The 112,537-nt window shown below is 75.3% G+C and carries 113 protein-coding genes, 1 pseudogene and 3 riboswitches (1 of these 117 cut by a window edge); of the genes and pseudogenes, 62 read left to right on the top strand and 52 right to left on the bottom strand.

Annotated features, from left to right (window positions below; translation table 11 throughout):
• Together ACYVQV_RS10270 and ACYVQV_RS10275 are read left to right on the top strand one after the other, a co-directional pair.
• Positions 1-1,319, top strand: a 1,319-nt coding sequence (locus ACYVQV_RS10270; protein WP_461023191.1) for an aldehyde dehydrogenase family protein, incomplete at its 5' end; no start/stop codon positions are given.
• A gap of 10 nt (positions 1,320-1,329) precedes the next feature.
• Positions 1,330-2,163 carry an SDR family NAD(P)-dependent oxidoreductase gene (locus ACYVQV_RS10275; RefSeq protein ID WP_461023192.1) on the top strand — a complete coding sequence of 278 codons (834 nt, stop codon included), beginning with the start codon at positions 1,330-1,332 and terminating at the stop codon, positions 2,161-2,163.
• A 47-nt stretch (positions 2,164-2,210) separates the two neighbouring features.
• On the opposite strand, the gene ACYVQV_RS10280 is transcribed toward ACYVQV_RS10275, so the two are convergent.
• Entirely contained in the window at positions 2,211-2,618 is a 408-nt protein-coding gene (locus ACYVQV_RS10280; RefSeq protein ID WP_461023193.1) for an ATP-binding protein, read from the bottom strand.
• 240 nt (positions 2,619-2,858) lie between these two features.
• On the opposite strand from ACYVQV_RS10280, the gene ACYVQV_RS10285 reads away from it, so the two are divergent.
• From ACYVQV_RS10285 to ACYVQV_RS10295, 3 genes are all read left to right on the top strand, one after another.
• Complete coding sequence (locus tag ACYVQV_RS10285) at positions 2,859-3,686, top strand: GAF and ANTAR domain-containing protein (RefSeq protein ID WP_461023194.1); 828 nt, start codon at positions 2,859-2,861, stop codon at positions 3,684-3,686.
• Positions 3,687-3,859: 173 nt separating this feature from the next.
• A complete protein-coding gene (locus ACYVQV_RS10290) occupies positions 3,860-4,720 on the top strand; it encodes a manganese catalase (RefSeq protein WP_461023195.1) in 861 nt (286 codons plus the stop codon).
• 39 nt (positions 4,721-4,759) lie between these two features.
• On the top strand, positions 4,760-5,890 hold the full coding sequence (locus tag ACYVQV_RS10295; protein WP_461023196.1) for a putative manganese transporter: 1,131 nt from the start codon (positions 4,760-4,762) through the stop codon (positions 5,888-5,890).
• A 42-nt stretch (positions 5,891-5,932) separates the two neighbouring features.
• Here ACYVQV_RS10295 and ACYVQV_RS10300 read toward each other — a convergent pair whose 3' ends face one another.
• Positions 5,933-6,787 (bottom strand): ATP-binding protein, encoded by an 855-nt coding sequence (locus tag ACYVQV_RS10300; protein ID WP_461023197.1) that lies wholly within the window; start codon positions 6,785-6,787, stop codon positions 5,933-5,935.
• Between the two features lie 135 nt (positions 6,788-6,922).
• Between ACYVQV_RS10300 and ACYVQV_RS10305 the strand changes: the two genes are divergently transcribed.
• Entirely contained in the window at positions 6,923-7,654 is a 732-nt protein-coding gene (locus ACYVQV_RS10305) for a response regulator (protein WP_461023198.1), read from the top strand.
• 52 nt (positions 7,655-7,706) lie between these two features.
• On the opposite strand, the gene ACYVQV_RS10310 is transcribed toward ACYVQV_RS10305, so the two are convergent.
• Positions 7,707-9,377 carry a RecQ family ATP-dependent DNA helicase gene (locus tag ACYVQV_RS10310; protein ID WP_461023199.1) on the bottom strand — a complete coding sequence of 557 codons (1,671 nt, stop codon included), beginning with the start codon at positions 9,375-9,377 and terminating at the stop codon, positions 7,707-7,709.
• 85 nt (positions 9,378-9,462) lie between these two features.
• Here ACYVQV_RS10310 and ACYVQV_RS10315 point away from each other — a divergent pair, with 85 nt between their 5' ends.
• The 4 genes from ACYVQV_RS10315 (at position 9,463) to ACYVQV_RS10330 (ending at position 11,824) form a co-directional block, all read left to right on the top strand.
• Positions 9,463-9,873, top strand: a complete 411-nt coding sequence (locus tag ACYVQV_RS10315) for a PaaI family thioesterase (RefSeq protein WP_461023200.1) — start codon at positions 9,463-9,465, stop codon at positions 9,871-9,873.
• 119 nt (positions 9,874-9,992) lie between these two features.
• The gene (locus ACYVQV_RS10320) at positions 9,993-10,238 is read left to right on the top strand and encodes a hypothetical protein (protein WP_461023201.1); all 246 of its coding nucleotides are present in this window, start codon (positions 9,993-9,995) and stop codon (positions 10,236-10,238) included.
• A gap of 72 nt (positions 10,239-10,310) precedes the next feature.
• Positions 10,311-11,537, top strand: a complete 1,227-nt coding sequence (locus tag ACYVQV_RS10325; RefSeq protein WP_461023310.1) for an APC family permease — start codon at positions 10,311-10,313, stop codon at positions 11,535-11,537.
• Positions 11,538-11,605: 68 nt separating this feature from the next.
• On the top strand, positions 11,606-11,824 hold the full coding sequence (locus tag ACYVQV_RS10330; protein ID WP_461023202.1) for a hypothetical protein: 219 nt from the start codon (positions 11,606-11,608) through the stop codon (positions 11,822-11,824).
• A gap of 75 nt (positions 11,825-11,899) precedes the next feature.
• On the opposite strand, the gene ACYVQV_RS10335 is transcribed toward ACYVQV_RS10330, so the two are convergent.
• Positions 11,900-12,241 carry an ArsR/SmtB family transcription factor gene (locus ACYVQV_RS10335; protein WP_461023203.1) on the bottom strand — a complete coding sequence of 114 codons (342 nt, stop codon included), beginning with the start codon at positions 12,239-12,241 and terminating at the stop codon, positions 11,900-11,902.
• Positions 12,242-12,355: 114 nt separating this feature from the next.
• On the opposite strand from ACYVQV_RS10335, the gene ACYVQV_RS10340 reads away from it, so the two are divergent.
• The 6 genes from ACYVQV_RS10340 to ACYVQV_RS10365 all read left to right on the top strand — a co-directional run bounded on the left by ACYVQV_RS10340 (position 12,356) and on the right by ACYVQV_RS10365 (position 17,325).
• Positions 12,356-12,574: a hypothetical protein gene (locus tag ACYVQV_RS10340; protein ID WP_461023204.1), complete on the top strand. Its 219-nt coding sequence runs from the start codon at positions 12,356-12,358 to the stop codon at positions 12,572-12,574.
• Between the two features lie 10 nt (positions 12,575-12,584).
• Positions 12,585-14,012, top strand: coding sequence for an FAD-dependent oxidoreductase (locus ACYVQV_RS10345; RefSeq protein WP_461023205.1), 1,428 nt, complete (start codon positions 12,585-12,587; stop codon positions 14,010-14,012).
• Complete coding sequence (locus ACYVQV_RS10350) at positions 14,009-15,334, top strand: MFS transporter (protein ID WP_461023206.1); 1,326 nt, start codon at positions 14,009-14,011, stop codon at positions 15,332-15,334. Before ACYVQV_RS10345 ends, ACYVQV_RS10350 begins: the two co-directional genes overlap by 4 nt.
• A gap of 32 nt (positions 15,335-15,366) precedes the next feature.
• Positions 15,367-15,720: an ArsR/SmtB family transcription factor gene (locus tag ACYVQV_RS10355; RefSeq protein ID WP_461023207.1), complete on the top strand. Its 354-nt coding sequence runs from the start codon at positions 15,367-15,369 to the stop codon at positions 15,718-15,720.
• A 68-nt stretch (positions 15,721-15,788) separates the two neighbouring features.
• A complete protein-coding gene (gene arsB, locus ACYVQV_RS10360) occupies positions 15,789-16,886 on the top strand; it encodes an ACR3 family arsenite efflux transporter (protein WP_461023208.1) in 1,098 nt (365 codons plus the stop codon).
• A 31-nt stretch (positions 16,887-16,917) separates the two neighbouring features.
• On the top strand, positions 16,918-17,325 hold the full coding sequence (locus ACYVQV_RS10365; RefSeq protein ID WP_461023209.1) for an arsenate reductase ArsC: 408 nt from the start codon (positions 16,918-16,920) through the stop codon (positions 17,323-17,325).
• 65 nt (positions 17,326-17,390) lie between these two features.
• On the opposite strand, the gene ACYVQV_RS10370 is transcribed toward ACYVQV_RS10365, so the two are convergent.
• Genes ACYVQV_RS10370 through cobN form a run of 3 tightly spaced genes read right to left on the bottom strand, consistent with a single transcriptional unit; the run spans position 17,391 to position 22,511 of the window.
• Entirely contained in the window at positions 17,391-18,146 is a 756-nt protein-coding gene (locus ACYVQV_RS10370) for a cobalt-precorrin-6A reductase (RefSeq protein WP_461023210.1), read from the bottom strand.
• The gene (gene cobF / locus ACYVQV_RS10375; protein WP_461023211.1) at positions 18,143-18,925 is read right to left on the bottom strand and encodes a precorrin-6A synthase (deacetylating); all 783 of its coding nucleotides are present in this window, start codon (positions 18,923-18,925) and stop codon (positions 18,143-18,145) included. The genes ACYVQV_RS10370 and cobF overlap by 4 nt, the downstream gene beginning before the upstream one ends.
• Positions 18,918-22,511 (bottom strand): cobaltochelatase subunit CobN, encoded by a 3,594-nt coding sequence (gene cobN, locus ACYVQV_RS10380; RefSeq protein ID WP_461023212.1) that lies wholly within the window; start codon positions 22,509-22,511, stop codon positions 18,918-18,920. The genes cobF and cobN overlap by 8 nt, the downstream gene beginning before the upstream one ends.
• A 27-nt stretch (positions 22,512-22,538) precedes the next feature.
• Positions 22,539-22,687, bottom strand: a riboswitch (cobalamin riboswitch).
• 26 nt (positions 22,688-22,713) lie between these two features.
• A riboswitch (cobalamin riboswitch) is annotated at positions 22,714-22,784 on the top strand.
• A 45-nt stretch (positions 22,785-22,829) separates the two neighbouring features.
• Between cobN and ACYVQV_RS10385 the strand changes: the two genes are divergently transcribed.
• The 6 genes from ACYVQV_RS10385 to ACYVQV_RS10410 all read left to right on the top strand — a co-directional run bounded on the left by ACYVQV_RS10385 (position 22,830) and on the right by ACYVQV_RS10410 (position 27,660).
• The gene (locus ACYVQV_RS10385; protein WP_461023213.1) at positions 22,830-23,738 is read left to right on the top strand and encodes a nitrite reductase; all 909 of its coding nucleotides are present in this window, start codon (positions 22,830-22,832) and stop codon (positions 23,736-23,738) included.
• The gene (locus ACYVQV_RS10390; protein WP_461023214.1) at positions 23,735-24,418 is read left to right on the top strand and encodes a precorrin-8X methylmutase; all 684 of its coding nucleotides are present in this window, start codon (positions 23,735-23,737) and stop codon (positions 24,416-24,418) included. The genes ACYVQV_RS10385 and ACYVQV_RS10390 overlap by 4 nt, the downstream gene beginning before the upstream one ends.
• Complete coding sequence (locus tag ACYVQV_RS10395) at positions 24,415-25,968, top strand: precorrin-2 C(20)-methyltransferase (protein ID WP_461023215.1); 1,554 nt, start codon at positions 24,415-24,417, stop codon at positions 25,966-25,968. The genes ACYVQV_RS10390 and ACYVQV_RS10395 overlap by 4 nt, the downstream gene beginning before the upstream one ends.
• A gap of 40 nt (positions 25,969-26,008) precedes the next feature.
• Positions 26,009-26,524: a helix-turn-helix domain-containing protein gene (locus ACYVQV_RS10400; RefSeq protein ID WP_461023216.1), complete on the top strand. Its 516-nt coding sequence runs from the start codon at positions 26,009-26,011 to the stop codon at positions 26,522-26,524.
• A 44-nt stretch (positions 26,525-26,568) separates the two neighbouring features.
• The gene (locus ACYVQV_RS10405; protein ID WP_461023311.1) at positions 26,569-27,177 is read left to right on the top strand and encodes a nucleotidyl transferase AbiEii/AbiGii toxin family protein; all 609 of its coding nucleotides are present in this window, start codon (positions 26,569-26,571) and stop codon (positions 27,175-27,177) included.
• A gap of 198 nt (positions 27,178-27,375) precedes the next feature.
• Entirely contained in the window at positions 27,376-27,660 is a 285-nt protein-coding gene (locus tag ACYVQV_RS10410) for a hypothetical protein (RefSeq protein ID WP_461023217.1), read from the top strand.
• Between the two features lie 9 nt (positions 27,661-27,669).
• Here ACYVQV_RS10410 and cobM read toward each other — a convergent pair whose 3' ends face one another.
• Entirely contained in the window at positions 27,670-28,422 is a 753-nt protein-coding gene (gene cobM, locus ACYVQV_RS10415) for a precorrin-4 C(11)-methyltransferase (RefSeq protein WP_461023218.1), read from the bottom strand.
• A 4-nt stretch (positions 28,423-28,426) separates the two neighbouring features.
• The gene (gene cbiE, locus ACYVQV_RS10420) at positions 28,427-29,632 is read right to left on the bottom strand and encodes a precorrin-6y C5,15-methyltransferase (decarboxylating) subunit CbiE (RefSeq protein WP_461023312.1); all 1,206 of its coding nucleotides are present in this window, start codon (positions 29,630-29,632) and stop codon (positions 28,427-28,429) included.
• A 364-nt stretch (positions 29,633-29,996) separates the two neighbouring features.
• Positions 29,997-30,165, top strand: a riboswitch (cobalamin riboswitch).
• A 171-nt stretch (positions 30,166-30,336) separates the two neighbouring features.
• Here cbiE and ACYVQV_RS10425 point away from each other — a divergent pair.
• The 8 genes and pseudogenes from ACYVQV_RS10425 to cobA all read left to right on the top strand — a co-directional run.
• Positions 30,337-31,020 (top strand): energy-coupling factor ABC transporter permease, encoded by a 684-nt coding sequence (locus tag ACYVQV_RS10425; protein WP_461023219.1) that lies wholly within the window; start codon positions 30,337-30,339, stop codon positions 31,018-31,020.
• Positions 31,017-31,400, top strand: coding sequence for an energy-coupling factor ABC transporter substrate-binding protein (locus ACYVQV_RS10430; RefSeq protein WP_461023220.1), 384 nt, complete (start codon positions 31,017-31,019; stop codon positions 31,398-31,400). The genes ACYVQV_RS10425 and ACYVQV_RS10430 overlap by 4 nt, the downstream gene beginning before the upstream one ends.
• Entirely contained in the window at positions 31,397-32,173 is a 777-nt protein-coding gene (gene cbiQ, locus ACYVQV_RS10435) for a cobalt ECF transporter T component CbiQ (RefSeq protein ID WP_461023221.1), read from the top strand. The genes ACYVQV_RS10430 and cbiQ overlap by 4 nt, the downstream gene beginning before the upstream one ends.
• Positions 32,170-33,057 (top strand): energy-coupling factor ABC transporter ATP-binding protein, encoded by an 888-nt coding sequence (locus ACYVQV_RS10440; RefSeq protein WP_461023222.1) that lies wholly within the window; start codon positions 32,170-32,172, stop codon positions 33,055-33,057. Before cbiQ ends, ACYVQV_RS10440 begins: the two co-directional genes overlap by 4 nt.
• Positions 33,058-33,101: 44 nt before the next feature.
• Positions 33,102-35,222, top strand: a complete 2,121-nt coding sequence (locus ACYVQV_RS10445; protein ID WP_461023313.1) for a VWA domain-containing protein — start codon at positions 33,102-33,104, stop codon at positions 35,220-35,222.
• Complete coding sequence (gene cobO / locus ACYVQV_RS10450) at positions 35,222-35,836, top strand: cob(I)yrinic acid a,c-diamide adenosyltransferase (protein WP_461023223.1); 615 nt, start codon at positions 35,222-35,224, stop codon at positions 35,834-35,836. The genes ACYVQV_RS10445 and cobO overlap by 1 nt, the downstream gene beginning before the upstream one ends.
• A complete protein-coding gene (locus tag ACYVQV_RS10455; protein WP_461023224.1) occupies positions 35,833-37,308 on the top strand; it encodes a cobyrinate a,c-diamide synthase in 1,476 nt (491 codons plus the stop codon). The genes cobO and ACYVQV_RS10455 overlap by 4 nt, the downstream gene beginning before the upstream one ends.
• Positions 37,299-38,078, top strand: a pseudogene (cobA, locus tag ACYVQV_RS10460) (uroporphyrinogen-III C-methyltransferase); the annotation flags it as partial. The gene ACYVQV_RS10455 and the pseudogene cobA, both read left to right, overlap by 10 nt.
• A gap of 109 nt (positions 38,079-38,187) precedes the next feature.
• Here the strand turns inward: cobA and ACYVQV_RS10465 are convergent.
• Positions 38,188-38,577, bottom strand: coding sequence for a four-helix bundle copper-binding protein (locus ACYVQV_RS10465; RefSeq protein ID WP_461023314.1), 390 nt, complete (start codon positions 38,575-38,577; stop codon positions 38,188-38,190).
• Between the two features lie 145 nt (positions 38,578-38,722).
• Complete coding sequence (locus ACYVQV_RS10470) at positions 38,723-39,436, bottom strand: TetR/AcrR family transcriptional regulator (RefSeq protein ID WP_461023225.1); 714 nt, start codon at positions 39,434-39,436, stop codon at positions 38,723-38,725.
• A gap of 130 nt (positions 39,437-39,566) precedes the next feature.
• Between ACYVQV_RS10470 and ACYVQV_RS10475 the strand changes: the two genes are divergently transcribed.
• The 3 genes from ACYVQV_RS10475 to ACYVQV_RS10485 all read left to right on the top strand — a co-directional run bounded on the left by ACYVQV_RS10475 (position 39,567) and on the right by ACYVQV_RS10485 (position 41,292).
• On the top strand, positions 39,567-40,019 hold the full coding sequence (locus tag ACYVQV_RS10475) for a nitroreductase/quinone reductase family protein (protein ID WP_461023226.1): 453 nt from the start codon (positions 39,567-39,569) through the stop codon (positions 40,017-40,019).
• Between the two features lie 120 nt (positions 40,020-40,139).
• Positions 40,140-40,622, top strand: a complete 483-nt coding sequence (locus ACYVQV_RS10480; RefSeq protein ID WP_461023227.1) for a 2TM domain-containing protein — start codon at positions 40,140-40,142, stop codon at positions 40,620-40,622.
• Positions 40,623-40,734: 112 nt separating this feature from the next.
• A complete protein-coding gene (locus tag ACYVQV_RS10485) occupies positions 40,735-41,292 on the top strand; it encodes a sugar O-acetyltransferase (protein ID WP_461023315.1) in 558 nt (185 codons plus the stop codon).
• 4 nt (positions 41,293-41,296) lie between these two features.
• Here the strand turns inward: ACYVQV_RS10485 and ACYVQV_RS10490 are convergent, their stop codons facing one another.
• The 5 genes from ACYVQV_RS10490 to ACYVQV_RS10510 all read right to left on the bottom strand — a co-directional run bounded on the left by ACYVQV_RS10490 (position 41,297) and on the right by ACYVQV_RS10510 (position 46,633).
• Positions 41,297-42,343: a hemolysin family protein gene (locus ACYVQV_RS10490; RefSeq protein WP_461023228.1), complete on the bottom strand. Its 1,047-nt coding sequence runs from the start codon at positions 42,341-42,343 to the stop codon at positions 41,297-41,299.
• Complete coding sequence (locus ACYVQV_RS10495; protein WP_461023229.1) at positions 42,340-43,794, bottom strand: hemolysin family protein; 1,455 nt, start codon at positions 43,792-43,794, stop codon at positions 42,340-42,342. Before ACYVQV_RS10495 ends, ACYVQV_RS10490 begins: the two co-directional genes overlap by 4 nt.
• A 159-nt stretch (positions 43,795-43,953) precedes the next feature.
• Positions 43,954-44,832, bottom strand: coding sequence for a potassium channel family protein (locus ACYVQV_RS10500; RefSeq protein WP_461023230.1), 879 nt, complete (start codon positions 44,830-44,832; stop codon positions 43,954-43,956).
• Complete coding sequence (locus ACYVQV_RS10505) at positions 44,829-46,082, bottom strand: cation:proton antiporter domain-containing protein (protein ID WP_461023231.1); 1,254 nt, start codon at positions 46,080-46,082, stop codon at positions 44,829-44,831. Before ACYVQV_RS10505 ends, ACYVQV_RS10500 begins: the two co-directional genes overlap by 4 nt.
• 8 nt (positions 46,083-46,090) lie before the next feature.
• Entirely contained in the window at positions 46,091-46,633 is a 543-nt protein-coding gene (locus ACYVQV_RS10510) for a DUF421 domain-containing protein (protein ID WP_461023232.1), read from the bottom strand.
• A gap of 80 nt (positions 46,634-46,713) precedes the next feature.
• On the opposite strand from ACYVQV_RS10510, the gene ACYVQV_RS10515 reads away from it, so the two are divergent.
• Positions 46,714-48,039, top strand: coding sequence for a DUF2254 domain-containing protein (locus tag ACYVQV_RS10515; protein ID WP_461023233.1), 1,326 nt, complete (start codon positions 46,714-46,716; stop codon positions 48,037-48,039).
• A 7-nt stretch (positions 48,040-48,046) separates the two neighbouring features.
• Here ACYVQV_RS10515 and ACYVQV_RS10520 read toward each other — a convergent pair whose 3' ends face one another.
• Positions 48,047-48,781 (bottom strand): siderophore-interacting protein, encoded by a 735-nt coding sequence (locus ACYVQV_RS10520; protein ID WP_461023234.1) that lies wholly within the window; start codon positions 48,779-48,781, stop codon positions 48,047-48,049.
• 95 nt (positions 48,782-48,876) lie between these two features.
• Here ACYVQV_RS10520 and ACYVQV_RS10525 point away from each other — a divergent pair, with 95 nt between their 5' ends.
• From ACYVQV_RS10525 to ACYVQV_RS10535, 3 genes are all read left to right on the top strand, one after another.
• Positions 48,877-51,534, top strand: a complete 2,658-nt coding sequence (locus tag ACYVQV_RS10525) for a GNAT family N-acetyltransferase (RefSeq protein ID WP_461023235.1) — start codon at positions 48,877-48,879, stop codon at positions 51,532-51,534.
• A gap of 81 nt (positions 51,535-51,615) precedes the next feature.
• A complete protein-coding gene (locus tag ACYVQV_RS10530; protein WP_461023236.1) occupies positions 51,616-53,463 on the top strand; it encodes a SpoIIE family protein phosphatase in 1,848 nt (615 codons plus the stop codon).
• Positions 53,464-53,572: 109 nt separating this feature from the next.
• On the top strand, positions 53,573-54,016 hold the full coding sequence (locus tag ACYVQV_RS10535; protein WP_461023237.1) for a VOC family protein: 444 nt from the start codon (positions 53,573-53,575) through the stop codon (positions 54,014-54,016).
• Between the two features lie 88 nt (positions 54,017-54,104).
• On the opposite strand, the gene ACYVQV_RS10540 is transcribed toward ACYVQV_RS10535, so the two are convergent.
• The 6 genes from ACYVQV_RS10540 to ACYVQV_RS10565 all read right to left on the bottom strand — a co-directional run bounded on the left by ACYVQV_RS10540 (position 54,105) and on the right by ACYVQV_RS10565 (position 60,399).
• Entirely contained in the window at positions 54,105-54,989 is an 885-nt protein-coding gene (locus ACYVQV_RS10540; RefSeq protein ID WP_461023238.1) for a sulfite exporter TauE/SafE family protein, read from the bottom strand.
• Entirely contained in the window at positions 54,986-55,576 is a 591-nt protein-coding gene (locus ACYVQV_RS10545) for a rhodanese-like domain-containing protein (RefSeq protein WP_461023239.1), read from the bottom strand. The genes ACYVQV_RS10540 and ACYVQV_RS10545 overlap by 4 nt, the downstream gene beginning before the upstream one ends.
• Positions 55,577-55,629: 53 nt before the next feature.
• The gene (locus ACYVQV_RS10550) at positions 55,630-56,985 is read right to left on the bottom strand and encodes an MBL fold metallo-hydrolase (RefSeq protein WP_461023240.1); all 1,356 of its coding nucleotides are present in this window, start codon (positions 56,983-56,985) and stop codon (positions 55,630-55,632) included.
• Between the two features lie 40 nt (positions 56,986-57,025).
• Positions 57,026-57,346, bottom strand: a complete 321-nt coding sequence (locus ACYVQV_RS10555) for a rhodanese-like domain-containing protein (protein WP_461023241.1) — start codon at positions 57,344-57,346, stop codon at positions 57,026-57,028.
• 183 nt (positions 57,347-57,529) lie between these two features.
• Complete coding sequence (locus ACYVQV_RS10560; protein WP_461023242.1) at positions 57,530-59,755, bottom strand: MMPL family transporter; 2,226 nt, start codon at positions 59,753-59,755, stop codon at positions 57,530-57,532.
• Positions 59,756-59,829: 74 nt separating this feature from the next.
• The gene (locus tag ACYVQV_RS10565) at positions 59,830-60,399 is read right to left on the bottom strand and encodes a TetR/AcrR family transcriptional regulator (protein ID WP_461023243.1); all 570 of its coding nucleotides are present in this window, start codon (positions 60,397-60,399) and stop codon (positions 59,830-59,832) included.
• Between the two features lie 171 nt (positions 60,400-60,570).
• Here ACYVQV_RS10565 and ACYVQV_RS10570 point away from each other — a divergent pair, with 171 nt between their 5' ends.
• Both ACYVQV_RS10570 and ACYVQV_RS10575 read left to right on the top strand, forming a co-directional pair.
• Complete coding sequence (locus tag ACYVQV_RS10570; RefSeq protein ID WP_461023244.1) at positions 60,571-61,629, top strand: GGDEF domain-containing protein; 1,059 nt, start codon at positions 60,571-60,573, stop codon at positions 61,627-61,629.
• Between the two features lie 36 nt (positions 61,630-61,665).
• Positions 61,666-62,487, top strand: coding sequence for a formate/nitrite transporter family protein (locus ACYVQV_RS10575; protein ID WP_461023245.1), 822 nt, complete (start codon positions 61,666-61,668; stop codon positions 62,485-62,487).
• 146 nt (positions 62,488-62,633) lie between these two features.
• On the opposite strand, the gene ACYVQV_RS10580 is transcribed toward ACYVQV_RS10575, so the two are convergent.
• Positions 62,634-63,743, bottom strand: coding sequence for a glycerophosphodiester phosphodiesterase family protein (locus tag ACYVQV_RS10580; RefSeq protein ID WP_461023246.1), 1,110 nt, complete (start codon positions 63,741-63,743; stop codon positions 62,634-62,636).
• A 173-nt stretch (positions 63,744-63,916) separates the two neighbouring features.
• Between ACYVQV_RS10580 and ACYVQV_RS10585 the strand changes: the two genes are divergently transcribed.
• Entirely contained in the window at positions 63,917-64,477 is a 561-nt protein-coding gene (locus ACYVQV_RS10585) for a DUF488 domain-containing protein (protein ID WP_461023247.1), read from the top strand.
• 3 nt (positions 64,478-64,480) lie between these two features.
• Here the strand turns inward: ACYVQV_RS10585 and ACYVQV_RS10590 are convergent, their stop codons facing one another.
• Entirely contained in the window at positions 64,481-64,699 is a 219-nt protein-coding gene (locus tag ACYVQV_RS10590; protein ID WP_461023248.1) for an OsmC family protein, read from the bottom strand.
• Positions 64,700-64,744: 45 nt separating this feature from the next.
• Between ACYVQV_RS10590 and ACYVQV_RS10595 the strand changes: the two genes are divergently transcribed.
• Together ACYVQV_RS10595 and ACYVQV_RS10600 are read left to right on the top strand one after the other, a co-directional pair.
• On the top strand, positions 64,745-65,365 hold the full coding sequence (locus ACYVQV_RS10595) for a TetR/AcrR family transcriptional regulator (protein ID WP_461023249.1): 621 nt from the start codon (positions 64,745-64,747) through the stop codon (positions 65,363-65,365).
• Positions 65,362-67,041, top strand: coding sequence for an MDR family MFS transporter (locus ACYVQV_RS10600; protein WP_461023250.1), 1,680 nt, complete (start codon positions 65,362-65,364; stop codon positions 67,039-67,041). Before ACYVQV_RS10595 ends, ACYVQV_RS10600 begins: the two co-directional genes overlap by 4 nt.
• Here the strand turns inward: ACYVQV_RS10600 and ACYVQV_RS10605 are convergent.
• A complete protein-coding gene (locus ACYVQV_RS10605) occupies positions 66,998-67,282 on the bottom strand; it encodes a helix-turn-helix transcriptional regulator (RefSeq protein WP_461023251.1) in 285 nt (94 codons plus the stop codon). The two genes, ACYVQV_RS10600 and ACYVQV_RS10605, sit on opposite strands and share 44 nt — an antisense overlap.
• 192 nt (positions 67,283-67,474) lie before the next feature.
• On the opposite strand from ACYVQV_RS10605, the gene ACYVQV_RS10610 reads away from it, so the two are divergent.
• Both ACYVQV_RS10610 and ACYVQV_RS10615 read left to right on the top strand, forming a co-directional pair.
• Entirely contained in the window at positions 67,475-68,533 is a 1,059-nt protein-coding gene (locus ACYVQV_RS10610; RefSeq protein WP_461023252.1) for a TerC family protein, read from the top strand.
• 126 nt (positions 68,534-68,659) lie between these two features.
• On the top strand, positions 68,660-69,178 hold the full coding sequence (locus tag ACYVQV_RS10615) for a DUF305 domain-containing protein (protein ID WP_461023316.1): 519 nt from the start codon (positions 68,660-68,662) through the stop codon (positions 69,176-69,178).
• A gap of 50 nt (positions 69,179-69,228) precedes the next feature.
• Here the strand turns inward: ACYVQV_RS10615 and ACYVQV_RS10620 are convergent, their stop codons facing one another.
• On the bottom strand, positions 69,229-69,945 hold the full coding sequence (locus ACYVQV_RS10620; protein WP_461023253.1) for a hypothetical protein: 717 nt from the start codon (positions 69,943-69,945) through the stop codon (positions 69,229-69,231).
• Positions 69,946-70,096: 151 nt separating this feature from the next.
• On the opposite strand from ACYVQV_RS10620, the gene ACYVQV_RS10625 reads away from it, so the two are divergent.
• Together ACYVQV_RS10625 and nagA are read left to right on the top strand one after the other, a co-directional pair.
• Complete coding sequence (locus ACYVQV_RS10625) at positions 70,097-71,683, top strand: M28 family metallopeptidase (protein ID WP_461023254.1); 1,587 nt, start codon at positions 70,097-70,099, stop codon at positions 71,681-71,683.
• A gap of 359 nt (positions 71,684-72,042) precedes the next feature.
• Entirely contained in the window at positions 72,043-73,266 is a 1,224-nt protein-coding gene (nagA, locus tag ACYVQV_RS10630; protein WP_461023255.1) for an N-acetylglucosamine-6-phosphate deacetylase, read from the top strand.
• A 24-nt stretch (positions 73,267-73,290) separates the two neighbouring features.
• On the opposite strand, the gene ACYVQV_RS10635 is transcribed toward nagA, so the two are convergent.
• The 5 genes from ACYVQV_RS10635 to ACYVQV_RS10655 are packed head-to-tail and all read right to left on the bottom strand — an operon-like array spanning position 73,291 to position 75,618.
• Positions 73,291-73,731, bottom strand: a complete 441-nt coding sequence (locus ACYVQV_RS10635) for a PGPGW domain-containing protein (protein WP_461023256.1) — start codon at positions 73,729-73,731, stop codon at positions 73,291-73,293.
• A gap of 57 nt (positions 73,732-73,788) precedes the next feature.
• Complete coding sequence (locus ACYVQV_RS10640; RefSeq protein ID WP_461023257.1) at positions 73,789-74,379, bottom strand: cysteine hydrolase family protein; 591 nt, start codon at positions 74,377-74,379, stop codon at positions 73,789-73,791.
• A gap of 45 nt (positions 74,380-74,424) precedes the next feature.
• Positions 74,425-74,844: a ChaB family protein gene (locus ACYVQV_RS10645; protein WP_461023258.1), complete on the bottom strand. Its 420-nt coding sequence runs from the start codon at positions 74,842-74,844 to the stop codon at positions 74,425-74,427.
• A gap of 32 nt (positions 74,845-74,876) precedes the next feature.
• Positions 74,877-75,164 (bottom strand): hypothetical protein, encoded by a 288-nt coding sequence (locus ACYVQV_RS10650; protein WP_461023259.1) that lies wholly within the window; start codon positions 75,162-75,164, stop codon positions 74,877-74,879.
• A gap of 10 nt (positions 75,165-75,174) precedes the next feature.
• Positions 75,175-75,618 carry a DUF1622 domain-containing protein gene (locus ACYVQV_RS10655; RefSeq protein WP_461023317.1) on the bottom strand — a complete coding sequence of 148 codons (444 nt, stop codon included), beginning with the start codon at positions 75,616-75,618 and terminating at the stop codon, positions 75,175-75,177.
• A 182-nt stretch (positions 75,619-75,800) separates the two neighbouring features.
• On the opposite strand from ACYVQV_RS10655, the gene ACYVQV_RS10660 reads away from it, so the two are divergent.
• Positions 75,801-77,093, top strand: coding sequence for a hemolysin family protein (locus ACYVQV_RS10660; protein WP_461023260.1), 1,293 nt, complete (start codon positions 75,801-75,803; stop codon positions 77,091-77,093).
• A gap of 28 nt (positions 77,094-77,121) precedes the next feature.
• A complete protein-coding gene (locus ACYVQV_RS10665; RefSeq protein WP_461023261.1) occupies positions 77,122-77,994 on the top strand; it encodes an SDR family oxidoreductase in 873 nt (290 codons plus the stop codon).
• Here the strand turns inward: ACYVQV_RS10665 and ACYVQV_RS10670 are convergent.
• Positions 77,895-79,223, bottom strand: a complete 1,329-nt coding sequence (locus ACYVQV_RS10670) for a YibE/F family protein (protein ID WP_461023262.1) — start codon at positions 79,221-79,223, stop codon at positions 77,895-77,897. The genes ACYVQV_RS10665 and ACYVQV_RS10670 overlap by 100 nt on opposite strands.
• A gap of 85 nt (positions 79,224-79,308) precedes the next feature.
• Between ACYVQV_RS10670 and ACYVQV_RS10675 the strand changes: the two genes are divergently transcribed.
• Positions 79,309-79,695 (top strand): hypothetical protein, encoded by a 387-nt coding sequence (locus ACYVQV_RS10675; protein WP_461023263.1) that lies wholly within the window; start codon positions 79,309-79,311, stop codon positions 79,693-79,695.
• A 69-nt stretch (positions 79,696-79,764) separates the two neighbouring features.
• On the opposite strand, the gene ACYVQV_RS10680 is transcribed toward ACYVQV_RS10675, so the two are convergent.
• The gene (locus ACYVQV_RS10680; RefSeq protein ID WP_461023264.1) at positions 79,765-82,527 is read right to left on the bottom strand and encodes a cation-translocating P-type ATPase; all 2,763 of its coding nucleotides are present in this window, start codon (positions 82,525-82,527) and stop codon (positions 79,765-79,767) included.
• Positions 82,528-82,687: 160 nt separating this feature from the next.
• On the opposite strand from ACYVQV_RS10680, the gene fucP reads away from it, so the two are divergent.
• Together fucP and ACYVQV_RS10690 are read left to right on the top strand one after the other, a co-directional pair.
• Positions 82,688-84,022 carry an L-fucose:H+ symporter permease gene (fucP, locus tag ACYVQV_RS10685; protein ID WP_461023265.1) on the top strand — a complete coding sequence of 445 codons (1,335 nt, stop codon included), beginning with the start codon at positions 82,688-82,690 and terminating at the stop codon, positions 84,020-84,022.
• Entirely contained in the window at positions 84,019-85,029 is a 1,011-nt protein-coding gene (locus ACYVQV_RS10690; RefSeq protein WP_461023266.1) for a substrate-binding domain-containing protein, read from the top strand. Before fucP ends, ACYVQV_RS10690 begins: the two co-directional genes overlap by 4 nt.
• A gap of 48 nt (positions 85,030-85,077) precedes the next feature.
• On the opposite strand, the gene ACYVQV_RS10695 is transcribed toward ACYVQV_RS10690, so the two are convergent.
• Entirely contained in the window at positions 85,078-86,040 is a 963-nt protein-coding gene (locus ACYVQV_RS10695) for a helix-turn-helix transcriptional regulator (RefSeq protein WP_461023267.1), read from the bottom strand.
• A 119-nt stretch (positions 86,041-86,159) separates the two neighbouring features.
• Between ACYVQV_RS10695 and ACYVQV_RS10700 the strand changes: the two genes are divergently transcribed.
• On the top strand, positions 86,160-86,867 hold the full coding sequence (locus ACYVQV_RS10700; protein ID WP_461023268.1) for an alpha/beta fold hydrolase: 708 nt from the start codon (positions 86,160-86,162) through the stop codon (positions 86,865-86,867).
• A 54-nt stretch (positions 86,868-86,921) separates the two neighbouring features.
• The gene (locus ACYVQV_RS10705) at positions 86,922-87,608 is read left to right on the top strand and encodes an LmeA family phospholipid-binding protein (RefSeq protein ID WP_461023269.1); all 687 of its coding nucleotides are present in this window, start codon (positions 86,922-86,924) and stop codon (positions 87,606-87,608) included.
• A 12-nt stretch (positions 87,609-87,620) separates the two neighbouring features.
• Here ACYVQV_RS10705 and rpsN read toward each other — a convergent pair whose 3' ends face one another.
• The 3 genes from rpsN to rpmB are packed head-to-tail and all read right to left on the bottom strand — an operon-like array spanning position 87,621 to position 88,329.
• The gene (gene rpsN / locus ACYVQV_RS10710) at positions 87,621-87,926 is read right to left on the bottom strand and encodes a 30S ribosomal protein S14 (protein ID WP_461023270.1); all 306 of its coding nucleotides are present in this window, start codon (positions 87,924-87,926) and stop codon (positions 87,621-87,623) included.
• On the bottom strand, positions 87,926-88,093 hold the full coding sequence (rpmG, locus tag ACYVQV_RS10715; RefSeq protein WP_461023271.1) for a 50S ribosomal protein L33: 168 nt from the start codon (positions 88,091-88,093) through the stop codon (positions 87,926-87,928). The genes rpsN and rpmG overlap by 1 nt, the downstream gene beginning before the upstream one ends.
• Positions 88,093-88,329, bottom strand: coding sequence for a 50S ribosomal protein L28 (rpmB, locus tag ACYVQV_RS10720; protein ID WP_461023272.1), 237 nt, complete (start codon positions 88,327-88,329; stop codon positions 88,093-88,095). The genes rpmG and rpmB overlap by 1 nt, the downstream gene beginning before the upstream one ends.
• A gap of 94 nt (positions 88,330-88,423) precedes the next feature.
• Here rpmB and ACYVQV_RS10725 point away from each other — a divergent pair, with 94 nt between their 5' ends.
• The 6 genes from ACYVQV_RS10725 (at position 88,424) to ACYVQV_RS10750 (ending at position 93,788) form a co-directional block, all read left to right on the top strand.
• Positions 88,424-88,666, top strand: coding sequence for a type B 50S ribosomal protein L31 (locus tag ACYVQV_RS10725; protein WP_461023273.1), 243 nt, complete (start codon positions 88,424-88,426; stop codon positions 88,664-88,666).
• 66 nt (positions 88,667-88,732) lie between these two features.
• Positions 88,733-89,845 carry a CobW family GTP-binding protein gene (locus ACYVQV_RS10730; RefSeq protein WP_461023274.1) on the top strand — a complete coding sequence of 371 codons (1,113 nt, stop codon included), beginning with the start codon at positions 88,733-88,735 and terminating at the stop codon, positions 89,843-89,845.
• A 72-nt stretch (positions 89,846-89,917) separates the two neighbouring features.
• The gene (locus ACYVQV_RS10735; RefSeq protein ID WP_461023275.1) at positions 89,918-91,060 is read left to right on the top strand and encodes a sensor histidine kinase; all 1,143 of its coding nucleotides are present in this window, start codon (positions 89,918-89,920) and stop codon (positions 91,058-91,060) included.
• Positions 91,057-91,734 carry a response regulator gene (locus ACYVQV_RS10740; RefSeq protein ID WP_461023276.1) on the top strand — a complete coding sequence of 226 codons (678 nt, stop codon included), beginning with the start codon at positions 91,057-91,059 and terminating at the stop codon, positions 91,732-91,734. Before ACYVQV_RS10735 ends, ACYVQV_RS10740 begins: the two co-directional genes overlap by 4 nt.
• A gap of 280 nt (positions 91,735-92,014) precedes the next feature.
• Positions 92,015-93,331 (top strand): TrkH family potassium uptake protein, encoded by a 1,317-nt coding sequence (locus ACYVQV_RS10745; RefSeq protein ID WP_461023318.1) that lies wholly within the window; start codon positions 92,015-92,017, stop codon positions 93,329-93,331.
• Positions 93,332-93,425: 94 nt separating this feature from the next.
• Positions 93,426-93,788, top strand: coding sequence for an STAS domain-containing protein (locus ACYVQV_RS10750; RefSeq protein WP_461023277.1), 363 nt, complete (start codon positions 93,426-93,428; stop codon positions 93,786-93,788).
• A gap of 13 nt (positions 93,789-93,801) precedes the next feature.
• Here the strand turns inward: ACYVQV_RS10750 and ACYVQV_RS10755 are convergent, their stop codons facing one another.
• The 3 genes from ACYVQV_RS10755 to ACYVQV_RS10765 all read right to left on the bottom strand — a co-directional run bounded on the left by ACYVQV_RS10755 (position 93,802) and on the right by ACYVQV_RS10765 (position 97,894).
• Complete coding sequence (locus ACYVQV_RS10755; protein ID WP_461023278.1) at positions 93,802-94,485, bottom strand: TetR/AcrR family transcriptional regulator; 684 nt, start codon at positions 94,483-94,485, stop codon at positions 93,802-93,804.
• A gap of 111 nt (positions 94,486-94,596) precedes the next feature.
• Complete coding sequence (locus tag ACYVQV_RS10760) at positions 94,597-95,310, bottom strand: SAM-dependent methyltransferase (protein ID WP_461023279.1); 714 nt, start codon at positions 95,308-95,310, stop codon at positions 94,597-94,599.
• A 184-nt stretch (positions 95,311-95,494) separates the two neighbouring features.
• Positions 95,495-97,894, bottom strand: a complete 2,400-nt coding sequence (locus ACYVQV_RS10765) for an ATP-binding cassette domain-containing protein (RefSeq protein ID WP_461023280.1) — start codon at positions 97,892-97,894, stop codon at positions 95,495-95,497.
• A 237-nt stretch (positions 97,895-98,131) separates the two neighbouring features.
• Here ACYVQV_RS10765 and ACYVQV_RS10770 point away from each other — a divergent pair, with 237 nt between their 5' ends.
• Positions 98,132-98,749 carry a class I SAM-dependent methyltransferase gene (locus tag ACYVQV_RS10770; protein ID WP_461023319.1) on the top strand — a complete coding sequence of 206 codons (618 nt, stop codon included), beginning with the start codon at positions 98,132-98,134 and terminating at the stop codon, positions 98,747-98,749.
• A gap of 10 nt (positions 98,750-98,759) precedes the next feature.
• Here ACYVQV_RS10770 and ACYVQV_RS10775 read toward each other — a convergent pair whose 3' ends face one another.
• From ACYVQV_RS10775 to ACYVQV_RS10800, 6 genes are all read right to left on the bottom strand, one after another.
• Positions 98,760-99,527 (bottom strand): class I SAM-dependent DNA methyltransferase, encoded by a 768-nt coding sequence (locus ACYVQV_RS10775; RefSeq protein ID WP_461023281.1) that lies wholly within the window; start codon positions 99,525-99,527, stop codon positions 98,760-98,762.
• Positions 99,528-99,561: 34 nt separating this feature from the next.
• Positions 99,562-100,344, bottom strand: a complete 783-nt coding sequence (locus tag ACYVQV_RS10780) for a methyltransferase domain-containing protein (RefSeq protein WP_461023282.1) — start codon at positions 100,342-100,344, stop codon at positions 99,562-99,564.
• Between the two features lie 81 nt (positions 100,345-100,425).
• Positions 100,426-101,091 (bottom strand): ArsR/SmtB family transcription factor, encoded by a 666-nt coding sequence (locus tag ACYVQV_RS10785; RefSeq protein WP_461023283.1) that lies wholly within the window; start codon positions 101,089-101,091, stop codon positions 100,426-100,428.
• Positions 101,084-102,313 (bottom strand): MFS transporter, encoded by a 1,230-nt coding sequence (locus ACYVQV_RS10790; protein ID WP_461023284.1) that lies wholly within the window; start codon positions 102,311-102,313, stop codon positions 101,084-101,086. Before ACYVQV_RS10790 ends, ACYVQV_RS10785 begins: the two co-directional genes overlap by 8 nt.
• A 121-nt stretch (positions 102,314-102,434) precedes the next feature.
• A complete protein-coding gene (locus ACYVQV_RS10795; protein WP_461023285.1) occupies positions 102,435-103,817 on the bottom strand; it encodes a rhodanese-like domain-containing protein in 1,383 nt (460 codons plus the stop codon).
• A 109-nt stretch (positions 103,818-103,926) separates the two neighbouring features.
• A complete protein-coding gene (locus tag ACYVQV_RS10800) occupies positions 103,927-105,777 on the bottom strand; it encodes a PA domain-containing protein (RefSeq protein WP_461023286.1) in 1,851 nt (616 codons plus the stop codon).
• Positions 105,778-105,954: 177 nt separating this feature from the next.
• Here ACYVQV_RS10800 and ACYVQV_RS10805 point away from each other — a divergent pair, with 177 nt between their 5' ends.
• Together ACYVQV_RS10805 and ACYVQV_RS10810 are read left to right on the top strand one after the other, a co-directional pair.
• Positions 105,955-106,209, top strand: coding sequence for an SHOCT domain-containing protein (locus tag ACYVQV_RS10805; protein WP_461023320.1), 255 nt, complete (start codon positions 105,955-105,957; stop codon positions 106,207-106,209).
• A gap of 115 nt (positions 106,210-106,324) precedes the next feature.
• Positions 106,325-106,984: a DUF305 domain-containing protein gene (locus tag ACYVQV_RS10810; RefSeq protein WP_461023287.1), complete on the top strand. Its 660-nt coding sequence runs from the start codon at positions 106,325-106,327 to the stop codon at positions 106,982-106,984.
• Positions 106,985-107,006: 22 nt separating this feature from the next.
• Here ACYVQV_RS10810 and ACYVQV_RS10815 read toward each other — a convergent pair whose 3' ends face one another.
• The 5 genes from ACYVQV_RS10815 to ACYVQV_RS10835 form a co-directional block, all read right to left on the bottom strand.
• Positions 107,007-108,125: a sensor histidine kinase gene (locus tag ACYVQV_RS10815; protein WP_461023288.1), complete on the bottom strand. Its 1,119-nt coding sequence runs from the start codon at positions 108,123-108,125 to the stop codon at positions 107,007-107,009.
• On the bottom strand, positions 108,122-108,889 hold the full coding sequence (locus tag ACYVQV_RS10820; RefSeq protein ID WP_461023289.1) for a response regulator: 768 nt from the start codon (positions 108,887-108,889) through the stop codon (positions 108,122-108,124). The genes ACYVQV_RS10815 and ACYVQV_RS10820 overlap by 4 nt, the downstream gene beginning before the upstream one ends.
• A gap of 94 nt (positions 108,890-108,983) precedes the next feature.
• On the bottom strand, positions 108,984-110,408 hold the full coding sequence (locus ACYVQV_RS10825; RefSeq protein WP_461023290.1) for an NADH-quinone oxidoreductase subunit N: 1,425 nt from the start codon (positions 110,406-110,408) through the stop codon (positions 108,984-108,986).
• Complete coding sequence (locus ACYVQV_RS10830) at positions 110,405-111,901, bottom strand: complex I subunit 4 family protein (RefSeq protein ID WP_461023321.1); 1,497 nt, start codon at positions 111,899-111,901, stop codon at positions 110,405-110,407. Before ACYVQV_RS10830 ends, ACYVQV_RS10825 begins: the two co-directional genes overlap by 4 nt.
• A gap of 10 nt (positions 111,902-111,911) precedes the next feature.
• Positions 111,912-112,537 carry the 3' portion of a proton-conducting transporter transmembrane domain-containing protein gene (locus tag ACYVQV_RS10835; protein WP_461023291.1) on the bottom strand. Its footprint extends 1,300 nt past the window's final position, so only the last 626 of its 1,926 coding nucleotides appear in the window; the start codon falls outside the window, past its right edge; it ends in the stop codon at positions 111,912-111,914.

A 112,537-nucleotide genomic window follows, 5' to 3' on the forward strand; every position in this document is an offset into this window, starting at 1 on the left:
CCGTCGACGCCGCCACCCGTGCCTGGCCGGCCTGGCGCGCCACCCCGCCCGCCGAGCGGGCCGCGGCGCTGCGCTCGGCCGCGGCCGCCGTGCGCGAGGCGGCCGACGACCTCGGCAGCCTGCTGTGCTCGACCACGGGCCGCCTGCTCGGTCAGGCCACGGAGTCGGCCCAGGTGGCGGCGGACCTGCTCGAGGAGGCGGCCGTGACGGGCCTCGCCGACGCCGGTCGCACGTTGGCCGGCGCCGGCACGGCGGTGGACGTCGTGCGACGCGAGCCGCGCGGCGTCGTCGCCGTGATCACCCCGTGGAACGACCCCTACCCCGCCGCGGCCGGCCTGCTGGCCGCGGCGCTGGTGACCGGGAACACCGTCGTCCACAAGCCCTCGGAGCGCAGCGCCCGGCCGGGCTGGGAGCTGACGCGCCGCGTCGCCGAGCACCTGCCCCCCGGGGTGCTGGACGTCGTGAACGGCGACGGCGAGACGGGCGCCGCGCTCGTCGCGGACCCGCGGGTGGCGCTCGTCGCCCACGTCGGCAGCACCGCCTCCGGGCGCGCCGTCGTCCGGGTGGCGGGTGCCCGGGGTGCGCGGGTGCTGCTGGAGAACGGCGGCAAGGACCCCCTGCTCGTCGACGCCGGCGTCGACCCCGTGTGGGCCGCCGAGCAGGTGGCCGTCGGGGCGTTCACGAACACCGGCCAGCTGTGCACGTCCGTGGAGCGGGTGTACGTGCACGAGGACGTCGCCGACGCCCTGCTCGACGCCCTCGTCGAGCGGGCGGGGGCGATGGTCGTCGGCGACCCGTCCGACCCGGCGACGGACCTCGGCCCGCTCGTCGACGACGAGCAGCTCGCCGTCGTCGCCGGCCACGTCGAGCAGGCGGTCGCCGCAGGGGCACGGTGCCTGGCCGGTGGCCGCCGCCTGGAGCGCCCGGGGGCGTTCTGGCCACCGACCGTCCTCGACGGCTGCACCGACGACATGCCCGTGATGCAGGAGGAGACGTTCGGGCCGGTGGCCGCGGTGCGGCGGGTCCGGGACCTGTCCGAGGCCGTCGACCTGGCCGGCGGCGGCCGGTACGGCCTGGCCGCGACCGTGCTGACACCCGACGTGGGCCGGGCGCTGGCGGCGGCCGACCGGCTGGACGTCGGCACCGTGAAGGTGAACGCCGTCTTCGGTGGGGCCCCGGGCGGCTCGGCCGACCCGCGCGGCGACAGCGGCGGCGGGGCCGGGTACGGCCCGGACCTGCTGCGCGAGATGACGGTGCTCAAGGCGGTGCACCTCGAGGGCGCCGTCACCCCGGCGACGAGCACGCACGGCACGACGTGAGGAGCGGATGATGAGCGAGCCGACCGACGCACCGCAGACCACCTCGACCCGCCCCCTGGCCCTCGTCACGGGCGCCTCGTCGGGGATCGGCCTGGAGCTGGCGCGCCAGCTCCTGGCCCGCGGTCACGACGTCCTCGCCGCCGCGGAGGACGAGTCCGTCCACCGGCTGCCCGACGACCTGGGCGGCGCCGGCGGCGTGGTGCACGCCGTGCGGTGCGACCTGGCCACCGCGGACGGCGTCGAGGAGCTCGTGCGCTCCCTCGACGCCCTGGAGCGGCGGCTCGACGTCGCCTGCCTCAACGCGGGGGTGGGGGCCCACGGCCGGTTCGACGAGGTGCCGCTGGCCGACGACCTGCGAGTGGTCGAGCTGAACGTCACCGGCACCGTCCGGCTCGCCAAGGCCGTGGTCCTGCGGATGGTCGCCGAAGGCGGCGGGCGGCTGCTCCTGACCGCCTCGGTGGCCGCGACGATGCCCGGTCCGCTGTACGCGACGTACGCGGCGTCGAAGTCGTTCGTGCAGTCGTTCGGACGGGCGCTGCGCGAGGAGCTCGACGACCGGGGCGTCGTCGTCACCACCCTCCTGCCCGGCCCGACGGACACGGCGTTCTTCGACCGGGCGGGGATGCAGGGCACGCGCGCCGCCGAGGGCCCCAAGGACGACCCCGAGGACGTCGCCCTGGCCGGGTTGGACGCGCTGCTCGCCGGCCGCGGCCAGGTCACCCCCGGGTCGGGCGCCGCCCGGACCGCGTTGAACAAGGCGCAGGTCGCCGCGGCCGGGCTGCTGCCGGACGCCGTGCGGGCCCGGATCCACGGCGTGCTGACCCGGCGTCCCGACGACGCCTGAGCAGCCCGCCGGGACGAGGCGGCGGGCTCCGGTCGAGCGGGCTCAGGTCAGGCCGGGTCGGCGCCGTCGGGCGGCGGGGCGGGCGCGTCGCCGTCCAGCGGCAAGGTGGTCGTGTCGTCCCGGACCACGGCCCACACGTGCTTGGCCGCGCCGTCGACGTACCAGCCGACCTCGACGGACAGCCGCCGCACGACCTCCAGCCCGTGCCCTCCGTGGCCCGGCGGACGCGGGTCGGGCAGGTGCGGGGGCACGTGCGGGCGACCGTCGCTCGCACGGACGAGCCAGCCGCCGTCCGTGCGGGCGACCTCCACCGCGACGGGCCCCTGCGCGTGCCGCAGCGCGTTGGCGCCGAGCTCGGTGGTCACGAGCTCCAACCGCCCGACGACGTCCTGCGGCCAGCCGTCGCGCCGGGGCACCCCCCCGGCGGTGACGACCTCCGTCAGTCCGTGGCGCACCCGTGCCAGGCTGGTGAGACCGGGCAGGTCCCACGTGCGGCGTGGCTCCGTCAGCCGGTGCGGCGGCGGGCCCTGCTGGAGTGCGATGACGTCTGCTCCCTGGTGGCCGGTGTCCGCGAGGTGCTGGCCCGCACACGCTAGAGCAGCGCCGAGCCCGCTGCCCGCCGGAAGCGTAGGGTTCACCGGGTACCTGCCCCGGGGCGCCCCCCGCGTCCCGTCCCCGATCGAGGTGCCGCACGCATGACGGAACCGCTCTCGCCCGAGACGTTCGCCCGGCTCGCCCAGGAGATGTCCTCGGCGCGCGAGGTCGAGCACACCCTCGAGCAGGTGGTGCGGCTGGCGGCGCGCACCGTCGACGGCTGCGACGCGGCGGGGGTCTCCCTGCGCGTCGGGCAGGGAGCCGTGGAGACCCCCGCGTGCACCGACCCGGTCGTCGCGCGGGCGGACAGCGCGCAGTACGAGCTCGACGAGGGGCCCTGCCTGGACGCGATCCGCGAGCACACGGCATACGTCGCCCAGGACCTCACCGTCGACCGGCGCTGGCCACGCTGGGCGCCCCGCGCGGTCGAGCTCGGCCTCGGGAGCATGCTGACCGTCCGCCTGGCGGCTCCCGAGGGCACCATCGGCGCGCTCAACCTGTACGCGCGGTCGGCCGACGCCTTCGACGCCGCCGACGTGGAGGTCGCCCAGGTGTTCGCCGTCCACGCGGCCCTGGCGCTGGCCGCCAGCCGCGAGGCGGACGGGCTGCGCACGGCGATGACCTCGCGACACGGCATCGGCCTCGCGCAGGGCATCCTCATGGAGCGGCACGGCCTGACCCCGGACATGGCGTTCGCGGTGCTGCGCCGCTACTCCCAGGACGCGAACGTCAAGCTGCGCGACGTCGCCCGCCAGGTCGTGGAGGGGCACCCGGCGCTGCGGTCCGGGGACCTCGGGGTCGGGGCGCGACGGCGCGGCGCGGCGGCCGTGCCGCTGGCGGTCAAGCCCGGGCCGCCGCCCGCGGCCCGGCACGCCGGTGGTGACGCCGTGGACCGCCCCGCGCGACCTGAGGGCTCCACACAGGGCTGAGGACCGGTCCGCGGCTCAGGTCCGGTCGACGGCTCGGACCCGGTCGACGGCTCGACGGCTGGGCTGGCCCCCGGGGGCCACGGCCCGGCCCCGCGGGGACGTCGTGGGTGGGAACGGTGGGGGGTGACGCCGCAGGACGGCGGCGGCACCGACCGAACCACCGGAGGACACCGATGTTCACCCACGTCCACGACCTGCAGTTCGAGGCCAAGCCCGACGGTCCCGACCCCGCGTTCGCCCGCCGGCTCCAGGAGGTGCTCGGCGGCAAGTGGGGCGAGATGACCGTCGCCCTGCAGTACCTCTACCAGGGCTGGAACTGCCGGCTGCCCGGCAAGTACAAGGACATGCTGCTGTCCATCGGGACGGAGGAGCTCGCCCACGTCGAGATGATCGCCACGATGGTCGACCGGCTCCTCAACGCCTCCCCGCTCAGCGTCGACGAGGCCGACAACACGAAGGGTCTGGCCGCGACGTACGGGGCGTCCAACCCGCAGCACACCATCGTCAACGGTGGCGGCGCGTACCCGCACGACAGCAACGGCGTGCCGTGGTCGGGGGCGTACGTCACGGCCAGCGGCAACCTGCTGGCCGACTTCCACTACAACGCCACGGCGGAGATGCAGGGCAGGCTCCAGGTCTCCCGGCTCTTCCACATGACCGACGACCCGGGCGTCAAGGACATGCTCCGGTTCCTCATCACGCGTGACCACTACCACCAGATGCAGTGGCTCGCGGCGATCGAGGAGATCCAGGCGGACGGCCTCGACGGCGTCCCGGTCCCCGAGGCCTTCGACCTCGAGGAGGAGCACGAGGAGTTCGCGCGCACGTTCCTCGTCGCCTCGGACGGACCGCAGGCCACCGACGGCCGCTGGGCCAGCGGTCCGGGCGCCGACGGTCGCGGTGACCTGACCTTCGGGCCGATCACCGCGCACGGCGAGCGCCCGACGCTGCCCCCGGGCGACCCGCGGCTGTACGGGACGCCGCCGGCCGACCCGCAGACGCTGCTGCAGAAGGCCAAGGACGCCCTGACCTGAGCCGGCCCGTCCGGTCCGACGGTTCGTGAGGAGCTTCCCGTGGTCGACGAGGTCGTCCTGCAGCCGCTGTCCGCCGCCTTCCTGGACGTCGGCGTGTACGTCGCGCTGTTCGCCGCCGCCGCCGCGTGGCTGCGGTGGCGGCACGGGCAGCGGCTGCAGGACGCCCTGCACCGGTACCGCCGCCGCGGCCCGGTCGTGGGCGCGCTGCTCGGGGTCTCCCCGGGGTGCGGCGGCGCCGTGCTCGTCGTGCCGCTGTACGTCAGCGGCAACGTCTCGTTCGGCACCGTCGTCGCGGCGCTCACCGCCACCATGGGTGACTCGTCCTGGGTGCTCCTGGCCGGCTCGCCCGGCACCGCGGTGGCCGTGCACGTCGTCCTGCTGGTGACCGGGCTGGTCACCGGGTTCGCGGTCGACGCCCTCGGCATCGACCCCCGTCGCGGACGGTCCGGTGACCGGTCGGCGGCGACCCCGCCGGTGCCCGGCCAGGTGCGCCCGCCGACGTCCCCGCTCCCGACTCCGCGGTCAGGGCTCGACCGCACGCGCACCCGCGTCCTGCACGGCGTCGGTCCGGTGGCCCTCGCGTTCTGGCTCGTGGCCGGGGCCGGCGCGGGTGTCGGCGTCCCCGTCTCCTTCCGGCTCCTGGACCCCGCCCTCCTGGGCGCCGGGGGCTCGGTGGACGTGCCGCTCGTGGTCGGTGCCCTCGGCACCTGCCTGTGCGTCGCGATCTTCGTCCGCGGGCGCGGCCGGTTCGCCGACGACGCCGGCGAGGACGCCGGGTGCTGGACCGCGGACCTGCCGACCGGGCTGCGGCACGCCGCCTCCGAGACCGCGTTCGTCGTCGTCTGGGTGGCGGTCGCCTACGTCGCGCTGTCCCTGCTCGATAACACCGTCGGGCTCCCGCTGGAGGCGCTGCCGCTGGCCGGCGCAGCCGGGGTGCTGGTCGGCGCCCTCGTCGGCCTGGTGCCCGGCTGCGGCATGCAGATCGCGTTCACCAGCGCCTACCTCGCCGGTGCCGCCGGGGCCCCGGCGCTCCTGGCGAACGCCGTCGCGCAGGACGGCGACGCGCTGCTGCCGCTCCTCGCCCTCGACCGCCGTACCGCGGCCACCGCCTCGGTGATCACCACGGTTCCCGCACTGGCCGTGGGTTCGCTGGCGCTGCTCGTGCTCTGACCACTCCGTCCCCGCCGTCCCTGGAGGTCCCTCGTGCTCACCTCACGCGCACGGGCGCTGCACGGCGTCCTGCTCGCCACGTACGTGCTGGCCGTGTCGGCCGTCGCCGTGCAACCGGCTCGGGGCCCGGTGGCCGCCGCGTTCGTCCTGACCGCCCTGCTCGTCGCCCGGGAGCTGGCACGCCGGCACCTGGACGCGCACGGACCACGTCGTCCGGTCGGGGTCCTGTCGGGCGACGACGGACCCGAACATGTCGTCCACCAGGCGGTGCACCAGCCACAGCCCCAGGCCGCGGGGTCCGGCCGGCGGCTCGCGTCGAGCCAGGGCGTGGGGCACCACGTCGGGTAGGCGTCCCGGCTGGTGCACGCGCACCTGCACCCGACCGCGGAGCAACGTCGCCCGCACGCGCACGGGACCCGGTTCGAGGGCGTGCTGGCTGGCGTTGGCGACGAGGTTGCGGACGACGGCGAGCAGCCGGCGGCCGTCCACGGTGGTCCGTGCCGCCGGTCGGGTGACGTGCGGGACGAGCGCCCACGGCCGGCAGGCGCGAACCAGGACCTCGTCGACCGGGCAGGGCTCCGGGTCGCGGCGACCCGACGCGAGCGCCACGACGAGGTCGAGCACCCCCAGGACGTCGTCGGCGCAGGCGATCGCCAGGTCGAGGTCACCGTCGAGGTCCGGCCCGACGTCGTCCGCGGGGTCGGCCTGGGGGTGACCGCCGGCCACCGGCCAGACCGGTGGTCCGGGGACGCGCCGGTGCCTCTCGCGCAGGGTGTGCAGGAGCCTGCGCTGCACGCGCAACGGCCCGAGGAGCTCGTGCTCGGCGACCCGGGCGAGGACGGACGGGGCGGGTGCCGTCGCGGGTTGGGCGGCTGCCGGGGTCGCTGGGTGGTTCACGTTGCCTCCGAGGTCGTCACCCCGGTGTTCCCCGTCGAGGTGACGGCATGCCCGTCGCCGGGTGGGGTACCGGCCGGGCGGTGTCCGGCCGGGCCGCGGTGGCCCACCGGGACGAAGCGGCACGGGGGTGCCTGCGTGGACCTGCTCGGGGTGGACGGTGACGTCCGGGTGGTCGTGGTCGACGACCACCCGCTGTTCGTGCGCGGGCTGGTGACACTGCTGCCGGAGGTCTCCGGCGGGCGGGTCCAGGTCGTCGCCACCACCGCGGACGCCAGCGCCGCCGGGGCGTTGGCCCATCGTCACCTGCCGCACCTGGTCGCCGTCGACCTGCTCATGCCGGAGCCGGGTGGTCTGCGAGCGATCGCCGCGGTGCGACGGACCGAGCCGCGGTGCCGGGTGGTGGCGCTGTCGGGGACGGACGACCTCGACCTGGCCACCGCCGCCCTGGAGGCCGGTGCGCACGGCTTCCTGCCGAAGTCGGTCGAGCCGGAGGACCTGGTGGCGCCGCTGCTGGCCGCCGCGGGCGGGTGGGCGGTCCTGCCCCCGGCACTGCTGCGCCGCGTCTCGCGGGTGGGTGCACGACCGCAGCCACCCGGGGTGGGCGGCGCGGAGCGGCACCTGTGGCGACGGATCGCCGAGGGCCGCACCACGGCCCAGGTCGCCGCCGAGCTGCACGTCTCCGAGCGGACGGCGAAGCGGATGACCGCGACCCTGCTGCGCACCCTCGGGGTGGCCAACCGCGCCGAGGCGGCCGAGCTCGCCGGGCGGGTCGGCCTGCTCCAGCGTCCCCGTGACCCGGAGGACCCCGCCGACACCCGCGGCTGGCCGGCCGGCGCCGTGACGGGTGCCGACGGGCACGACGGCTGAGCGACCGCTGGGCGACGGCAGGGCGACGGCTGCGGTGGCGCCGGGACGCCGGTCAGCCGGGCTCGGCGACCAGGACGTCGGAGTCCGCGACGAGCCCGGCGGCGAGGGTCCGGTACCCCTCGGCGTCGAAGAGCACGGTGAACCGGTCCCCCTCGTGGCTCATCACGACGCCCGGCCCCCACTCGCGGTGCCGCACCCGGGTGCGCGGCGGGAAGGACCCGGCGGCACCGGCGACGAGGTCGGCCTCGACCTGCTCCCGGTGCTCGCCCGCGCGGCCCGAGCGGCAGGTGTCGCAGGCCCCGCACAGGTCGGGCAGCTCCTCCCCGAAGTAGCCGAGCAGCAGCTGGCGCCGGCACCCGGTGGTCTCGGCGAACGACCGCACCATCTCCACCCTGGTCCGGTCCACCCGGACCCGGGCCTGCGCGAGCTCGCGCGCGCTCGCTGCTGCCTCGTCGGCGTCGACCCCCCGGCGGGCCCGGACGCCGCGTGCGGTGACGTCGACGGCCGCGGCCTGCTCGAGCAGGTTGACCAGGCCCGTCAGGCGCCGCGCGGGCAGGTCGAGGCGGCGGGCGAGCGCGGTGGCGCGGACGCGCCGTCCGGCGTCGCCGTCGCGCTGCAGGGCCCGGACGACGCCCGCCAGCTCGTCGGCGTCGGGGTCGCGCAGCGCCTGGAACCTGCGGACCGCGAGGTCCTCGGGCCGGTAGTGCAGCACGGCGCGGGCCGGCTCGCCGTCCCGCGCGGCACGGCCGACCTCCTGGTAGTAGGCGTCCAGGGAGCCCGGCGCGGCGGCGTGCACGACGGCGCGCACGTCGGGGACGTCGACGCCCATCCCGAACGCGCTGGTCGCCACCACGACGTCCAGGTCGCCGCTCCCGAACCGCTCCTGGACGTCGGTGCGGTCGGCCGCGCGCAGGCCGGCGTGGTAGGCGGCGGCGCGCCGTCCCCGGCCGGCGACGTCGGCGGCCAGCCGCTCGGTGTCCTTGCGCGTACCGGCGTAGACGAGCACGCGCCCCTCGACGGCCGCCGCGTCGTCGACCACGGCGCGCTGCTGGTCGGCGCGCTCGGTGTGCCGGACGACGGCCAGGTCGATCTCGGGGCGGTCGAAGCCGTGCACGACCACGAGGGGGTCGCGCATCCGCAGCCGCTGCACCACCTCCTCGCGGACCGGGGGCGCGGCCGTGGCGGTCAGGCCGAGCACCGTCGGGTGCCCGAGGGCGTCGACGACGTCCCCGAGCCGCAGGTAGTCGGGGCGGAAGTCGTGGCCCCACCCGGACAGGCAGTGGGCCTCGTCGACCACGAGCAGCGCCGGGCGCAGGTCCCGCACGCGGCGCAGCACGTCGGGCCGGGCCAGCTGCTCCGGCGCCAGCAGCAGGAACCGGGCCCGACCCGAGCCCACGGCGTCCCAGGCCTCCTCCGTCGCCCGGCGGGACAGCGCCGAGCTGACCGTCACCGCTCCTCCGGCCCGCGGGTGCTCCTCGATGCCGGCGGCCTGGTCCCGCTGCAGGGCGATGAGCGGCGAGACGACGACCGTCGGCCCGTCGAGCAGGGTGCCGGTGACCTGGTAGACGGCCGACTTGCCGTGCCCGGTGGGCATCACCGCGAGGGTGTCCCTGCCCTGCAGGACCGCCGTCATCGCCCGCAGCAGCCCGGGGCGCAGGTCGTCCCAGCCGAAGACGTCGGCGGCCGCTCGTCGCAGCCGGTCGGCCGGCTCGTTCGTCGTCACCCCGAACTCCTACCCCGGCGGGCGCGAGCACGCGCGCCGGAGCCGTGGACCGGGTGGCGGGCACGCACCTGGCTAGGGTGACGACGTGACGAGCGACACGACGAACGCGCTGGGCGGTGGCCTGGTCGAGCTGCTGGGGCTGCGGACCGTCGAGGCCGCCGGCGACCGGGTCGTGCTGGAGCTGGACGCCGACGCGCGCCACCACCAGCCCTACGGCATCGTCCACGGCGGCGTGCACTGCGCGGTGGTGGAGACCGCCGCGAGCGTCGCCGGGGCGTTGTGGCTGGGCGAGGCGGGCAAGGTCGTGGGCGTCAGCAACCAGACGGACTTCCTGCGGGCGGTGACGACCGGGACGCTGCGCGCGACCGCCACGCCGCTGCACCGGGGCCGGCTGCAGCAGCTGTGGCAGGTGGAGGTGCGCGACGAGCAGGAGCGGCTCGTCGCCCGTGGCCAGGTGCGGCTGCAGAACCTGCGCGCCGAGTACGTCGAGCGCTGACCGGTCGCGGCGCGGTCATCGCGCACCCGAACGGTGGTCAGACCTAGCGCTGACGCTCGTCACGACGTACGGTGTCGCCGGGTCAGGCAGTCGACCCGCGGGCGCGACCAGGGAGAGCCGTGACGATCCAGCAGCTGCCGCCGGACACCGAGCCCGGGGCGAGCGACACCGCGGCCGGTCAGGCCGTCGACGCGACCCACCGCACGATCGTGCTCCTCGACCTGACCGAGCGGCTGATCGCCGCCAACCCGCACGTCCCGGCCGGGGAGGTGCTGGCCGCGGTGCAGCGGCGCGCCACGACCGAGGTCGACCTCCGTGCGCTGGAGTCGGCGCTGGTCGTGGAGCTCGCGCAGCGCACCGGCTGAGCGCGGGCCTGGCACCCTGGCGCGGTGCAGCAACCGGCTCTGGCCCGGCGTCTGGGCCTCGGGGACGCCGTCATGGTCGGCCTCGGGGCGATGCTGGGCGCCGGCGTGTTCGCGGCGTTCGCGCCCGCGGCCGGCGCGGCCGGCGGCCTGCTCCTGGTCTCCCTCGCCGTGGCCGCCGTGGTCGCGTACTGCAACGCCACGTCGTCCGCGCGCCTGGCCGCCCGTCACCCGCAGTCAGGGGGCACGTACGTCTACGGCCGCGAGCGCCTCGGCCCGTTCTGGGGGTACCTGGCCGGCTGGGGCTTCGTCGTCGGCAAGACGGCGAGCTGCGCGGCGATGGCGCTGACGGTCGGCTGGTACGCCTGGCCCGAGCAGGCGACGTGGGTGGCCGTGGCGACGGTCGTCGCCCTGACGGTCGTGAACTACCTGGGCGTGCAGCGCAGTGTGGCCGTGACGCGCGTGGTCGTGGCGGTGGTGCTCGTCGTGCTGGCGGCCGTCGTGGTCGCCGTCGCGACGAGCGCCCCGGGCGTCGGGGACGCCGGCGGGGCAGCCGGCGGAGCCGTGCGCGGGCCCACCCCGGGCCCGCTCGGGGTGCTCCAGGGCGCCGGCTTCCTCTTCTTCGCCTTCGCCGGGTACGCCCGGCTGGCCACCCTCGGGGAGGAGGTCCGGGCCCCGGCGCGGACCATCCCGCGGGCGGTCCCGGTGGCCCTGGGGGCCACGCTCGTCACGTACGCCCTGGTGGCCCTGGCGGTCCTGCACGCGCTCGGCCCCGACGGTGTGGCCTCGACCTCGACGCCGGTCGCCGAGGCGGTCTCGCGCTCGACGTGGGCCACGTGGCTCGAACCCGCCGTCCGCGTGGGGGCGGTGGTCGCCGCGGCCGGCTCCCTGCTGTCCCTGCAGCTCGGCGTCTCCCGCACGACCCTGGCGATGGCCCGCGACGGTCACCTGCCGCGCACGCTGGCGGCCGTCCACCCCCGGCACGCCGTCCCCCACCACGCGGAGCTGGCGGTGGCGCTGGTCGTCGTCGTGGTCGTGCTGCTCGCCGACGTCCGGGACGCGATCGGCTTCTCCTCCGTCGCGGTGCTCGTGTACTACGCGGTGGCCAACGCCTCGGCGCTGCGGCTGGACGGCGACCGGGTGGTCCCCGTGGTGGGGCTGGTGGGCTGCCTCGCCGTGGCGCTGAGCCTGCCCGCGAGCTCCGTGCTGGCCGGGGGGGCGGTGCTGGTGGTCGGCGCCGCGTTGTGGTGGGTCCGTGCCCGGTCCACCGATGGCGGGGTCGGCGCGCGCGGTGCAGGGTGAGGGCACCGGTCGGCCGGTCCGGCCGGTGGGCCCGACCGGGCCGTGACGGCGAGAGCGGAGGAGCACCGGTGAGCGAGGAGCCGCTGGAGAGGTCCCGGGAGAGCCTGGACCAGGCGAAGGACGCCGCGGAGGAGGCCCGGGCGGCCAACCCTGCCGCGGGGGACGACGACCGCGAGGACGGCCGGGCGACGGAGGCCGAGGGCGGTCCGCAGCGCGTCGACGCCGCGGGGCCGGAGCGCGGCGACTCCCTGCCCGGCGAGCGCGAGGACGTCACCGGCGACCGCTGAGGACGGCGCACCGGTCCTCTGGCCGGTCGCCCTCCGGCGGGGGCCGGCGCGTGCGCCTGCCCTGGCGGGAGGCGGTCAGGGCGCGCGCACGTCGCGCAGCCGCAGGGCGTCGGCGACCGCGGCCAGTCGCTCCGGCACGAGCGAGTAGTAGACCCAGGTACCGCGTCGCTCCCCGGTGACCAGGCCGGCGTCCTTGAGCAGCTTGAGGTGGTGGCTCGTGGTGGCCGCGGTCTTGCCGATGGCCCCGGAGACGTCGCACGCGCACAGCTCGTCGCTGCGCAGCAGCATCGAGAGGATCTTCACCCGCGCCGGGTCGGCGAGGGCCTTGAAGGTCCGCGCCAGCTCCGTCGCCGCCTCGTCGTCGACGTCCGTCGCGGCGGGTGCGCAGCAGGTGGCGAGGGCGGGTACCGAGGTCATGCGCCCAGGCTACGGGCTCGATGGGAGTTCTTCGAGAAATCTCGAAATTTGCTTTGACGTTCGTCGAATCGGTGTTTAGATGTTCGTCGAACCAGTTCTCTCGAGGAGGTCCCTGTGAACCCTGTCCAGTCCACCGAGGTGGTCGCCGAGCGCCGCGCCCAGCACGAGCGCACCGTCGGGGCCCGCTCCCTGCAGCGCCTGGCCGCGTGCTGCCGTCCCGGCACGTGGGCCCGCGTGGCCCGCAGCGTCGCCGGCCGGCTGCACGCCGCGACCACGGCCCGCACCGGCTCGGCCACGACCGACGCCGCCACCTCCGCCACCTGCAGCGCCTGAGGAGGGCACCGTGACCGAGACGCTGACCACCACCGTCACCACCACCGCCCTCGACGACCTGCCCGTCGTCGTCATCGGGGCCGGCCCGGTCGGGCTCGCAGCCGCAGCGCACCTGCGCCAGCGCGGTCTCGACGTCGTCGTCCTGGAGGCCGGCGACCACCCCGGGGCCGCGGTCGCGCAGTGGGGGCACGTGCGCACGTTCACCCCCTGGCGCTGGATCGTCGACCCCGCCGCCGCCGAGCTGCTGGGCCCCACCGGGTGGTCGGCACCCGCGGGCACGACCCCCCCGACCGGCGCCGAGATCGTGCGCGACTACCTGGAGCCGCTCGCCTCCGCGCTGGGGGACGCCGTGCGGCTGGGGCACCGCGTCCTCGCGGTGAGCCGCCAGGGCCTGGACCGCGCCCGCACGCTCGGGCGTGACGAGCGACCGCTCCTGGTCCGGGTCGCCGGCCCGCGCCGCACCGAGGACCTGCTCGCGCGAGCCGTCGTCGACGCCTCCGGCACGTGGGGCTCTCCCAACCCCCTCGGCGGATCGGGGCTGCCCGCCGCCGGCGAGGCCGAGGCCCGCGACGCCGGGTTCGTCGTGGGCCCGCTGCCCGACGTCCTCGGCCGGGACCGGGACCGGCACGCGGGCCGGACGACCCTCGTCGTCGGCATGGGGCACTCCGCGGCCAACACCCTGGCGGCTCTCGCGGAGCTGGCCCGCCAGGAGCCCGGCACCCGCGTGCTCTGGGCGGTCCGCGCCGACTCGCCGCGGCGCCTGTACGGCGGGGGCGCGGCCGACCAGCTCCCCGCGCGCGGCCGCCTCGGCAGCGCGGTGCACGACCTCGTCGACACCGGCGCGGTCGAGCTCGTCACCGGCTTCACCACCACCGCGGTGGAGCGCCACGGCGACACCGTGACGGTCGTCGGGACCGACCCTGCGGGCGGCTCGCGCCGACTGGAGGGCGTGCACGTCGTCGCCGCTGCGACGGGCTTCCGGCCCGACCTGTCGATCCTGTCCGAGGTGCGCCTCGACCTCGACCCCGGCCTGGAGGCACCGCGGGCGCTCGCGCCGCTCGTCGACCCGGCGTTCCACTCGTGCGGGACGGTCCCCCCGCACGGCCACCGGGACCTCGCCCACCCGGAGCCGGGCCTGTACGTCGTGGGGATGAAGTCCTACGGCCGCGCACCGACCTTCCTCGTCGCCACGGGGAACGAGCAGGTCAGGTCCGTCGTCGCGGCGATCGCCGGGGACACCCGCGCCGCCGACGAGGTCCACCTCGAGCTGCCGGAGACGGGCGTCTGCTCGGCCCCGGCCCCGGCCACCGCGGTGGACGAGCACCACCGGGCCCTGCCGACGGGCGCCGTCCCCATCGGGTTCGCCACCGGGACGGCCGTGGCCACCGGGACGGCCGGCAGCGTCGCCGTCGCGGAGCCCGCCGCCTGCTGCGGGTGACCCGCGGGGACCGCGCCGCCGGGGGAACCGGGGCGGCGTCGGCGGCGTCCACCTCGGTGCAACCTCCGGGTGAGGGTGCCGGGCCGGTCGTGGGGGCCGGCCCGGCGCCGCCCCCGGACGGTGACCGACGCGGCTGGCAGGTCGTCGGCGTGCTCGCGGCGACCGAGACGGTCAGCTGGGGAGTGCTGCACTACGCCTTCGCCGTCCTCACCCTGCCGGTGCAGTCCGACCTCGACGCCTCCGCGGCGGTCGTGACCGGCGCGTTCTCGCTGTCGCTGCTGGTCTCCGCCCTGCTCGCGGTACCCGTCGGACGGCTTCTCGACGCCCACGGTCCGCGCGGCGTGATGACCGTCGGAGCCGTCCTCGCGGCCGTCGGGGTGGCGGCCTGGGCGCGGGCCGACTCCGTCGCCGCCCTGTACGCCGCGTTCGCGCTGATCGGCGTCGCCCGCTCCGCCGTGCTCTACGAACCGGCCTTCACCGCGGTGGTGCAGTGGTTCGGCGCCCGGTCCCGCCGTCCGCTCCTCGTCGTCACCCTGGTCGCGGGCCTGGCGTCGACGGTCGCCGTCCCCACGACGACCGTCCTGGCGGAGCGGCTCGGGTGGCGCGACACCCTGCTCGTGCTCGCTGCGGTGCTGGTGGTCACGACCGCCGTCCCGCACGCGCTGTGGTTGCTGCGCCCCCCGGGGCGGGCGGTCCCGGTACCTCGCCGTCGACCGGCGGCTCTCACCGAGGCCGTCGACGTGCTGCGCGACGCACGGCTGCGACGCCTCGTGGTCGCGTTCTCCGCCAACGCCTTCGCGACCGTCGTCGTGGCCACGCACCTCATCGCGGCGCTGTCGGAGGCCGGGCACCCCGCGACCTTCACCGGCGTCGTCGCCGGGTCGCTCGGGGTGCTGTCCGTCACCGGGCGGGTGCTGCTGACCGCGGCCACCCGGCGGTGGGACACCGCACGGGTGGCCGGCTCGGTCTTCGTCGTCCAGGCGGGCGGCGCCCTCGGCCTGCTGCTGGCTCCGTCGTCCGCCGGGACCGTCGCCGGCGGCGTCGTGCTCATCGGGCTGGGCCTCGGTGTCGGCACCCTCGCCCGACCGGCGCTGCTCGCCGAAGCCGTCGGAACGGCGCGGTTCGGGACCGTGTCCGGCGCCGTCGCGGTCGCCGTCACCACGGCGACGACGGCAGGCCCCGTAGCCGCCGGCCTGCTCCGGACGGCCGGCGGCGGGTACGGCCCCGTCCTGGCCGTGGTCGCAGCCGCCCTGCTCCTGTCGGGGGCCACGTTGCTGCGCCGACCGCGGCGGACGCCGGACGTTCACCTGCCGTCCGCTTGACGCACCAGCCACCACTGGTGTGTGGTGGTGGCGTGGCACCAGCAGCGACTGATACGTCGTCCCCGCGGCGACCGGCGACGGCGGCCGGCCTCGCCGCGCAGGCGGAGACCCTGCGGGTCCTGGCCGACCCCGTCCGCGCCGCGATCGTCGACCTCCTCGCCGACGAGCAGCTCTGCAACTGCCACCTGCAGGAGTCCCTCGGGCTCAAGCAGACCCTCGTCTCGCACCACCTCGCCGCGCTGCGGGACGCGGGACTCGTCGAGCGCGAGACCCGCGGCCGGTTCACCTGGTACCGGCTGCGACCCGGCGCGCTGGACGGCGTCCGGGACGCGCTCGGCCACCTCGCCGCGGCGGCGCGCCGCACGGTGCCGCAGCGGGCCTGCTGACCCCCCGCCCGAGCCGTACCCACCGACCGGAACCACACCGGCACCCACCCGTCAGGACGGACCACCGCATGAGCGCGCCCACCCCCGCGACCGGCACCCCGACCGGCACCCCGAGGCCGGCCGAGGCCCACGTCGTCGAGCGGCTCGGCACCCTCGACCGGTTCCTGCCCCTGTGGATCCTCGCCGCGATGGCCGCGGGCCTGCTGCTCGGCCGCGGCGTCCCCGATTTCGGCGAGGCGCTCGGCGCCGTCCAGGTCGCCGGCGTCTCGCTGCCGATCGCCCTCGGGCTGCTGGTGATGATGTACCCGGTGCTGGCGAAGGTCCGCTACGACCGGCTCGGCGACGTCACCTCCGACCGCCGGCTGCTGGTCACCTCGCTGGTGCTCAACTGGCTGGTCGGCCCGGCGCTGATGTTCACGCTCGCGTGGACGTTCCTGCCCGACCTGCCGGAGTACCGCACGGGCCTGGTCGTCGTCGGGCTCGCCCGGTGCATCGCGATGGTCATCATCTGGAACGACCTCGCCTGCGGCGACCGGGAGGCCGCCGCCGTGCTCGTCGCCCTCAACTCGGTGTTCCAGGTCGTCGCGTTCTCGGCGCTCGGCTGGTTCTACCTCGTCGCGCTCCCCGGCTGGCTCGGGCTCGACACCTCCGGGCTCGACGTGTCCGTGTGGCACATCGCCCTGTCGGTGCTGGTGTTCCTCGGCGTGCCGCTGCTCGCCGGCTACGCGTCCCGGCGCATCGGCGAGCGGACCGTCGGCCGCGAGCGCTACGAGAGCCGGTTCCTGCCGCGGGTCGGCCCGTGGGCCCTGTACGGGCTGCTGTTCACGATCGTCGTGCTCTTCGCCCTGCAGGGTGAGGCGATCACCAGCAGGCCGCTGGACGTCGTCCGCATCGCCGTCCCGCTGCTCGTCTACTTCGTCGTGATGTGGGCGGGGTCGCTGGCGCTGGCCCGCGGGATCGGTCTGGGCTACGCGCGCTCCACCACGCTGGCCTTCACCGCCGCGGGCAACAACTTCGAGCTCGCGATCGCCGTCGCCATCGCCACCTTCGGGGTGACGTCCGGCCAGGCCCTCGCCGGGGTGGTCGGCCCGCTCATCGAGGTGCCGGTGCTCGTCGGGCTCGTGTACGTCTCCCTGTGGGCTCGGCGCTTCTTCCGAGCCCCCTGATTTCCGTCCACCCACCACCGAGGAGCCCGTCGTGCCCGACGTCCCCAGCGTCCTGTTCGTCTGCGTCCACAACGCCGGCCGGTCCCAGATGGCCGCGGGCTTCCTGCGGCACCTCGCCGGCGACCGGGTCGAGGTCCGCTCGGCCGGGTCGATGCCGACCGACCGGGTCAACCCGGTCGCCGTCGAGGCGATGCGGGAGGTCGGCGTCGACATCTCCGCCGCGGCCCCGAAGGTCCTGACCACCGAGGCCGTCGAGGCCAGCGACGTCGTCGTCACCATGGGCTGCGGGGACGCGTGCCCGATCTTCCCGGGCAAGCGGTACGAGGACTGGGCGCTGGACGACCCGGCCGGTCAGGGCATCGACGCGGTCCGGCCGATCCGCGACGAGATCCGCCGCCGCGTCGAGGCGCTCGTCGCCGACCTCGCCCCCACCCCCTGACCGTTTGCTCACGCCGCCGGGCCTTGCTCACCCAGACGGGACGAACGGGGCTGATCCGTACCGTCTCAGCGAGCAGAGCCCGCGGGAGTGAGCACGTGGTGGACCCAGGCGCGGGCCGCGGGGACGCCGTCCACGCACGCGACGCCCACAGGCGGCTCCGGGCGGTCGACCACCACGACGGGGACGCCGAGCCCCGCGGCGGCCTCGAGCTTCGGCCACGTGTACGCGCCACCGGAGTCCTTGGTGACGAGGACGTCGGCGCCGTGCCCGCGCAGCAGCCGCTCCTCGGAGCCCAGCGCGTACGGACCGCGGTCCCGCACGATCGTCCAGGCGCGCGGGACGTCGTCCGGTGGCTCCACGACGCGCACCAGCGCGGGGTGCCCGCCGAGCACGGGGGCGTAGTGCGGCAGCGGCTGCCGGCCCACGGTCAGGACCGGCCGGCGGCCCAGGTCCGCCGCGACGCGGGCGGCCGCGTCGTGGTCCGGGACCCGGTGCCAGCAGGCGGTCGCGGGTCCGGTCCACCCCGGCCGGGCGAGTCGCAGCAGCGGGACTCCGGTGCAGGCTGCGGCGGCGTGCGCCGACATCCGCCGGGCGTAGGGGTGGGTGGCATCGACCACCGCGGCGACGCCGTGGTCCCGGAGGTACGCGCGCAGCCCCTCGACGCCACCGAAGCCGCCGACGCGCACCTCGCCCCGCGGCAGCCGGGGGCGGCTCACCCGTCCGGCCAGGGACGACACGACGGGCAGGCCGTCGCCGACGAGCAGGTCCGCGAGCGCCCGCGCCTCCGCCGTCCCACCGAGGAGGAGCACCTGACCCCTCACGGAGCGGGGACCTCCGCGGCGGGCAGCCGCAGCAGGGAGGTGTCCATCACCCACCCGGCCTCGGCCCGGGCCGCCTCCCGCTCCGCGAGCACGCGCGGCAGGACGTCGGCGACGCGACCGGCGACGAGCCGCTCGGACGCCGTGCCGAGGTTCGCGCCCCACCAGATCCGCCACTCCCCCAACCCGTCCAGGTCCGGTTCACGGCCCAGCAGGACGGCGACGTTGCGTTCACCGCGGTCGACGGCCTCCCGCAGCCGGCGCGCGGTCGTCACGTGCAGCGGCCGGCCGACCTCGTGCAGGACGACCCGGTGCCGGGCGGCGAGCAGCGACAGGCTCGACACCCCCGGCACGACGTCGTAGTCCAGGCGGACCCGGCCGCGGGCCGAGATCGCGTCGAGCACGCGCACCGTCGAGTCGTACAAGGACGGGTCACCCCAGACGAGGAACGCCGCGTCGCCGTCGCGACCGAGCAGCGCCTCCTCGAACGCCTCGGCCCGGGCCGCGTGCCAGTCCGCCACGGCCCGGTCGTAGTCCGCGCCGGGACGGCGGTCCCGCTGCGGGTCGCGGACGGCGACGACGGGCAGGTCCCCGAGGCCGCGGCAGATCTCACGGCGCACCTCCAGCAGCGGGTCGTCGTCCGCCTTCTCCGCGGCGAGGACGTAGGTGCTGGCACGCAACGCGTCCGCGGCCTCGGCGGTCAGGTGGTGCGGTCCCATCCCGATCCCGACGACGCGCACGCGGCGGTGGGGGGCCGACGCGGCGCCGGGGACCTCACCCACCGTGCCGGTCCTCCAGGTCGCCCTCGAGGTCGAGGTACACGGCCTTCATCGCGGCGAGCACGTCGGCGTCCGGTTCGGCCCACAGGCCGCGGTCGACGGCCTCGTGGAGCCGCTCGACGATCCCGCGCAGCGCCCACGGGTTCGACGTACGCATGAACTCCTGCGTCGTGGCGTCGAGGACGTACTCGCGGGCGAGCCGGTCGTACATCCAGTCGTGGACGACACCGGTCGTGGCGTCGAAGCCGAACAGGTAGTCGACGGTCGCGGCGAGCTCGAACGCCCCCTTGTACCCGTGCCGGCGCATCGCCCCGATCCAGCGGGGGTTGACCACGCGGGCGCGGAAGACGCGGTTCGTCTCCTCCTGCAGCGTGCGGGTGCGGACGGCGTCGGGGCTGGTCGAGTCCCCGACGTACGCCTTCGGGTCCCGGCCGGTGAGCGCCCGCACCGTGGCGACCATGCCGCCGTGGTACTGGAAGTAGTCGTCGGAGTCGGCGATGTCGTGCTCGCGCGTGTCGACGTTCTTCGCCGCGACCTCGATGCGGCGGTACGCGGTACGCATGTCGTCCGCCGCGGGCGCGCCGTCCAGGCCGCGGCCGTACGCGAAGCCGCCCCACACCGTGTAGACCTCGGCGAGGTCGGCGTCGTCGCGCCAGGACCCGGACTCGACGGCCTGCAGGATGCCCGCGCCGTACGAGCCGGGCTTGGACCCGAACACCCGGGTGGTCGCGCGCCGCTCGTCCCCGTGCTCGGCCAGGTCGGCCAGCACGTGCGCGCGGACGAAGTTCTGCTCCACCGGCTCGTCGAGGCCGGCCACGAGCCGGACGGCGTCGTCGAGCATCGCGACGACGTGCGGGAAGGCGTCGCGGAAGAACCCGGAGATCCGCACGGTGACGTCGATCCGCGGCCGTCCGAGCTCCTCCAGCGGGACGACGTGCAGGTCCCTGACCCGGCGGGACGCCTCGTCCCACTCCGGCCGAACCCCGAGCAGCGCGAGCACCTCGGCGACGTCGTCACCGGACGTGCGCATCGCCGACGTCCCCCACACCGACAGCCCCACGGACGCCGGGTACGCGCCGGTGTCGTCGAGGTGGCGGCGCAGCAGCGAGTCGGCCATCGCCAGCCCGGTCTGCCACGCCAGCCGCGACGGCACGGCCCGGGGGTCGACGGTGTAGAAGTTCCGCCCCGTCGGGAGCACGTTGACCAGCCCGCGCAGCGGTGACCCGGACGGCCCCGCCGGTACGAACCCGCCGTCGAGGGCGTGCAGGGTCGCGTCGAGCTCGTCGGTGGTCCGGTCCAGCCGCGGGACCACCTCGGTGGCGGCGAACCGCAGCACCCGCCGCACCTCGGGGTCGTCGTGCAGGCCGTCCGCGGCGTCCGGGTCCCAGCCCGCGGTCTCCATCGCCAGGACCAGCTCACGGGCGCGGGCCTCGGCGGCGTCCACGGCGGCGAGGTCCTCGCCCTCCTTCAGGCCGAGTGCCGCGCGCAGGCCGGGGACGGCGCGGGACTGGCCACCCCACACCTGCGCGGCGCGCAGCACCGCCAGGACGAGGTTCACCCGCGCCTCGCCGTCCGGCGCCTGGCCGAGCACGTGCAGCCCGTCGCGGATCTGCACGTCCTTGATCTCGCACAGCCAGCCGTCGACGTGCAGCAGGAAGTCGTCGAACTCCTCGTCGTCCGGGCGCTCCTGGAGGCCGAGGTCGCGGTGCATCTCGGCGGCGTGCAGGAGCTGCCAGATCTCCCCGCGGATCGCGGGCAGCTTCGCCGGGTCCATCGCGGCCACGTTGGCGTGCTCGTCGAGGAGCTGCTCCAGCCGGGCCACGTCGCCGTAGGTCTCGGCCCGGGCCATCGGCGGCACGAGGTGGTCGACGACGACGGCGTGCGCGCGGCGCTTGGCCTGCGCGCCCTCGCCCGGGTCGTTGACGAGGAACGGGTACACCAGCGGCAGGTCGCCGATCGCGGCGTCCGTGGCGCAGGACGCCGACAGCGCGGCGTTCTTGCCGGGCAGCCACTCCAGCGACCCGTGCTTGCCCAGGTGCACCACGGCGTGCGCGCCGAAGCCCCGGGCGACCCAGCGGTACGCGGCGAGGTAGTGGTGGCTCGGCGGCAGGTCCGGGTCGTGGTAGATCGCCACGGGGTTCTCCCCGAACCCGCGGGGCGGCTGGATCATCAGGACGACGTTCCCCGCGCGGATCGCGGCGAGGACCAGGTGCCCGTCGTCGTCGACGAACAGCGACCCCGGCGCCGGACCCCAGGCCTCCTCGACGGCGTCGCGCAGGTCCACCGGCAGGTGCGCCGTCCACGCGGCGTACTCCTGCGCGCTGATCCGCACGTGCGCGTCACCGAGCTCGGCGGTGGTCAGCCACTCCTCGTCCTGCCCGCCGGCCGCGATGAGGGCGTGGATGAGGGCGTCCCCGGCCGCGGTGTCGTCCTCGAGGTCCAGCCAGGGCAGGTCCTCGGGCGCGCCCAGGTGGTACCCGGCGTCGCGCATCCGCCGCAGCAGGCGGATCGCCGACACGGGTGTGTCCAGGCCGACGGCGTTGCCGATCCGCGAGTGCTTCGTCGGGTACGCCGACAGCATCAGGGCGACCCGCCGCTCCCGCGGCGGCACGCGGCGCAGCCGGGCGTGGTTCACCGCGATCCGGGCGACGCGGTCGCAGCGCTCGGCGTCGGCGACGTACCGGGGCAGGCCGTCCTCGCCGATCTCCTTGAAGGAGAACGGGACGGTGATGATCCGGCCGTCGAACTCGGGGATCGCGACCTGGTTGGCCGAGTCGAGCGGGGTGACGCCGTCGTCGTTCGCCTCCCACTCGGCCCGGCTGCTCGTCAGGCACAGACCTTGCAGCACCGGGATGTCCAGGGCGCTGATCCGGGCCACGTCCCAGGACTCGTCGTCCTCCCCCGCCGACGCGCTGGCGGGCTTGGAGCCACCCGCGGCCAGGACCGTGACGACGAGGGCGTCGAGCGTGCGGAGCGCGTCGAACAGCTCGTCGGGCGCGGAGCGCAGCGACCCGGCGAACACCGGGACGCCGACCGCCTGGCCGGTGGCGTCGACGGCGTCCGCGAGAGCGTGGGCGAAGCCGGCGTTCCCGCTGACCTCGTGCGCCCGGTAGTAGAGGACGCCGACGCGGGGCAGGTCGGTGTCGGAGGGGGCCTCGGGCCGTTCGGCCAGGCCCCACTCCGGGACCGCGCGCGGCGGTTCGAACCCCTCACCGGTGAGCAGCACGGTGTCGCTGAGGAAGGCGTGCAGCTGCGCGAGGTTCGCCGGTCCCCCCTCGGCGAGGTACCGGTGGGCCTCCACGGCGACCCCCGGGGGCACCGTCGACAGCCGCATCAGCTCGGCGTCCGGCTGCTGCTCACCACCCAGCACGACGAGCGGCACGCCCGAACCCCGCACCTTCTCGACCCCCGTGCACAGGTCCCGCGGGGAGCCGAGGACGCGGGCGACGACCAGGTCGGCACCCGCCAGCACCTCGCCGACGGAGCGCTCGTGGTCGAGGCGGCCGGGGTTGGCGAGCGCGTAGTCGGCGCCGCTCCCCCGGGCCGAGAGCAGGTCTGTGTCGGACGTGGACAGCAGCGCGATGCGCATGGGTTTCTCCTCGGGGTTCTCGCCCCTGTCGGCGGAGGTCCCGTGGCCAGTGTCTGGCTGACCGGCGCGTGGCCGGATCACAGTGGCGGAACCGCCCCGGACTGGGTCGTGCCGACCTGCACCGGGTTCCTGATCCACGAGACGTAGCGCGAGCAGCCTAGGGCACGCTGCTAGATTCCCGGCGACAACGACGACGGATCCCGAGGAAGCCGGTGCGAGACCGGCGCGGTCCCGCCACTGTGAGCGCCCCAGCCGGCGCGCAGCCAGACACTCGGCCCGTCGTCCCTCCGGAGCGGGGCGGATCTCCCCGAGAGAGGCGTGAGCGTCGTGCGCGCACCCGTCGACAACCCACCTCGTGCGGCAGCCCCCCGCTCGGGGCCCGACCGCTGCCCGGGCGTGCTGCGCCCCTGGCCCGCCGACGACGGCGCGCTCGTGCGGGTCCGGCTGGTCGGTGGGCGGGTCGACGGGCCGGCGCTGCTCGGTCTCCTGGACGTCGCGGAGCGGTTCGGGGACGGCCGGCTGCACCTGACGTCCCGGGCGAACGTCCAGCTGCGCGGGCTGCCGCTGGAGGACGGCGCGGACCCACGGCTGGCCGGGGACGTCGTCGCCGCGGTGGAGGCCACCGGCCTGCTGCCCTCACGGGAGCACGACCTCGTACGCAACGTCATGGTCTCGCCGCAGTCGGGGTTCGGCGGAGGCCGCGCCGACGTGCGTCCGGTGGCCGCGACGTTCGACGAGCGGCTGCGCGGCTCGACGGCGCTGGCCGGGCTCCCCGGCAAGTTCCTCGTGGCGCTGGACGACGGGCGGGGCGACCTCGCGGACCAGCCGTGCGACCTGGGCCTGGTTGCGCTGGACGCGAGCCGCGCCCAGCTGCGTGTCGGCTCCGGGTGGGGTGACGTGGTGACGCTGGACGACGCGGCGGCCGTGCTCGCCGACCTGGCGGCGGCCTTCCTGCGGGTTCGCGGGTCGGGGCCCGGGGCGGCGTGGCACGTGGACGAGCTCGACGCGCCGCTGGTGCCGCGGGTGGCGCCCGAGCCGGCCGCGCTGGTGACCTCGCCGCCGCTGCCACCGGGCCCGGTGCCCGGGGGCGAGCACGTCGTCGTCCCCGACGGCGTGCTCGACGGCGGGACCGTCCGTGACCTCGTCGCCCGTGGCGGCGCGGGCGAGCTCGTGGTCACCCCGTGGCGGGGTGTGCTCGTGCCGGCCACGACGGTGGTGCCCCGGTGACCGGCGGCCCCACGCTGCACGACGTCGTCCCGCCGACGCGGCGGTACGCCTACGAGACGGACGGTCCGGCGATCTACGTCGACTCGTTCGCGACGATCCGCCGCGAGGCGCGCCTCGACCACCTCCCACCCGGCGCGGAGAAGCTGGCGGTGCGGATGATCCACGGCTGCGGCCAGGTCGACCTCGCCCAGGACCTCGTCGTCCACCCGGAGCTGCCCCGCGCGGCGCGCCAGGCCCTGGACGGCGGCGCACCGGTGCTCGCGGACGCCCGGATGGTCGCCGTCGGCATCACCGCCGGCCGGCTGCCCGCGGACAACGACGTGCTGTGCTTCCTCACCGACGACCGGGTCCCCGACCTCGCGCGGCGCTGGGGCACCACCCGGACCGCCGCCGCGGTCTCCCTGTGGGAGCCGCACCTGGAGGGCGCCGTGGTCGCGATCGGCAACGCGCCGACGGCCCTGTTCCACCTGCTGGAGATGCTCGTCGACGGCGCCCCCCGACCCGCCGCGATCGTCGGCTGCCCGGTCGGGTTCATCGGCGCGGTCGAGTCGAAGCAGGCGCTCGCCGATCTGGCCGCCGACCACGGGATCGACGTCCCGTTCGTCACGGTCCGGGGACGGCGCGGCGGGTCGGCGATGACCTCCGCGGCCGTCAACGCCCTAGCCCAGGAGGCGGAGTGAGCACCGGCACGTTCTACGGCGTCGGGGTGGGGCCGGGGGACCCCGAGCTCGTCACCCTCAAGGCCGCCCGGATCATCGGGGCCGCGGACGTCGTCGCCTACCACGCGGGGACGCGCAGCAGCTCGTCCAACGCCCGGCGCACGGTGGCCGACCTGCTCCCCGCCGGGGTGGTCGAGGAGGAGCTGCGCTACCCCGTGACGACGGGCGGCACCGACCACCCCGGCGGGTACGCGGGGGCGATGGCGCAGTTCTACGAGGAGTCCGCCGCCCGGCTCGCCACGCACCTGGAGGCGGGCCGAGACGTCGTCCTGCTCGCCGAGGGCGACCCGTTCTTCTACGGCTCGTGCATGTACATGCACGACCGGCTGGCCGAGCGGTTCCCGACCGAGGTGGTGCCCGGTGTGCCGGCGTTCTCGGCGGCCACGGCCGCCGCGGGGACCCCGCTGGCGCGGCAGACCGACGTCCTCACCGTGCTGCCGGGGACGCTGCCCACGCCCGAGCTCGCCCGCCGGCTCGCCGACACCGACGCGGCCGTCGTCATGAAGCTGGGACGCACGTTCCGCTCGGTGCGCGAGGCGCTCGCGCAGGCCGGCCGGTTGGACGGCGCCCTGTACGTCGAGCGGGCCTCGCAGCCGGGAGAGCGGTGGCTGCCGGTCGCCGACGTCGACCCGGACACGGTGCCCTACTTCTCGCTCGTCGTGGTGCCCGGCGACACCCGGCACGCGGACCCGGGCGGACGCCGTCCGGTGCCGCTCGAGGCGACAGCGGCCCCGTCCACCGGTGCGTCGGCCGCCGCCGAGCTGCTGGTCGTCGGGCTGGGTCCCGGCCCGGACCGGTGGCTGACCGAGGAGGCCCGGCGGGCGCTGGCGGAGGTCGACCACGTCGTCGGGTACGCGCCGTACGTGGCCCGGGTGCCGCAGCGGGCCGGCCTGACCCGGCACGCCTCCGGGAACACCGTGGAGGTCGACCGCGCCCGGTTGGCCCTGGACCTCGCGCTCGCCGGGGAGCGGGTCGCCGTGGTGTCCGGGGGCGACGCCGGGGTGTTCGGGATGGCGTCGGCCGTGTTCGAGGCGGCGCAGGACCCCCGGTACGCGGACGTCCCGGTGCGGGTGCTGCCCGGGGTCAGCGCCGTGCAGGCGGTCGCGGCGCGCGCCGGTGCGCCGGTCGGCGCGGACTTCGCCGTGGTCAGCCTGTCCGACCGGCTCAAGCCGTGGGCCGTGGTCGAGCGGCGGCTGCGGGCCGTCGCCGAGGCCGACCTCGTCCTAGCCGTCTACAACCCCGCGTCCCGGTCGCGCACCCACCAGGTGGAGCGCCTGCGCGACGTGCTGCTGGAGCACCGCAAGCCCGACACCGTGGTCGTCGTCGGCCGGGACGTCGGCCGCGACGGCGAGTCGGTGACCGTCACGACGCTGGGCGACCTGGACCCGGCGTCCGTGGACATGCGGTGCCTGCTGCTCGTCGGGGCGTCGGCGACCACGGTCACCGACGCGGGGGCGGTGTGGACACCGCGCTTCATCAACGACGAGGAACCCCCCAGCCCGGCGCGGTAGTATCCGATCGGATACTGCCGAGATGCCAGGAGGTGCCGACGTGCAGACCGGAGCGCTCCTCGAACGCGCCCGACGCAGCGCCGGGATCACGCAGCAAGAGCTGGCCGACCGCGCGGGCACCTCCCGGACCGCCGTCTCGGCGTACGAGCACGGCCGGAAGTCCCCGTCGCTGACGACGCTGCAACGGCTGCTGCAGGCCACCGGCTTCGACATCGACGTGCGCCCGCACCCGCGCTACCGGACAGTCACCGGCCGACGGGGTCAGCAGTACGTCGTGCCGCACGACCTGCCCGATCTGAACGCCGGGCGCGCGCTCGCCACCGTGGAGCTGCCACTGCACCTCAACTGGTCGCAGCCGGGGCGCCGGTTCCGGCTCGCTGACCGGCACGACCGTGCGAGGGTCTACGCCATCGTCCTGCGCGAAGGGTCACCCGAGGACATCGAGGCCTACGTCGACGGCGCCCTGCTCGTGGACCTCTGGCCGGAGCTGGTCCTCCCCACCGACCTCCGGTCCGCCTGGCAGCCGCTGATCGACCGGACCGCAGGCACGAGCTGAACCGTGGCGTCGCCTTTCGCCCTGACGACCTTTCAGCTCGCCGTCTGCGAGCTGTTCTTCAGCCTGCCGGAGTCGGACGGCTTTCTCCTCGCCGGTGGCGCCGGCCTGGTGCTCAGCGCCTCACCACGCGGCCGACGAAGGACCTCGACCTCTTCGCACCGCCCACCCACGGGGACGTCTCGGCGATGCGGGACGCCTTCGTCGCCGCGGCGAGCGAGCAAGGCTGGCGTATGTTCCTTGCCCGGGACACACCGACGTTCTGCCGACTCACCGTCCACGGTCAGGACGACGTCCTCGTGGACCTCGCCATCGACGCGCCACCCGGACAACCGCCTTCCGCAAGCGTCGCAGGGCCCACCTTCGGTCGAGAAGAACTCGCCGGTCGGAAGCTCGTGGCCTTGTTCGACCGCGCCGAGGCGCGAGACTTCGTCGACGTCTACGTCCTGAGCAAGACCTGCAGCACGCGCTTGCTGCTGCAGCGAGCGCGTGACGTCAACCGAGGACTCGATCCTTCGGTGCTCGCGCAGATGTTCCGACTCCTGGACCGCTACGCGGACGACGACCTGGCGCTCGACGTCCAGGTCACGGATCTCAGCGCGATGCGCGAGTCCTTCGCGCAGTGGGCTGCCGAGCTCGAGCGGTGCACCGACTGAACGCTCCCGGACAGGCCCACTCGCGCACAGGCGGCCCACACCTCGTTGGCCCGTGTCGCGGACCGAGCGGCCCGACGGTCAGCCTGCCGATTGACCGCGCGCGCTTCGTGACCTCGCGCTGTCTGGGGCCTCATCCTCCCTCGACTCCTGTCACACCGACTGGCAGGGTGGTCGTACACCGACGAGGACGGAGTAGCCATGCACCCACGCACCTGGCAGGTGACCGGCAGCGCGGCGCTGGCCGTGCTCGTCATCGGCGGCATGCTGCCGCTCTGGCCGGACGGCGTCCGGTTCGGCGCCCTGGCCCTGGCGGCCGTGCTGGCCGTCGTCGCGGTCGTCCAGCGCCACCGGGCCCGGCACCAGGTCGAGGGGACCGTGCAGACAGCGGCCGGCCACCCGGTCGATCCGCCCCGGGACGCGCTCTACGAGGACCTCCGCTCCCGCACCGTCACCCGCGGCCCGAACGCGATCGGCGGCTCGTAGGGCGGTTCCTCACGAGCCCCGGTTGCGCTGCCGGTCGGCGGCGTAGAGGTAGGACTCGCCGCCGTCCGGGGCGTCGAGCGCCCGGCCGACGAGGATCACGGCCGCCTGGCGCAGGCCCGCGGCCTCGACCTGGTCGGCGATCGTGCCGACCGTCCCGCGCAGGACGAGCTCACCGGGCTGGCTGGCGCGGAACACCACGACCACCGGACAGTCCTCGCCGTAGTGCCCGGCGACCTCGGCCATCAGCGCGCGGGTGCGGGTCACCGCCAGGTGCAGGACGAGGGTGGCGCCCGTGGCGGCGAACGCGGTCAGCGACTCCCGCTCGGGCATCGCCGTCGACCGGGCCTGCGTCCGGGTCAGGACGACGCTCTGTGCCACGTGCGGCACGGTGAGCTCTCGTCCGACCAGGGCCGCGGCGGCGGCGTAGGCAGGGACCCCGGGCGTCACGTCCCACGGCACCCCGGCGGCGTCCAGGCGCCGGGTCTGCTCGTACACGGCCGAGTACACCGACGGGTCACCCGACGTCAGGCGGACGACGTCGAGCCCGTCACGGTGCGCCGTGACCAGCTCGCCGACGATCTGGTCCAGGTCCAGCGCCTGGGTGTCGACCAGCCGGACGCCGTCGCGGCACCGCGCCAGGACCGCGTCGTCCAGGTACGTGCCCGGGTACAGGACGACGTCCGCAGCCTCGAGCAGCGCCGCGGCGCGCAGGGTCAGCAGGTCGGCCGCGCCCGGGCCGGCGCCGACGAAGTGCACGGTCATCCGGTCAGACCCCCTCTGCCGCGACCGGCTTCGTCCACGACCACTGGGTGACGGCTCGCGCCGGGGTCCACCCGGTCATCCGGCCGATCGGCGCCGCCCGCTCGACGGACACCCGGGTCAGCTCCCCGCCGAGGGCGGAGTGCTCGCCGGCGAGGAGGACCTCGGTCTCCAGGGTCACGCCGTGCACGACGAGCCGGCCGCCCGGGCGCAGGCGGCCGCGGCACAGGTCGAGCAGGCCAGGTGCGGTCGCACCTCCGCCGACGAAGACCGCATCCGGGGCGGTCAGGTCCTCCAGCGCATCCGGGGCACGTCCGAACACCACCTGCAGACCCGGCACGCCGAGCCGCGAGGCGTTGCGCCGCACGCCCGCCGCACGATCGGGGTCGGCCTCGACGGCGACCGTCCGGCACGTCGGGTGGGCGCGCATCCACTCGATCCCGACCGACCCGGCCCCTGCGCCGACGTCCCAGAGCAGCTGCCCCGGGACCGGCGACAGCCGCGCGAGGGCCGAGGCGCGCAGGTCCCGCTTCGTCAGCTGCCCGTCGTGCTCGAACACCTCGTCGGGCAGACCCGCGACCCAGCCACCGACGAGTGGACCGACCAGGTCGAGGGCGACGACGTTGAGCTGCGGACCATCTCCCCGCCACGCGCCCGCCGTGGTGTCGACGCGCGTCTCGGACGGTGCTCCGAGGTCACCGAGAACCACCATCCGGCTGCCGCCGTAGCCGCACGATCGCAGCAGGTCCGCGACGGCGGGCGGGGTGGTCGCGTCGGCGGACAGGACGACGACACGGCGTCCGGGCGCGACCTCGCGCAGGACGGCGTGCAGGTCGCGACCCACCAGGGAGACGACAGCCACCGACTCCGCGGGCCAGCCGAGACGAGCGCGCGCCAGCGCCACCGACGACACGGCCGGCACGACGTCCACGCGGTCGGCCCCGAGGACGTCGACGAGGGTCGAACCGACCCCCGAGACCATCGGGTCGCCGGACGCGAGGGCAACCAGCTGGCGCCCGGAGTGCTTGTGCAGCAACGCCTCCAGGCCGTCGCGCAACGGGGACGGCCACCGTTCGCGAACCTGCCCGGCGACGTCCGGGAGCATCGCCAGGTGACGTGCCCCGCCGACGACGACCTCGGATTCGAACACCGTTCGCCTCGCTGCGTCGGGCAGGCCGGCCCACCCGTCGGCGCCCACGCCGACGACCGTCACGCGCTCCGGGTCAGGACGTGGGGGCGCGGACGGCGAGGACGCCTCGACGTCCGACTCGGGTGGAGACGGCGGCGCGGACGACGGCGGGGACGACGGCACGGACGACGGCACGGCGCGACCGTACAGCGCCGGACGACCCCCACCCCCACCAACGCACCTTTCCACCGACCTGCGGTCTCGACCGCCCTCCGGACCGCAGGTCGGTGTAAAGGTGCGGTCGGTAGGGGACTCGAGACCGCAAGGTGGTGGAAAGGTGCGGTCCAAGGGGAGGTGCGGGCTGGACGGAACGGACGGGCCGGGGGACCGCGGACGAGGGGTCCACGGGCGCCGGCGGCTGTGCCATGATGCGGCCGTCGGTCGACGGAGGAACACCGGTGACGACGCCCGAGAGGGCGCCGGAGTCCGGGGCGGTCCCGCCACTGTGACCGGGGAGCGTGCTCCCCTCGTGCGCCACTGGGCCCTGCTCGCAGGGTCCGGGAAGGCCGGGGGCACGTGCTGACGCACCAGCGTCTGGACCCGGGAGCCAGGACACTCCACGGCCGGTGCGAGCAGGCGACCGCCGGCTCGGTGCCGTGAGCGCGGGCGAGGAACCCGCAGCACGAGAGGAGCCGCCATGCGGCCTGTCCTCGGCGTCCCCCGGACGTCGTCCCCGCCCCCACCTGCCCCGGCCCGCGCGGCCGCGCGCAGCACGCAGGGGGTGGCCCGTGCACATCGCTGAGGGCTTTCTGCCGCCGCTGCACGCCGCCGCCTGGACCGTCGCCGCGGCCCCGTTCGTCGTCCACGGGGCCCGGGCCGTCACCCGCACCGTGCGCGACAACCCGCAGGACCGGCTCCTCCTCGGCGCCGCCGGGGCGTTCACGTTCGTCCTGTCCGCGGTCAAGCTGCCGTCGGTCACCGGCTCGTCGAGCCACCCGACCGGCACCGGGCTCGGCGCGGTCCTGCTGCGCCCGCCCGTGATGGCGCTGCTGGGGACGGTCGTGCTCGTGTTCCAGGCGCTGCTGCTCGCCCACGGCGGGCTGACCACCCTCGGCGCCAACGCGTTCTCGTTCGCCGTCGTCGGCCCGTGGGTCGCCTGGTGGACCTTCCGCGGGCTCCAGCGCACCGGTGCCCGGCTCGAGGTCGGCGTGTTCACCGCCGCCGCGCTGGCGAACCTCGCGACGTACCTGACGACGTCCGTGCAGCTCGCCCTGGCCTTCCCCGACCCCTCCAGCGGGTTCGTCGGCGCGCTGGCGACGTTCCTCGGGGTGTTCGGCCTGACGCAGGTGCCGCTGGCCGTCGTCGAGGGCGCCCTCGCCGTACTGGTGGTACGCGCCCTGACCAGCGTCGCCGGCGCCGACCTGCTGCGCCTCGGCGTGCTGCGTCGCACCCCGGAGGTGACGGCACCGTGAGCCCCCGCCCCTTCCCTGCCGCGGACCGAGGCCGCCCTCGGTGGCGCCGGCACGTCACCACGGCCGCGCTGCTCGCCGTGGTCGTGGCCGCGTTCGCGCTGAGCCTGCTGCTCGCCCCGGCCCCCGACGGTGACGCGGAGGCCTTCGTCGGGGCCGACGCGACGGCCACCGCGACCGTCGAGGAGTCCCACCCGGACTACACCCCCTGGTTCGAGCCGCTGTTCGCGCCGTCCTCCGGCGAGGTCGAGTCCGGGTTGTTCGCGCTGCAGGCCGGGGTCGGCGGCGTCGCGCTCGGGTTCGTGCTGGGCCGGCTCCGGTCCGGGCGGGCCCACCCGGTCAACCCGGCCCCCGCCGGGCCCCCACCCGCGGACGCCACGTGACGGCCGGCCCCGCGGTCGACGTCGCCGCGTGGGCCGGTCCCTGGCGCCACCGCTCTCCCGCCGACAAGCTGCTGCTGTGCGGTGGCGGCGTGGTCGCCGTGACCGTCCTGCCGCCGCTGCCGACTGTCCCCGTCGTGCTCGTCGCGGCCCTCGTGCTGGCGCTCGGACCGGCCCGCGTCCCACCCGCCACCCTCGGGCGGGCGCTGGCGGCACCGGCCGTGTTCCTGCTGACCGCGGCGCTGCCGCTGCTCCTGGACGCGCGCTGGGACGGCGGCCCGGCGTTCGCGGTCACCGCCGAGACCGTCGCGCGGACCGCCGAGGTGCTGGGCCGGTCCGCGGCGGCCACCGCCGCGGTGCTCCTGCTGGCCTGCACGACCCCGATGAGCGACCTGCTGCCCCGCCTGCGCCGCGTCGGCGCCCCTCAGGCGGTCGTGGACGTCGCGGCCCTGGTGTACCGGATGCTGTTCGAGCTGCTGGACGCCGTCGCGACGGTCCGGGCCGCGCGCGCGGCCCGGCTGGCACCCACCGGCGCCCGGGCACTGACCCGCGACGCCGCCGCCGTGGTCGTGGCCGTGCTGCTGCGGGCGTGGACGCGGGCCCAGCGGCTCGAGGAGGGGCTGGCCGGCCGGGGCGGCCCGTCGCTCGTGGTGCTGCCGGAGGACCGCCCGTCCTCGCGCCGGTTCGTGGTGGCCAGCCTCGGCGGGCTGGCGGCCCTCACCGCGTCCGCGCTGGTGCTGGCACACGCCGGCGCGACCACGGGGAGCCGCTGGTGAGCCACCGCCAACTCGCCGCCGACGACCTGCACGTCGGCTACCCCGGCTCCGCCGAGGTGCTGCGGGGCGCGACGCTGACCCTCGCCCCGGGCCGGCGCACCGCCGTCCTCGGCGGCAACGGCAGCGGCAAGACGACGCTGCTGCGCTGCCTGTCCGGTGCGCTGCGGCCCCGGACCGGTCGCGTGCTCCTCGACGGCGTGCCGCTGCGCTACGACCGCGCGGGCCTCCGACGTCACCGTCAGGCGGTGCAGCTCGTGCTGCAGGACCCCGACGACCAGCTGTTCTCCGCCTCGGTGCACCAGGACGTGTCGTTCGGGCCGATGAACCTCGACCTGCCGGAGGCCGAGGTCCGCTCCCGCGTCGCGGAGGCGCTCGGGCTGCTGTCCGTCGGCCACCTCGCCGACCGGCCGGTGCACCGGCTGTCCCACGGTGAGCGTCAGCGGGTCGCCGTGGCCGGTGCGCTCGCGATGCGCCCGTGCGTGCTGCTGCTCGACGAGCCGACGTCCGGCCTGGACCCCGCCGCGACCGTCGAGCTCCTCGCCGCGCTGGAGCGGCTGGAGTCCCACGGCACCCGCGTCGTGCTGTCCACCCACGACGTCGACCTGGCCCTGGCCTGGGCGGACGACGTGGCCGTCGTCACCGGCGGACGGGTCGTGCAGGGAGCGGCCGAGCTGCTGCTCGGGGACGCCGACCTGCTCGCCGCCTGCCGGCTCACCACACCCTTGCTGCTGCGCCTGGCCGACGGGCTGGCACGCCGCGGGTGGATCGCCGCGGACGCCGCCGTGCCGCGGCGGGTGGACGACCTGCTCGCCGCGCTCGCCCCAGCCGCCGGCGCACCCCCGCCCCTCGCCCGCACACCCGACACCGACCTCCAGGAGAGCTGACCGTGCCCCACCGCTCCCCCTACCCGTTCGCCGCGGTCGTCGGGATGGACGACCTGCGTCTCGCCCTGTTGCTGGCAGCCGTCAGCCCCTCCGTCGGCGGGGTGCTCGTGCGCGGCGAGAAGGGCACCGCGAAGACCACCGCGGTGCGCGGGCTGACCGCGCTGCTGCCGGCGGTCGACGTCGTCGCCGGCTGCCGGTTCAGCTGCGACCCGGCCCACCCCGACCCCGGGTGCCCCGACGGCCCGCACGACGAGCCCGCCGCGGTCACCCGTCGCGCCCGCCTCGTCGAGCTGCCCGTCGGCGCCGCCGAGGACCGGCTGCTCGGCTCCCTCCACCTCGAGCGCGCCCTCACCGAGGGCGTCACGGCGTACGAGCCCGGGCTGCTCGCCCAGTCCCACCGAGGCGTGCTGTACGTGGACGAGGTGAACCTGCTGCACGACCACCTCGTCGACGTGCTGCTCGACGCCGCCGCCACCGGCCGGGCCGTGGTCGAGCGGGACCAGGTGTCCGTCGAGCACGCGGCGCGCTTCCTCCTCGTCGGGACGATGAACCCGGAGGAGGGCGAGCTGCGACCGCAGCTGCTGGACCGGTTCGGCCTCACCGTCGAGGTCGCCGCCAGCCGGGAGCCGCGCACGCGGGCCGAGGTCGTGCGCCGGGGGCTCGCGTTCGAGACCGACCCCGCCGGGTTCTGCGAGCGGTGGGCGGCGGAGCAGGCCGACCTCGCGGCCCGGGTCCGCGCGGCCCGTGCCCTGCTGCCGGACGTCGTCCTGGGCGACGAGGTGCTGGAGCAGGTCGCGCACGTCTGCGCGGCGTTCGACGTGGACGGGATGCGCGCCGACCTCGTCACCGCCCGCGCCGCGCGCGCCCACGCCGCCTGGAACGGGCGGCGGGAGGTCACCGTCGCCGACGTCCGCGCCGCCGCCCGGTTCACCCTGCCGCACCGCCGCCGCCGGACGCCGTTCGACGCGCCCGGCCTGGACGAGGACCGGCTCGACGAGGTGCTGCCCGACGACGCGCAGGGCGCCGGCCCGGACGACGCGGGCGACGACACCGGTCCGGACCACGACGGTCCGCAGGACGGCGGCGGCCCCGGTGGCCCCGACGGCGGCCCCGACGGCGGCCCCGGGTGGCCCGATGACGGTCCCGGTGGTGACGACGGCGCGGACGGCGGCGCGAGCCTCGCGCCGCCGGTGCACGGCGACCTCCGCGACGGGTCGGACGGCGACGGCACCACCGGCGACTCGGGGCAGCCCTCGCACGCGACGGACCCCGAGCCCCCGGCACGGGCACCGGCACCGGCACCGCGGCGCCGCACCGACGAGCCGCAGCCGTTTCGGGCGAGGACCCTCACGGTCGAGGGCGTCGGGCGGGGTGCCGCCGGTCGACGCTCCCGCGCCACCGGCACCAGCACCGGCCGGGTCGTGCGGCACCGTCGGCTGCGCGCCGGCGAGCGGACCGCACCGGACCTCGTCGGGACCCTGCGTGCCGCGGCACCGCACCAGGCCGCGCGGTGCCGACGGCCCGGCGGCCCCACCGGCCGGGTCGTCCTGTCGCGCGACGACCTGCGGGTGGCGGTGCGCGAGGGCCGGGAGGGCAACCTCGTGCTGTTCTGCGTCGACGCGTCCGGGTCGATGGCCGCGCGCCGACGCACCCGCGAGGTGGCGTCCGCCGTCCTGTCGCTGCTCGCCGACGCCTACCAGCGTCGCGACACGGTGGGCCTGGTGACGTTCCGCGGGACCGGTGCGCAGCTCATCGTCCCCCCGACCTCCAGCGTCGACGTCGCCGCCCGCCGGCTGGAGGACCTCGCCACGGGCGGTCGGACACCGCTCGCGGAGGGCCTGGACGAGGCGCTCGGCACGGTCCTGACCCGGCGCCGGCGCGAACCCGACCGCCGGGCCCTCGTCGTCGTCGTCACCGACGGCCGGGCCACCAGCGGCCGGGACGCCCTGGTCCGCTCCCACGAGGCGGCGGCCCGGCTGCGAGCCGCCGACGTCGCCTGCGTCGTCGTCGACTGCGAGGCCGCCGGCGGCCTGCGGCTCGGACTCGCCCGCGAGCTCGCCGTCCACCTCGGCGCGGAGCACCTGCCGCTCGGCGAGGTGGCCGCCGACGCGCTGACCGCGACCGTGCGCGACCGCACCCGCGACGCCCGGACGGGGGTGGCCTGATGCCGCAGGGTGTCCCGGTGAGCGTCCCGGACGACGGTCTCACCACGCGCCAGCGTCGCAACCGGCCGCTGCTCGTCGTCCACACCGGCGAGAACAAGGGCAAGTCCACGGCCGCGTTCGGCACCGCGCTGCGCGCCTGGAACCAGGGGTGGAGCGTCGCGGTGTTCCAGTTCGTGAAGTCCGCCCGGTGGAAGGTCGGCGAGGAGAACGCGTTCCGGGCGCTGGGCCGCCTGCACGAGCAGACCGGTGAGGGCGGTCCCGTGGAGTGGCACAAGATGGGCGAGGGCTGGTCCTGGGCGCGCAAGCACGGCACCGAGGCCGACCACGCCGCGGACGCCCGCGAGGGGTGGCGCGAGATCCGCCGCCGGATCGAGGCCGACGCCCACGACCTGTACGTGCTCGACGAGTTCACCTACCCCCTGACGTGGGGATGGGTCGACGTCGACGAGGTGGTGGACGTGCTGACCCGCCGACCCGGGCGCCAGCACGTGCTCGTCACCGGCCGGGACGCCCCGCCGGCGCTCGTCGACGCCGCCGACCTCGTCACGGAGATGGTCAAGGTCAAGCACCCGATGGACCGCGGGCAGAAGGGCCAGCGGGGGATCGAGTGGTGACGAGCACCTCCTCGGCCGCCGAGCCCACGCCCGCGCCGACCAGCGCACGCACACCCCTGCCCCGGGTCGTCGTCGCGGCCGCCGCCTCGGGCAGCGGCAAGACGACCGTGGCGACCGGCCTGATGGCCGCGCTGCGCGGGCGCGGACTGCAGGTGAGCCCGCACAAGGTCGGGCCCGACTACATCGACCCCGGCTGGCACGCCGTCGCGACCGGACGGCCGGGCCGCTCCCTCGACCCGGTGCTCCAGGGCCCCGGGCGCGTGGTCCCGTTGCTGCTGCACGGCGCGTCGACGCCGCGGCCGGCGGACGTCGCCGTCCTGGAGGGCGTCATGGGCCTGTTCGACGGAGCGACCGGCCGGGACGGCGAGGGCTCGACCGCGCACGTCGCGCGCCTGACGTCCTCCCCCGTGGTGCTGGTCGTCGACGCCGCCCGGGCCGCCCGCAGCGTCGGGGCGCTCGTGCACGGGTTCACGACCTTCGAGCCCGGCACGCGCGTCGCGGCCGTCGTCCTCAACCGGGTCGGCTCGGCCCGGCACGAGGCGGAGCTGCGCCGGGCCGTCGAGTCCGCCGGGGTGCCGGTCGTCGGCGCGCTGCGCCGCGACGAGCGGGTGCAGGTCCCGTCCCGGCACCTCGGGCTCGTGACCGCCGCCGAGCAGGACCGCGCAGCCGAGCACGTGGCCGCGATGGCCGAGCTCGTCGAGAGCGGCGTCGACGTGGCCGCGGTGCTCGACGTCGCCCGCGGGGCGCCGGACCTCGCCGGTGCGCCCTGGGACCCGCACGAGGAGCCCCCCGGGTGCGACCCGGCACGGGACCGCAGCCGGACCGCACGGCCCGTGGTCGCCGTCCTCACCGGCCCGGCGTTCACGTTCGCCTACCCCGAGCACACCGAGCTCCTGCACGCCGCGGGGGCGGACGTCGTCCACGTCGACCCGTTGCGGGACGCGGTGCTGCCCGCGGGGGTCGCGGGCCTCGTCATCGGCGGCGGCTTCCCGGAGGTGCACGCCGAGGCGCTGTCCGCCAACGCCTCCCTGCGGGCGGCGGTCGCCGAGGCGGTGCGGGACGGCGTCCCGACCGTCGCCGAGTGCGCGGGCCTGCTGTACCTGGCGCGGTCGCTGGACGGCCACCCGATGTGCGGGGCGCTGCCCGTCGAGGCGCGGATGACGGGGCGGCTGACCCTCGGCTACCGGGACGCCGTCGCGCTCGGGGACTCGCCCCTGCTGCTGGCCGGCGCTCGCGTGACCGGGCACGAGTTCCACCGCACGGCGTGCGACCCGCCCGCCGGGTGGGGGCAGGTCACCGGACCGGCCTGGCGCTGGGCGGTCGACGGTGTGGTGGCGGCCCCGGAGGGCTTCGCCGGGGCGACCCTGCACGCCTCGTACCTGCACCTGCACTGGGCCGGGCGCCCGCAGGCAGCGCACCGGTTCGTGGACCGGGCGAGGGCGCACCGCAGCCGCCTGGCGGTGACCCGGTGAGCGCGCCTTCGCGCGGGCGCGTCGTCCTGGTGGGTGGTGGCCCGGGCGCGGCGGACCTGCTGACCGTCCGTGCCGTCCGCGCGCTGCAGTCCGCGGACGTCGTGGTGACCGACCGGCTCGGGCCCGTCGACGCCCTGGCCGAGCTGTGCCCCGGGACCGAGGTGGTCGACGTCGCCAAGGTGCCACGCGGTCCGGCCACCCCGCAGGAGGCGATCAACGAGCTGCTCGTGCGGCGCGCCCTGGCGGGCGAGGTGGTCGTGCGCCTGAAGGGTGGCGACCCGTTCGTGTTCGGCCGGGGGATGGAGGAGGTGCTGGCGTGCCGGGCAGCCGGGGTGCCGGTCGAGGTCGTCCCGGGGGTGACCAGCGCGGTCGCCGCGCCGTCGGCGGCGGGGGTGCCGGTCACCCACCGCGGCCTGGCCCAGGGGTTCAGCGTCGTCTCGGGGCACCTGCCGCCCGGTCACCCCGGCTCGACGGTGGACTGGGCGGCCCTGGCACGGTCGGGGACGACGCTGGTGCTGCTGATGGCCGTCGAGAACCTGGCCGCCATCTGCGCCGCCCTCCAGGCGGCCGGGATGCCCGGGTGCACACCGGTGGCGTGCGTGCAGGACGCCGGCTCCGGGGCGCAGCGCACCCTCACCACGGACCTGGCGGGCGTCGCCTCGGTTGCGGCCGGTGCTGGGCTGCGACCACCGGCCGTGACCGTCGTCGGTGACGTCGCCGCCTTCGCCGCCACCCACCCCCTGCTCGCCGCAGCGGGCTCTGCTCGCTGAAACGGGCCGACACGCCGCCCACCACCCCGCTGCGGTGAGCAGACCCCGCTGTGGTGAGCAAAGGGCGCGGACGGCAAGGGGCGGTGGGCGAGGGCCGGGGGTGAGGAGGTCAGGAGGGCAGGGCGGCGAGCAGGTCGCGGCACGCCTGCTCGCACCGGCGGCACGCCTCGGCGCAGACCCGGCAGTGGTCGTGCATCTCGGCGTGCGAGGCGCACTCGGCCCCGCAGGAGGCGCAGGCCGTCGCGCAGGCCTCGAGGAGCGCGCGCACGAGACCGGCGTCCGGCTGCGTCTGCCGGGACAGCAAGCGGGCGGTCGCGTCGCACACGTCCGCGCAGTCGAGGTCGGTGCGGATGCACTGCCGCAGGTCCGCGACCATCTCCTCGGCCAGGCACGCGTCCGCGCAGGCGCTGCACGTGTGGGCGCACTCCAGGCACGCCTCGACGCAGCGGACGAGGGCGTCGCGGTCGACCCACGCGTCCGAGGGGTGGGTGGCCAGCATGTCGCCGACGGTGCTCACGGTGTCCTCCTCCTCCGGGCACGCCGCGGTGCCCGGGCTGGTCGGTCGTCCGTTCCCTCCCCGTCCTACCGCGACGTGCGCCGGCTCGCACGTCAACGGCCGTGCCGGCGACGCGCACGCGCGACCCTCACCGGCGGCCGGGTGGCAGGCCGACCTGGTCGGCCGCGGAGTGCACCACGTGCCCGACGAACGCGTCCGCCGGGTCGGCGCTGCCCACGAGGTGACCGAACAGGTCGGCGCTGACGGTGCCGAGGAGCTGGGTCCACGCGGCGAGCGCACGGGCGCACACCTCCGGGGTGAGGGACGGCGCGAACGTCGCCCCGAAGGAGCGCATCTGCGCCACGAGGGCGGCGTCCATCCCCCGGCGACCGGACGGCGAGGCGCCCGGAGGGTCCAGCACGCCCGCCTCCGCCGCGTCCTCGAGCACGCGCAGGACCAGCCGGGCGACCCGACCGGCGGGCTCGACCGTGGTCCGCGGTGCCCGGTACCCCGGGACGGGTGAGCCGTAGACGAGTGCGTACTCCTGGGGGTGGTCCCGGGCCCACCGCCACAGCGCCGTGCACGCGGCCACCCAGCGGCCGCGGTGGTCGGGACGCGGGACGGCGGCCTCGGCGACCTCGGCGGCGGCGCCGACCTCGTCGTACGCCTGGACGATCAGCGCGGTGAGCAGGTCGTCGCGGCTCGGGACGTACCGGTAGACGGCCGAGGACACCACGCCGATCTCCCGCGCGACGGCCCGCAGGGACAGTTGCTGCGGGCCGACGTCCGCCAGCTGGCGGCGCGCCACGGCGAGGATCTGGGCGGTCATGGCGTCGCGGGCCTGCTCGCGTGCGGTGGGCATGGCTCCAGCCTGCCACGTCCAGAGAGCACCGCACTTTCATGTGAGCACTGCTCTTGCTATTCGGCGTCACAGCGGGCACTCTGGAGCGAGAGCACCGCTCACATTCCACCCCCGCCGTCAGGAGAGACCCGTGGCCAACCCGTCCCGCTACCGACCTCCGACCTCCCGGGCAGAGCGCGCCACCAACGCCGTCGCTCACTGGCTCACCGCCCACGGCATCAGCCTGCTCGGCTCGCGCGTGCTGCGTGTCCGTGGCCGCCGCAGCGGCCAGTGGCGCGAGGTGCCCGTCAACCCGCTGGAGCTGGACGGCGTCCGCTACCTCGTCGCGCCGCGAGGCGTCACGCAGTGGGTCCGCAACCTGCGCGCCGCCGGCGAGGGTGAGCTGGCCCTCGGCCGCCGGGTGGTCCGCTTCACCGCCACCGAGCTGGCGGACGACGCCAAGGTCCCCGTCCTGCGCGCCTACCTGCGCCGCTGGGGCTGGGAGGTGGGCACCTTCTTCGAGGGCGTCCGGCACGACGACCCGGACGACGTCATGCTCGCCGCCGCCCGCCGGCACCCCGTCTTCGTCCTCCACCCGGCCTGACCGGCCGGCGGACCGGGCCCACCTGGCGCCCGGACGGCCCCGACGGTTCGCCACGAACGGCTTCCGGGAGCCGACCCCATCCGACAGGCTGGTGCCGCGAACCGACGAGAGGACCCCACGATGACGCACCCACCCGGACCCACCCCGCCGGGCGACGGGACCGACCCGTCCTGGAGTGGCCAGCCGTCCTGGGGCAGCCGGCCGGCGCCGCCGCCCGGGCACCCCGACCCCACGCACCCCCAGCCGCCGCACCCCGGGCAGCCACCGCACCCTCAACCACCGCACCCCGGGCCCACCGGCGCGCCGCCGCAGCCGCTGTCGGAGCACGACCGGGCGCTGCTGGCCGAGCAGGAGCTGCGCAAGGCGGCCCGCGAGCGGATCGACGAGCGCCGCGGGCTGCAGGCGCACCTGCTCGCCTTCGTGCTGGTCAACGCCTTCCTCGTCGTCATCTGGGCGACGACCGACGGCGGGTTCTTCTGGCCCCTGTTCCCGATCTTCGGGTGGGGCATCGGGCTGGCGTTCCACGTCTGGGGGTACCTGTCCCCCGACCCGACCGAGGCGCAGGTCGACGCCGAGATGGAGCGGATGCGGCGCCGGACCTGACCGGTCCGCGGGCACGGGCACGGGCGGCGCGGGCGCGGGCGTCGGTCGGCCCCGCGTCCGCGCCCGCCCTACCGTGGTCGGCGTGGACCCCTACGCCGACGACGGCCGCAGCATGCGCGAGCGGATGCTCGCCGGTGACCCCTACATCGCCGACGACCCGGAGCTCGCCCGCGCCAGCCTGCGCGCGGCGGACCTGACCGCGGCCTACGACGCGACGTCCGCGCGGGACGCGGTGCGGCGGCGCGAGCTGCTGCTGCAGCTGCTCGGCGCGGTAGGGGTCGGCACGGAGATCCGCCCTCCCCTGCGGGTCGACTACGGCTCGCACCTGCGCGTCGGCGCCAGGTGCTTCGTCAACTACGGCCTCGTGGCGCTGGACGTCGCGCCGATCACCATCGGGGACGACGTCCAGATCGGCCCGAACGTGCAGCTCCTGACCCCGACGCACCCGGTCGAGCCGGGCCCGCGCCGGGCGAAGTGGGAGGCGGCGGAGCCGATCACCATCGGGGACAACGTGTGGCTCGGCGGCGGTGTCATCGTCCTGCCCGGGGTGACGATCGGCGCGGACACCGTCGTCGGCGCGGGTGCGGTCGTCACCCGCGACCTGCCCGCCGGCGTCGTCGCGGTGGGCAACCCGGCGCGCGTCGTGCGCCGGGTCGACGACGCGACCTGAGGCGCTACCTGGCAGCGGCCTGACCGGCGTCGGCGGCCTCACCGACCAGCTCCTCGATGACGTCCTCGAGCGCCGCCACCCCGACGACGCGTCCCGAGTCGTCGACGACCCGGGCCATGTGGGCCCCCCGGGCCTGCATCCTGCCCAGCGCGTCCCTCATCGGCGTGGCGGTGCCGAGCGTCACCAGCGAGCGCAGCCACTGAGGGTGCACCGGTTCGTCCCGGTGCTCCGCACGCGTCGACAGCACGTCCTTGAGGTGCAGGTAGCCGGCCAGCTCGCCCGCGCCGTCGACGACCGGGAACCGGGAGAAGCCGGTCCTCGCGCACTGCGCCTCCAGCTCCGCGACCGTCACGCCCTCCTCCACGGTGACCAGCCGGTCCACGGGCAGCACCACGGACTCCACCGTCGCGTCGGTGAACTGCAACGCCCCCGTCAGCAGGTCGTGCTCGTCGTCGTCGAGGAGCCCCTCGCGGCGGGACTCGGCGACGAAGCCCGCGACCTCGTCGGCGGTGAAGGTCGACGACACCTCCTCCTGGGGCCGCACCCTGAGCACCCGCAGCGTGGCGTTGGCGACCTGGTTGAGCAGCCAGATCACCGGCTTGAGCACCGTCACGACGCCGTACAGCACGGGTCCGAGCAGCATCGCGGACCGCTCGGGGCCGGCGATGGCGATGTTCTTCGGGACCATCTCGCCGAGCACCATGTGCAGGGTCACGACGACGGCGAGGGCGATCGCGAACGCGATGGGGTGCAGCAGCGTCTCGGGGACGCCGAGGGCCTCGAACCCGGGCTCGACGAGGTGCGCGACGGCGGGCTCGCCGATCGCGCCGAGCCCCAGCGAGCACATGGTGATGCCGAGCTGGGCCCCGGCCATCATGAGCGACACCCGCTCCATGGCCTTGAGGGTCACCCGGGCAGCGCGCGAACCCGCCTCGGCGCGCGGCTCGACCTGGGTGCGTCGGGCGGAGATCAGGGCGAACTCCGCACCGACGAAGAAGGCGTTGCCGGCGAGCAGCGCGATCGCGACGAGGACGGCGGTGAGGTCGCTCACCGGTCCGCCCGCCCGTCGTCGGCACCGTCGGTACCGCCTGCGCCGCCGGCTGCTCCGACGGCACTGTCGGCCCCGTCATCCTCCCGGGCGCGGCCGACGTCGGCGGCGCGCGGGTGGCGCCGCAGCCGGAGCCGGTCCACCCGGAACCCGTCCAGTCGCGCCACCTCGAGCGTCACGACGACGCGTGCGGGGACGCCGACCTCGTCGACGTCCGCCAGGTCGCCCGCCTCGAGGTCGACGGTGTCGCCGACGTCCGGCAGCCGGCCGAGGTGCTCGGTGACCAGCCCGCCGAGGGTGTCGCTCTCCTCTGCCTCGGGCAGCCTCAGGCCGGTGATGTCCTCCGCCTCGTCCGGCCGCAGCAGCCCCGACAGCGACCAGCCGCCGTCCGGCAGCTCCCGGACGCGCCCGACGGGCCGGTCCTGCTCGTCCTCGATCTCGCCGACGATCTCCTCGACGAGGTCCTCGAGGGTGACGATGCCGTCGGTGCCGCCGTACTCGTCGACCACGAGCGCCATCTGCGGGCCGGCGGTGCGCAGCACCCCCAGCAGCGGGTCGAGCTCCATGCTGGCGGGGACGGCGGGCAGCTCGTGGACGACGTCGCGCACCCGGCGCGTCGCCCGCTCCTCGTAGGGCACGGCGACCGCGTGCTTGAAGTGCACCATCCCGATGACGTCGTCCACGCCGTCGCCGGTGACCGGGAAGCGGGCGTGGCCGGTGCGCACGGCGAGGTCGACGACGTCCTGCGCGGTGGCGTCGGCGGAGAGGAACCGGACCCGCGGGCGCGGGGTCATCACGTCGGCGGCACGCCGGTCGCCGAACTCGATGGACCGGGTGAGCAGCTCGGCGGTGCCCGGCTCCAACGTGCCCTGCCGGGCGGAGCGGCGGGCCAGCGAGGCCAGCTCCTCGGGGCTGCGAGCGGACGCGAGCTCCTCCTGGGGCTCGACGCCGACCGCGCGCAGGACCGCGTTCGCCATCCCGTTGAGCAGGCGGATCAGCGGGCCGGCGAGGCGGGTGAACCCCCGCTGGAAGCCGGCGACGGCCCGGCCGACCCGCATCGGCTCGGCGATGGCCCAGTTCTTCGGGACCAGCTCGCCGAAGACCATCTGCGCGCCGGTGGCCACGAGGAACGCGATGGTGAACGCGGTCGCGGTCAGCGCGGCGTCCGACAACCCGGTCAGCCCGAGCGGTCCGCGCAGCAGCGCGGCGATCGACGGCTCGGCGACGAACCCGACGACGAGGGAGGTGACGGTGATGCCGAGCTGGGCGCCGGACAGCTGGGTGGACAGCGTCCGCAGGGCCTGCAGGACCCCCTCGGCGCGCCGGTCACCGTCCTGGGCGCGGCGCTCGACGCTGGTGCGGTCGACCGTGACCAGGGAGAACTCCGCGGCGACGAAGAGCGCGTTGGCCGTGATGAGGACGACGACCAGGGCGAGCAGGAGCCACTCGGTCACCGCCCGGCTCCCCACGAGACGGCGCCACGTCGATCACGTGGCCGCGGACGGACGTGGGGGTGCGGATGTGAGCTCGTCATCGTGGCACCAGGGTAGGAGAGACGGCACCGGGCGCGCCCGCCGAGAGCCCGCGACCGGCTCGCCGGTGGGCCGCCCGGGTCAGGACCCGTGAGCCTGCGCGTACCGGTCGAGCACCTCCCGGGTGGACGGGCCGGCGCCCAGGCCGAGCCTCGGGCGCAGGACGTCGGCCAGGTCGTCCAGGACGGCGTCGAGCGCCGCGGCGGCCACCCTGACGTCGTCGCGTCCGGAGCCCTTGCCCGCCTCGGCGAGCCGGGCCAGGACCGGGGCCGCGGCCGGCAGGGAGGACCGCTCGTCCGCGTCGGTGAAGTAGAACGTCTCGCCGTACTGGTCGAGGTCGACGCGGACCTGCGCGACCGCCGCGCCGAGCCGGTCGAGCACCCCGGCGGGGTGGGAGGACCCCAGCGAGACCAGCTGCTCCGGCGCGGTCGTCCGCCCGAGCGCGTGCACGTCCGCGGCGAGGGCGCGACGCCGCCCCAGGGCGGGGTAGAGCTGCAGCACCCAGCTGACGGAGGCCGTGAGCAGGGCGAACCCGGTCAGCGCCTGCAGCGGGAGGGCCGCCCGCAGCCACCCGACCTGCGGGACGACGTCCCCCAGCCCCAGCGTGGCCAGCACCACGGTGGACACGTACACCGAGTCGAGGGCCGCGGACCGGGAGGCGGGGTCCAGCCCCGGCGAATAGGAGAACGCCTGGGGCAGGTGGGGCAGGTACACGAGCGCCCAGCCGAGGACGAGCGACGCGGTCCACGTCGTGATGACGCCGACGACCCCCACCGGGCCGGTCATCGGGCGGGGGACGGCCCGACCGAGGCGGCCCACCCGCCAGGCGCCCGCCATCACCAGGTGGCTGACCCGCCCGTCCGCGCTGGGGTTCCACAGGGTCCTCCCGGCGTCGACGATGGTCGCGACGACGACCAGCGCGCCCGCGGCGGTCACCGCCCAGCCCACGACCTCGCTCACGTGGCCGGCTCCTGGTGCCTGTCGTCCGCCTGCTCCCGGGCGCCGCCCGGACCGCCCGTGGCCCGGCGGTACAGCACCAGGCCGAGCGGCGAGGTCACCGCGTGCACGAGCGTGCTCGCGGCGACGACGGCCGCACCGGCCAGCAGGACCGCGTCGTCGACGGGCAGCCGGTCGGCCTCCATCGACAGGTAGAACAACGCGGACACGCCCATCGGCCCGAACCAGGCCAGGTAGGTGGTCCCGGGCAGCCCCAGGCCCAGCGGACGGTGCAGCGCGAGGATCACCGGCACGCGCCGCAGCAGGAGCACCGCGACGACGAACCCGAGCAGCGGCCACCCGAGGTCGGCCCAGCCGGACCAGGGCAGCGCGGCGCCGAACAGGACGAAGACGGGCAGCACGAGGAACTGGTTGATCGCCTCGTCGACCGGCTGCTCGGCGCCGCGTTCGCTGCCCGTCGACGCCGCGTTGAACGCCAACCCGGCGACGAAGACGGCCAGCACACCGTCGACGTGCAGCAACCCGGACAACCCGAGGACGCCGAGCGCGAGGACGAGCGTGAAGACGAGCGCCGGACCGGACTCGGTGGAACCGTGCTCCTCGCCGGCGCGCAGCGCGCGGCCGCCGACCCAGCCCAGGAGGACACCGACCCCGACGGCACCGAGCACCTGCCACACCGACTCCAGCAGCGCGTCGGTCCCCGTCAGCGGCCCGGCGACCGCGACGGCGGCCAGCACCAGCGGCAGGGCCAGCCCGTCGTTCGCCCCCGACTCCAGCGACAGCACCTGCCGGTCGGCGTCGGGCAGCGTCGCCTCGGCCGGCCCGCCGGTGACCGTGCTGGCCGCGAGCACGGGGTCGGTCGGGGCCAGCGCGGCGCCGACGAGGACGGCTGCGGCGAGACCGAACCCGAGCACCACCGCGGCGAGCACCGAGGTGACCAGCGCCATGACGGGCATGGCGACGAGCAGCAGGAGCGCCACCTGCCGGGTCCGCGGCCGGACGGCGCCGATCGGGTAGCGCAGCGCCACCGCCATCACCGAGACGGCCAGCAGCAGCCGGGTCAGCTCGTGCCCCGTCGTCGTGACCTCGAGCAGACCCGGCACCGGCAGGGCGCCGCTGACGGCCGGACCGAGGACCACCCCGACGAGCAGGCCGATGAGCGGCACGGTGAACGGCGTGCGGCGCAGGCGCTCGGACAGCGCCGCGACGACGACGGCCACGGCCCCGAACGCGGTGAGCAGGACGTCGACCATCCCGACCACTATGCCGACGCGTCGTCCGACCGCACCTCGGCGCCGATCTCCGGCACGTCGGCCAGCGCCGACCTGTTCCCCGCCTGCTCGGACGTCACGATGCTCAGCGTCCCGTCGCTCTCGAGGACGACGGCCGCGACGGACGACAGGTCGCCCGACCCGCTGCCGCGCACGGCTTGGCGCACCTCGGCCTCGGTGACGCGCTGGTCGACCAGGCGCTCGGGCAGCATCCGCCCGTCGACGAGGAGCAGGGTGGGCCGGGAGGTGACCACGGTCCGGCTCGCCGGCCAGTGGCTCGTCGTCCACGCCACCGCCAGCTGCAGCACGGTGAGGAGCACGAGCGCGGCGGCACCCTCGATCCACGCGACGTCCGCGCTGAGCAGGATCGTCGCCAGGGTCGACCCGAGCGCCACGGTGACGACGAGGTCGAAGGCGTTGAGCTTGGCCAGGGTGCGGTTGCCGGTGAGGCGCAGCACGACGACGAGGGTCACGTACGCGACGGCCCCGACGGTCAGCACCCGTCCGACGTCGGACCAGCTGTCGAACCACATGCCCCGGGACGCTACGCGCGACGGTGCCGACTCGCCGGGCGAGCGGGCGGACCCCCGCCGGTCCTGGCACGCTCGACCGCGTGAACGTCCTGCAGCGGCTCCGGGAGCGGTTCTGGTTCGTCCCTGCGGCGCTCTGCCTGGTCGCGGCCGTCCTGGCCGAGCTGCTGGTGGCCGTGGACGAGTCGCTGCGCGGCGTCGTCCTGCCTCGGTGGGTCGACGTCGTGCTGTACCGGGTCGGCGAGAGCGGCAGCCGTGACGTGCTCGGGGCGATCGCGTCGTCGAGCCTGGCGGTGGCGGGCACGACGTTCTCCATCACGATGGCCGTGCTGGCGCTGACCTCGTCGTCGTACGGCCCGCGGCTGGTGCGCAACTTCATGGCCGACCGGGGCAACCAGGTCGTGCTGGGCGTCTACACGGCGACCTTCCTGTACAGCCTGCTGGTGCTGCGGTCCGTGCGGGTCCTGGGCGACCCGGGCGACCAGGACGCGCAGGTGTTCGTCCCGCACCTGGCCGTGAACGTCGCGGTGCTGCTGGCCGTGGCCAACGTCGGGGTGCTCGTCTACTTCATCCACCACATCAGCGACTCGATCCAGGTCTCGACGCTGGCGCGGGAGGTGCGTACCGACCTGCGCAAGGCCGTCGACCTGCTGTACCCGGCGGACATCGGTGACGACGCGGTCGGCCAGGGGCGCGACCCGCACGCGACGCCGCCGGGTGAGGGGGCCCCCGTGACCAGCGGCCGGGCGGGGTACGTCCGGTACGTCGACGAGGACGACCTGATGGCCGCGGCCCGCCGTCACGACGTCGTCGTCGGCCTGCGCGTGCGCCCGGGCCGGTACGTGGTCGACGACACCGTCGTGGCCACCGTCCACCCTGCGAGCCGCCACGGCGAGGACCTGCAGGCGTCGCTGCGGGGGTGCCTGGACGTCGGGGACGCGCGCAGCCCGTACCAGGACGTGGAGTTCGCGGTCCAGCAGCTCACCGAGATGGCGGTGCGCGCGCTGTCCCCGGGGACCAACGACCCGTACACGGCGGTCAACGCGCTCGACGACCTGTCGGCGGGCCTGGCGGTCCTGGTCTCCCGGCGGACGCCGTCACCGGCGCGCTACGACGACGACGGCGCGCTGCGCGTGCACGCCCCGCGGCCCACGCCGGCCGAGCTCGTGACCTCGGTGCTGGACGCCGTCCGCTGGTACGCCCTGTCCTCGCCGTCCGTGGTGCACGCGGCGCTGCGGTTCAGCGAGCGGGTGGGCCGCAACGCCCGCGACGACGAGGTGCGTCGCGCCCTCGCCGAGCAGGTGGAGCTGCTGCGCTCGGCGTTCGCGGGGGCCGGCCACCAGGCCCACGACGTCGCCGGGGTGGACGCGCGGGTGCGCGACGTCCGCTCGGCCCTGCTCGCCGTGTGACGGCGGGTCACCCGGCCTGCCAGTACCCCAGCGCGTCGACCCGCCGCTTGTCGGCGCCGAGGTCCCGGCGCAGCGCCTTGGCCAGGCCCCGGGTCGTGGCCGCCTCGGTGGCCACCCAGAAGTAGTCGCGGGCCGGGTCGACGGAGCCGTCTCGCACGCCGGTCGTGAGCGCCTGCGTGACGGTCTGCAGCAGGTGCGCCCCGCCGTCGCGGCGCGGCACCCAGTGCACCGTCTGACCGGCACCGGCGCGCACCGGCAGGGTGGTGTCGTCGTCGTGGACGTGCTCCAGCCACACGGTCGCCGGGGTGGCGGGCAGCGCGGTGAGCAGGCTGTTCACCGCCGGCAGCGACGCGGGGTCGCCGACCACGTGCAGGTGCCTAGGGGCAGGGTCGGGCAGGTCGAAGCGGCTGCCCTGCACGGTGACGTCGAGGGTGTCCCCCGGCCCGGCCGCCAGGGCCCAGCGGGCGGCGGTGCCGTCGTGCACGGCCACCTCGAACGCGAACCGGCCCGCGACGGGGTCCGGGTCGACGAGCGTGTAGGCGCGCTGGTGCGGACGCCCGTCCCGCTGGAACCAGGCGCGTACCCACATGGTCGGGTGGACCCCGCAGGCCGCGAGCAGCCCGCCGTCCTCCAGGTGGACGCGGTGGTAGTGCTCGGTGACGGCCTCGCTACCGCGCACCGTGAGCGTGAAGTCCTTGCCGCGCATGGCCTTGAGGACCACCGCTTCCCAGCTGCGCTGCACAGCGCCTCCCGTCCGTCGACCCGTCGACCGGGTGGGCACCCGGCACGAGGCGACAACTTAGGGCAGCCTTACCTGTCTGCGCTACAGTCCCCGGCGTGTCGACCTCCTCCACCCCCCCGTCCGCCGGCGTGACCAGGGACGCCGCCGGCGTCCCCACGATCCGAGGCCGCGACCTGGCCGACCTCGCCCGGCTCCAGGGACGCGAGGTGGCCCGCGAGCGCGCCTGGCAGGTCGAGCTCGACCGGCACCGCGCCGAGGGCACCACGGCGACCCTCCTCGGCTCGGCCGGCGTCGAGTGGGACGTGCTGGCGCGCCGCACCCGCCTCGACGACACCGCCCGCCGCGCCTGGCAGGGTCTGGACGACGCCACCCGCGAGTGGCTCGCCGCGTACGTCGACGGCGTCCGGGAGGGTCTGGCCGAGGGTGCCGCCCGGGCGCCGGAGCTGCGGTCGCTCGGCACCGTCCCCGGCACGTGGCGGCCCTGGACCCCGTTGGGGGTCCTGCTCGTCCAGCACGTGCTGTTCGGATCCTGGCCGCACCACCTCTGGCGGGCGCACGTGCGTCACCGGTTGGACGCCGAGGCCGCCGACGCGCTGCTCGGCGCACCCGCACCCGCGGCGTCCGGCAGCAACGCGGTCGCGGTCCACGGGTCGCGCACCGCGAGCGGCGCCCCGCTGCTCGCGGGCGACCCGCACCGGGTGCTCGAGGCACCGAACGTCTACCAGCAGGTGCGGCTGGTGTGCCCCGGCGTCGACGTGGTGGGCCTGACCTTCCCCGGGGTGCCTGGCGTCCAGCACTTCGGGCACACCGGCGACGTCGCGTGGGGGGTGACGAACGCCATGGCCGTCGCGGAGGACCTGCGCCGGGAGCGACTGCGCCGTGACGGCGACCGGTGGCTGGTGCGGACCGCGGAGGGCTGGCAACCGGTGCCGTGGCACGTCGAGACGGTCACGGTCCGCGAGGGCGAGCCCGTCCCCGTCCCGGTGGTGCAGACGCCTCACGGCCCGGTCGTCGTCGACACGGCCACGTTCCTCGACGGGCCGTCCCTGGCCGACACCGCCGACGGCCAGGAGACCGACGTCCTGACGCTGCGCACCCCGACCCGGGTGGACGCCGCCGTCGGGATCGAGGCCGTGCCGCGGCTGCTGCGGGCCAGGACCGTGGACGACGTCCAGGCCGCCCTGCAGGACTGGGTGGAGCCGGTGAACAGCGTGGTCGTCGCCGACACGTCGGGCCGGGTGCGCCGCCTCGTGGCCGGGCGGGTGCCGGTCCGCTCGACGGACACCGCGGGCGAGCCCGCCTGGACCGGCGAGCACCACCCGCTGCGCAGCGAGGACGTCACCGGTCTGGCGGTCTGCGCGAACGACGAGCGGCCGGACGTCGCCGACCTGGGCGACCGCTTCGCTCCCCCGCACCGGGCCCGGCGGCTGCGCGAGCAGCTCGACGGGCGCACCGGGCTGACCGGCGACGACCTGGCCACGGCCCTGCTCGACACCCGCTCGCTGCCCGCCGACACCCTGCTCGCGCTGCTCGAGCGGCACGCCGGGGAGCAGCCCGACGACGCCGCCGCAGCCGTCGCGCGCGAGCTGCTGGCCTGGGACCGCTGCCAGGACGCCGACAGCGAGGCCGCGGGCCGGTACGCCGCGTGGCGGGCCGCGCTCGTCGCCCGGGTCGCCGCCCACCCCCGGCTCGCGGCCGCCGGCGAGCCCACCGGGCTGCCCGCCCTGCTCGGGCCGTGGACGTCGCTGCGCGGGCGGGTGGCCGACGCGCTGCCGCGCCTGCTCTCACCGGGCGGGCTGCTCGCCGACGAGGCGGCCGACCTGGCCCGCGCCGCCCTGGGCGACGTCGCCGCCGTGCCGTCCCGTCCGTGGGGTCGCACCCACGTCGTCTCGCCCGTGCACGGCATGGGCGACCCGGCGCGCGGCGGGTGGGACGTGCCCCCGACCCCGGTGCACGGGGACACCGACTGCGTGCTGGCGGCGGCCAGCGTCCCGGGGGTGGACGACCGCAGCCACCGGGGTCCGGTCGCCCGGTGGGTCTGGGACCTCGCGGACCGCGACGCGTCGCGCTGGGTGGTCCCGCTGGGCGCCAGCGGCGTCCCCGACGACGCCCACGCCCTCGACCAGCTCCCCCTGTGGGCGGCCGGTGGCCTGCTGCCCGTCCCCGGGGACCGGCCCGCCGACCACCGCACGGTCCGCCACGCGACGCACGTGCCCGGCCTGGGGCGGCTCGAGGTCGCGGACGTGCGCCCCCGGGTCGACGGGCCGCTGGTGCACGGGTGGGTGACCCAGCCCCGCGCCCGGTTCTGGCAGATGGGCGACCACACCCCCGAGCAGGTGCAGCACGTCTACGCGTTCGTGGACGCGCTGCCGACCCACCACGCCTACCTGGTGAGCCTGGACGGTGTCCCCGTCGCCCTCGCGCAGACGTACCGCCCCGAGCACGACCCGGTCGGCCGGTGCTACGCCGTCCGCCCGGGCGACCTCGGCGTGCACCTGCTGCTCGCGCCCGCCGAGGGCGACCCGGTCCCCGGCTTCTCTGCCCTGCTGTTCACCGCCCTGCTCGCCTGGGTGCTGTCGGACCCGGCCACCACCCGCGTGGTCGTCGAGCCGGACGCCGGCAACGAGCGCGCCCTGCGGCGGCTGCGCCGGACCGGCTTCGAGGCCGGGCCGCTCGTGGACCTGCCGCACAAGCGGGCGCAGCTGGCGTTCCTGACCAGGGAGGCGGCGCTGCGCCTCGTGGCGGGTGGGTGAGGACGACCCCTGGGGGGCGCGGCCCGGCGGGTGACCTGGCACGATGAGCCGTCCTGTCGGAGGCGAAACCGAGGAGCGCCCGTGCCCGAGGTTCCCCCCGACGTCCCCCCGGTCGACTTCGAGGCGGTCTTCAACGCCTCGCCGGTCCCGTACTTCGTCGCCACCCCGGACCTGCGGCTCGTCGCCGTCAGCGACGCCTACGTCGAGGTCACCGGCCGCACCCGGGAGGACCTGGTCGGACGCAGCCTCTTCGAGCTGTTCCCCGGCAACCCCGACGACCCGAACGGGGACAACGAGGAGCTGCTGCGAGAGTCCCTCCTGCGGACCCTGCGCACCGGCCGGGCGGACCCGCTGCCCCTGCTGCGCTACGACATCCTCGACCCGGCGAGCAGCAGCTGGTCCGAGCGGTTCTGGAGCGCGATCCACGTCCCCGTCAGTGTGGAGGGGGAGGTCCGCTGGGTGCTGCAGCGCACGACGGACGTCACCGACGTCGTGCACGCCGGCCGCACCGGCGTCCGCGGGGGCGACGAGGAGACCTGGCGCAACCGGCTGCGGGACGTCGAGGCGGACCTGTTCGCCCGCGCCCGCGAGCTGCAGCGCGCCCGGGACGCGGAGGCCGCCGCGGCCCGACGGCTGGCCGGGCTGACCGAGGCGGCCCTCGCCCTGGCCCAGGTGCAGACGGTCGACGAGCTCACCACGGCGGTGATCAGCCAGGGCATGCGCGGCATGGGCGCCGACGGCGGGGCGATCGGCGTGGTGGACGCCGACCACGGCCAGGTCGCGCTCGCGTTCGCCGACCTCGGGGACCAGGTCCGGCGGCGGTTCGAGCGCATCCCGCTGGACAGCGGGCTCCCCGCGGCCGTCACCGCCCGCACCGGACGCCGCGTCGTCCTGCACGACGCCGAGGAGGGCGCGCGCTGGTCACCGGAGATGGCCGAGGTGCACGACCTCACCGGCCTGCAGGCGTGGATCTCGCTGCCGCTGCACACCGCGGGACGCACCCTCGGTGCGCTGACCGTCGGGTGGGAGCAGCCGCAGGTCTTCGCCGACGAGGACCTCGGGCTGTACGGCGCCTACGCGGCGCAGTGCGCGCAGGCCCTGGACCGGGTCCAGCGGCTGCAGCAGGAGCGCGAGCAGGCCGACCTGCAGCGGCACATGGCCGAGACGCTGCAGCGCAGCCTGCTGTCGGCGCCCCCCGAGCCGGACCACCTGCACGTCGTCGTGCGCTACCAGCCCGCCGCCGCCCACCGGCACGTGGGGGGCGACTGGTTCGACTCGTTCGTCGTCCCCGACGGCAGCACGTGCCTCGTCATCGGCGACGTCACCGGCCACGACGAGCGGTCGGTGGCGGCCATGGGGCAGATCCGCAACATCCTGCGCGGCGTCGCCTACTCGGTGCGTGACACGCCGGCCGGGGTGCTGCGCCTGCTCGACGAGGCGATGCGCGGGATGGCCGTCGACGCCCTGGCCACCATCGTCCTCGCCCGCGTCGAGCAGACCCCCGAGCAGGCCGAACGGGGGATGCGGACCCTCCGGTGGTCGAACGCCGGCCACCTGCCGCCCCTCCTGCTGCACTCCGACGGCTGGGCCGAGCTGCTCAACCGGCAGCCCAACCTGCTGATGGGCCTGCGCCCCGAGACCACCCGCCAGGACCACGCCGTCGAGCTCGGCCCGGGCAGCACCGTCGTGCTCTACACCGACGGGCTCGTCGAGCGTCGCGGCGAGCCGCTCGGGGACGGGCTCGAACGGCTGCGGCGCACCGCCGAGGAGCTGGCCGGCCTGCCGATGGAGGAGCTCTGCGACGCCCTCGTGGAACGGCTGGCGACCGTCCACGACGACGACGTGGCACTCGCCGCCGTCCGCCTGCACGACGAGTCGGTGCCCCGGCCGGCGGAGGGCGGGCCGGTCGTCGTCCCCGGACGGGTCTGACCCTCCCGTCGGCGCGCCCGACGAGGTCCGACATCCAGCCGAACAGCACGACGGCCGACGGCCGACGTGCTGACGTGCCGATCGGGACGGGCGACGGCATCGTGGAGGCGTGAGCGACGAGGACGGGTCCACCGTCGTCCCCCGGGTGCGACAGGTCGTGCTGGACACCACCGACCCCCGCGGGCTGGCCGAGTTCTACCGCCGGCTGCTGGGGATGGCCTACCGCCCAGGGGACGAGCCGCCGCAGGACGGGTCGGACGACGCGTTGGGCCGCGACTGGCTCGTGCTGCGGCACCCCGCGGACGGGGTCCAGCTGGCGTTCCAGGGCGAGCCCGAGCACGTGGCGCCGACCTGGCCGGACCAGGCCGTCCCGCAGCAGCTGCACCTGGACTGCTCGGTGCCGACGACCGCGGAGCTGGCTGCGGTGCACCGGCGGGCGCTCGCGCTGGGGGCCCGGGTCCTGCTGGACCGCACGGACGACCCCGACGAGCCGCTGTGGGTGTACGCCGACCCGGGCGGGCACCCGTTCTGCGTGTTCGTCGCCGACGACTGAGGCGGCCGGGGCGCGCCGCTCAGGCGCCGGGCGCGGGAGCGGTCGTGCCGGTCGTCGCCGAGATCCTGAGGGTGGGCGGGTTCGGGTCTCACGGGTGGGCCACGGGCTCGCGAGCCGGGCCGCGTCCGGTCGAGGTCGCGGATCGACTGCGCCGGACCAGGAGCACGGCTGCCACCAGGGCCACCGACGCACCGGCTGCGGCGTACCAGCGGACGGCGTCCGGCGCCTGCTGCACGAGGACGAACGCACCCATCACCAGGACGAACCAGCCGAACGCCGCGCGCAGCGCGCCGGAGGGGATGCGGTCGACGAGCCGCCCGCCGACGACGCTGCCCACGACGGCGGCCGTGGTGACGGCGGCGGTCAGGCCCCAGTCGAGCTGCACGGTGGTGAGGTAGCCCGCCAGGCCCGCGAAGGACTTCATCGCGATGACGAGCAACGAGGTCCCCACGGCGACGCTCATCGGCAGCCCGCCGAGCAGCGCCAGGGCGGGGACGACGAGGAACCCCCCGCCCGCGCCGACGAGACCGGTGACCAGCCCGACGACCACGCCGTCGAGCAGGACCCTGCCGACGGGCAGCTCGCCGTGCGCCCGCTCGGGCGCCCCGCCGCGACGGCCGCGCAGCATCGCGACGGCGGTCGCCACCATCATCAGCGCGAACGCGACCATGAGGAGGGTCCCCGGCAGCCGGCCACCGACCAGCCCGCCGGCGAACGCGCCCACCATGCCGGCGGCGCCGAACAGCAGCCCGGAGCGCCACCGGACCCGGCCGGCGCGGGCGTGGCTGACCACGCCCGCGGCCGCCGTGACCCCGACGACGAGGAGGGACGTCGCGATCGCCTCCTTGGCCTCGACGCCGCCGACGTACACCAGCAGCGGGACCATGAGGATGGAGCCGCCGCCGCCCAGGACGCCGAGCGAGATGCCGACGGCGACCGCGAGGACGACCGTGGCGACGACGGCGGCGGTCACGACCGGCCGTCCGCGGCGAGCCGGCTGATGGTGGTGGCGGGGTCCTGGTGGCGCGGGCGGTTCCACGGTGCCTTGGCGATGAGCACGCCCATCGCGCACGTGTCGGTCAGCGCGGCGAGCACGAGGCCGCCGCCGACGAACGCCGCGACCCACTTCAGGGCGGGGACGGCCGCGCTGGCCAGGACGGCGGTCAGCACGATCGACCCGGCGGCGAACCGGACCTGGCGCTCGAGCTCCCAGGTCTCTCGGCCGCGGTTGAGGTCGCCGCCGACGCTCTCCCAGGTGGTGACGCCGCCGGTGAGGACCCAGGCGCGGTCCAGGCCCGCGCCGGCGAGGGCCTTGCGGGCCTGCTCGGCCCGGTTGCCGGAGCGGCAGACGAGGACGACGTCCTTGCCGCCGAGCGCCTCGCGCAGCTGCGCCGGTGAGGCGTGGACGACGTCGAGGGGGACGTTGACCGAGCCCGGGATGTGCCCGGTCTCGTACTCGGCGGGGGTCCGGACGTCGACGAGCGTGGGGGCGGTCTCGTCGGTCACGGCCGACTCGGCCGTGAGCCGCTCGCGCAGGTCGGTGGGGTGGATGGTGGCCATGCTCAGGGGTTCTCGCTCTCTGCGGGACGTGTGGTGAGGGAGGCGGGGTGGGCTCAGGCCGCGAGCGGCAGCCCGGCCGGCTCGGCGTTGTCGAAGGAGTCGTCGACGGCGACGACGTCGCGGCCACGGGCGTGCAGGAGGGACGCCACCACCCCGGCGCGGTAGCCGCCGCCGCAGTGCACCCAGACCTGCCCCGCGGGGACCTCGTCGAGGCGGTCCAGCACCTCGTGGATCGGGATGTGCACCGACCCCTCGACGTGCCGCTCGGCGCGCTCGTCGTCGCGTCGGACGTCGAGGACGACGGGCCGTGCCGTGCGCAGCTCGGCGGCCAGGTCCTCGAACGTGGCACGGCGGAAGGACACCAGGTCCTCACCACCGGCCCAGCCCTCGGGGGCCCCGGTGGCCATGCCGGCGGTGCGGTCGATGCCGATCCGCACGAGCTCGCGCTGGGCCTCGGCGACGTCGTCCGGGCTCTCGGCCAGCAGGGTGAGCGGGGTTCCCCACGGGATCAGCCACCCGACGTAGGTGACGAACTGGCCGTCGAGGCCAAAGTTGAGCGTGCCCGCCACGTGGCCGGCGGCGAAGGCGGTCCCGGACCGCAGGTCGAGAACCCACTCCCCCGCCTCGATCCGGCGGCGCAGCTCGGCGGCGTCCACCTGCTCGGGCAAGGTGAGGTCGGCCGGGCCCGGACCGGCGGCGTTCGCCGGGCCCATGTGCGCGTAGTACGCCGGGTAGGCGTCGAGACCGGCGAGCAGGGTCTCCACGTACTCCTGCTCGGCCTGGGTCAGGGCTGGGTTGCTGAGCTTCTCCTGCCCGATCGTGCTCGCCAGCGCGCTGGACTGCGTGGCGGAGCAGAAGCTGCCGAAGCCGTGCGTCGGGTACACCGCGGCCTGGTCGGGCAGCTCGTCGGCGAGCCGACGGGCGGAGCGCCACTGGGCGCGCACGAGGGTGTCCGTGTGGTCGGGGCCGAGCAGGTCGGGTCGGCCGGTGGAGCCGTACAGCAGGGACCCGCCGGTGAAGACGGCGAGCACCTCGCCGTCGGACTCGAGGGCGTAGGACAGGTGGGTGTGGGTGTGGCCCGGGGTGTGGACGACCCGCACCCGCATGCTGTCACCCACCTCGACGACGTCGCCGTCGCGGACACCGGTGCGCCCGAAGGACACCTCGTCGTCGGCGTTCAGGAGGTACTGGGCGCCGACCTCCCTGGCCAGGGCCAGGCCGCCGGTGACGTAGTCGTTGTGGATGTGGGTCTCGAGGACGTGGGTGATGCGCACGCCGGCCGCCTCGGCGAGGCCGAGGACGCGGTCGTAGTCGCGCTGCGGGTCGACCACGAGCGCGACGTCACCGTCGTGGGCGAGGTAGGTGCGGTCTCCGAGGCCGGGGGTGTCCAGGGGCAGGATCGTGATCACGGGAGTGCTCCAGTCGTCGGTCGGTCGGTCGGCCGTCGTCTCAGGCTGCGGCGAGCCGCTGGACGGGGCGACCGGAGTCGGACCACGCGCCGGTGCCGCCGGCGACGCTGACGGCGTCGATCCCGACGGCCCGCATCATCGAGACGGCCTGGGCGCTGCGGCCGCCGGCCTGGCAGATGACGTGGACGCGACCGTCTCGCGGCATCGTCGCGAGGTGCAGGGGAAGGAGGCTGAGCGGCACGTTGCGGGCGCCGGGAACGTGGCCGGTGCGGAACTCGCGGGCCTCGCGGACGTCGACGAGGTGGACGTAGCCGGCCTCCTGGGCCGCGGCGAGCTGGGTGGTGTCGATCTCGGGAACCACGGGGTGAACTCCTTGCGCTCGGGTCTCAGGGCTGATACCCCCTGGGGTATCAGCCTCCGTAACCGTAACAGAGTGCGCAGCATTCCCCGGGGGGTATACCCGACGGCCACCTCCGGACGCACGGCAGGCGGGTCCCCGACCGGTGCCGGGGACCCGCCTGCAGCGGAGGTGTGTCGACGGGGCTCAGCGCGTGGAGGCGCCCTCCGTGTCGTGCGCTGCGCCGGACGGTGAGCTGCCGTCGACGCGGCCCTGGGTGCGCTCGAGGTGCTCGCGCAGCGACGTGCCCTCGATGTCGACGTTCGGCAGCACCCTGTCCAGCCAGCGCGGCAGCCACCAGGCCGAGCGGCCCAGCAGGGACACCACGGCCGGCACGATCGTCATCCGGACGACGAAGGCGTCCACCGCGACGCCGAACGCCAGAGCGAAGCCCATCGACTTGATGATCGGGTCCTCGACCAGGACGAAGCCGCCGAACACCGAGATCATGATGATCGCCGCGGCGGTCACGACCCGGGCGCCGTGCCCCATCCCCGAGATGGTGGCCTCGTGCGCGGTCTCCCCGTGCACGAAGTCCTCCCGCATCCGGGAGACGAGGAAGACCTCGTAGTCCATCGCCAGGCCGAACAGGATGCCGATGAGCAGCAGCGGCAGGAAGCTCACGAGCGGCCCGGTGGTGTCCAGGGCGACGAGGTCGGCGAGCCAGCCCCACTGGAAGACCGCGACCGTCGCGCCGAACGTCGCGAACACCGTTCCAAGGAACCCGACGGCCGCCTTGACCGGCACGAGGACCGACCGGAACACGAGCACCAGCAGGACGATCGACAGCCCGACGACGACGAGCAGGTAGACGGGCAGCGCGTCGGCGAGCTTCTCGGACACGTCGACGCCGATCGCGGTGATCCCGGTCAGCGCGACGTCGACGCCGGCGTCCTCGGCGACGGGCGCGAGGGCGTCGCGGACGTCGTGGACGACCTGCTCGGTCTCGGGGTCGGACGGTCCGGCCTCGGGGATGACAGACAGGATCGCGGTCGTCCCGTCCGCGTTGAGCTGCGGCGGCGCCAGTGCGACGACGCCGTCGACGTCGGTGACGGTGGCGGCCACCTGCTCCAGCGACGCACCCGTCGTCGCGGCGTCCTCGCTGCTCACGACCAGGGCGAGCCGGCCGTTGAAGCCGGGGCCGAAGCCCTCGCTGACCAGGTCGTAGGCGACGCGCGCCGGGGAGCCCTCGGCGGCGGACCCGGCGTCCGGCAGGGCCAGTCGCATGTCGGCGCCGGGCAGCGCCACGACGCCCAGGCCGATCACGCCGGCGACGACCACCGGGATCCGGAAGCGCGTGACGAGGCGGGCCCAGCGGAACCCGAAGCCCTCGTGGTCGGCGGCGTCGGGGTCCCCGCCGGAGCGGTGGCGCCGCGGCAGCACCCGCTGACCGGCGAACCCGAGCAGCGCCGGCAGCAGCGTGAGCGCGACGAGGACGGCCACGGTCACGGTGGCGGCGGCGGCGAGACCCATCACCGTCAGGAACGGGATGCCGACGACCGCGAAGCCGGCGAGGGCGATGACGACGGTCGTGCCGGCGAAGACCACGGCGGACCCCGCCGTCCCGGCGGCCCGTCCTGCGGCCTCCTCCACCGAGATGCCGCCCAGCAGGTGTTGGCGGTAGCGGGAGGTGATGAACAGCGAGTAGTCGATGCCGACGGCCAGCCCGAGCATCAGGGCGAGGACGGGCGCGGTGCTGGTCATGTCGAACGTGCCGCTGAGGGCGAACAGCCCGGCCATCCCAGCCGCCACGCCGATCAGGGCGTTCACCATCGTCATGCCCGCGGCGACGAGCGAGCCGAAGGTGATGACGAGGACGACGAGGGCCACGGCCACACCGATCGCCTCGGTGGACCCGATCTCCGGCTCACCGGAGAGCACCTCGCCGCCGGGGGCGACCGTGAGGCCCGTGTCCGCCGCCGCCTCGCCGACCTCGAGGTAGGCGTCCAGGGTCTCCTCGGACAGGGTCTCGGACCCGCCCTCGAACTGCACCTGGATCAGGCCGTACCGCAGGTCGGGGGTGACGGCCTGCGCCGTGAACGGGTCGACCGCCGCGAGCACGCCGTCGACCTCGTTCAGCGCCGCGACCGTCGCCTGGACCCCCTGCTGGAACTCCGGGTCGGTGAGCTGGCTGCCCTCGGGCGCGACGACGACGACGGTGCCGGTGGCGCCGGAGGCCTCGGGGAACTGCTCGGCGAGGTCGTCGAGCGCCTGCTGCGCCTCCGTGCCGGGGATGGTGATCGCGCTGTTCGTGGGGGCGCGGAACGCGAGCGCGGCCGCGCCGAGCGCGGCGAGCAGCACGAGCCAGACGGCGACGACGGCGCCTCGGCGGCGCACGGACGCGCGACCGAGGCGGTAGAGCAGGGTGGCCATGGTGTCCTCTGGTGGTGGTCGGGGCTGTCGGTGGTGCGTCCGGGGCGGTGCCGGGCCGGGCGTGCGGCCGGAGGTCAGCCGCGGGTCGGGGGGTCGGTGGACGGCGGCCCCGCGACGCGCGTGGTCAGCGTCCGCAGGGCGGCCCGCAGCTCGTCGTCCGGGACGTCGGTCGCGTGCGAGCAGCAGGCGGCGGCGCCGGCGAGCAGCATCACGGGGGTCAGCTCGGCGGTGGGGTCCCCGGGTCGCTCGACGAGCAGGACCCGCAGCCGCTCGGCGGCGTCCGCGACGTCGGCGAGCTCGGGCTCGGTGAAGACCGCGGAGGCGTTGCCGAAGATGACGGCGCAGGCGCGCCGGTGCTGGACGGCGACGTCGACGAAACCGGTCACGACCGCCTGCCGGGCCTGCTCCGGCGGCAGCCCGCCGACCCGGTCCAGCAGGTCGTCGAGCGCGGTGAGCCCGGGGCGGATCAGGGCGGACAGGATGTCCACCTTGCTCTCGAAGTGGTACAGCAGCGCGGCCTTGGAGTAGCCCACCTCGGCCGCGATGTCCTGCAACGAGGTGCCGCGGTAGCCCCGGCTGGCGAACAGCGTGGACGCGGCCGCGAGGACCTCCTCGCGGATCTCGTCCCGGGTCTGCCGTACCACCCGACCAGCATGCGCTGACCGATCGTTCAGGGTCAAACCGATCGGTCAGGTTACGACGTCGGGGTGACCGACCTCACCGAGTCGGCGCGGGGGTCGGTGGTCAGGCCGGCCGGCCCCGCCCCGCCTTGGTCGGACGCTCCAGGCGCGCGCGGTGGCTGCCGATGGTCACGTGTGACCACCTCCCACCCGGTGCACGACGCCGTCGTCGCAGCCGTCGCCGAGGACGCCGACGACCGGGCCGCCCTCGCCGAGCGCGAACGCCTGGCGGTGCTGGCGGAGTACGCGCTGCACGCCGACCTCGAGGACGCCGAGCTCGACGCGGTGACCCGGCTCGCCGCCGCCGTCACGGGGCTGCCGCTCGCCGTGGTCAACATCATCGACGAGACCGACCAGGTCCAGGTCGCCGCCTGCGGTCTCGAGCCCAGCACGACGCCGCGCGAGGACTCGATGTGCGCCCGGCACTTCACCTCCGGCCAGGGCCTCGTGCACGTGCCGGACGCCTCGGCCGACCCCGGTTACGCCGCGAACCCGTGGGTGACGGGGCGGATCGCCGAGGTGCGGCAGTACGCCTCGGCACCCCTCGTCGTCGAGGGCGGGTACGCGCTCGGGACGCTGTGCGTCGGCGACCTGCGCCCCGGCACCCTGACGGCGTCGCAGCGCGAGGCGCTGGAGGACCTGGCCCGGGTGACGACCGGCCTGCTGGCGCGCCGCCGGCAGACCCGGCTCGCCGCTCGGCTGGCCACGACGGACCCCCTGACCGGGCTGCCGAACCGCAGGGGGTGGCACGAGCAGCTGGGCCGGCTGCTCGCACGCGCCGGACGCACCGGCGACCCGCTGGTCGTGGCCCTGGCCGACGTCGACCACTTCAAGGCGTTCAACGACCGCCACGGGCACCAGGCGGGCGACCGCGCCCTGCGCGAGGTCGCCGCGCGGCTGACCACGTCGCTGCGCGGTGGTGACCTCGTCGCGCGCTGGGGCGGCGAGGAGATCGCCGTCGCCCTTCCCGACTGCGACACCACCTTCGCGGGGCTCGTCCTGGACCGGGCGCGGCGGGCGGTGCCGGACGGCTGCACGGTCTCCGTCGGCTTCGCCCGGTGGGACGGCGCCGAGTCGCCGGACGAGCTGCTCGGGCGGGCCGATGCGGCGCTGTACGCGGCGAAGGCCGCGGGCCGCGACCGGGTGGTCGCCTGGGAGCCGGGCCACGCGTCCAGGTGGCGTCCCGGCCCCTGAGGCGTCAGGGTCGACCCACCGGACCGGAGGGGCGACGTGGGGCACACCGAGGACGACGAGGCTCGACCGGACACCCGGGACGACGACTCCGGGACCACGGAGGAGAAGGACGAGGCGCTCGACCGCGTCATCCTCGAGGGACGGCCGCGGCTGCACCGCTCGACCCACGACCTGCTCGCGACGGGCGCCGTCGCCGGCATCGAGGTGGGCATCGGCGTCCTGGCGCTGTTCACCGTCGAGCACGCCACCGGCAGCAGGCTCCTCGGGGCGCTGGCCTTCTCGATCGCCTTCGTCGCCCTGCGCCTCGGTCACAGCGAGCTGTTCACCGAGGGGTTCCACGTCCCGGTCATGGTCGTCACCGCCAAGGAGGCGACGGGGTGGCAGCTGCTGAGGCTGTGGGGCGGCACCCTCGTCGGCAACCTCGCCGGAGGGTGGGTCGTCACCTGGCTCATCGCGGTCGGGCTGCCCGACCTGCACGAGGTGGCCCGGACGTCCGCCCTGGAGTTCACCGAGGCCCCGCTGGACCTGCGCACGTTCGCGCTCGCCGTCCTCGCCGGCGCGGCCATCACGCTGCTCACGCGGATGCAGAACGGCACCGAGGACGACGTGGCCCGGCTCGTCGCCGCCGTCGGCATCGCGCTCGTCATCGTCGGCGGCGGGCTCTTCCACTCCGTCCTGGACTCGCTGATCATCTTCGTCGCCTGGCACGCCGGCGCGGACGGCGTCGGGCTGGCCGAGTGGGTGCCGTGGTTCGGCTGGGCGCTGTTGGGCAACCTCGTCGGGGGCCTGCTGCTGACCACCGCCCTGCGCCTGGTCCGCAGCGAGGAGCGGTTGCAGCAGTGGCGCCGCGCCGGCTGACGCCGTTACCTGTCCGCCGATCCTGCCCCGACGCCCGTCAGCCTCGGCCGAGCAGGCGCTCCAGGAACGACCCGCGCTTCTCGGACGGCGGGCGCGCCGTGTCGGTGCAGTGTCAGCGCGATGCGCCACTATACCCCCTCGGGTATCTACGCGAGGCAGCTCGCCCCGACAGCAAGCGTCCCCACGCGCTCCCCCGCCAGGAAGGCGTCGCGCGCGAGCGCCCCGAGGTCGGGGTGGTCGGTGAAGACTCCGTCCACACCGTCCTCGAGGTGGAGCAGGACGTCCTCGACGGCGTGCCCGAACGCGGCCGGGGCCCCGCCGCGGCGCAGGTCCGCGGGCAGGAAGGCGTTCTCGGCACGGAACGTCCAGGCGTGCACGAGCAGACCCGCGTCGTGCGCGACCTCGACCAGGCCGGTCGGGCCACCGAGCCGACCGTCCGCGGTCGTCGACCGGACCTGCTCGCGGTGCGGGCCGACCCCGTCCAGCCAGGAGGCCATCCGCCGCAGCGCGCGCGCGTCCAGCAGGTCCTCCCACGTCCGCGGGTCGCCCGCCGAGGCCAGGTCGGGCGGCGACCCGTGGGCCGCGGTCAGCAGGACCGTCGGCACGGGCACGCGGTGACGGCGCCGTAGCGACAGCAGCGACGTCGGCTCGAACGACTGGACGACGACCGGCGCCTGCGGGTCGTCCCAGCCGTTGCGCCGCAGCAGCGCCGCCAGGAGCGGGACGGGGTCCAGCCCCCGGGCGGCGAAGTGGCTCGGGTGCTTGGTCTCGGGGTAGACGCCCACCGTGCGACCCAGCTCGCGACCGAGCCGCTGGGCGAGGTCGACCACCTCCTGCAGCGTCGGGACGCCGAACCGCCCGTCGTACAGGGTGTTGCCCTGGCGCAGGCCGGGGAGCCGCTCGACCGCCCGCAGGCTGCGGACCTCGGCCAGCGTCAGGTCCTCGACGAACCAGCCGGTGGTGCGTACGCCGTCGACCACCTTCGTCGTGCGCAGGTGGGCGAGCTCGGGACGGTCGGCGACGTCGGTGGTCGCGGAGATGTCGTTCTCGTGCCGGCACACGAGGACACCGTCGCGGGTGACGACGACGTCCGGTTCGAGGAAGTCCGCCCCGGTGCGGGCGGCCAGCTCGTAGGAGGCCAGGGTGTGCTCTGGTCGGTAGCCGCTGGCCCCTCGGTGCCCGATCACCACGGGTCGCCCGGGCCGCAGCAGGTCCCCGAGCTCGCGCACCACGACCACCCCGCTCCCCCGGGCCACGGCCGGCCCGACGCGTCGAGCCAACCGGTCACGGCCCACCCGCGGGCGACCTCGACGCGACGGGCGGGTGACCGTGCCGCGAACCCTGGGCGGACCGCCCCCTCCTCGCGCAGGCCCGGCCGGCGTCCCGCGCCGCGGGTGCGACCGCCGCCCCGGCGGGGCAGCCTGAGCCCGTGGCCTCCCCTCCCCTGCTCACGCTCGGCCACGGCACGGCGTCCGCCGACGAGCTGGTCGAGCTGCTACGCGATGCGGGCGTCGGCTCGCTGGTCGACGTGCGCCGCTTCCCCGGTAGCCGCCGCCACCCGCACGTCGCGCGGGACGAGATGGCCCGGTGGCTGCCCGACGCGGGCGTGGCCTACCGGTGGGAGCCCCGCCTCGGCGGACGGCGCCGCCAGCCCACCGACGACGACGCCGACCGGGACGGGTGGTGGCGCGTCGAGGCGTTCCGGGCCTACGCGGCCCACACCCGCAGCGCCGAGTTCCGCGCGGGGCTGGCGGACCTGCTCGCGCAGGTGGCCGAACCGGTCGGCGAGGGCGCGACCGCGGTGATGTGCAGCGAGACGCTGTGGTGGCGCTGCCACCGGCGACTGGTCAGCGACGTGGCCGTGCTCCTGCACGAGGTCCCGGTGGAGCACCTCGACCACGCGGGCCGTCGCACCGCGCACCCACCGGCCGAGGGCGCCCGGGTCGTGGGCGCGGGGCGTGACGCGTCGGTGGTCTGGGACGGCGGGTAGCGGTCAGGAGACCGAGAACGTCGACTCCACCGGGACGGCCCCCGCGATGCTGTCCAGCACCGGGCAGTGCTCCTCGACGGCACGGACCAGCTCCGCGTAGCGCTCGGGCGGCTCGGGGCCGTCGATCGTCACCGCGACGCGGATCCGCTGGAACCCGGGCCGGACGCCGTCCGCCGTACCGAGGAAGCCGCGCAGGTCGAGGTCGCCGCAGTCACCGTGCATGTTCTGCAGTTATGCACTTTCTGCAGTCGTGCATACACTGGTCCGGTGACCGAGCCGCTGAGCCTGCGCGAGCGCAACCGCCTGGAGACGCTGTCCGCCCTCCACGACGCCGCGGCGGAGCTCGCCCTCACCCGCGGGCTGGCCGACACCACGGTCGAGGAGGTCACGCGCCGGGTCGGGGTCTCCCCGCGCACGTTCTTCAACTACTACGCGACCAAGGACGACGCCGTGCTCGGCATCCGGGACGCCGTGGTCACCGAGCCCGCGCTCCGCGCCTTCCTCGACGACACCGGACCGCTGTTCCGTCGCGTCGTCCGGCTGCTCGTGGCCGTCGTCCGCGCCACCGCCATTGCCGGGCCGACCGACCGCCGGCTCGAGCTCGCCCGCCGCCACCCCGAGCTGCGGGAGCGCCAGCTGCGACGTGTCGTGGACGCCGAGCACGCCGTCCTGGGGGCGCTGCGCGACCCCGGCGCGGCGGGCGGCGACCCCGCGGTCCGCGACGCGCTCGCCGGGGACGCCGACGCGCCCCTGGCGCTCGTCATGCTCGCCGGCTCCACCCTGCGCTTCGCCTACCTGCGTGACCCCGACGCCGCCGTCGCCGACCTGGACGGCGCCGTGGAGCGCTCCCTGTCCGTCGTCCGAGAGGTCGTGCAGTCCACGCTATGAGCCGTCCCCCCGCACCCGTCGCCGCCGACGCGAGCACCGGCACCACGAGCGGCCAGCCGGTGACCGGCCGGCCGCTGGCGCTGCTGTTCGTCGGCCTGATGCTGACGATGCTGCTGGCGTCCCTCAACCAGACCGTCCTGTCGACCGCGCTGCCGACGGTCGTCGGCGAGCTGCACGGCGTCGAGCACATGGGCTGGGTCATCACCGCGTTCATCCTCGCCTCCACGGTCACGATGCCCGTGTACGGCCGGGTCTCGGACGTGCTGGGCCGCAGACCCCTTCTCGTCACGGCCATCTCGCTGTTCGTCGCCGGCTCGGTGATGGGCGGGCTGGCGGACACGATGTCCTGGCTGATCGCCGCCCGGGTCGTGCAGGGCCTCGGCGGCGGCGGACTGATGATCCTGTCGCAGGCGACGATCGCGGACGTCATCCCCGCCCGTGAGCGCGGCCGGTACGTCGGCGTGATGGGCGGGGTGTTCGCGTTCTCGTCCGTCGCGGGGCCGCTGCTGGGCGGCTGGTTCACCGAGGGCCCGGGGTGGCGCTGGGTGTTCTGGATCAACCTGCCCCTCGGCGCGCTCGCGGCCGGGGCCACGCTCGCCTTCCTGCGGTTGCCGCGACGCGCGGAGCGCCGGGCCCGGCACGACTACCCGGGGATGGCGCTGCTGGCCGTCGCCACCACGGCGGTCGTGCTGGTCTCGACGTGGGGCGGCACGCAGTACGCGTGGACGTCGACGACGGTCCTCGGCCTCGCCGCGGTCGCCGTGGTCGCCACCGCCGCCTTCGTGTGGGCGGAGACCCGGGCGGCGGAGCCGGTGATGCCGCTGTCGCTGTTCCGGGACCGCAACTTCACCCTGACGACCGTGGCGTCGGTTGCGATGGGGGTCGGCATGTTCGGCGCCGTGGGCTACGTGCCGACCTACCTGCAGATGGCGACCGGCGCCTCCGCCACCGCCGCGGGCCTGCTGATGATCCCGATGATGGGTGCGCTGCTGGCCGTCTCCATCGCCTCCGGCCAGGCCGTCACCCGCACCGGCCGGTACAAGGCGCTGCCCGTCGTCGGGTCGGCCGCTGCGACGGCCGGTCTGCTCGGCATGTCGACCCTGGACGTCGGCGACCCCACCTGGCTCGTGTGCCTCTGGCTCGCCGTGGTCGGTGCCGGGCTCGGGGCGAGCATGCAGATCATGGTGCTCATCGTGCAGAACTCGTTCCCGCCGCGGATGGTGGGCACGGCCACGGCTGCGAACAACTACTTCCGCCAGATCGGCGCCACCCTCGGCGTCGCGGTGGTCGGCAGCCTGTTCACCAGCCGCCTGACGTCGCTGCTCGCCGAGCGGCTCAGCGGGCTGGCGGGCCCGGCGGACGGGTCGGCGTCCCTGACGCCCGAGCTCGTCCAGGCGCTGCCGGACGCCGTCCGTGTGCCCGTGGTCGAGTCGTACCACGAGGCGCTGATCCCGCTGTTCCTCGTCCTCGCGCCGTTGATGCTGGTGTCGGTGGCGGCGATGGCCTTCGTCACCGAGACGCCGCTCGCGACGACGCTGGACGGCGGCGCCGACCAGGGCGCCGCGCCGGGCACCGGCACCACCGCGACGGAGGCGGAGGCCGTGGCCGGCGCCCAGGCCGCGCCGGGCCCGGTCAGCGCGGGCGACGGACGAGGTCCAGCAGGGCCCCGACCGTGACGTGCTCCTCCAGCGGGTGGCGCAGCCGCGCGTCCGGCGCCAGGACGTACCGGTTGCGCCGGCCGACCCGCTCGCGGACGAGGTAGCCGCCGTCCTCGAGGTCGCGCACGATGCCCTGCACCGCCCGCTCGGTGACGCCGACGCGGTCCGCGACGTCCTTGAGCCGTTCGTCCGGGTAGCGGGCGAGGCACACGAGGACGTGGCCGTGGTTGGTCAGGAAGGTCCAGTCGCCGCCGGTCACGGCGTCCGACGGTAGCGCCGGGCCGCGGGTTGCGCAGACGTGCGAACTGTGTTTCGCTTGTCGAGTTGTTGGAGGGGAGTACCCCCACGACGGACGTCGTCAGTCCGGCTCACGCCCGGCGTCCGTGGCCCGCCGTCACCCGGCGGGTCGGGAGAGACCTCCGGTCGGTTCCGCACCCACCGGAGGCTGCTCGTGGACGTCCCCCTGACCACCTGGTTCGCCGTGCTCGCCGTCATCCTCGCGATGCTGGCGGTCGACCTGTTCGCCCACCGCCGCGCCCACGTCATCGGCGTCCGGGAGGCCGCCGCCTGGTCCGTCGTCTGGGTCGCGCTGGGCGTGGCGTTCGGCGTGTGGGTCTGGCGCACCTACGGCGCGGACCTCGGCCAGCAGTACTTCGCCGGCTACCTCATCGAGAAGTCGCTGGCCGTCGACAACGTGTTCGTCTGGGCGGTGCTGCTGTCCTACTTCGCCGTCCCCCGCGAGCTGCAGCACCGCGTGCTGTTCCTCGGCGTCATCGGCGCCCTGGTGCTGCGGGGCGCGTTCATCGCCGCCGGCGCCGTGCTCATCGCCAGCTTCTCCTGGGTGCTCTACATCTTCGCCGCCTTCCTCCTCTGGACCGGCTACCGGATGCTGCGCCAGCGCGAGGACCACGTCGACCCCGAGCGGTCGCGCGTCGTGCGGTTGTTCCGCCGCTGGGTGCCGATGACCGACGCCTACCACGGCCAGCGCCTGCTCGTCCGGCGCGGCGGGGTCCTCCTGGCCACCCCGCTGCTGCTCGTGCTCGTCCTCGTCGAGGCCACCGACGTCGTGTTCGCGGTCGACTCGATCCCGGCCATCTTCGCGGTCACCGACGAGCCCTTCCTCGTCTTCACCGCCAACGCCTTCGCGGTGCTGGGTCTGCGGGCCATGTACTTCCTTCTCGCAGATCTCATCCACCGGTTCGTGTACCTCAAGACCGGGCTCGCGCTCGTCCTCGTCTGGGTGGGCGTGAAGATGATGCTCAAGGTCGACGTGGTCTACGTGCCGACGCCGGTCTCGCTGGCGGTCATCACGACCATCCTCGCCGTCGCCGTGGTCGCCAGCCTGCGTGCTACGAGGGGGCAGGGACGCCGCGCGCCGGCTGCGCCCACCACCGCGCCGTTCCGTGTCGCCACCCCGGCGGAGGACGCCGGGCTCGAGCCGCTGCTGCGCCGTCGTCCCGGCCGTGACCACGACGACGGCCGACGTGCCGGCTCGCACGCTCGTCGGTAGGAAGGAGGGGACGAGCACGCACGCGCGACGGGAAGAGGGGCGCCAGCGATGACCGACACCGGCCACGAGCACGCGGACCGACAGGACGACCACCGCGACGACGAGCACGGCGGGGGCGGTCACGAGATGCGGATGTACCTGCGGTTCGGCGCGATGATCGCGACCTCCACGCTCGTGATGTTCGCACTCACCTACACCAACGCCTTCCGGCTCAGCGACGTGCGGTTCAGTGAGGAGCGCGTCTACATGGCGCTGCTCATGGGTGCCTGCATGGCGATCATCATGCTCGGGTTCATGTGGGGGATGATGTACAAGAACGTCGCCGTCAACGTCGGCATCGTCGTCGGCGCGCTGGTGCTGGCCGGGGCCGCGCTGTTCCTGTCGCGGTCGCAGACCCTCGTCCAGGACGTCGCGTACATGAAGGGGATGATCCCCCACCACTCCATCGCCATCCTCACCAGCGAACGCGCCGAGATCACCGACGTGCGGGTGGCTGAGCTGGCCGACGAGATCAGCAAGGCCCAGGTCCGCGAGATCGACGAGATGGAGTGGCTCATCGCCGACATCGCCGAGAACGGCGAGGCGACGACGCAGGAGGAGGCCGACGAGCGCCCGGTCCCGGAGTTCGACGGCACCCTCCCCTGACCCTGCTCACCCCGCACCCCCACCGGGCCCTCGGACCAAGCGGGAGCGCCTCACCCGGGTGGCGCCGCCCCGCCCTCGACGGGACCGCCCTCACCCGGCCCGCGGTCGAGGAAGAAGGCGCCGAGCGTGGCCGCCAAGGTGGCGAACACGACGACGGAGTACACCGCCAGGCCGACCTCCAGCAGCCGGGCGGTGCTGCCCTCGGCGTCCAGCGGGGCGCCGGTGACCGTCGACATCGCGGCGTCGTGCAGGGCCTCGCCGTAGGAGTCGTGCAGCCCGAGCAGGTACGTCACCTGGCTGCTGGCCAGCACGACCACCCCGGTCACCACCGACAGCCACGCCAGCCGCCCGGAGAGCAGCCGGCCGGCTGAGCGCGAGCCGCGGACGGCCGCGGACAGCACGCCCCCGACCCGCGCGGCGCGCAGGATCGTCAGGGCCCGCAGCAGCCGCAGGAAGGGCAGCAGCAGGAAGAGCACCTGCCACCAGCTGCGCCGCCAGAACGTCCGCTGGTCGCGGGCGACGTAGGCGCGCAGGGCCAGCTCGGCGACGAACACCGCCCACAGCCCCCAACCGACCACCGACAGGACCGACAGCAGCGCCGGGTCGCTCGCCGTCGTCTGCCCGAGCACGACGAGCAGGAACAGCACACCGAGCGCACCCATCGGCTTGTCCAGCCTGCGGGCGATCGCCTCCGCGGCCGACGTCCCCGACGGTCCGTCCTGCGCCCTGCCGGCGCCGCCGCCCTGCCCCCGCTGCGTGCCCGTCACCCCGCCGATTCTCCGGGCAGGACGACGTCCTCGCCCGTCACGGCTCTTCCCACCGGCGCGCGCGAGGGTTAACGTCACGCTCGCTCGGGGGTTCGGTGTCGGCGTACGCAGGTCCGCCCTGCCGCGCCGCGAACGAGAAGGGCAACCCCCGATGAACCGATCCCGTACGGCGTTCGGAGCGATGGTCGCGGCCACCGCCCTGGGCGTCTCGGCCGTCCTGACCGGACCGGCGGCGAGCGCCGTCCCGAACAACAACTCGTCGAAGAAGCTCACCAAGGCGGTCACGCCGGAGAACGTCCTGGAGCACCTCGAGGCCTTCCAGGACGTCGCGGACGCCAACGGCGGCAACCGCGCCGCCGGCCTGCCCGGCTACGACGCCAGCGTCGACTACGTCGTGGAGCAGCTCGAGGCCGCCGGGTACGACCCGACGGTGCAGGCGTTCCCCTTCACCTTCGTCGAGGACGACTCGGTGCTGCGCCGCGTGTCCCCGAACCCGACCAGCTACGTCAACGGCTCCGACTTCCTGAGGAACTCGTTCGACTCCGGCACCCCGGAGGGCACCGCGACCGCCCCGCTGGTGGTGGTCGACCCCGGCAGCGCCTCGAGCGGCTGCGAGGCGACGGACTTCGCCGGGTTCCCGGCCGGGTCGATCGCCCTGATCCAGCGCGGTTCGTGCGGTTTCGCCGTCAAGGCCCTGAACGCGCAGGCGGCCGGCGCCTCCGGCGCGGTCATCTGGAACAACACCACGGGTCTGGTCAGCATGATCGGCGACGCCACCGGGTTGACCATCCCCGTCGTCTTCGCGGTGCAGACGGTCGGAGCCGACCTGGCGTCGACGCCCGGGGCGACCGTGACGGTCACCGTGGAGTACACGGCCGAGGAGCGCACGACGTACAACGTCCTGGCGCAGACCGAGTACGGGCGCACCGACAACGTCGTCATGGCCGGGGCGCACCTCGACAGCGTCCAGGAGGGAGCCGGCATCAACGACAACGGCTCCGGCAGCGCGGCGCTGCTCGAGGTCGCGATCCAGATGCAGAAGGTGCGGCCCAACAACGCGGTGCGTTTCGCGTGGTGGGGAGCCGAGGAGGAGGGCCTGCTCGGCTCCGAGTACTACGTCGAGCAGCTGACAGAGGACGAGGTCGCGGACATCGCGCTGTACCTCAACGTCGACATGATCGCCTCTCCCAACTACACGACCGGGATCTACGACGGCGACAACTCCGGTGGCACCGCCCCCGACGGCTTCATCCCCGCCGGGTCCGCGGAGATCGAGGACGTCTTCGAGTCGTTCTACGACAGCCGCGACCTGCCGTACGTTGACTCGGAGTTCTCGGGCCGCTCGGACTACGGCCCGTTCATCGCGGTCGGCGTCCCGTCCGGCGGCCTGTTCACCGGTGCGGAGGTTCCCAAGACCGCCGACGAGGCCGCGCTCTTCGGCGGCGTCGCCGGGGCGTCGAAGGACCCCTGCTACCACGCGTTCTGCGACAACCTGCGCGGCGACGGCCAGGACGAGGCGCTGTACGCCGCCCTGGCCGAGGACTACACCCTCGTCGGGAACGTCAACGTCGACGCGCTCGACCAGAACTCCGACGCGCTGGCGCACGCCGTCATCACGTTCGCCTACGACACGTCGACGGTGAACGACGAGCCGCGGGCTCCCGGCAGGTCCCACGGGGCCGGTCGCAGCGGTGAGCGCGGCGGGCACAGCCACCACGCGCCCGACGCGCTCGGCTGATCCTCAGCGGACGGCGTCGCCGTCCGGGTCGCGGCGGGGTGCCGGCACCCTGGCCGCGGCCCGGACGGCCGGCGCGGGAGGGGGTGCCCCCGGCCCTGCTGGCACCACGGAGGGGATGGAGTGCCAGCAGGTGTGCGGGCACCCGCACGCGCGCCTCGCGACGCGGCTCACGCCGACCCGACCGACCACGACAGCTCCTCCGACGTGCCTGGGCACCGTCTGCGGTGCCTCTCAGGTCCATCGGCAGCACGGACGCGCGTCCTGAGTGCTCGGCCGTCCACCGGTCGAGGCTCAGCCGCCCCACCCCGTCTCCCTCGGGCACACTGGGCACCCGCCGACCCGGACCGAGGAGAGCACGAGTGGCAGCGAGCGCGTCGAGCCCGACCTCGCCCACCGCACCACCCGGGCTGCTGCTGACCGCCCGCCGAGCCGTGCTCGGGGACGGCGCGGACGGCCCCGGCTGGGTCCGCGTCCGCGACGGCGTCGTCACCGCGTCCGGCCGCGGACAGGCTCCCGGCGACGACGCTGGCGGGGTCCGCGTGCCGGTGCTCGCGCCCGGTTTCGTGGACCTGCACTGCCACGGCGGCGGCGGGCACTCGTTCACCGACGTCCACACCGGTCCCTCCGCCGGGGCACCCACCAGCTCCGGTGCCGACCGCGCGGCCGAGGCCGCCGCGGCGCACCGGGCGCACGGCACGACGACGCTGCTGGCCAGCCTGGTCACCGCGCCGCTCGACGTGCTGGAGCAGCAGGTCCGGGTCCTGCAGGACCTCGTCATCGACGACGTCGTGACCGGCGTCCACCTCGAGGGTCCGTGGCTCAGCCCCCGGTTCGCCGGCGCCCACGACCCCGCGCTGCTGCGCCCACCCGCCCTCGACGAGGTGCGGCGCCTGCTCGCGGCCGGCGGCGTCCGGATGGTCACCCTGGCGCCGGAGCTCGAGCACGGCCTGGACGCCGTCCGCCACCTCGAGACCGAGGGCGTCCTGGCCGCCGTGGGCCACACGGACGCGGACGCGGCCACGGCCCGGGCGGCGTTCGACGCCGGCGCGCGGGTCGTCACGCACCTGTTCAACGCCATGCGTCCGGTGCACCACCGCGACCCCGGGCCGGTCCCCACGGCCCTGGCGGACGACCGGGTCCTCGTCGAGCTCGTCGCCGACGGCGTCCACGTGCACCCCGACGTCCTGGCGATGGCCGTCCGCGCCGCCCGCGGCGGCGTGGCCCTCGTGACCGACGCGATGGCGGCAGCCTGCGCCGGTGACGGCTCCTACCGGCTCGGCGGCCTGGACGTCGAGGTGTCCCGGGGTGTCGCCCGGGTGGGCTCCACCGGCGCGATCGCCGGCAGCACCCTGACCATGGACGCCGCGGTCCGCTGCGCCGTCGCCGCCGGCGTGCCGCTGGCCGGCGCCGTCCACGCCGCCAGCACCGCCCCGGCCCGCGCGCTGGGCCTGGACGACCGCGGGCACCTCTCCCCCGGCGCGCGCGCCGACGTGGTGTGCCTCGACGACGACCTCACCGTCACCGGCGTGCTCCACCGGGGACGCTGGGCCGGTGGGCGCGCACCGTCGGCCGCAGCGCGCTGAGCGCACGGGTCGCTGAGCAGGACGTCAGACGCGCTCGCGGTCGCTCGGCCGACCGGCCCCCCGCAGCGCCAGGCGCCGCTCGCGGTAGCCGAGCACCGTCCCCAGGCAGATGACGACACCGCCGACGACCAGGCCGACGCCCGCCGCCGTCCCGCCGACCGGCAGCAGGTCCGGCGACACCAGCAGCACGACACCGGCGCCCGCGAGGAGCACGGCGAACAGGACGGCGCCGACGGTGTTCCGCGGGCTGGCGGCCGACAGCTGGGACACCTGGTGGGCTCGCTCCCGCACCCGGTGCACGTACCGGCGCGCCCAGTGGTACTCGGTCGCGAGGATCGCCAGTCCCGCGGCCACCCCGAGCAGACCCGGCCCGGGCAGCACGAGCATCAGCGCACCCGCGACGAGGACCACCGACCCGACGACCGTCACGGCGACGCGACGGATGGCCCGCACCGGTCCCGACATGCCCCTCACCGTCTCACGGCGTGAGCGGCGGGCGCAGTCGACGATCGTCGCGGTGTCTCAGCCGGACGTCGGACCCAGCGCGCCGACGAGCTCCGACGTCGAGGTGACGTGCGCGAACTCGCCGTGCAGGTTCGCGGCGGTCACCCGCGCCAGCGTGTCGGCGTCGACCGTCGTCCCGTCCGGTCCGTCGCGGTCGAACGTGCACGTCGCGTCGAGCGCGAACAGGACGTCGTGGCCCAGGTTGCCGCCCACGCGCGCCGTCGTCTCGCAGCAGTGGTTGGTCGTGATCCCGCACACCACGATGCCCGGGACGTCGCGAGACCGCAGCCACGCGTCCAGGTCGGGACTGCCGTGGAAGCTCGAGTTGACCGACTTCGTCACGAGCAGGTCGTGCGGCCCGTCCACCCCGGGCAGCAGGTCGTTGCCCGCCTGGCCGGGGCGCAGCGGCGAGGACGCGGACGTCGAGTCGTGCCGGACGAGCACCACCGGGGCGGCCGCGGCGCGCCAGGCTCCCAGCAGCGAGGCCACGGCCGCCTCGCAGCCGGGGTTGTTGCGCCGACCCCACGAGGGGTCGCGGAACCCCTCCTGGACGTCGACGACGACCAGCGCGTACCGGCGGAGGTCCCGCCCGCCCAGCTCCACGACCACGGCCCCAGTGTGCCGGTCGGCCCTGCCCCGGTCGTCGTCGAGTCCTCAGGACCGCGCCCGGCGCGTCTCCCGGTCGTTCGCGGCCTGGAGCGCCTCGACCAGCTCGTCCTTGCTCATCCTCGACCGGCCGGGGACGTCGAGCCGCCGGGCGAGCTCGTACAGGTGGCGCTTGCTGGCGTTGGCGTCGACGCCGCCGGCGGTCGGCCGGTCGGTGTCCGCACCACCGGCCGCCTGCGCGTCGGAGGGACCTGCTTCGTCCTTGGGCTCCCAGTGGTCCCCGACCTTCTCGTGGGTGTGCTTCAGCGCCGCGTACGCCACCTGGTGCGCCCGCTGCTCGTCGTCGTACTCCTCCGCCGCGGCGTCGTGCGCCTTCGCGAACGTGCGCTGCGCCTTGTCACCGGAGCGCCGCAGCGTGCCGGGCAGCTCCGACTCCCTCGGCTCGCCCTTCCTCGTGGTCTTCGGCACGGCCGTCCTCCTCTTCTCTCCCGGCGTCGACCTCACACCGACGGGGTCTTCTCCGCTGCGGTGGGGCCCGGGGAGCGCACCGACCAGGACGGGTTGGCGCGCAGGCCCTGGACCACCACGTGGCGCAGCGCCACCACGACCGCCGCCCCGACCAGCGAAGGCCAGGCCTGGGCGCCGCTCAGGCGCAGCAGGCCGGCGGCCAGCAGGAGGTCCAGCAGCACGGGCAGGGCCACGCGCCACGACCGGGTCCGCAGCAGCACCAGCAGGGCGCAGAGCACGGCGGCCGCGGCGGTGGCGGCCGCCGCGAGAGCCGTCACCACGGCGACCACATCAGCCACGAGCCGGGTCGCCGCCCTCGGGAGGGCCGGGCGTGACGCCGAGGTCGGGGGCGTCCTGCTCGAGCTGACGACGCTCCTCGGCGATCTCGCGGGACAGGAAGTAGTTGAGGGCGGTCCGGATCGCAGCGATGGCCGCCAGCTGGCCGATCTGCTCGAACGTCGGGGCCACCGCGGTGCGCAGCACGTCCCCCGCCAGCTGGAACTCCAGGCCCAGTGCGAGGAAGCGCCCCAGCCGGAGCCTGACCGTCACGAAGCCGTCAGCTGTCCGGCCGGTCGCCGCGCGGCCCACGAACTGCCCGAAGGCCCAGAGCGCGCCGACGATGATCACGACGGCTCCGCACGCCTCCACGACCGTCACGAGGAGAGCCACGACGTCGCCGAGCACGGACTCGGCGGTCTCGGCGGTCTCCGCGACCGGTTCGGCGGCCCGCCCCAGCTGGTGCACGCCTCCGTGCTACCGCGTCCGGGGCGCCCTCGCAGGTCGGGTATGACGGAACGCCGCCGCCGCGGCGGGCGCGCGGGGCTGGTTGGACGGGTCCGCGCCGCGACACGGGGCCCTCCGTCCGGGGATGCTGGTGGGGGGGCACGGTCGGCTCACCGTCCCCGGGAGGAGACCCTGTGGACCAGGACACCTGGCTCAACGTCCTGCTCGTCGTCGCGTTCGTCCTGGTCGGAGGGGTGTTCGCCGGGACCGAGATCGCGCTGGTCTCGCTGCGGGACAGCCAGGTCGCCCAGCTCGAGCAGCGGGGTGCCCGCGGCGCCCGGGTGGCCCGCGTCGCCCGTGACCCGAACCGCTTCCTCGCCTCCGTGCAGATCGGCGTGACCGTCGCGGGCTTCTTCTCGGCCGCCTACGGGGCGTCCACGCTGGCTGACGACGTCGAGCCGGTCCTCGTCGGCTGGGGGCTGTCGGAGGGGGCCGCGGCGACAGTCGCGCTCGTGGGCCTGACGCTGGCGATCGCGTACCTGTCGCTGGTGCTCGGCGAGCTCGTCCCGAAGCGACTGGCCCTCCAGCGGGCCGCGGGGGTGTCGTTGCTCGTCGGCCCGGCCCTGGACCGGTTCGCCACGCTCGCCCGTCCCGTGGTGTGGCTGCTCTCCCGGTCCACGGACGTGGTCGTGCGCCTGCTCGGCGGCGACCCGCGGGCGACGTCGGAGGTGATGACCGAGGAGGAGCTGCGCGACCTCGTCGTCACCCACGACGCCCTCGCCGACGAGGAGCGACGGATCCTGCGCGACGTGCTCGACGCGACCGACCGGTCCCTCGTCGAGGTGATGCGTCCCCGGGGCCGGGTGACGTTCCTGCCCCTGGACGGCGCTGTCGGCGACGTCCTGGCAGCGGTGCGCGACGCGCCGCACTCGCGCTACCCGGTGGTGCGGGACGGCTTCGACGACGTCGTCGGGTTCGTGCACGTCCGCGACCTGCTCGGGGTCCCCGAGGACGAGCCGCTGCGCAGCCACCTGCGCCCCCTGCTTCGGCTCCCGGGCACGAACCCGCTGCTGCCGACGCTGTCGGAGATGCGCCGGCGCCGGGCTCACCTGGCGCTGGTCGTCGACGAGTACGGCGGGACCGACGGGATCGTCACGCTCGAGGACCTCGTCGAGGAGCTCGTCGGGGAGATCGGCGACGAGTACGACACCGCGCCGCCACCGGTCGGCACCGGCGGGAGGGACGTCGACGCCGGGTTCACCATCGAGGAGTTCGCCGAGCGCACGGGGGTGACCCTGCTGGACGGGCCGTACGAGACCGCCGCGGGGTACGTGCTGCACCGGCTGGGGCGCGTCGCGGTCGTCGGCGACGAGGTGGAGGCCGCGGGGCACCGGCTCGTGGTCACCGGCACGGACGGCCGTCGGATCACGACCGTGGCGGTCGACCCGCCCCCGGACGGCGTACCCGCGCCGGACGAGCACGTGTGAGCCGCGGCCCGTCGGGTAACGCCTCGCCATGAGCGACCACTCGACGTCCGGGTCCACCCCCGCACCCGACCGGCTGCCGGACGACGCCGCCGCGGCAGCCGGGGACCAGCGCGTGGCGGTGGTGACCGGTTCGGACTCCGGCATCGGCCGCGCCGTCGCCGTGGCCCTCGCCCGGGACGGGTGCGACGTGGGCGTCACCTGGCACACCGACGAGGACGGCGCCCGGCGGACGGCGGAGGAGGTCCGGGCCACCGGCCGGCGGGCCGAGGTGCGGCACCTGGACCTGACGGACCTGCCCGACGCTGCGGGCGTCGTCGACGAGCTCGCCGACGCCCTGTCCGACGACGGCCGCCTCGACGTCCTCGTCAACAACGCCGGCACCGGCACGGCGACGCTGCTGCTCGACCTGGACTTCGCCACCTGGCGGGAGGTCGTCGCCACCGACCTCGACGGCGCGTTCTGCTGCCTGCAGCGGGCGGCGCGCCGGATGGTCGCGGGCGGGCGCGGCGGACGCGTCGTCAACGTCACCAGCGTGCACGAGCACGCGCCGCGGGTCGGTGCGGGACCGTACTGCGCCGCCAAGGGCGGCCTCGGCCTGCTGACGAAGGTCGCGGCGCTGGAGCTGGCCGAGCACGGCATCACGGTCAACTCCGTCGCGCCCGGCGAGATCGCCACCCCGATGACCGACCAGGAGGACGTCGACCCCACGGGCCAGGAACGGCGCGGCGTCCCCCTGCGCCGCCCCGGCGACGCCCGTGAGGTCGCGGCCGTCGTGGCCCTGCTGTGCTCTCCCGAGGGCGGCTACGTGACCGGGTCCTCGTGGCCCGTGGACGGCGGCATGCTGACCATGGGCCCGATGGCCGGCTCCCACCTCACCTCGGACGACTGGCGCCGCCCCTGAGTCACGGCCAGCGCGGCGATCCCGGTCGTCAGCGGCACCGCGGCGATCAGGCCCATGGCCCCGACGACGGTGCGCACGATCTCCTCGGCGATCCCCTGGCTGGTCAGCACCTGCCCGAGCGGCTGGTCGTACAGGTCGATGAGCAGCAGCACGGGCAGCGCGGCACCGGCGTAGGCGAACGCGATCGTGTACACGGTGGACGCGAGGTGGTCGCGGCCGATCCGCATGCCGCTGGCGAACAGCTCGCGGACCGACGCGTTCGGCAGGTGCTGGCGCAGCTCGTACACGGCGGACGCCTGCGTGATGGTGACGTCGTTGAGGACGCCGAGGCCGGCGACGACGATCCCGCACAGGACGACGCCGCGCAGGTCCCCGCCGCCGGTCAGCGAGCTCAGGACGTAGTCGTCCTCCGAGCTCAGACCCGACAGGTGCGTCGCGGACGCGGCCCACCAGCCCAGCAGCGCGGTGAGCACCAGCCCGGCGACGGTCCCGAGCAGGGCGGTGGTCGTCTTCATCGAGAACCCGTGCGCCAGGTACAGGATCACGACCATGATCGCCACGGAACCGGCGAGGCCGACCCCGATCGGGTTCTGCCCCTCGCGCAGCGCCGGCAGCATGAACCAGAAGATCGTCGCGTAGGCGATGGCCAGCCCGAGCAGCGACGCCAGGCCGCGGAGCCTCGCGACCGCGACGACGAGCAGTGCGAACGCGCCGGTGAGCACCGTCAGCGGCAGGTCTCGGGCGTGGTCCACCCACACGTACAGCTGCCCCACACCCGGCTGAGGGGGGTACCGGGCGAGGTCGACGTCGTCCCCCGCGACGAGGCCCGCCGCGTAGGTCTGCGGTGGGACGTCGACGGTCACCTCGTCCCCCGCGTCGGGGCCGGCGACGAGCTCCACGGTCGCCCAGGCGCACTGCACGGACGCGGGCAGGTCCCCCGAGGGCAGCCGGTCCTCCGACGTCCCGGGGCACCGCCCGCCGTCCGCGGAGACCACGACCCCGCGGGCGACGTCCACGCCCTCGAAGACGTCGGTGACGCCGGGCACCTCCTCGAGGTCCCCGCTGGGCCACAGCAGCGCCATCCCGCCGGCGGACAGCAGCCCGGCGACGACGACGAGCGCGACGAGCGTCGCGCGGACCCGGTCGCTGAGGGGCGCGTCGCGGCGCGGGCGGCGGACCGGTGCGGGCGACCCGAGGTCGGGCGGCAGGTGGCTGTGGCCGTGTCCCATGCGGGGCAGTCTGCACGGGGGACCTTCGCTCCTGGTGCCCGCCGTCCCGGGGGAGGAGCCTGGAGGGCACGAGAGGAGGTGCACGATGAGACTGACGACGAGGGACCTGGTCGGTGCCGTCCTGCTGGCCGCGATCGCGATCCCCTACGTGGGCTACCTGGTGAACGGCTCGATGCCGTTCGTCCAGGACCCGCGCGGGATGGCCGCGATCGGGCTGGTGCTCGGGACCGCCGCCTTCCTGGTGCTGCGCCGGGGCGACCCGGCCGACCGGGTGGGGCGGGTCGAGATCGGGCTCGCCGCGGTCGCCGGAGTGCTGGGGCTGGTGGCCCTGGCGCTGGCGGAGACGGCGGCCGCGGAGGTCTGGCTGGCGGTCTTCATGGTCGCCCTGCTCGCGGTGTTCGCGGTCGAGCTGCTCGACCACGCCGGGCTGGTGCCCGGGCACGACACCGCCACCCGTGCCGTCGGCGCCTGACCGCAGGCGCCGCGGCACGACCGTCGACCCCGGACCGGCGCGACCGGCCCGGGGTCAGCGGTGCCGGGGTCACCGGTGCCGGGCGACCAGCTTGCGCAGCTCCTCGACCCACAGCACCGACGACGCGACGGCCGCCGCGGTGACCCACTGCGCGGGGGTCAGGGTCGTGGTGTCCAGGAAGCCCTGCAGCACGGGGACGGTGAGGACGAGCGCCTGCAGGACGAGGATGGCGGCCAGAGACACCCACAGCGCGCGGTTGGTGAGGGTCGCCCGGGAGAAGACCGAGCGCTCGCGGCTGCGGACGTTGAGCAGGTTGAGCACCTGGAACAGCACGAAGGTGGTGAAGGCCAGGGTGCGGGCCTGGTCGTCGCCGACGCCGGAGTCCTCGGCCCACCACAGCACCCCGAGGGTCCCGACGGCCATCACCGACGACGCCAGGACGATCCGCCCGATCCGGGAGCGGGTCAGGATCGGCTCGCCGACGGGGCGCGGCGGCCGGTGCATCACGTCGGCGTCCGGGCGGTCCAGGCCGAGGGCCATCGCCGGCGGGCCATCCATGATGATGTTGACCCACAGCACCTGCAGCGCGGTGAACGGCGCCCCACCCGCGAGCCCGGTCAGGCCCGCGGCGAGGAAGATGATGACGAAGCCCCACGACGTCGCGATCTGGAACCGGACGAACTTCACGACGTTGTCGTAGATGCCGCGGCCCTCGCGGACGGCGGCCACGATCGTCGCGAAGTTGTCGTCGGTCAGCACCATCCGCGCGGCGCCCTTGGACACCTCGGTGCCGGTGATGCCCATCGCGATGCCGATGTCGGCCTGCTGCAGGGCCGGGGCGTCGTTGACCCCGTCGCCGGTCATCGCCACGACGGAGCCGTCCGAACGCAGCGCGTCGACCATCCGGATCTTGTGCGTCGGGCTGACCCGGGCGAGCACGCCGAGCCCCTTCGCGCGCTCGGCCAGCGCGTCGTCGTCCAGGGCGTCGACGTCCGCGCCGGAGACCGCGTCCCCACCGATCCCGAGGTCGTCGGCGATCGCCGACGCGGTCCCGACGTGGTCCCCCGTGATCATGTGGACGGCGATGCCGGCCTGCTGCGCCTGCTCGACGGCGGCGCGCACCTCGGGCCGCGGCGGGTCGAGGATGCCGACGAGGGCGAGCAGGGTCAGGTCGCGCACGTGCCCGTCGAGGTCCTCCGGGGCGAGGTCGGCCAGGCCGTCGAGCTCGTCGGCGCCCAGGTCGCGCTGCGCGACGGCGAGCACGCGCAGCCCCCGGGCGCCGATCTCGGCGTTGAGCGCGTCGACCCGCTCGCGCCGGCCGCCGTCCAGGTCGACCGGCCCGTCGGGGGTGTCCAGGCGGGCGCACCGGGACAGGACGACGTCCGGCCCGCCCTTGACCAGGACGCGCCCGCCGGCCCCTGCGGCCGGCAGCAGACCGTCGGCCCACTGCCCCAGCGGGCCGTCACCGGACAGGTCCGCCCAGCGGTGCACGGTCGCCATGTACTTGCGGTCGGAGTCGAAGGGCACCTCGGTCAGCCGTGGCCACGCGCGCCGGGCCCCCTCCACGTCCAGGCCGCCCTTCGCCGCCAGGACGACGAGGGCGCCCTCGGTGGGGTCGCCGACGAGCTCGCCGTCGCGGACGACGGCGTCGCCGGCGAGAGCGCACGCGAGCAGGGCGGCGCGCACGTCGGGGGCGGGGTCGTCGCCGGTGACGTCCAGGGCGCCGTCCGTGGCATAGCCCTCGCCGCCGACCCGGAACAGCCGCTGCTCGGCGAACAGCTCGCGCGCCGTCATCTGGTTGAGCGTCAGCGTCCCGGTCTTGTCGGTGGCGATGTGGGCGGTGGAGCCGAGCGTCTCGACGGAGGTGAGGTCCTTGACGATGGCCCCGCGGCGGGCGAGCCGCGCGGCGCCCATCGCGAGGGTGAACGCGACGACGGCCGTGAGCCCCTCGGGGATGGTGGCGACGGCGAGGGACACGGCGGTGAGGAAGAGCTCCTCGAGCGGCTGGCCGCGCAGCAGGCCGAGGACGATGACGACGGCCACGACGGCGAGGGCGACCACGCTGAGCAGCAGCGCGAGCCGGGCGATCTGGCGCTGCAGCGGGGTGGAGTCCCGGCCGGCCTCGCCGAGCATCCCGGCGACCCGGCCGATCTCGGTGCCCATGCCGGTGCCGGTGACGACGAGGACCCCGCGGCCGCGGGTCACCGAGGTGCTCATGAAGGCCATGCCGTCGCGGTCGCCGAGCGGCGCGTCCGCGTCGTCGCGGGACCGGTGGTCCTTCGGCACGGGCGCGGACTCGCCGGTGAGGGCGGCCTCCTCGACCTCCATCCCCACCGTCTCGACCAGCCTGCCGTCGGCGGGGACGACGTCACCGGCCTCGAGCAGGACGACGTCACCCGGCACGAGCCGGCGCGCGTCGACCTCGGTGACCCGGCCGCCGCGGCGGACCCGGGCCCGGGTGACCGTCATCTCCGCGAGCGCCTCGAGGCTGTTCTCGGCGCGCCGCTCCTGGACGAGGTTGAGCACGGCGTTGAAGACGACGACGACGAGGATGACGACGGGCGTCTTCAGCTCGCCGGAGACGAGCAGGCTCACCAGCGCGGCGGCGACGAGCACGAGGGTCATCGGCTCGGTGGCCAGGGCCAGCAGGCGGCGCCACAGCGGGGTCGCCTCGGCCTCCTCCAGGGCGTTCTCGCCGTGCTCGGCGAGCCGCCGCTCGGCCTCGTCCGCGGGCAGGCCGTCGGCGGGGTCGACGCCGAGCCGGTCGGCGACGTCGGTCGCCGGCAGGGTGTGCCAGGCGACCTTCGCCAGGGCGTCGGCAGGGCTCACCACGGTCGTGCTCCTCGGGCGACAGGGGTCATGGCCACACCGTACGGATGCCGTCGGGGAGCCGGCGCGCGCAGCGACGCGGTCGGGACGGACGCGCGGGCGCGGACCTCGGGGTACGCTGACGACTCATTGTGACGCCCGTCACACAGATCGGATCGTGCTCGTGGCGACGTCGACGGCTCCGCCCAGCGGTTCCCGCAGTGGACCGGCGCGCCTGGTGGCCCCCGAGCTGCGGGTCCCCTTCGTCCTCCTGGTCCTCTGCTTCGCCGCGTGGGGTGCCGCCGCGAACCTCACCGACGTCCTCGTCGGCGTCTTCCGCAGCATCTTCGACATGTCGAACTTCCAGTCCTCACTGGTCCAGTTCGCGTACTACGGGGCGTACTTCCTCCTCGCACTGCCGGCCGCCTTCGTCAACCGACGATTCGGTTACAAGGCCGGCGTCCTGACCGGCCTCGGGCTGGCAGCGGTCGGCGGGTTCCTCTTCCTGCCCGCGAGCGCCCTGCTCGCCTACGAGGCTTTCCTGCTGGCGCTGTTCGTGCTGGCGGCCGGCCTGTCGATCCTGGAGACCTCGGCCAACCCCTTCGTCATCGCGATGGGCGACGAACCCACCGCCACCCGCCGGCTGAACCTGGCCCAGGCCTTCAACCCGGTGGGCGCCAACATCGGCGTGCTGCTGGGAGCGCTGCTCGTGCTGCCGGCCCTGACCCCCGAGTCCGCCAAGACGATCATGTCGCCCGCCGAGCTGCGCGCGAGCCAGGAGTCCGACCTGGACTCGGTCCTCGGTCCCTACCTCGGGATCGCCGTGGTCCTCGTGGTGATCTGGGTGCTCATCGCCACCCGCCGGATGGACCTGCCCGGCGAGACCGAGGCGGCCACGGTCCCCACCGGAGGGGCCGGACGGCGCCTGTGGGCCAACCGGCACTACCGGTTCGGGGTCGTGGCGCAGTTCTTCAACGTCGCGGCGCAGACCTGCGTGTGGACGTTCACCATCCTCTACGCCCAGGACGTCGTGGGCGTGTCCGCGGAGGAGTCCGGCTGGTACCTGCAGGCCAGCCTCCTGCTGTTCCTCGTCGCCCGGTTCGCGATGGTCTACCTGCTCGGCATCGTCAGGCCCTCGCTGCTGCTGCTGGTCATGGCGCTGTTCGGGGTCGCGTGCTGCGCGGTCGCCGTGGTGTCGCTCGACCTCGTCGGGCTGCTCGCCGTGGTGGCGATCTCCGCCTCGCTGTCGCTGATGTTCCCCACGATCTACGGCATCGCGCTGCAGGGCCTCGGGGAGGACGCCAAGTTCGGGGCGGCCGGGCTCGTCATGGCCATCCTCGGCGGCGCGCTGCTGCCGCTCGTGCAGGGCGCGGTGATGGACGCGTCCGGGCGGACCGCGCTGGGGTTCGTCGTCCCCGGCGCCTGCCTCGTCGTCGTCGCGACGTTCGCCCTGTTCGACCTGCGCCGCGGCCACCGACGCACCGGGCGCCGCTACCCCGCCCGGGGGGCCGCGTCGTGAGCGGGACGCGTCGCGACGGCCCCCGGGCCCGCGCCGCCGGCGCGCTCGTCGTCGTCCTCACCGGACTCGCCCTGGCCGCCTGCGGCGACGACCGGGAGCCCGTCACCGTCGGCCTGGTCACCAAGCAGGAGACGAACCCGTACTGGGTGACGATGCGCGAGGTCGCGCAGGACGCCGCCGACGAGCACGACGTGACGCTGCTGACCGCGACCGGGACCAGCGACGTCGACGTGCGCTCCCAGGTCGAGGCGCTGCAGGAGATGACCGAGCAGGGCGTCGACGGGATCCTCGTCGCCCCCACCGACTCGCGCGCCCTCCTGCCGGCCATCGAGGCGGCGCAGGAGGCGGGTGTCCTCGTCATCGCCGTCGACACCCCGACCGACCCGCCGTCCGCCGTCGACGCCACCTTCGCCACCGACAACCGCGCGGCCGGGGAGCTGGTCGGGCGCTACGCCCGCGCCCGGGCGGAGGCCGACGGCCTCGAGCCGCGGGTCGCGCTGCTCGACCTCGCACCGGGGATCGCGTCGGGGGAGCAGCGCCTGGACGGCTTCCTCGCCGGGTTCGGGGTCGAGCGGGACGGTCCCGAGGTCGTCGGCAGCGTCGACACCGAGGGCGACCGCGACACGGCGCGGGAGGGCATGGAGCAGCTGCTCTCCCGGGACCCGGGCGTCAACGTCGTCTACACGGTCAACGAGCCCGCCGCGTTCGGGGCGGTCGAGGCGCTGCAGGCCGCCGGGGTCGACCTCGACGACGTCGTGGTCGTGTCCGTCGACGGCGGGTGCCAGGCGATCAAGGACGGCGTGCGCCCCGGGCTGATCGACGCCACGGCGCAGCAGTACCCGCAGAACATGGCGCGCCGCGGCGTCCAGGCCGTCGCCGAGGCCGTGCGGGACGGCCGGCCGCCGCCCGCCCGCCTGGACACCGGCCTCGTCCTCGTCACCGGCGCCCCCGTGGACGGCGTCGAGTCGCGGGAGGTGCCCTTCGGGGTGCGCAACTGCTGGGGCTGAGCACCGGGCCGGGTAGCGGCCGGCGGTCGGACCCCCGGCACCGCCGTCCTAGGTGACGGCGGCGGCGAAGCGGGCCGCGAGCGCGGTGACGGCCTCCCGCAGCTCGGGTCCGTCCTCGACCGTGAGGTCGAACGGCAGGCGGGCCAGCCACTCCTGGGCGTACATCTGCGGGTTGCTCGTGCTGCCCTCGAGCACGCAGTGCTCCCCGTCGGCGGACAACCTGCCCATGGTGGGGGCGATCCAGGGGGCCACCGCCTCGACCGGCGCGTGGAACCGCACGCGGGTCGGGTGCTCCCAACCGGTGCCGAGGTGCTCCTCCAGCACGGCGACGGGGTCGAGGTCGTCCGGCGGGTCGAACGCGTGCGGCGTGGTGACGACGTCTCGCACGCGGTCGATCCGGTACGTGCGCACGGCACCGGCGCGGTGGCTGTGGCACAGCAGGTACCAGCGCCCGTAGCGCACGACGACGGCCCACGGGTCGACGTCCGTCACCCACTCGCGGTCCGGAGCGCTGCGGTAGGTGACGCTGACCCGCCGGCGGGCGGCGACGGCCGCGACCAGGGCGCTGGTCACCCCCGCGTCCGGCCGGGCGGCGTGCCGGTCCGGGGCCGGTGAGGCGTGCTCGCGGACCATCGCCGCCTGGTGTCCGACACCCGGCGGCAGGGCCCGGACGACCTTGTCGAGGGCCGAGGCCACGAGCCGGTCGGGTCCGTTCCCGGTCTCGGCGAGCGCCCCGCTGTCCAGCACCGCCATCACCAGCGCGAGGGCCTCGTCCTCGCTGAAGGCGACCGGCGCGGGGGTCGCGCCCCGCCCGAGCCGGTACCCGCCGTACGGCCCGCGGACGGACTCCACCGGGACGTCGGCCTCACGCAGGATATCGACGTACCGGCGCGCCGCCCGCTCCGTCACACCGAGGCGGCGGCCGAGCTCGGCGGCGGTGGTACCCGGCCGGGCGCGCAGCACGTCCAGCGCCAGCAGGGCACGTGCCGTCGGGCTGACCTCGGAGCGCATGCGGCGAATCTACGAGCCGGGGACGTGAAGCGGAAGCAGATCGTCCGGAACCGTCCCTACGGTGGCACGAACCCGAGACGACGAGGAACCGGCCGGTGCGCCGGAGGAGGAGGACCGACGTGGACGTGCTGCTCATCGGTGGGCTGTGGCTCGACGCGAGCGCGTGGACGGACGTGCTGCCCGGGCTGGCGGAGCGGGGCCACCGCGGCGTGCCGGTGGCGCTGCCCGGCCAGGGGGACGGCGACCGCAGCGCGACGCTCGACGACCAGACCGCAGCGGTCCTGGCTGCCGTCGACGCGGCGGACGGCCCGGTGGTCGCCGTCGGCCACTCGGCCGCGGCGACCCTGGCCTGGCTCGCCGCGGACGGCCGGCCCGAGCGCGTCGCCAGCGTGGTGATGATCGGCGGGATCCCCGCCGCGGACGGGTCGACCTACGCGGACTTCTTCGAGCCCGTCGACGGCGTCGTCCCGTTCCCGGGCTGGGCGCCGTTCGAGGGCCCGGACGCCGCCGACCTCGACGAGGACGCCCGCCGCCGGTTCGAGGACGCGGCCGTCCCCGTTCCCGAGGGCGTCACCCGCGGCCTGGTCCGACTGCGCGACGCGCGCCGCCACGACGTCCCCGTCGTGATGGTCTGCCCGGAGTACAGCCCCGAGCAGGCGCGGGAGTGGTTCGCGTCGGGTGAGGTCCCCGAGCTGAGGGACCCCGACCGGGTCGAGCTCGTGGACATCGACTCCGGGCACTGGCCGATGCGCACGCGCCCGGCGGAGCTCGCCGGGATCCTCGCCGACGTGGCGGACCGGGCTGCCGGGCGAACTGCCGCCGGCTGACACCCCGGTCCTGCCGGGCGCGCCCCGGCACGGTGCCGGTGTGAGACTGGCGCCGTGCCGAGGGTGCTGTGCGGGGTGCTGCTGGGGGCCGTCGTCGCGCTGGCCCTCGTGGGCCTGGTGACGGTGGTCGTCGGCACCGTCGTCTGGGTGGGTGGCGGAGCGGACGACGCGCCGTCCGCCAGCACCCCTCCTCCCCCCTCCGGGGGCACCGCTGCCGATGCGGCGCCACCGCGTCAGCTGCGTGGCGACGAGCTGTGGCTCGGTGACATGGACCTGACCGGCTCCCGGGTGCTCACGCCCGATACGGCGCTGCGGGACGTACGGATGTCCGCGACCGACGTCCTCATCGGTTCCGAGGGCCTGCGGGCGGGCACGCTGACGGTCGACGCGGTCGTCCCGTTCGAGGACGTCGCCGACCAGATCGGCCCCGATGCGGAGGTGGAGCGGGCCGGGTCGCGGGCCCGGCTCACGCGGACCGTGCAGGTGCTCGGCCGCGACGTGCGGATCTCCGGCACCGGCACCGTCCGGGCGCAGGGCGGCCAGGTCGTGGTCGAGCCGACGACCGTGGAGGTCGGGGCGCCGGCGCTGGTCGAGCGCGCGCTCGGCGCGGCGGTGCGCGAGCTGGTGACGATCCGGCAGGACGTCGACGGGTTGCCGGCCGAGCTGGTGCTGCGCGACGTCACCGTCGTGGAAGCCGGGTTCGCGGTGACGCTCAGCGGCGAGGACGTCCCACTGGGCTGATGGGTGACGGCGTCACCAGCTGGACTTCGTGATGCCCGGCAGCTCGCCGGCGTGGGCCATGTCGCGGAACCGGATGCGCGACAGCCCGAACGGCCGCAGGTGGCCTCGGGGTCGGCCGTCGACGACGTCGCGGTTGCGCAGCCGGGTGGGGCTGGCGTCCCTCGGCATCGCGTGCAGGGCGCGCATGGCCTCCTCGCGCTCGGCGGCGTTCAGGTGCGGGCTGACGGACCGGCGCTTGAGCTCGGCGCGGCGCTCCGCCCAGCGCTCGACGACCACGCGACGCTGGGCGTCGCGGGCGACCTTGCTCTTCTTGGCCATCAGCGCTCCTCGCGGAAGTCGACGTGCCGGCGCACCTTCGGGTCGTACTTGCGCAGGACGAGACGGTCGGGGTCGTTGCGCCGGTTCTTGCGGGTCACGTACGTGAAGCCGGTCCCGGCGGTCGAGCGGAGCTTGATGACGGGGCGGAGGTCGACGGTGCGGGCCATCAGATCCGCTCCCCTCGGGCCCGCATCCGGCGGACGACGGCCTCGATGCCGTCGCGGTCGATGGTCTTGATCCCCTTGGCGGTCAGCGTGAGCGTGACGGTCCGGCCCAGGCTGGGGACCCAGTAGCGCTTGCGCTGGATGTTCGGGTCGAACCGTCGCTTGGTCCGGCGGTGGCTGTGGGAGATGCGGTGACCGAACCCGGGCCTGGTCCCGGTCACCTGGCAGTGCGCTGACACGCGGTGCTCCTGTCGTGCTCGGCGATGAGGTACCGTCCACAGTAGAGAACGATTCTCATCCGCACAACACGGCCACGCCGTCAGGAGGAGCACCATGAAGCCGGGCACCCACCCGCCCTACCGTCACGTCGTCTTCCGGGACAGGAGCGCCGGGACCGCCTTCCTCACCCGGTCGACCCTGACCAGCGACCAGCAGATCGACTGGCACGACGGGCGGAGCTACCCGGTCGTGGACGTCGACATCTCGTCGGCGAGCCACCCCTACTGGACCGGGTCCGCCCGCGTCGTCGACAGCGAGGGGCGGGTCGAGCGCTTCCGCCGCCGGTACGGACGCTGAGCCCGGACCCGCCCGACGGCCGGCGCCGTCGTACCCCACCCCGAACCCGACTCCCGAAGGAGCAGCATGCCCCGCACGATGCCGGTGACGATCCTGTCCACGACCGACCCCGTCCTGCGCGACGGCACGGCGTTCTCCGTGCTGGCCGACGCCCCGGACACGGTGAGCGTGCGCCACGACCTGTCGACGTCCGAGGGTGCGGGCACCCTGCGGCGCGTCGTGTCCGACGCCCGCGGCGTCATCGAGGACGTCACCCTGCCGCTGGAGCACTCGTGCCTGAGCTGCGCGCTGCGCGAGGACGTCCTGCCCACACTCGTCAGGCTCGCCGACGACGGCCGCTGGTCGCACGCCCTGCTGGCGCTGCCCGTCGGGAGCGAGCCGCTCCCGGTCGTGCGGGGGCTGTCCGGCGGTGACGTCGCCGGACGTCCCGTGCGTGACGCCGTCCGCCTCGCCGGGTCGGTGTGCGTCCTGGACGGTGACACCCTCGAGCACGACCTGCTCGACGACGACCTGCTCGTCGAACGCGGCCTGGAGCACGGGCCGGACGACCGGCGCGCCGTCGGGGAGGCGCTCGCCCACCAGCTCGAGCTCGCGCACCTGGTGCTGGTCGACGGCACGGACGGGCGGTCCGTGCCCGCGCGTCCTGCCGCGCTGCTCGCGCACCTCGTCGCCCCGGAGACGACCGTGCGGCCCGGACCGCACGAGGTGCCCGGCGCCGCCGTCCTCGCCGACCGCCACGAGCCGGGGAGCTGGCACCGCGTCGACCCGCTGCGGGTCGAGCCCACCGCTGCCCCCGACACCGACGGCGTCTGGACCCTGGACCTGTCCACGTGGCGTCCGCTCCACCCCGGCCGGCTGCTGGACCGCATCGAGGACCTCGGCGCCGGACGCCTCCGGGCCCGCGGCAGGTTCTGGCTCCCGACGCGCCCGGAGGACGTCGCGGTCTGGGACGGCGCCGGCGGTCAGCTGAGCATCGGCGGCGCCGGCCCCTGGCGCGGCCACGACCGCAGCACCCGGCTCGTCGTCACCGGCGTCGACCGGCGCACCCGGCAGCGCGTCGCCGCGGCCTTCGAGGACGTCGTCCTGCGGGACGACGAGCTCGCCCGCGGCCGGGCGTTCTGGATGTCTCAGGAGGACGGATTCGACGACTGGCTCGGGACGACGTCCGACGCCGCCTGACCGTGTCGGCAGGCGCCACGGCGGCTGCGGCCGGCTCCCGGCGTCCGGGGGTGGCGGGTGGACACTGTCGCCGTGCGAGGACGAGCAACCCGGCCCACCCCCGGGCAGGGAGGCGGCGCCGCCGGGCCCGGGGTCTGGGGTACGCGCCTGGGACCGCTGCGACGCCGGACCGGGCTGCTGCTGGCCGTCGTCGGCGTCCCCGCGCTGACCGCGGCGCTCGTCCCCTTCCGTGACCAGCTGCCCACGGCGATGACGCTCATCGTCTACCTGCTGGTCGTCGTGGTCGTCGCCGCGACCGGTGGCCTCCTCCCGGCGCTGGTGGGGTCGGTCCTCGGCGTCGTCCTGGCGAACTGGTTCCTCACCCCGCCGTACAACACCCTCGCCGTCGCGCGCACCGAGAGCGTCGTGGAGCTCGTCGTCTTCGTGCTAGCCGGCGGGGCGGTCAGCGTCGTCGTCGAGCTGGGAGCGCGCAGCCGGGTGGCCGCGGCCGCGGAGCAGGCGCGCGCCGACGACCTCGCCGCCGTCGACAGGGTGCGCGCGGCCCTCCTCGCCGCGGTCGGGCACGACCTGCGCACCCCGCTCGCCGCGACGAAGGCGGCCGTGTCGAGCCTGCGCCAGGACGACGTCCCGTGGTCGGACGCCGACCGCGCCGAGCTCCTCGCCACCGTCGAGGAGTCCACGGACCGGCTGACCGCGCTGGTCGACAACCTGCTCGACCTCAGCCGGCTGCAGGCCGGTGCCCTGAGCGTCGACATCGAGCCGGTCGTGGCGCAGGAGGCCGTCGCCCGGGCGCTGACCGCGACGGCAGCCGCCGTCCCGGTCGCGGACGACGTCCCCGAGGACCTGCCGCTGGTGGACGCCGACCCGGGACTGCTCGAACGGGTGCTCGTGAACCTCGTGGACAACGCCGCCCGCTTCTCCCCCGACGGGTCGGCGGTCGCCGTCACGGCCCGCGAGAGCGACGGCCACGTCGAGGTGTCCGTCGTGGACCACGGCCCCGGCGTCGCCGAGGAGCGCTGGCCACGGCTCTTCGTCCCCTTCCAGCGCGAGGGCGACCGCGCGCACGGAGGCGTCGGACTCGGCCTGGCCATCGCGCGTGGGTTCACCGAGGCGATGGGTGGCACGCTGACGCCGTCCCGGACGCCGGGCGGTGGGCTCACGATGACCGTCCGCCTCCGGAGGTCACGGCGGCGCGCCGCGGAGCAGGCGCTGTGACCGGGGTCCTGCTCGTGGACGACGACCCGCTGCTCGTCCGCGCGCTGACCGTGACCCTGCGCGCCCGGGGTTACGAGGTCACGGCGACGGACCGGGGCGGGGCGGTGCGCGGCCTGCTGGCCGAGCACCTTCCGGACGTCGTCGTCCTCGACCTCGGCCTGCCCGACGTCGACGGCCTGGAGGTGCTGCGCGCCGTCCGCACGGGCTCGTCGGTCCCGGTCATCGTGCTGTCCGCCCGGCACGGTCAGCGGGACAAGGTGGACGCCCTGGACGCCGGCGCCGACGACTACGTCACCAAGCCGTTCGGTGTCGACGAGCTGCTCGCCCGGGTCCGGGCGGCGGTGCGGCGCGGCCAGCCGGCGGACGCCGCGCAGGAGCCGGTGCGCGCCGCGGCCTTCACCGTCGACCTGGCCGCCGGCACGGTGCGCGCCGCCGACGGCGAGGTCAGGCTCACCCCGACGGAGTGGCACCTGCTCGAGGCGCTGGTGCGGCAGGAGGGGCGGCTCGTCTCCCAGCAGGACCTGCTGCGGCAGGTGTGGGGCCCGGGCTACGGGACGGAGGCGAACTACCTGCGCGTCTACGTGGCCCAGCTGAGGCGCAAGCTCGAGCCGGACCCGGCGCACCCCCGGCACCTGCTGACCGTGCCCGGTCGGGGATACCGCTTCGTCCGCTGACCCGTGACCGTTCACCCGGACGGGGCGGTCGCCGGGACGTCGGTGGTCCCCGGCGTCAAGACGGCGTCAAGATCCCCGGCGGGGCGTGCTCGCGGCACCGGGACGCCTCGGCGCGCGGGTGCACAGTGCTGCGGTGACCCACCTGCAGGTTCTCGCCCGGGTGCGGCAGGTGACCTCACGTCCCGCCGCCGGAGGCGGCGCACCCTCCGGGGGGCCGCCTCGCAGCGGGCGACCCCGCGCCTCGACCCGACCCGGGACCGATCGCAGGGCCCCGCGGCCGCTGCGTCCCGCCGAGGTCGTCACCGCCGGCTTCGCGCTCGCCGTCGTGGTCGGGACGGGCCTGCTCATGCTGCCGGTGGCCCGCAGCGGAGCAGGTGGGGCGGGGTTCGTCGAGGCGCTCTTCACGGCCACGTCCGCCGTGTGCGTCACCGGGCTGGTCGTCGTCGACACCCCGACCTACTGGACCACCTTCGGGCAGGTGGTCGTCCTCGGGCTGATCCAGGTCGGCGGCTTCGGCGTGATGACCCTGGCCAGCCTGCTGGGTATCCTCGTGTCCCGGCGGATGGGGCTGCGCACGCGGATGACGGCCGCAGCCGAGACCAAGAGCCTCAGCCTCGGCGACGTGCGGTCCGTGGTGCTCGGCGTCGCCAGGACCAGCGCCGTGGTCGAGGGTGCGGTCGCCGTGGTCCTGGCGCTGCGGTTCGCCGTCGCCTACGACGAGCCGGTGGGACGCGCGGTGTGGCTCGGCGTCTTCCACTCGGTGTCGGCGTTCAACAACGCCGGCTTCGCGCTGTGGAGCGACAGCCTCGTCCGGTTCGCGACCGACCCGTGGGTCTGCGTGCCCGTCATGGTGGCCGTCGTCCTCGGGGGCCTCGGGTTCCCCGTGCTGATGGAGCTGCGCCGGTCGGGTCGCCGCCCGGCGGGCTACAGCCTGCACACCAGGATCACCCTGGTCGCGACGGCCGCCCTGCTGGTCCTCGGGCCGCTCCTCGTCACCCTCACCGAGTGGACCAACCCGGCCACCCTCGGCGCGATGGACACCCGAGGCCGCCTGCTCGCCGGCACGTTCGCCGGCGTCATGCCGCGCACCGCGGGGTTCAACAGCATCGACGTCGCGGAGATGAACACCGGCACCTGGCTGCTCACCGACGTCCTGATGTTCATCGGCGGGGGCAGCGCCGGCACGGCCGGCGGCATCAAGGTGACGACGTTCGTGGTCCTGCTGCTCGTGATCGTCGCCGAGGTCCGCGGCCACACCGACACCACGGCGTTCGGGCGGCGCATCCCCGAGAGCGCGCAGCGGCAGGCGCTGTCCGTGGCCCTGCTGGGCGTGGCGGCGGTCGTGTCGGCGGCGATCGGCTTCACCACGACGACCCGGTACACACTCGACGAGGTCCTGTTCGAGGTGGTCTCGGCGTTCGCCACGGTCGGCCTGTCGACCGGTATCACCGCGGACCTGCCGACAGCGCACCAGCTCGTGCTGGTGGTGCTGATGTTCGTCGGGCGGCTGGGTCCCGTGACGTTCGCGGCCGCCCTGGCGCTGCACCACCGCGAGCGCCTGTACCGCCTGCCGGAGTCCCGCCCCGTCATCGGCTGAACGCCCGTCGCCTCCCGCGCACCCCCGGGGGTTCCCAGGCACTCCCTTACGCCGTAAAGTGACGCGCCACGCACCCCAGCGGCGAGGAGACCACGTGGCAGCGGACGCTGCAGGCCAGGCGCACGAGCCGGGCCGGGCCAGCGGCACGCCCCTCCCCGGCGAGGTGGACGTGCTGGTCGCGGACGGCCGGGTGGAGATCGTCCTGTCCGGTGAGGTGGACCAGTCGATGGAGGCGGAGCTGCTGGAGTGCCTGGCCTCCGTGCCGGACCGTCCGCAGCTGGTGGTGCTCGACACCCGGGCGGTGACGTTCATGGACTCCGTCGGGATCGCGCTGGTCGGCCGCCTGGTCAGCCGCGGCCCGGTGCGGATGCCCGACCCGCCGGGCCTCGTGCGCTACCTGCTCGACGCGGGTGGGCTGCTGGCGCACGTCCAGGTGGTCGAGCGCCCGCAGAGCTGACGGACGCGCCTCCTCACGTCAGCAGGTCCTGCTCGATCTGGTCCAGAACCCGCTCCAGGGCGCTCTCGAAGTCCTCGTGCGGCGCCTGCTCCGACAGCAGCCCCCTAGCCCGGTGCACCAGCGGGAACTCCTGCGGGTCGACCCCCTCGTCGGGCGCGTCCGACGCCAGCCGCGCGTCGGCGAGCACCGCCGCCGCGTCACCGACCTGCGCGGACTCGAGCAGCAGGTACCCGAGCAGGAAGCTGGAGAACACCCGGTAGGCCCGCACCGCCGCCTCCAGCGTGAAACCACGGGAGGTCAGCGCCCCGAGGAAGTCGTCGACCACCTGCAGGCTGCGCAGCGGCGGGCGCAGCCACGGTGCCGCGGGGTGGCGCGTCGCGACCAGCGGGAAGGCGCGGGGGTGCTCCAGGGCCGTGCGCCGGACCGCGTGCGCCAACCACTGCAGGTACGCCTGCCAGCCGTCACCGTCGCGCAGGTCGTGCCGCGCGGGGTCGAGGTGCAGGCCGTCGACGAGGGCGTCGACCATCCCGTCCAGGAGGTCCTCGCGGCCGTCGACGTAGCCGTAGAGGGACATCGCCTCGACCTCGAGGTCCGCCCCCAGCCGGCGCATCGTCAGCGCCGCGAGGCCGTGGCGGTCGACGTGGTCCAGCGCGGCCTCCACGATGGTCTCCCGGCTCAGGGCTCCACGTGGTGACATCAGGCTCCTCGGATCGGCGCGAGCCCCACTCCTACCCTGCGCGGCGTGGCCTGTCGACACGGGGGCGGGCGCAGGAGCCGATCGGGTCCTGCCGGCTGCGCGCCGTGCGCATCACGCGACCCGGCGCACCAGGACGACGGTGTCGACCACCGTGCCGCGCTCGCCGTCCGGGCCGGTCGCGTCACGGGTCGCCGCGTCGAGACGTTCGGGCGCCCAGCCCCCGGAGGGCAGTGCGAGGGTGGTGAGGAGCTCCTGCGGTGTGGCGAAGGGGTGGTCGGGGTCCGCCCACGACCAGGACGGCGCGGACCCGTGGTCCACGACGAGCAGCAACCCACCGCGGACGACCCGCTCTGCGACGGCGCGCAGCGCACCGTCGCGGGCGAACGGCACCGGCGACTGCAGGTACTGGGCGGACACCAGGTCGAACTCGCCGTCAGGCACGGAGCGCTCGAGGTCGTGCCGCTCGCTGCGGACCCGGTCGGCGACGCCCGCCGCCGTGGCCGCCTCGACCGTGCGTGCGAGGGCGGTCGCGGAGACGTCGACCGCGGTGACGTGCCAGCCCCGCTGCGCCAGCCACACGGCGTCGGCCCCCTCCCCGCAGCCGAGGTCGAGCACCCGCCCCGGCACCAGGTCGGTGGCGACCTCGACGAGCCGCGGGTTGACGCGTCCGCTGAACACCTGGTCGACGCGGCCGTAGAACTCGTCCCAGAACTGCTCGGGAGGCGTGCCGGGCGCGGGGTCGTGGTGCTGGCGGTCGTGTTGCCTGCGACCCTCACGGGGTTCGTGCGGCTGGGACGGCTTCTCGTGCGTGGCGTACTGGCTCATGCCCTCAGGTCTCCTCGCGTGCGGGGCAGGGGTCCGACCTGCCGACCACTGTCATGGACGAGCCCCCGGCAGACAACAACAGTTGCCGAAGCGGCAACTGCGCGTCGCGCCACGGCCATCGGGCGGTCACCCGCCCGCCCGCGCAAAGCGCGAGCGGCCGGCCGCGGGGAGGCGTGAGCCGGCGTCAGGAGCCCACGTAGGCGGCGAGGTGCTCGCCGGTGAGGGTGGAGCGCGCGGCGACCAGGTCGGCCGGGGTGCCCTCGAAGACGACCCGCCCACCGTCGTGCCCGGCGCCCGGACCGAGGTCGATGACCCAGTCCGCGTGGGCCATCACGGCCTGGTGGTGCTCGATCACGATGACCGTGGTGCCGGCGTCCACGAGCCGGTCGAGCAGCCCGAGGAGCTGCTCGACGTCGGCCAGGTGCAGGCCGGTGGTCGGCTCGTCGAGGACGTACACCGCGCCCTTCTCCCCCATGCGGGTGGCGAGCTTGAGCCGCTGCCGCTCGCCACCGGACAGGGTCGTCAGCGGCTGGCCGAGCGTGAGGTACCCGAGGCCGACGTCCGCGAGCCGGTCGAGGACCTTGTGGGCGGCCGGTGTCCGCGCCTCCCCCTCGGCGAAGAACCGCTCGGCCTCCGTCACCGACATCGCCAGGACGTCGGCGATGTTCCGGCCGCCGAGGGTGTACTCCAGCACGGCGGGCTGGAAGCGCCGGCCCTCGCAGTCCTCGCAGGGCGTCGAGACGGTGTCCATGAAGCCCAGGTCGGTGTAGATGACCCCCGCGCCGTTGCAGGACGGGCACGCGCCCTCCGAGTTGGCGCTGAACAGCGCCGGCTTGACGCCGTTCGCCTTCGCGAACGCCTTGCGCACCGGCTCGAGGAGGCCGGTGTAGGTCGCCGGGTTGCTGCGGCGGGACCCGCGGATGGCCCCCTGGTCGACGACCACCACGCCGTCCCGGCCGGCGACGGAGCCGTGGACCAGCGAGCTCTTGCCGGACCCGGCCACGCCGGTCACCGCGACCAGGACGCCGAGCGGGATGTCGACGTCCACGTCCCGCAGGTTGTGGGTGCTGGCCCCGCGGACCTCGAGCCGGCCGGTGGGCTCCCGCACCGAGGACCTCAGTGCCGCCCGGTCGTCGAGGTGCCGGCCGGTGAGCGTGTCGCTGGCGCGCAGTCCGTCGACCGTGCCCTGGAAGACGACCTGACCGCCGGCGCTGCCGGCACCGGGACCGAGGTCGACGACGTGGTCGGCGATCGCGATGGACTCCGGCTTGTGCTCGACGACGAGGACCGTGTTGCCCTTGTCCCGCAGCCGCAGCAGCGTCTCGTTCATCCGCTGGATGTCGTGCGGGTGCAGGCCGATCGTCGGCTCGTCGAAGACGTAGGTGACGTCGGTGAGCGAGGACCCGAGGTGGCGGATCATCTTGGTGCGCTGCGCCTCACCACCCGACAGGCTGCCCGAGGGCCGTTCCAGGGACAGGTACCCGAGTCCGATGTCGGTGAACGCGTCCAGCAGGTGCTGCAGGCCGGCCAGCAGCGGCGCGACGGACGGTTCGTCGAGATCCCGCACCCACTCGGCCAGGTCGCTGATCTGCATCGCGCACAGGTCGGCGATGTTCCTGCCGCGGATCCTCGAGGACAGGGCCTCGGGCGCGAGCCGGGTGCCGTCGCAGTCGGGGCAGGTGGTGAACGTGGCGGCCCGCTCCACGAAGGCGCGCACGTGCGGCTGGAGGCTGTCGAGGTCCCGCGACAGCATGGACTTCTGGATCTTGGTCAGCACGCCCTCGAACGTGACGTTGATGCCCTCGGCCTTGACCTTGGTCGGCTCGCGGTAGAGGAGGTCGTGCAGCTCCCTCTTCGTGAACCGCCTGATCGGCTTGTCCATGTCGAAGAAGCCGCTGCCAGCGAAGATCCGCCCGTACCAGCCGTCCATCGAGTACCCCGGCACGAGCAGGGCGCCCTCGTTCAGCGACTTCGTCTCGTCGAAGACCGCCGTCAGGTCGACGTCGTTGACCTCGCCCCTGCCCTCGCAGCGGGGGCACATGCCACCGAGCCGGGTGAAGGTGGCCTTCTCCGCCTTCGTCTTGGCGCCGCGCTCCACGGTGATCGCGCCGCTGGCGCGCACGGTGGGGATGTTGAAGGAGTAGGCGTTCGGAGGGCCGATGCGCGGTTCGCCGAGGCGGCTGAACAGCATCCGCAGCATGGCGTTCGCGTCGGTGACGGTGCCGACCGTGGACCGCGGGTTGGCGCCCATCCGCTCCTGGTCGACGATGATCGCCGTCGTCAGGCCGTCGAGCGCGTCGACGTCCGGACGGGCCATCGTCGGCATGAAGCCCTGCACGAAGGTGCTGTACGTCTCGTTGATCATCCGCTGGGACTCGGCGGCGATCGTCGCGAACACCAGCGAGCTCTTGCCGGACCCCGACACCCCGGTGAAGACGGTGAGACGGCGCTTGGGCAGCTCCAGGTCGACGTCCTTGAGGTTGTTCTCCCGGGCACCCTGGACCCGGATGAGGTCGTGGGTGTCGGCGACGTGCACCGTCGCCCCGCCACGCGCGTCCGCCTGTCCTCGGGTCCTCGTGCTCATCCGTCTCTCCTCCGTCGCACCGCACCGTCGCCCACCACCGGGTCAGACCGGACGGCCCGGCGGAACTGACCGGTCCGATCCAAGCACCGCGCCCGGACACCCGGACCGGATCCGTCCGACCGGGCCGACTCCAGACGCTAGGGGTCCGGACCCGCCGGCGGCTTCTCCGTTCCTGACCGGGGGCCCGACGGCTACCGGACCCGCCATGACGATGGCAGAGTGGACGGCGGAGACACGATGGGCTGGTACCGGGAGCACGTGCTGCCCCGCCTCGTGGACAGGGTCTGCGGGACGGAGCCGGTGACCGCTCTGCGCCGACGGACCTGCGAGGGCCTGGCCGGCGAGGTGGTCGAGATCGGCTTCGGTTCGGGCCTCAACGTCCCGCACTACCCGGACGGCGTCACGTCCGTGGCCGCGGTCGAGCCGTCCGACCTGGCCTGGCGCCTTGCCGCCGAGCGCGTCGCCCGCTCCCGGGTGCCGGTGACGCGGGCGGGCCTGGACGGCCAGGCCCTGCCGTTCCCCGACGCGTCGTTCGACGCGGCGCTGTCGACGTGGACGCTGTGCACGATCCCGGACGCCGGCGCGGCGCTGGCGGAGCTGCACCGCGTGCTGCGGCCGGGGGCGACCCTGCACTTCGTCGAGCACGGGCTGGCACCGGACGAGTCGGTCCGGACGTGGCAGAACCGGTTGGAGCCGCTGCAGAAGCGGGTCGCCGGCGGCTGCCACCTGACCCGGCGACCGGTGCAGATGCTGCAGGAGGCCGGTTTCGGTGTCGTCGACGTCGACGTGTTCTACGAGGAGAAGTCACCGAGGGTCCTCGGTGCGGACTCGCTCGGCGTGGCGGTGCGCGACTGATCCGGTTGCCTCAGACCGCACGGGCGGTGACGACCGGTTGGTAGTAGCCGCTCTCCGCCGGGGTGAGCCACTCGACGCCGTCGAAGCCGCAGTCGGCGAGCGCCGAGGTCAGGTCGGCCCGGCGCAGCGCCCGGTACGTCGTCGCGTGCGCGGTCGCGCGCCAGGCGCCACCGTCCTCCTGGAGGACGACGAGCGTGATGTCCACCCGGTCGCCGTCGCCCGACCACACCCAGGCCTGCGCCGCGCCGCGTCGCCTGCCGGGCTCGCCGTGCAGGCGCAGCGGCGTCCCGTCGGGTCGCTCGCGGGAGAGGGCGTCGTAGTCGCGCAGCGACACGAGGAGCAGGCCGCCGGCGCGCAGGCAGCGGCGGATGCCGGACAGGGCGCGGCGCAGGTCGAGGTCGGTGAGGAGGTGGGGCAACGCGTTGTCGCACGAGACGATGGCGTCGAAACGCTCCGCCAGGACCTCACCGACCTCGCGGACGTCGGCGACCGCGAGGCGCACCCGCAGGCCCCGGCGGTCCGCCTCGACACGGGCGCGGGCCACGGCGCGAGGGCTCAGGTCCGCCCCGGTCACCTGGTAGCCGAGCCCGGCCAGCGGCAGCGCCTGCGTCCCGATCCCGCACGTGCAGTCGAGCACCGACGCGGGCGGGGCGACTCCCCGCTCCGCGAGCAGCCGGCCGACGACGTCGCCGTGCCACTCGGCTGCGGCCCACCAGTCGCCGAAGAGGACGTCGTAGTCCTCGGCGAGCCCGTCGTAGAAGTCCTGCGGACCGCTCACGGTGTTGCCGCCCGTCGCGGAGTCCGGCGGCGGGTCAGGGCCGGACGGCCGTCGCGAGGACCGCCGGCAGGTCGAACTCGACGGTCCCGTCGCCCTGGCGGTAGGGCGACAGCACCCGCTGCGCGTCCTCGAGCAGCGCGGTGTACTCGGCCTCGCCGAACTCGCCGCCGATCCAGCCCCTCACCTCGGCCTCGACCCACGTCCGCACGGAGGGGAAGCACGCCGTGGCGTCCACGGACCGGGCGTCGACGGACGCGAACCCGGCACCGGTGAGCAGCGACACGACGGCGTCGGGGTCCCCCAGCGCGAAGGCGGCCCGGACGGGGTCCGCAGCGGCGGACCCGAGGTGCCGTTCGACCAGGTCGGTGAGCGCCGTGTAGCCGGGGGTGCGCTCCAACCGGTCCCAGACCGCCACCACGATGCGGCCCCCGGGTCGCAGCACCCGGTGCGCCTCCCGCAGAGCCGCCCCCCGGTCGTCGAAGAACATCAGGCCGAACTGGCAGGTGACGACGTCGAACGACCCGTCCTCGAACGGCAGCGACTCGGCGTGCCCTTCGCGCAGGTCGACGCCGGCGAGCTTGCGCCAGGCGACGGCCAGCATGTCCGGGCTGAGGTCGATCCCCGCGAGGAGCGCCGGGTCGCCGACGCGTCGCAGCGTCTCGACCACGACGGCGCCCGTGCCGCACGCGACATCCAGCACCCGGTCGCCCGGAGCCGGTCGCGCGGCATCGGCCACGCGGACCGCCCAGGGTCCCGCCATGGCGGGCAGGAACAACCGGTCGTAGACCTCGGCCGGCGTCTCGGTCCGGTCGCTCATCACAGGCCCCTCCGTCGTGCGGAGCCCCCGTCACGACCAGTGTGCGCCGCGGACCACCCGCGCGGAAGGGACCAGCAGGGCTCAGGCGGCGCCGGCCTCGACGGGCACCCCGGCGACCCGCCACTCCAGTACCCCATCGGTGGCACGCCGCGCCGTCCGGCCGTGGCTGCGGAGCACCCGGACGGCGTCGTGCGCCATCACGCAGTAGGCGCCCCGGCAGTACGCGACGACCTCGCGGTCAGCCGGCAGCTCGGCCAGGCGGTCCTCGATCTCGTCCACGGGGACGTTGACCGCCCCGGGCAGGTGCCCGGCGAGGTACTCGGGCCGCGGGCGGACGTCGAGGACGACCACGTCGCCGGCGCGGGCTCGGGCCAGCAGCTGGTCGACGTCCACCTCCTCGACCTCGTCGTCGCCGAGGTACCCGCGGCGCGCGGTCTCCGTCTGGGCCCGGTGCCGCTGCGCCACGGACCGCAGCGAGAGCAGGAGCGCCGCGACGTCGTCCCCGGCGAGGGAGTACCAGATCCGCTTGCCGTCGCGGCGGGCGGTGACCAGCCCGGCCGCAGCGAGCCGCTGCAGGTGCGCGGAGCAGGTCGACAGCCCGAGGTCCGCGGCGCCGGCGAGGTCGTCGACGCTGCGGGGCCCCTGCGCGAGCAGGTCCAGCAGCTCGAGGCGGGCCGGGGCACCGAGCGCCTTGCCGACGACGGCAAACTCGGTGAGCAGGGCGTCCTTGGCGGCACGGTCACCCATCGGTTCCTCCTGGGGTCTCGTCGTCGGCCGGAGCCGCGGCGGGTCGCCGCGCGGCGGGCCGGTGCAGCGTCTCGTACATCCTGACGGCGACGACGGCACCCGACACGGCGGTCAGCCCGGCCACGACCCACACCGCGGCGCGGATCCCCAGCAGGTCGGCGACGGCGCCGGCGACCAGCGCGCCGACGGCGAACCCGCCGTCCCGCCACAGCCGGTAGACGCCGACCGCCCGCGCGCGCCAGGTGGGATGGGCCACGTCGCCGACGGCGGCCAGGAGCGTCGGGTAGACCATCGCCGTCCCGGCGCCGAGCAGCACGGCGGCGACCACCCACTCCGTGAAGCCGTCGCCGAGGGCCGTGAGTGCCAGCCCGACGGCCTGCACCCACATCCCGCCGGCGATGAGCCACTTGCGGCCCACCCGGTCCGACAGCGTCCCGGTGACCAGCTGGCCGAGCCCCCACACCAGCGGGTAGATGGCGGCGAGGACGCCGATCCGCGCGACCGACGTCCCGGCGGCCGCGAAGAGGACGGGCAACAGCCCCCAGGCCAGGCCGTCGTTGAGGTTGTTGACGAGACCCGCCTGGCTGGCGGACGACAGCGCCGGCTCCCGGAGGGTGGTCTGGACCAGCACCTCCCGGTCGGTCAGCCGCTCGTGCAGGTGGTCGTGGCGGCCGTCGTCGCGGGCGACGTGCCCGGCGGCCTCCAGGTGGGCGTGGTCGCGCGTCTCGCGCACGGCCAGCGTCGACAGGCCGAGGCCCAGTGCGGCGAAGGCGACCCCGAGCAGGAAGGGGGCCGGGCGCAGTCCGTGGGCCTCGGCGAGGTAGCCGGTGGCGAGGGCGGTGAGCGCGACGGCGACGTACCCGGCGGCCTCGTTGAGACCCATCGCGGTGCCGCGCCGGTGGGGGCCGACGAGGTCGATCTTCATGATCACCGTCGTCGACCACGTCAGGCCCTGGCTGACGCCGAGCAGGACGTTGGCGACCACGACCCACGTCCAGGACGGTGCCCAGATGAGCAGCAACGGCACGGGAACCGCGACCAACCACCCGGCGACGAGGACCGGCTTGCGGCCGTAGCGGTCCGACCAGGTGCCGGCGACGTAGTTGGTCGCGGCCTTCGCGAGCCCGAACGCCAGCACGTACGTCACGACGGCGGTGTAGGCGACCAGCCCGAACTCCGACTCCGCCAGCAGCGGCAGCACCGTGCGCTCCTGGCCGAGCATCCCCCCGACGAGCGCGTTGACAGCGACGAGCAGCGTGAACTGCGCCGCGTTGGCACGCAGTCCCAGCGCGGGGTGGCGGGCCGGCGGGCCGGCGCCGGACCCGCGACGGGTCGGTCGCCGGTCACGGTCCGCCCACCAGCCGCCGGCCCGTCGCCCGCGCCACGTCCCCGGGTCCCCCGTCGAGGACGGACACCTGATGTCGACCGGCTCGGGCGAGCAGGCTGGCTCCGGTCATCGCGCGCTCACCGTGCCCGCACACCACGAGGAGCGGCCCCGCCGGCAGCGCGTCCGCCGCGTCGGGGAGCGCGCCCAGCTCGTGGTGCAGTGCACCGGGGACGTGCCCGGCGGCGAACTCGGCCGCCTGGCGGACGTCGACGACGGTCGCGCCCGCGGCGTCCTGCGGGAGGACGAGCGGGAGCGTGGGCGCGGGCCGGCCGCTGGCCACCCAGGCAGGGACGCCCCCGGCCAGCTCGCCGACGACCCAGTCGTGGCCGATCTTGTGCGCCTGCCAACGGATCTCGTCCGGGTCCTGGTCGGTGTCGCGGACGACGACCAGCGGCCGGTCGGCGGGGACGAGCCACCCGAGCCAGGTCGCGAAGGCGTCGCGCAGCGGGATCGACACGGCCCCAGGCAGGTGCCCCTCGGCGAACCGGTCGACGGGCCGGACGTCGACGACCCAGGCGTCGTCGGCCTGCAGGGTGGCGACCTGCTCGACGCCGAGGGGAGGCAGGGACGCCGGGTGACCGGGCGCGGGGCCCCGGCGGTTGAGCTCCGGCAGCCGGTCGAAGTACGGGGGGTACGTCCCCAGCCCGCCGAGCAGCGCCGCGACGAACGCGTCCTCGGTCGCCGCCCCCAGCAGGGCGTTGGTGGCCCGCTCGGTACCGATGGTCGAGGTGCGCTCGGCGCCGGGGGGCGCGGAGCAGAACGACCCCGCGCCGTGGGTCGGCCACACCGCGACGTCGTCGTCCAGGATCGCCAGGCGCCGCAGCGAGCGGTACTGCGCCCGGGCGAGCTCCTCCGTCCGGTCCGGCGACACCAGGTCGGTGCGCGCGGCGGAGCCGACGAGCAGGGAACCGCCGGTGAAGACGCCGAGGGTCCGCCCACCGTCGAGCAGGGCGTACGCGACGTGCTCGTGGGTGTGGCCCGGGGTGGACAGCGCGCGCAGCGTCAGCCCACCGAGGTCGAGGTCGTCGCCGTCGCGCAGCGCGAGGTGCGGGTAGCGGCGGTCGCCGCCGGCGGAGGCGACCACCTGGGCGCCGTGGTCCGCCAGGTCGAGCGCCCCGGTCAGGAAGTCCGCGTGCAGGTGCGTGTCCGCGACGAACCGGATCGTCAACCCCCGGGCGGCGGACTCCCGCCGGACGGCCCGCAGGTCGCGGCTGACGTCGACCGCGAGCGCGCCGCCGTCCCCGAGGTCGACGAGGTACGCCGAGTTGCCCAGGCCGGTGTCGACCACCGGCACCACGTCCACCACGGGAGCGCGCTCCCCACGACCGTCGATCACCACGGGCCAACCCTACGACATTCCGTGGATCATTGGAATGACGCCCCGGGGCGCGGGTAGACCGGCTCGGTCCCCCGCCCAGCGGACGGGGGACCGGGCCGGCGGCACGCGCCTACGGCGTGTACTGGAAGACGTAGAGCCCGAAGTCGCGGTCACTGGCCAGGACGTACGTCTGGCCGTCACGCTGGTACGTCTCGACGCCCCAGAAGTTGTTGCCTCCCTCGTCGATGAAGGCCCCCACCTCCGTCATGCCGTTCCTCCCGTACTGCACGACCCGCAGGCCCGCGGCGTAGTACGACAGGTACGCCAGCGGCTTGCGCGGGTCGATCGCCACCTCGTGCACCGACAGGTCGCCGTAGCCGGTCGCGAACGCCGGGTCCTGCGACTCCTCGACGGCGTAGGTGTCGATCTGGGTGATCGACCCCTCACCGTGCTTGGGGTGGCGCGGGACGTCCGTCTCGAAGAGGCGCACGTAACCCCAGCCGTCGAAGACCGCCTCGATGGTGGTGGCGGCCGCCGTGTCCCGGGCGGGCGTGGCGGTCTCGCACGCGAGGTCCTGCGCGCCGAGCAGCTGCAGGCCCGTCGTCCGGCTGACGAACACGAACGGCACGTCGCCCTCGGCGGCCATCGAGACCAGGCCGTCGCAACCGGCGGCGTTGTTGAACACGATGCCGGCCTCGTACCCGGCCGCCGTGATGTTCTCGAGCTTCGTCTGGAACGTGCAGGCGCCGCGCTCGACGAGGGCCACGCCGGACCCGGCGGGCAGGGGCTCGCAGGCCAGCCCGACGGACGTGGGCTCGCCGCTGATCGTCGTGCCCTCGGTGATCGCGGGCGTGCCGCTCGCCTGCACCGCGACGTACTCGGTGCCCGCGTAGGGGCCGCTGGTGATGGTGGCCGTCACCCGGTAGGGGTTGAAGTCCTCGTCCGTGCCGATCAGGTACTTGCGGTTGGGCGACAGCTCGGACTGGTGCGCGTTGCCCTCCGGGGAGATCTCGTGACCACGTGCGAGCCGCTCCTCGTCCAGCTCGGCGTAGTCGCTCTCCGCGATCACCGTGACCTGGCCCGGACGGGGGTCGGTGACGTCGAGCAGGACGTAGCCGCCGTCCCAGTAGTTCATCGTCATGACGTAGCGCGCGCCGACGCGAACGACCGTCATGTCGTGGCTGAAGATCGACGTGAGGTTGGCCGGCGAGTCCTGGTCGACGCCGAAGAGCTCCACCAGGTCGAGGGTGTCGTTGACCATCACCGGGTTCGCCGGGTCGGTGATGTCCATGATGTCGACGTCGGCGGTCTCCTCGTTGTCGACGAGGACGACGTAGGTCTTCTTGTCCTTGTGGCTCGACCAGGCGTACATGCTGTGCACGGTGTTCGCGGTCGGGCCGCCGTCCTTGTCACCGGCGTGCAGGGCGAGCGGCTCCGCGGCGGTGGGGTCGGTGACGTCCCAGAGGCTGATGCCGCCGGACGTCCCGGGCTCCGGCGCCGCGCCGGGGCAGGTCTCGTTCTGGTGGATCAGGACGTCCCGGCCACCGATCTCGATGACCTGGATGCCCTCGCCGACGTACGAGCCGGGGCTCGTCGGGATGAACGCCTCGGTCAGCTCGACCGGGGCGCTCAGGTCGGAGATGTCCATGACGTGCACGCCGGTGGCCTCGCAGGTCGGCTCGCGGAACGCCGTCAGGTAGGCGTAGTCGCCGTACGCGTAGACGTCGGCGACCCGCCCGGTCGTCCCGTCGCCGCTGGGGTTCGTGACCCCGCCCTTGCCGACGACCGTGACGTTCTCCTGCAGCGGCGCGAGGTGGCCCTCGTCCCCGTCGTGCTGCTTGTCGCCGCCGTCGACGACACCTTCTCCAGGGAACTGCTCCCGGCCCCCGCCGGCGTGGTCCGGGTGCGCCGAGGCGATCCCGGGTGCGACGACCAGACTCGTGGCGAGCGCGAGCGCCGTCGCTCGTGCACGTGTGCGCATGGTGGTTTCCCATCTGTGGGGGACGACCGCTTTTGACGGTCGGGCGTGACGGTAATCACACCCGACGGGTGCGACCACGGACGGGGGCAGGCTTCATCAGATCTTGACCCGATGCGCTGGGTGGCCTCCGTCGGTCGCGACGACGCTGGAGCCGGACCGGAGGTGGTGGTTGCCGTGATGGGTTGGTACGGCGGTGGCGCCGGGTGGGCGATGATGATCGGCAACGTCCTGGTGCTCGCGCTGCTCATCGGCGTCGTGGTGTGGGCCGTGACCCGGGTGGCGCCCGGTGGCCCGGGTTGGCCGGAGCGCGGCGAGCCCAGCGCCCGGGAGGTGCTGGACCGGCGCCTGGCGAGCGGCGAGATCGACGTGGCCACGCACCGGGCGCTGGTCGAGGAGCTGAGTCGGCCCGGTCGCGCGGTCGGGCCGGGGTGACGGCACGTCGGCATGACGCCGACTTCATCCGATCTTGACCGTTCGACCACGGTCGTCCCGGTACGTCCCGGGCACGGTGGGGACGTCGACCGTCCCCGTCTCCCGGAGGAGCTCCATGTCCGTCCCACGCCGCACCGTCCCGCGCCGCACCGTCCCGCGCCGCAGCGCGCTCGTCGCCGTCGCCCTCCTCGGCTCGGTCGTCCTGAGCGCCTGCGGGGACGGCGAGGACGCCGGTACCGCACCAGAGGCGTCGACCACGCAGACCCAGGACGCCGGGGACGCCGGCACCGCTGACCACGCAGAGGCCGACGTCGCCTTCGCCCAGGGGATGATCCCGCACCACGCCCAGGCGATCGAGATGAGCGACGTGGTGCTGGGCAAGGACGGCGTCGACGAGCGCGTGCTGGCGCTCGCCGAGGCGATCAAGGTCGCCCAGGGCCCGGAGATCGACCGGATGACCAACTGGCTGGAGGAGTGGGGCGCCGAGGTCCCGGACACCTCCGACCTCACCGGGATGGACCACTCCGCGATGGGCCACGGCGGCGGCGGGATGATGAGCGCGGAGGACATGATGGCGCTCGGGGACGCCGACGGCGACGACGCGTCCCGGCTCTTCCTGCAGCAGATGATCATGCACCACCGGGGTGCGCTGGTGATGGCGGAGACCGAGCTGGAGCAGGGCCGGCACCCCGAGGCGGTCGAGCTCGCGCGCACGATCATCGACAGCCAGCAGGCGGAGATCGAGGAGATGGAGGCGCTGCTCGGCGAGCTGTGAGCGCCCGGTGGCGCGGGTCGGCTCAGACCCCGACCGGCGCCACCGGCAACCACACCCGGACCGTCGTCCCACGGCCCTCGCCGAGGCTCTCCGCCACGACGCGCCCCCCGTGCAGCTCCACGACCGCCCGGACGATCGCCAGGCCGATGCCCGCCCCACCGTGCAGCCGGTCCCGTGCCGCGTCCGCCCGGTAGAGGCGCTCGAAGACGTGCGGCAGGTGCTCGGCCGCGATGCCCGTCCCGGTGTCGCGCACGGCGATCTCGGCGCCCTCGCCCACCGGCGCAGCCCGCACGACGACGGATCCACCGGCAGGCGTGTGCCGCAGCGCGTTGTCGAGCAGGTTCCCGAGCACCTGCCCCAGGCGCTCCGGGTCGGCCCGCAGCGGCGGGAGCGGCTCGTGGACGTCGGCCGCCAGGTCGACGTGGCGCGCCGCAAAGGCGGGCCGGTGGACGGACACGGCACGGGTGACCAGGTCGTCGACCCGGACGTCGGCGAGCTCCAGCGACAGCAGGTGCTCCTCGGCGTTGGACACGGCGGCGACGTCGCGGGCCAGCGTCGCGAGCCGGTGGGTCTGGTCCCTCATCGCGGCCACGGCCTCCGGACCCAGCCGCACCACCCCGTCCTCCAGGGCCTCCAGGTACGCGTCGAGGGTGGCCACCGGGGTCCGCAGCTCGTGCGCGAGGTCCGACAGCAGGCGGCGGCGGGTGGTCTCGACCGATCCCAGCCGACCGGCCATCTCGTTGAAGGACCCGGCCAGCGCGTCGAACTCCGGGCCCAGGTCGGCAGCGGGGACGCGCGCGTCGTACCGGCCACCCGCCACCTCCTGCGCGACGCGGGCCACCGCATCCACCGAGCGACCGACGCGGCGGGTGACGTAGATGCTCACCACCAGGGCGGCGACCAGCGCGGCCAGCAGCGCGACCGAGAACGAGAGGACTGCCGCGGAGCGGAACGCCTCCTCGGCGTGGAGCAGGACGTCGCCGTCCTCGCGGGCGGCCCGCTCGAGGTGCTCGTGGAACAGCGGGGGTCCGACGACCGCCGCCACCAGCCAGGCCGTCAGCACCCCCGCGAGCACCACCAGCGCCATGGCGACCAGCAGGCGGGTCGCCAGGCGCGGGGCGGCCCGGCCGGGGCGGCTCACGACGACACCGTCGAGGTGCCCGCGGACTCGTGGCCGTCGCCCATCCGGTAGCCGATTCCGCGCACGGTGCGGATGAAGCGCGGCGCCGTCGCGTCGTCGCCGAGCTTGCGCCGCAGGTGACCCACGTGGACGTCGACGAGGTGCTCGTCCCCCACCCAGTTCTCGCCCCAGACCGCCTCGATCAGCCGTCGCCGGGTGAAGGCCAGGCGCGGCCGGGCGGACAGCGCCTCGAGCACGTCGAACTCCGTCCGCGTCAGGGGGACCGGCCGGCCGTCGACCCGGACCTCGCGACCGGCGGGGTCGATCACCAGCTCACCGAAGACCCTCGCCGGCTCCTCCGGCGGCGGGACCCTCGTCCCGGTGGCCCGGGGGCGTCGCATCATGGCCTGCACCCGGGCCACCAGCTCCCGCACGCTGAACGGCTTGGAGACGTAGTCGTCCGCCCCGACGGACAGCCCGACCAGGGTGTCGACCTCGTCGGCGCGGGCGGTGAGCATGACGACGTAGCAGTCGGAGAAGGTCCGCAGCCGGCGGCACACCTCGACGCCGTCGAGACCGGGTAGCCCGAGGTCGAGGACCACGACGTCCGGGTCGACCTCGCGCGCCCGCGCTACGGCCTCGACGCCGTCGTGCACCTGCTCGACCTCGAGGCCCGCGCGCTCGAGGTACGTCGCCACCAGGCCGGCGAGCGTCCGCTCGTCCTCCACCACCAGCGCCCGCTGGACCGCCGGAACGGGTGCTGCCCCGCGGTCGCCGTCCTGCATGCAGCCATGATGACCCGTCGGGCGGTCCCCGCTGCGGTCGGCGTGCGCCGCGCGAGGACCTTCAGCGAACCTTCACCGGCGAGGACCAGCCCCGTCAGAGCACGGCCCCGGTCCCCACGAGGAGACCGGCGACGAGGCCCACGACCACGGTCGCGACGGCACCCACGTGCAGCACCCCCTCGGCCGGGCCCGCCGTGCGGGGTCGCTGCCCCGCGACCCCGGGGGAGCGGTCCGTCACGGCGCGGGCGGCCGGGGCGATCCACCGCAGGTAGTAGAAGAGGCTGGCGACGGTGTTGAGCGCCCCCACCACGACCAGCCACCCCAGCCCGCCGTCCCCCGCGGCCGTGAAGACCGCGAGCTTGCCGACGAAGACCGCGGTGGGGGGTGTGCCCACCAGTCCCAGCAGCGCGACGACCAGGCTCACCACCACCCACGGGTGGCGGGTGGCCGTCGTCGTCCACTCGCCCAGCGTCCGCGCGCCCGGGAAGGTGGCGGCAGCCGAGAAGGCGGCGACGTTCGTGACCGCGTAGGCGACCAGGTAGGTCACCAGGGACGGCTCGGCGATCTGGGACCGGGCGGCGACGGCCACCGCCATCAGGAGGTAGCCGACCTGGCTGACCGTCGAGTACGCGAGCAGCCGGAGCAGCTCCTGCTGGCGGAAGGCCGCGAGGTTGCCGAGCGTCATGCTGGCGGTGGCGACGACGGCGACGACGAGCACCACGTCCACCGGCGACCCCGACAGCGGGTCGGCCAGCAGCCGGAAGGCTGCGGCCACCGCTCCCAGCTTCGGCACCGTGGTGACGTACGCCGCGACCGCGGGCGCCGTGCCTGCGGTCACGTCGGGCACCCAGAAGTGCACGGGAACGGCGCCGGCCTTGAACAGCACGCCGGTGAGCACCCCCAGCACCCCCACCGCGACGACGGCCGATGGCGCGGTCGGTGCCGCCGCGCGCACCTCCGCGTACCCCGTGCTGCCCGTCGCCAGCAGGAGCGTCGCGACGCCGACGAGCAGGACGACCCCCGACAGCGCACCCATCAGGTAGTACTTCAGCGTCGCCTCGGCGCCTCGCGCGTCCTGGACGAACCCGACGAGGGCGTACAGGGGGACGCTGGCCACCAGGTACGCGGCCACGAGGAGCAGCAGGTCGCTCGCCGCCGCGAGCGCGTTCGCGCCGACCGCGCCCAGGAGCGCGAGGACGTAGGCCTCGGTCTCCCGCCGGTGCCCGGAGAACCTGGCCCGGGCGAGCGCCACGAACCCGGCGGTGGCGACGACGACGCCCAGCCGGACGACGCGGGTGGTGGCGTCCACGGTCCACACCCCGTCGAACACGACGCGGTCGTCCCCGGCGACCGCGGCGGCACCGCTGGCCAGGAGCGCGACCCCGGCCACCACCGCGACCCGGCCCTGCCGGCGCTGCGGCGTCCACAGGCCCAGGAGCAGACCGCACACGGCTCCGGCGAGGAGCAGCATCTCGGGCAGGAGGGTGGCCCACTCCTCCTGGGTGGGACCACCGCTCACCGGGACACCAGGTCCACGGCGGCGACGGCGGCGGGCTCGACGAGGTCCAGCAGCGGACCCGGGACGAGGCCGATGAGGACGGACAGCGCGAGGAGCAGGACGACCGGCACCGTCTCGTGGGCGCGCAGGTCCGCGCCGGCGCCGCCGGGGTACGGCGCCGGCAGGAGACGCTCCCCCGCCAGCAGACGGCGGATCGCGAGCAGGAACAGGCCGGCCGTCACCAGGATGCCGGTGACCGCGACGACCGTCGGCACGGGCACCGCCTGCAGGGCGCCGGTGAAGACCTGGAACTCCGCGACGAAGCCGGACAGCCCGGGCAGGCCCAGGGAGCCGAAGGCTGCCAGGACGAAGAGCGCCGCGAACCGCGGCGACACGGCACCCAGCCCGCCCCACCGGCTGAACTCGTACGTCCCTCCACGGGACCACAGGAAGCCGGCGAGCAGGAACAGGGCCCCCGTGAGCAGCCCGTGGCTGACCATCTGGACGATCGCGCCGGCGGTCGCCACCTCGCGCGCGGCGGCGTCGGCCGTGCCGGTCATCCCGGCCGCCCCCAGCCCCAGCACGACGTACCCCATGTGGTTGACCGAGGTGTAGGCGATCATCCGCTTGGCGTCGGTCTGGGCGAGGGCGACCAGCGCCCCCCACACCACGCTGACGACGCCCAGGACGACGATGACGAGGGCCCAGCGCTGCCACGCGGACGGCAGCATCGGCATCGCGATCCGCACGAAGCCGTAGGTGCCCAGCTTGAGCAGGACGCCCGCGAGGACCGCCGAACCGGCGGCGGGGGCGTCGGTGTGGGCGTCCGGCAGCCACGTGTGGAACGGGAAGGTCGGCGTCTTCACCGCCAACCCCACGACGATCGCCAGCAGGACGAGCGACCCGGCGACGGGCGAGTCCTGCAGCGGGGGTTCGCGGGTCAGCTCCACCATGTCGAAGGTGCGTTCGTCCGAGCCGAGGAACAGGCCGATGAACCCGACGAGCAGGACGAGCGACCCGAGGAAGGTGTAGAGGAAGAACTTCAGGGCGCTGCGTTGGCGGTCGCCGTGGCCCCACCCGGCGATCACGAAGTACATCCCGACGATCGACAGGTCGAAGAAGACGAAGAAGAGGATGAGGTCGAGGGCGGCGAACGTCCCCAGCACCGTCGTCTGCAGGAAGAGGAACAGGGCGGTGTAGACCCGCGGCCGGTGCTGCTCGCGCAGGGACCACACCGCCGTGCCGAGGAAGAGCACGTTCGTCAGGGCGATGAGCGGCAGGGACAGGCCGTCGACGCCCACGTGGTAGCCGGCGTCCACGGTGTCGATCCACCGCGTGCGCACGTCGAAGGCGATCCCGTCCGCCGGGTCGTAGCGCCACCACACCCACGCCACCAGGGCCAGCTCGAGCGCGGTGACGCCCACCCACAGCGACGTGGCGGCGCGTTCGGCGGCGGGCAGCGCCAGCAGCAGCGCGGCGACGAGCGCCGGCAGCAGGACGACGACGGTCAGCAGCACGGGGACCTCACCTTCCGACCAGGAGCAGCAGGAGCAGCAGGCCGAGGCCCGCGACCGACATGGCGTAGTACTGGTGCAGCAGGCCGGTCTGCGGGCGCCGGGCAGCGGAACCCGCGGCGCCGAGGCCGCGCGCGAGCGACCGGACCGCGCCGTCGACGCGTCCCACGTCGACGCTGGTCACCGCGCGCGCGAGCGCCTCGGCGCCGCGCGCCGCTCCGGTGACGACACCGTCGAGACCGCGCTCGCCGACCCGCGACAGGACCGCGGCCCCAGCCCGGACGGAGGCGGGGACGGCGGTCACGACGCGGTCGACGACCGCCTCGTCGCACCACCTCGCCCACCGCGCGAGCACCGGCGCCGGGCTGCCGGACAGCAGGCCGGGCAGGCCCAGCCAGCCGTGCAGGACCGTCCCCTCGAGCCGCGCCAGCGCCCCGGGCCGGGCCAGCACGGTGGCCGTCACGGCGAGCGCCAGGACCCCCGACAGGACCAGCTCGGCCGGTGCCGGCGAGGCCTCCGCGGGGACGCCGAGCAGCCTCTTCGTCCAGGCGGCGACCGGCGGCAGCGCGACCGCGGCGAGCGCCACCGCCGCACCGGCCAGCACCGCGGCCACCGCCGTGCTCGTCCGCGGCACGC

It is taken from the genome of Thalassiella azotivora (assembly GCF_054781695.1).

What these genes read in the sequence shown, in the direction of transcription:
- ACYVQV_RS10275 (WP_461023192.1), top strand. Translation starts at nt 1,330, where the DNA reads ATGAGCGAGCCGACCGACGCACCGCAGACCACCTCGACCCGCCCCCTG.
- ACYVQV_RS10285 (WP_461023194.1), top strand. Translation starts at nt 2,859, where the DNA reads ATGACGGAACCGCTCTCGCCCGAGACGTTCGCCCGGCTCGCCCAGGAG.
- ACYVQV_RS10290 (WP_461023195.1), top strand. Translation starts at nt 3,860, where the DNA reads ATGTTCACCCACGTCCACGACCTGCAGTTCGAGGCCAAGCCCGACGGT.
- ACYVQV_RS10325 (WP_461023310.1), top strand. Translation starts at nt 10,311, where the DNA reads ATGGTCGGCCTCGGGGCGATGCTGGGCGCCGGCGTGTTCGCGGCGTTC.
- ACYVQV_RS10335 (WP_461023203.1), bottom strand. Translation starts at nt 12,241, where the DNA reads ATGACCTCGGTACCCGCCCTCGCCACCTGCTGCGCACCCGCCGCGACG.
- arsB (WP_461023208.1), top strand. Translation starts at nt 15,789, where the DNA reads ATGAGCGCGCCCACCCCCGCGACCGGCACCCCGACCGGCACCCCGAGG.
- cobN (WP_461023212.1), bottom strand. Translation starts at nt 22,511, where the DNA reads ATGCGCATCGCGCTGCTGTCCACGTCCGACACAGACCTGCTCTCGGCC.
- ACYVQV_RS10410 (WP_461023217.1), top strand. Translation starts at nt 27,376, where the DNA reads ATGCACCCACGCACCTGGCAGGTGACCGGCAGCGCGGCGCTGGCCGTG.
- cobM (WP_461023218.1), bottom strand. Translation starts at nt 28,422, where the DNA reads ATGACCGTGCACTTCGTCGGCGCCGGCCCGGGCGCGGCCGACCTGCTG.
- ACYVQV_RS10445 (WP_461023313.1), top strand. Translation starts at nt 33,102, where the DNA reads ATGGACGACCTGCGTCTCGCCCTGTTGCTGGCAGCCGTCAGCCCCTCC.
- cobO (WP_461023223.1), top strand. Translation starts at nt 35,222, where the DNA reads ATGCCGCAGGGTGTCCCGGTGAGCGTCCCGGACGACGGTCTCACCACG.
- ACYVQV_RS10465 (WP_461023314.1), bottom strand. Translation starts at nt 38,577, where the DNA reads ATGCTGGCCACCCACCCCTCGGACGCGTGGGTCGACCGCGACGCCCTC.
- ACYVQV_RS10470 (WP_461023225.1), bottom strand. Translation starts at nt 39,436, where the DNA reads ATGCCCACCGCACGCGAGCAGGCCCGCGACGCCATGACCGCCCAGATC.
- ACYVQV_RS10480 (WP_461023227.1), top strand. Translation starts at nt 40,140, where the DNA reads ATGACGCACCCACCCGGACCCACCCCGCCGGGCGACGGGACCGACCCG.
- ACYVQV_RS10485 (WP_461023315.1), top strand. Translation starts at nt 40,735, where the DNA reads ATGCGCGAGCGGATGCTCGCCGGTGACCCCTACATCGCCGACGACCCG.
- ACYVQV_RS10505 (WP_461023231.1), bottom strand. Translation starts at nt 46,082, where the DNA reads ATGGTCGACGTCCTGCTCACCGCGTTCGGGGCCGTGGCCGTCGTCGTC.
- ACYVQV_RS10510 (WP_461023232.1), bottom strand. Translation starts at nt 46,633, where the DNA reads ATGTGGTTCGACAGCTGGTCCGACGTCGGACGGGTGCTGACCGTCGGG.
- ACYVQV_RS10545 (WP_461023239.1), bottom strand. Translation starts at nt 55,576, where the DNA reads ATGGCCACCATCCACCCCACCGACCTGCGCGAGCGGCTCACGGCCGAG.
- ACYVQV_RS10560 (WP_461023242.1), bottom strand. Translation starts at nt 59,755, where the DNA reads ATGGCCACCCTGCTCTACCGCCTCGGTCGCGCGTCCGTGCGCCGCCGA.
- ACYVQV_RS10590 (WP_461023248.1), bottom strand. Translation starts at nt 64,699, where the DNA reads ATGCACGGTGACTGCGGCGACCTCGACCTGCGCGGCTTCCTCGGTACG.
- ACYVQV_RS10600 (WP_461023250.1), top strand. Translation starts at nt 65,362, where the DNA reads ATGAGCCGTCCCCCCGCACCCGTCGCCGCCGACGCGAGCACCGGCACC.
- ACYVQV_RS10615 (WP_461023316.1), top strand. Translation starts at nt 68,660, where the DNA reads ATGCGGATGTACCTGCGGTTCGGCGCGATGATCGCGACCTCCACGCTC.
- ACYVQV_RS10625 (WP_461023254.1), top strand. Translation starts at nt 70,097, where the DNA reads ATGAACCGATCCCGTACGGCGTTCGGAGCGATGGTCGCGGCCACCGCC.
- ACYVQV_RS10635 (WP_461023256.1), bottom strand. Translation starts at nt 73,731, where the DNA reads ATGTCGGGACCGGTGCGGGCCATCCGTCGCGTCGCCGTGACGGTCGTC.
- ACYVQV_RS10665 (WP_461023261.1), top strand. Translation starts at nt 77,122, where the DNA reads ATGAGCGACCACTCGACGTCCGGGTCCACCCCCGCACCCGACCGGCTG.
- ACYVQV_RS10670 (WP_461023262.1), bottom strand. Translation starts at nt 79,223, where the DNA reads ATGGGACACGGCCACAGCCACCTGCCGCCCGACCTCGGGTCGCCCGCA.
- ACYVQV_RS10675 (WP_461023263.1), top strand. Translation starts at nt 79,309, where the DNA reads ATGAGACTGACGACGAGGGACCTGGTCGGTGCCGTCCTGCTGGCCGCG.
- ACYVQV_RS10695 (WP_461023267.1), bottom strand. Translation starts at nt 86,040, where the DNA reads ATGCGCTCCGAGGTCAGCCCGACGGCACGTGCCCTGCTGGCGCTGGAC.
- rpsN (WP_461023270.1), bottom strand. Translation starts at nt 87,926, where the DNA reads ATGGCCAAGAAGAGCAAGGTCGCCCGCGACGCCCAGCGTCGCGTGGTC.
- rpmG (WP_461023271.1), bottom strand. Translation starts at nt 88,093, where the DNA reads ATGGCCCGCACCGTCGACCTCCGCCCCGTCATCAAGCTCCGCTCGACC.
- ACYVQV_RS10725 (WP_461023273.1), top strand. Translation starts at nt 88,424, where the DNA reads ATGAAGCCGGGCACCCACCCGCCCTACCGTCACGTCGTCTTCCGGGAC.
- ACYVQV_RS10730 (WP_461023274.1), top strand. Translation starts at nt 88,733, where the DNA reads ATGCCCCGCACGATGCCGGTGACGATCCTGTCCACGACCGACCCCGTC.
- ACYVQV_RS10755 (WP_461023278.1), bottom strand. Translation starts at nt 94,485, where the DNA reads ATGTCACCACGTGGAGCCCTGAGCCGGGAGACCATCGTGGAGGCCGCG.
- ACYVQV_RS10760 (WP_461023279.1), bottom strand. Translation starts at nt 95,310, where the DNA reads ATGAGCCAGTACGCCACGCACGAGAAGCCGTCCCAGCCGCACGAACCC.
- ACYVQV_RS10765 (WP_461023280.1), bottom strand. Translation starts at nt 97,894, where the DNA reads ATGAGCACGAGGACCCGAGGACAGGCGGACGCGCGTGGCGGGGCGACG.
- ACYVQV_RS10770 (WP_461023319.1), top strand. Translation starts at nt 98,132, where the DNA reads ATGGGCTGGTACCGGGAGCACGTGCTGCCCCGCCTCGTGGACAGGGTC.
- ACYVQV_RS10780 (WP_461023282.1), bottom strand. Translation starts at nt 100,344, where the DNA reads ATGAGCGACCGGACCGAGACGCCGGCCGAGGTCTACGACCGGTTGTTC.
- ACYVQV_RS10785 (WP_461023283.1), bottom strand. Translation starts at nt 101,091, where the DNA reads ATGGGTGACCGTGCCGCCAAGGACGCCCTGCTCACCGAGTTTGCCGTC.
- ACYVQV_RS10790 (WP_461023284.1), bottom strand. Translation starts at nt 102,313, where the DNA reads ATGCTCGGCCAGGAGCGCACGGTGCTGCCGCTGCTGGCGGAGTCGGAG.
- ACYVQV_RS10800 (WP_461023286.1), bottom strand. Translation starts at nt 105,777, where the DNA reads ATGCGCACACGTGCACGAGCGACGGCGCTCGCGCTCGCCACGAGTCTG.
- ACYVQV_RS10805 (WP_461023320.1), top strand. Translation starts at nt 105,955, where the DNA reads ATGGGTTGGTACGGCGGTGGCGCCGGGTGGGCGATGATGATCGGCAAC.
- ACYVQV_RS10810 (WP_461023287.1), top strand. Translation starts at nt 106,325, where the DNA reads ATGTCCGTCCCACGCCGCACCGTCCCGCGCCGCACCGTCCCGCGCCGC.
- ACYVQV_RS10820 (WP_461023289.1), bottom strand. Translation starts at nt 108,889, where the DNA reads ATGCAGGACGGCGACCGCGGGGCAGCACCCGTTCCGGCGGTCCAGCGG.